This is a genomic window from Pelomonas aquatica, assembly GCF_026712205.1.
Classification (GTDB): Bacteria; Pseudomonadota; Gammaproteobacteria; order Burkholderiales; family Burkholderiaceae_C; genus Pelomonas; species Pelomonas aquatica.
The window spans coordinates 167,791-253,486 of the sequence record NZ_JAPPUW010000007.1; the positions used below are offsets into that span (position 1 = coordinate 167,791).

The 85,696-nt window shown below is 65.7% G+C and carries 85 protein-coding genes, 1 tRNA gene and 1 pseudogene (1 of these 87 cut by a window edge); 55 read left to right on the plus strand and 32 right to left on the minus strand.

What is annotated here, in order from left to right; translation table 11 throughout:
* From NYP07_RS09485 to NYP07_RS09550, 14 genes are all read left to right on the plus strand, one after another.
* Positions 1-389, plus strand: partial view of a TIGR03862 family flavoprotein gene (locus NYP07_RS09485; protein ID WP_268149711.1) — the 3' portion only. Its footprint begins 871 nt before the window's first position; only the last 389 of its 1,260 coding nucleotides appear in the window; the start codon falls outside the window, past its left edge; its stop codon occupies positions 387-389.
* A 210-nt stretch (positions 390-599) separates the two neighbouring features.
* A complete protein-coding gene (locus NYP07_RS09490; RefSeq protein ID WP_268149713.1) occupies positions 600-2,936 on the plus strand; it encodes a Tex family protein in 2,337 nt (778 codons plus the stop codon).
* Between the two features lie 69 nt (positions 2,937-3,005).
* Entirely contained in the window at positions 3,006-5,255 is a 2,250-nt protein-coding gene (locus NYP07_RS09495; protein WP_268149715.1) for a TonB-dependent receptor plug domain-containing protein, read from the plus strand.
* Between the two features lie 21 nt (positions 5,256-5,276).
* Positions 5,277-6,365 (plus strand): patatin-like phospholipase family protein, encoded by a 1,089-nt coding sequence (locus NYP07_RS09500; protein WP_268149717.1) that lies wholly within the window; start codon positions 5,277-5,279, stop codon positions 6,363-6,365.
* Positions 6,366-6,466: 101 nt separating this feature from the next.
* Entirely contained in the window at positions 6,467-7,012 is a 546-nt protein-coding gene (locus NYP07_RS09505; RefSeq protein WP_268149719.1) for a glycine zipper 2TM domain-containing protein, read from the plus strand.
* A 213-nt stretch (positions 7,013-7,225) separates the two neighbouring features.
* Complete coding sequence (gene thrS / locus NYP07_RS09510) at positions 7,226-9,133, plus strand: threonine--tRNA ligase (RefSeq protein WP_268149721.1); 1,908 nt, start codon at positions 7,226-7,228, stop codon at positions 9,131-9,133.
* 69 nt (positions 9,134-9,202) lie between these two features.
* Positions 9,203-9,748, plus strand: a complete 546-nt coding sequence (gene infC / locus NYP07_RS09515; protein ID WP_268149885.1) for a translation initiation factor IF-3 — start codon at positions 9,203-9,205, stop codon at positions 9,746-9,748.
* Between the two features lie 120 nt (positions 9,749-9,868).
* Positions 9,869-10,072 (plus strand): 50S ribosomal protein L35, encoded by a 204-nt coding sequence (gene rpmI, locus NYP07_RS09520; RefSeq protein ID WP_056197410.1) that lies wholly within the window; start codon positions 9,869-9,871, stop codon positions 10,070-10,072.
* A 26-nt stretch (positions 10,073-10,098) separates the two neighbouring features.
* Positions 10,099-10,455, plus strand: coding sequence for a 50S ribosomal protein L20 (rplT, locus tag NYP07_RS09525; RefSeq protein ID WP_025564000.1), 357 nt, complete (start codon positions 10,099-10,101; stop codon positions 10,453-10,455).
* A gap of 86 nt (positions 10,456-10,541) precedes the next feature.
* Positions 10,542-11,597, plus strand: coding sequence for a phenylalanine--tRNA ligase subunit alpha (gene pheS / locus NYP07_RS09530; RefSeq protein WP_268149731.1), 1,056 nt, complete (start codon positions 10,542-10,544; stop codon positions 11,595-11,597).
* Positions 11,598-11,607: 10 nt separating this feature from the next.
* On the plus strand, positions 11,608-14,037 hold the full coding sequence (gene pheT / locus NYP07_RS09535) for a phenylalanine--tRNA ligase subunit beta (RefSeq protein WP_268149733.1): 2,430 nt from the start codon (positions 11,608-11,610) through the stop codon (positions 14,035-14,037).
* Between the two features lie 17 nt (positions 14,038-14,054).
* On the plus strand, positions 14,055-14,423 hold the full coding sequence (locus NYP07_RS09540) for an integration host factor subunit alpha (RefSeq protein WP_268149735.1): 369 nt from the start codon (positions 14,055-14,057) through the stop codon (positions 14,421-14,423).
* Positions 14,424-14,458: 35 nt separating this feature from the next.
* Positions 14,459-14,983, plus strand: coding sequence for a MerR family transcriptional regulator (locus tag NYP07_RS09545; protein ID WP_268149736.1), 525 nt, complete (start codon positions 14,459-14,461; stop codon positions 14,981-14,983).
* A gap of 58 nt (positions 14,984-15,041) precedes the next feature.
* A tRNA-Pro gene (locus NYP07_RS09550) sits at positions 15,042-15,118 on the plus strand.
* A 510-nt stretch (positions 15,119-15,628) separates the two neighbouring features.
* Here NYP07_RS09550 and NYP07_RS09555 read toward each other — a convergent pair.
* From NYP07_RS09555 to NYP07_RS09565, 3 genes are read right to left on the minus strand one after another with little or no spacing between them, the layout of a single operon-like run.
* Positions 15,629-16,057, minus strand: coding sequence for a hypothetical protein (locus NYP07_RS09555; RefSeq protein WP_268149738.1), 429 nt, complete (start codon positions 16,055-16,057; stop codon positions 15,629-15,631).
* A 7-nt stretch (positions 16,058-16,064) separates the two neighbouring features.
* A complete protein-coding gene (locus tag NYP07_RS09560; RefSeq protein ID WP_268149740.1) occupies positions 16,065-17,375 on the minus strand; it encodes a S8 family peptidase in 1,311 nt (436 codons plus the stop codon).
* 2 nt (positions 17,376-17,377) lie between these two features.
* A complete protein-coding gene (locus NYP07_RS09565) occupies positions 17,378-18,319 on the minus strand; it encodes a DNA/RNA non-specific endonuclease (RefSeq protein WP_268149742.1) in 942 nt (313 codons plus the stop codon).
* Positions 18,320-18,689: 370 nt separating this feature from the next.
* On the opposite strand from NYP07_RS09565, the gene NYP07_RS09570 reads away from it, so the two are divergent.
* On the plus strand, positions 18,690-18,854 hold the full coding sequence (locus tag NYP07_RS09570; RefSeq protein ID WP_268149744.1) for a hypothetical protein: 165 nt from the start codon (positions 18,690-18,692) through the stop codon (positions 18,852-18,854).
* Between the two features lie 77 nt (positions 18,855-18,931).
* Here NYP07_RS09570 and NYP07_RS09575 read toward each other — a convergent pair whose 3' ends face one another.
* Positions 18,932-19,942 (minus strand): hypothetical protein, encoded by a 1,011-nt coding sequence (locus NYP07_RS09575; RefSeq protein ID WP_268149746.1) that lies wholly within the window; start codon positions 19,940-19,942, stop codon positions 18,932-18,934.
* A 304-nt stretch (positions 19,943-20,246) separates the two neighbouring features.
* On the opposite strand from NYP07_RS09575, the gene NYP07_RS24040 reads away from it, so the two are divergent.
* The 3 genes from NYP07_RS24040 (at position 20,247) to NYP07_RS09585 (ending at position 22,956) form a co-directional block, all read left to right on the plus strand.
* Positions 20,247-20,366, plus strand: a complete 120-nt coding sequence (locus tag NYP07_RS24040; protein WP_338091310.1) for a rubrivinodin family lasso peptide — start codon at positions 20,247-20,249, stop codon at positions 20,364-20,366.
* Between the two features lie 72 nt (positions 20,367-20,438).
* Complete coding sequence (locus tag NYP07_RS09580; protein WP_268149748.1) at positions 20,439-21,185, plus strand: lasso peptide biosynthesis B2 protein; 747 nt, start codon at positions 20,439-20,441, stop codon at positions 21,183-21,185.
* A gap of 16 nt (positions 21,186-21,201) precedes the next feature.
* Positions 21,202-22,956 carry an ABC transporter ATP-binding protein gene (locus NYP07_RS09585; protein WP_268149750.1) on the plus strand — a complete coding sequence of 585 codons (1,755 nt, stop codon included), beginning with the start codon at positions 21,202-21,204 and terminating at the stop codon, positions 22,954-22,956.
* Positions 22,957-22,958: 2 nt separating this feature from the next.
* On the opposite strand, the gene NYP07_RS24045 is transcribed toward NYP07_RS09585, so the two are convergent.
* From NYP07_RS24045 to NYP07_RS09610, 5 genes are all read right to left on the minus strand, one after another.
* Positions 22,959-25,193 carry a prolyl oligopeptidase family serine peptidase gene (locus NYP07_RS24045; protein ID WP_268149752.1) on the minus strand — a complete coding sequence of 745 codons (2,235 nt, stop codon included), beginning with the start codon at positions 25,191-25,193 and terminating at the stop codon, positions 22,959-22,961.
* Positions 25,194-25,395: 202 nt separating this feature from the next.
* Positions 25,396-28,431 carry a TonB-dependent receptor plug domain-containing protein gene (locus NYP07_RS09595; RefSeq protein WP_268149754.1) on the minus strand — a complete coding sequence of 1,012 codons (3,036 nt, stop codon included), beginning with the start codon at positions 28,429-28,431 and terminating at the stop codon, positions 25,396-25,398.
* Between the two features lie 78 nt (positions 28,432-28,509).
* Positions 28,510-29,568: a FecR family protein gene (locus tag NYP07_RS09600; RefSeq protein WP_268149756.1), complete on the minus strand. Its 1,059-nt coding sequence runs from the start codon at positions 29,566-29,568 to the stop codon at positions 28,510-28,512.
* Positions 29,565-30,050, minus strand: a complete 486-nt coding sequence (locus tag NYP07_RS09605) for an RNA polymerase sigma factor (protein ID WP_268149758.1) — start codon at positions 30,048-30,050, stop codon at positions 29,565-29,567. The genes NYP07_RS09600 and NYP07_RS09605 overlap by 4 nt, the downstream gene beginning before the upstream one ends.
* 11 nt (positions 30,051-30,061) lie before the next feature.
* A complete protein-coding gene (locus NYP07_RS09610; RefSeq protein ID WP_268149760.1) occupies positions 30,062-30,874 on the minus strand; it encodes a transposase in 813 nt (270 codons plus the stop codon).
* Positions 30,875-31,053: 179 nt separating this feature from the next.
* Between NYP07_RS09610 and NYP07_RS09615 the strand changes: the two genes are divergently transcribed.
* Positions 31,054-31,392, plus strand: a complete 339-nt coding sequence (locus NYP07_RS09615) for a helix-turn-helix domain-containing protein (protein WP_268149762.1) — start codon at positions 31,054-31,056, stop codon at positions 31,390-31,392.
* Between the two features lie 234 nt (positions 31,393-31,626).
* Entirely contained in the window at positions 31,627-31,857 is a 231-nt protein-coding gene (locus tag NYP07_RS09620; RefSeq protein WP_268149764.1) for a helix-turn-helix transcriptional regulator, read from the plus strand.
* Here NYP07_RS09620 and NYP07_RS09625 read toward each other — a convergent pair.
* Positions 31,851-32,192, minus strand: a complete 342-nt coding sequence (locus NYP07_RS09625; protein ID WP_268149766.1) for a hypothetical protein — start codon at positions 32,190-32,192, stop codon at positions 31,851-31,853. The genes NYP07_RS09620 and NYP07_RS09625 overlap by 7 nt on opposite strands.
* Positions 32,193-32,579: 387 nt before the next feature.
* Here NYP07_RS09625 and NYP07_RS09630 point away from each other — a divergent pair, with 387 nt between their 5' ends.
* The 12 genes from NYP07_RS09630 (at position 32,580) to NYP07_RS09685 (ending at position 42,054) form a co-directional block, all read left to right on the plus strand.
* Positions 32,580-33,014, plus strand: a complete 435-nt coding sequence (locus NYP07_RS09630; RefSeq protein WP_268149768.1) for a hypothetical protein — start codon at positions 32,580-32,582, stop codon at positions 33,012-33,014.
* On the plus strand, positions 32,989-33,768 hold the full coding sequence (locus tag NYP07_RS09635) for a helix-turn-helix transcriptional regulator (RefSeq protein WP_268149770.1): 780 nt from the start codon (positions 32,989-32,991) through the stop codon (positions 33,766-33,768). The genes NYP07_RS09630 and NYP07_RS09635 overlap by 26 nt, the downstream gene beginning before the upstream one ends.
* A 68-nt stretch (positions 33,769-33,836) precedes the next feature.
* Positions 33,837-34,469, plus strand: coding sequence for a hypothetical protein (locus tag NYP07_RS09640; RefSeq protein WP_268149772.1), 633 nt, complete (start codon positions 33,837-33,839; stop codon positions 34,467-34,469).
* A 9-nt stretch (positions 34,470-34,478) separates the two neighbouring features.
* Positions 34,479-34,994: a lytic transglycosylase domain-containing protein gene (locus tag NYP07_RS09645; RefSeq protein ID WP_268149774.1), complete on the plus strand. Its 516-nt coding sequence runs from the start codon at positions 34,479-34,481 to the stop codon at positions 34,992-34,994.
* Positions 34,991-35,281 (plus strand): TrbC/VirB2 family protein, encoded by a 291-nt coding sequence (locus NYP07_RS09650; RefSeq protein WP_268149776.1) that lies wholly within the window; start codon positions 34,991-34,993, stop codon positions 35,279-35,281. Before NYP07_RS09645 ends, NYP07_RS09650 begins: the two co-directional genes overlap by 4 nt.
* A 17-nt stretch (positions 35,282-35,298) precedes the next feature.
* Positions 35,299-35,631: a VirB3 family type IV secretion system protein gene (locus NYP07_RS09655; RefSeq protein WP_268149778.1), complete on the plus strand. Its 333-nt coding sequence runs from the start codon at positions 35,299-35,301 to the stop codon at positions 35,629-35,631.
* Positions 35,615-38,098 (plus strand): VirB4 family type IV secretion/conjugal transfer ATPase, encoded by a 2,484-nt coding sequence (locus NYP07_RS09660; RefSeq protein ID WP_378989995.1) that lies wholly within the window; start codon positions 35,615-35,617, stop codon positions 38,096-38,098. Before NYP07_RS09655 ends, NYP07_RS09660 begins: the two co-directional genes overlap by 17 nt.
* Positions 38,095-38,520 carry a hypothetical protein gene (locus NYP07_RS09665; RefSeq protein WP_268149781.1) on the plus strand — a complete coding sequence of 142 codons (426 nt, stop codon included), beginning with the start codon at positions 38,095-38,097 and terminating at the stop codon, positions 38,518-38,520. The genes NYP07_RS09660 and NYP07_RS09665 overlap by 4 nt, the downstream gene beginning before the upstream one ends.
* Positions 38,521-38,529: 9 nt before the next feature.
* The gene (locus NYP07_RS09670) at positions 38,530-39,630 is read left to right on the plus strand and encodes a TrbL/VirB6 family protein (protein WP_268149783.1); all 1,101 of its coding nucleotides are present in this window, start codon (positions 38,530-38,532) and stop codon (positions 39,628-39,630) included.
* A 24-nt stretch (positions 39,631-39,654) separates the two neighbouring features.
* Positions 39,655-40,350 (plus strand): TrbJ/VirB5 family protein, encoded by a 696-nt coding sequence (locus tag NYP07_RS09675; protein ID WP_268149785.1) that lies wholly within the window; start codon positions 39,655-39,657, stop codon positions 40,348-40,350.
* Between the two features lie 28 nt (positions 40,351-40,378).
* Positions 40,379-41,149 carry a VirB8 family type IV secretion system protein gene (locus tag NYP07_RS09680; protein WP_268149787.1) on the plus strand — a complete coding sequence of 257 codons (771 nt, stop codon included), beginning with the start codon at positions 40,379-40,381 and terminating at the stop codon, positions 41,147-41,149.
* A complete protein-coding gene (locus tag NYP07_RS09685; RefSeq protein WP_268149789.1) occupies positions 41,146-42,054 on the plus strand; it encodes a TrbG/VirB9 family P-type conjugative transfer protein in 909 nt (302 codons plus the stop codon). Before NYP07_RS09680 ends, NYP07_RS09685 begins: the two co-directional genes overlap by 4 nt.
* A 724-nt stretch (positions 42,055-42,778) precedes the next feature.
* On the opposite strand, the gene NYP07_RS09690 is transcribed toward NYP07_RS09685, so the two are convergent.
* From NYP07_RS09690 to NYP07_RS09710, 5 genes are all read right to left on the minus strand, one after another.
* Positions 42,779-43,750 carry a phosphoribosyltransferase-like protein gene (locus NYP07_RS09690; protein WP_268149791.1) on the minus strand — a complete coding sequence of 324 codons (972 nt, stop codon included), beginning with the start codon at positions 43,748-43,750 and terminating at the stop codon, positions 42,779-42,781.
* Positions 43,743-45,215, minus strand: a complete 1,473-nt coding sequence (locus NYP07_RS09695; RefSeq protein ID WP_268149793.1) for a hypothetical protein — start codon at positions 45,213-45,215, stop codon at positions 43,743-43,745. The genes NYP07_RS09690 and NYP07_RS09695 overlap by 8 nt, the downstream gene beginning before the upstream one ends.
* Positions 45,216-45,222: 7 nt before the next feature.
* Complete coding sequence (locus NYP07_RS09700) at positions 45,223-45,846, minus strand: NADAR family protein (protein ID WP_268149795.1); 624 nt, start codon at positions 45,844-45,846, stop codon at positions 45,223-45,225.
* A gap of 547 nt (positions 45,847-46,393) precedes the next feature.
* Positions 46,394-47,503 carry a helix-turn-helix domain-containing protein gene (locus tag NYP07_RS09705; RefSeq protein WP_268149797.1) on the minus strand — a complete coding sequence of 370 codons (1,110 nt, stop codon included), beginning with the start codon at positions 47,501-47,503 and terminating at the stop codon, positions 46,394-46,396.
* On the minus strand, positions 47,500-48,099 hold the full coding sequence (locus NYP07_RS09710; RefSeq protein ID WP_268149799.1) for a hypothetical protein: 600 nt from the start codon (positions 48,097-48,099) through the stop codon (positions 47,500-47,502). Before NYP07_RS09710 ends, NYP07_RS09705 begins: the two co-directional genes overlap by 4 nt.
* 136 nt (positions 48,100-48,235) lie before the next feature.
* Between NYP07_RS09710 and NYP07_RS09715 the strand changes: the two genes are divergently transcribed.
* Positions 48,236-48,832 (plus strand): DUF6088 family protein, encoded by a 597-nt coding sequence (locus NYP07_RS09715; protein WP_268149801.1) that lies wholly within the window; start codon positions 48,236-48,238, stop codon positions 48,830-48,832.
* A 3-nt stretch (positions 48,833-48,835) separates the two neighbouring features.
* Here the strand turns inward: NYP07_RS09715 and NYP07_RS09720 are convergent, their stop codons facing one another.
* Entirely contained in the window at positions 48,836-49,579 is a 744-nt protein-coding gene (locus tag NYP07_RS09720) for an aldehyde dehydrogenase family protein (protein ID WP_420852383.1), read from the minus strand.
* Here NYP07_RS09720 and NYP07_RS09725 point away from each other — a divergent pair.
* Positions 49,472-50,308 (plus strand): annotated as a pseudogene (locus NYP07_RS09725) (IS91 family transposase); the annotation flags it as partial. The gene NYP07_RS09720 and the pseudogene NYP07_RS09725 overlap by 108 nt on opposite strands.
* A gap of 445 nt (positions 50,309-50,753) precedes the next feature.
* Here the strand turns inward: NYP07_RS09725 and NYP07_RS09730 are convergent.
* The gene (locus NYP07_RS09730; RefSeq protein ID WP_268149803.1) at positions 50,754-52,181 is read right to left on the minus strand and encodes a tyrosine-type recombinase/integrase; all 1,428 of its coding nucleotides are present in this window, start codon (positions 52,179-52,181) and stop codon (positions 50,754-50,756) included.
* A 945-nt stretch (positions 52,182-53,126) separates the two neighbouring features.
* Here NYP07_RS09730 and NYP07_RS09735 point away from each other — a divergent pair.
* From NYP07_RS09735 to NYP07_RS09745, 3 genes are all read left to right on the plus strand, one after another.
* A complete protein-coding gene (locus NYP07_RS09735; RefSeq protein ID WP_268149805.1) occupies positions 53,127-53,411 on the plus strand; it encodes a helix-turn-helix transcriptional regulator in 285 nt (94 codons plus the stop codon).
* Positions 53,408-53,731 (plus strand): hypothetical protein, encoded by a 324-nt coding sequence (locus tag NYP07_RS09740; protein WP_268149807.1) that lies wholly within the window; start codon positions 53,408-53,410, stop codon positions 53,729-53,731. Before NYP07_RS09735 ends, NYP07_RS09740 begins: the two co-directional genes overlap by 4 nt.
* A gap of 104 nt (positions 53,732-53,835) precedes the next feature.
* Complete coding sequence (locus tag NYP07_RS09745) at positions 53,836-54,090, plus strand: helix-turn-helix domain-containing protein (protein ID WP_268149808.1); 255 nt, start codon at positions 53,836-53,838, stop codon at positions 54,088-54,090.
* 491 nt (positions 54,091-54,581) lie between these two features.
* Here the strand turns inward: NYP07_RS09745 and NYP07_RS09750 are convergent, their stop codons facing one another.
* Positions 54,582-55,250, minus strand: a complete 669-nt coding sequence (locus NYP07_RS09750) for a hypothetical protein (protein ID WP_268149810.1) — start codon at positions 55,248-55,250, stop codon at positions 54,582-54,584.
* On the opposite strand from NYP07_RS09750, the gene NYP07_RS09755 reads away from it, so the two are divergent.
* The 7 genes from NYP07_RS09755 to NYP07_RS09785 all read left to right on the plus strand — a co-directional run bounded on the left by NYP07_RS09755 (position 55,237) and on the right by NYP07_RS09785 (position 60,222).
* Positions 55,237-55,671, plus strand: a complete 435-nt coding sequence (locus tag NYP07_RS09755) for a type I-F CRISPR-associated protein Csy1 (RefSeq protein WP_268149812.1) — start codon at positions 55,237-55,239, stop codon at positions 55,669-55,671. The genes NYP07_RS09750 and NYP07_RS09755 overlap by 14 nt on opposite strands.
* A gap of 18 nt (positions 55,672-55,689) precedes the next feature.
* Positions 55,690-56,022, plus strand: a complete 333-nt coding sequence (locus tag NYP07_RS09760; protein WP_268149814.1) for a hypothetical protein — start codon at positions 55,690-55,692, stop codon at positions 56,020-56,022.
* A 53-nt stretch (positions 56,023-56,075) separates the two neighbouring features.
* Positions 56,076-56,783, plus strand: a complete 708-nt coding sequence (locus NYP07_RS09765; RefSeq protein ID WP_268149815.1) for a hypothetical protein — start codon at positions 56,076-56,078, stop codon at positions 56,781-56,783.
* 3 nt (positions 56,784-56,786) lie between these two features.
* Positions 56,787-57,116 (plus strand): hypothetical protein, encoded by a 330-nt coding sequence (locus NYP07_RS09770; protein ID WP_268149817.1) that lies wholly within the window; start codon positions 56,787-56,789, stop codon positions 57,114-57,116.
* Between the two features lie 8 nt (positions 57,117-57,124).
* Positions 57,125-58,060: a DotA/TraY family protein gene (locus tag NYP07_RS09775; protein WP_268149887.1), complete on the plus strand. Its 936-nt coding sequence runs from the start codon at positions 57,125-57,127 to the stop codon at positions 58,058-58,060.
* Between the two features lie 52 nt (positions 58,061-58,112).
* Positions 58,113-59,363 (plus strand): hypothetical protein, encoded by a 1,251-nt coding sequence (locus tag NYP07_RS09780; RefSeq protein ID WP_268149819.1) that lies wholly within the window; start codon positions 58,113-58,115, stop codon positions 59,361-59,363.
* A 277-nt stretch (positions 59,364-59,640) separates the two neighbouring features.
* Complete coding sequence (locus tag NYP07_RS09785; RefSeq protein WP_268149821.1) at positions 59,641-60,222, plus strand: hypothetical protein; 582 nt, start codon at positions 59,641-59,643, stop codon at positions 60,220-60,222.
* A gap of 632 nt (positions 60,223-60,854) precedes the next feature.
* Here the strand turns inward: NYP07_RS09785 and NYP07_RS09790 are convergent.
* Complete coding sequence (locus NYP07_RS09790) at positions 60,855-61,115, minus strand: helix-turn-helix domain-containing protein (RefSeq protein WP_268149823.1); 261 nt, start codon at positions 61,113-61,115, stop codon at positions 60,855-60,857.
* A gap of 351 nt (positions 61,116-61,466) precedes the next feature.
* Here NYP07_RS09790 and NYP07_RS09795 point away from each other — a divergent pair, with 351 nt between their 5' ends.
* From NYP07_RS09795 to NYP07_RS09805, 3 genes are all read left to right on the plus strand, one after another.
* Positions 61,467-62,411: a CAP domain-containing protein gene (locus NYP07_RS09795; RefSeq protein WP_268149825.1), complete on the plus strand. Its 945-nt coding sequence runs from the start codon at positions 61,467-61,469 to the stop codon at positions 62,409-62,411.
* A gap of 273 nt (positions 62,412-62,684) precedes the next feature.
* Entirely contained in the window at positions 62,685-63,317 is a 633-nt protein-coding gene (locus NYP07_RS09800; protein WP_268149827.1) for a hypothetical protein, read from the plus strand.
* Positions 63,318-63,427: 110 nt separating this feature from the next.
* A complete protein-coding gene (locus NYP07_RS09805; RefSeq protein ID WP_268149829.1) occupies positions 63,428-63,868 on the plus strand; it encodes a hypothetical protein in 441 nt (146 codons plus the stop codon).
* Positions 63,869-64,151: 283 nt separating this feature from the next.
* Here the strand turns inward: NYP07_RS09805 and NYP07_RS09810 are convergent, their stop codons facing one another.
* Positions 64,152-67,172: a GTP pyrophosphokinase gene (locus NYP07_RS09810; RefSeq protein ID WP_268149831.1), complete on the minus strand. Its 3,021-nt coding sequence runs from the start codon at positions 67,170-67,172 to the stop codon at positions 64,152-64,154.
* Between the two features lie 87 nt (positions 67,173-67,259).
* Between NYP07_RS09810 and NYP07_RS09815 the strand changes: the two genes are divergently transcribed.
* Positions 67,260-67,406 (plus strand): hypothetical protein, encoded by a 147-nt coding sequence (locus tag NYP07_RS09815; protein WP_268149832.1) that lies wholly within the window; start codon positions 67,260-67,262, stop codon positions 67,404-67,406.
* Between the two features lie 114 nt (positions 67,407-67,520).
* A complete protein-coding gene (locus NYP07_RS09820; protein ID WP_268149834.1) occupies positions 67,521-67,862 on the plus strand; it encodes a hypothetical protein in 342 nt (113 codons plus the stop codon).
* Positions 67,863-68,093: 231 nt separating this feature from the next.
* Here NYP07_RS09820 and NYP07_RS09825 read toward each other — a convergent pair whose 3' ends face one another.
* The 12 genes from NYP07_RS09825 to NYP07_RS09880 all read right to left on the minus strand — a co-directional run bounded on the left by NYP07_RS09825 (position 68,094) and on the right by NYP07_RS09880 (position 81,133).
* Complete coding sequence (locus NYP07_RS09825) at positions 68,094-68,240, minus strand: DNA cytosine methyltransferase (protein WP_268149836.1); 147 nt, start codon at positions 68,238-68,240, stop codon at positions 68,094-68,096.
* A gap of 20 nt (positions 68,241-68,260) precedes the next feature.
* A complete protein-coding gene (locus NYP07_RS09830) occupies positions 68,261-68,845 on the minus strand; it encodes a DNA cytosine methyltransferase (RefSeq protein WP_268149838.1) in 585 nt (194 codons plus the stop codon).
* The gene (locus NYP07_RS09835; RefSeq protein WP_268149840.1) at positions 68,799-69,665 is read right to left on the minus strand and encodes a DUF5677 domain-containing protein; all 867 of its coding nucleotides are present in this window, start codon (positions 69,663-69,665) and stop codon (positions 68,799-68,801) included. Before NYP07_RS09835 ends, NYP07_RS09830 begins: the two co-directional genes overlap by 47 nt.
* Before the next feature lie 11 nt (positions 69,666-69,676).
* Positions 69,677-70,897: a tyrosine-type recombinase/integrase gene (locus tag NYP07_RS09840; RefSeq protein ID WP_268149842.1), complete on the minus strand. Its 1,221-nt coding sequence runs from the start codon at positions 70,895-70,897 to the stop codon at positions 69,677-69,679.
* A gap of 511 nt (positions 70,898-71,408) precedes the next feature.
* Positions 71,409-73,700 carry a DEAD/DEAH box helicase gene (locus NYP07_RS09845; RefSeq protein WP_268149844.1) on the minus strand — a complete coding sequence of 764 codons (2,292 nt, stop codon included), beginning with the start codon at positions 73,698-73,700 and terminating at the stop codon, positions 71,409-71,411.
* 40 nt (positions 73,701-73,740) lie between these two features.
* Positions 73,741-74,178 (minus strand): PaaI family thioesterase, encoded by a 438-nt coding sequence (locus NYP07_RS09850; protein WP_268149846.1) that lies wholly within the window; start codon positions 74,176-74,178, stop codon positions 73,741-73,743.
* A gap of 7 nt (positions 74,179-74,185) precedes the next feature.
* Positions 74,186-74,977, minus strand: coding sequence for an SDR family oxidoreductase (locus tag NYP07_RS09855; protein WP_268149848.1), 792 nt, complete (start codon positions 74,975-74,977; stop codon positions 74,186-74,188).
* An 11-nt stretch (positions 74,978-74,988) separates the two neighbouring features.
* The gene (locus NYP07_RS09860) at positions 74,989-76,785 is read right to left on the minus strand and encodes an acyl-CoA dehydrogenase (RefSeq protein WP_268149850.1); all 1,797 of its coding nucleotides are present in this window, start codon (positions 76,783-76,785) and stop codon (positions 74,989-74,991) included.
* Positions 76,786-76,841: 56 nt separating this feature from the next.
* Positions 76,842-77,261: a PaaI family thioesterase gene (locus NYP07_RS09865; RefSeq protein ID WP_268149852.1), complete on the minus strand. Its 420-nt coding sequence runs from the start codon at positions 77,259-77,261 to the stop codon at positions 76,842-76,844.
* Positions 77,258-78,433, minus strand: coding sequence for an acetyl-CoA C-acyltransferase (locus NYP07_RS09870; RefSeq protein WP_268149854.1), 1,176 nt, complete (start codon positions 78,431-78,433; stop codon positions 77,258-77,260). Before NYP07_RS09870 ends, NYP07_RS09865 begins: the two co-directional genes overlap by 4 nt.
* A 93-nt stretch (positions 78,434-78,526) precedes the next feature.
* Positions 78,527-80,620, minus strand: coding sequence for a 3-hydroxyacyl-CoA dehydrogenase NAD-binding domain-containing protein (locus NYP07_RS09875; protein WP_268149856.1), 2,094 nt, complete (start codon positions 80,618-80,620; stop codon positions 78,527-78,529).
* 132 nt (positions 80,621-80,752) lie between these two features.
* Positions 80,753-81,133 (minus strand): hypothetical protein, encoded by a 381-nt coding sequence (locus NYP07_RS09880; protein WP_268149858.1) that lies wholly within the window; start codon positions 81,131-81,133, stop codon positions 80,753-80,755.
* Between the two features lie 252 nt (positions 81,134-81,385).
* Here NYP07_RS09880 and NYP07_RS09885 point away from each other — a divergent pair, with 252 nt between their 5' ends.
* From NYP07_RS09885 to NYP07_RS09910, 6 genes are all read left to right on the plus strand, one after another.
* The gene (locus tag NYP07_RS09885; protein ID WP_268149860.1) at positions 81,386-81,793 is read left to right on the plus strand and encodes a VanZ family protein; all 408 of its coding nucleotides are present in this window, start codon (positions 81,386-81,388) and stop codon (positions 81,791-81,793) included.
* Between the two features lie 67 nt (positions 81,794-81,860).
* A complete protein-coding gene (gene egtB, locus NYP07_RS09890) occupies positions 81,861-83,003 on the plus strand; it encodes an ergothioneine biosynthesis protein EgtB (RefSeq protein WP_268149862.1) in 1,143 nt (380 codons plus the stop codon).
* Positions 83,000-83,974 carry an L-histidine N(alpha)-methyltransferase gene (egtD, locus tag NYP07_RS09895; protein WP_268149864.1) on the plus strand — a complete coding sequence of 325 codons (975 nt, stop codon included), beginning with the start codon at positions 83,000-83,002 and terminating at the stop codon, positions 83,972-83,974. The genes egtB and egtD overlap by 4 nt, the downstream gene beginning before the upstream one ends.
* A 418-nt stretch (positions 83,975-84,392) precedes the next feature.
* A complete protein-coding gene (locus tag NYP07_RS09900) occupies positions 84,393-84,812 on the plus strand; it encodes a type IV pilin protein (protein ID WP_268149866.1) in 420 nt (139 codons plus the stop codon).
* On the plus strand, positions 84,812-85,297 hold the full coding sequence (locus tag NYP07_RS09905; protein WP_268149869.1) for a GspH/FimT family pseudopilin: 486 nt from the start codon (positions 84,812-84,814) through the stop codon (positions 85,295-85,297). The genes NYP07_RS09900 and NYP07_RS09905 overlap by 1 nt, the downstream gene beginning before the upstream one ends.
* Positions 85,291-85,620: a PilW family protein gene (locus tag NYP07_RS09910; RefSeq protein WP_268149871.1), complete on the plus strand. Its 330-nt coding sequence runs from the start codon at positions 85,291-85,293 to the stop codon at positions 85,618-85,620. Before NYP07_RS09905 ends, NYP07_RS09910 begins: the two co-directional genes overlap by 7 nt.
* Positions 85,621-85,696 lie beyond the last annotated feature (76 nt).

The window sequence follows — 85,696 nt, forward strand, 5'->3', positions numbered from 1 at the left end:
TGGCCGAGGTCAGGCACCCGCGCGGCAGCCGCTCGCTGTCCTCGCACCTGAAGAGCCGCCTGCACCTGGGCCCGCTCAAGCTCGGCCTGCTGCACGAGCTGCTGACGCGCGAGCAGATGCTGGACCCGGCCCGGCTCGCCGCGGCCCTCAAGCACCTGCCGCTGGTGCTGCACGCGCCGCGCCCGGTGGCCGAGGCGATCAGCAGCGCGGGCGGCGTGCGCTTCGAGGCGCTGACCGACGGCCTGATGCTGCGCGCGCTGCCCGGCGTCTTCGTGGCCGGCGAGATGCTGGACTGGGAAGCCCCGACCGGCGGCTATCTGCTGACCGCCTGCTTCGCCAGCGGCCGGGCCGCGGGCCTGGGCCTGGCGGGCTGGCTGGCCACCCCCTGACCAAAGGAGGACTTCCCCCTGGTCCACCGAGTCACGCCGACGCCACCTCGGCTCCAGCCATTTGCGGCGCCCGTGAATCTCATCACCGGGCCCGCAAACGGAGCCCATCCCATGATCTCGTCACGCTTCCGGCCGGCCGCTGAGGCCCGCAAATCGCCGCCGGCTCCCTGGCAAAATCGCCGGCTTTTTGCTGCGTTGTCAGGCCCCGTTTTGGACAAGTTGATCGTTTCCCAGATCGCCGCCGAGCTGAAGGTGAGGCCGGCCCAGGTGCAGGCTGCCGTCGAGCTGCTGGACGGCGGGGCCACCGTGCCCTTCATCGCCCGCTACCGCAAGGAGGCCACCGACGGCCTCGACGACATCCAGCTGCGCGAGCTGGACGCCCGCCTGGCCTATCTGCGCGAGCTGGCCGAGCGCCGCGAGGCCGTGCTGAAGAGCATTGCCGAGCAGGGCAAGCTGACGCCCGAACTCGAAGCCGCCGTGCGCGCCGCGCCCACCAAGCAGGAGCTGGAAGACCTCTACCTGCCCTACAAGCCCAGGCGTCGCACCAAGGGCATGATCGCCCGCGAGGCCGGCCTGGAGCCGCTGGCCGACCGGCTGTTTGCCGACCCGAGCCTCGTGCCGATGGACGAGGCCGCGAAGTTCGTCAACGCCGAGGGCGGCTTTGCCGACGCCTTCGCCGTGCTCGACGGCGTGCGCGACCTGCTCAGCGAGCGCTGGGCCGAGGACGCCGTGCTGGTCGGCAAGCTGCGCGAGTGGCTGTGGGCCGAAGGCCTGTTCCAGTCCAAGCTGATGGACGGCAAGAGCCCCGACACGCCCGACAACGCCAAGTTCCGCGACTACTTCGACTACGCCGAGCCCATCCGCACCGTGCCCTCGCACCGCGCGCTGGCCGTGTTCCGCGGCCGCACGCAGGAGCTGCTGGACGCCAAGCTGGTGCTTGACGAAGAGCCTACGTCAAGTTCCCCCGGCAAGCCCGGCCTGGCCGAGGGCCGCATCGCGGCCCACCTCGGCTGGCGCCACGCCAGCCGCGCGGCCGACGAGCTGCTCCGCAAGACCGTGGCCTGGACCTGGAAGGTCAAGCTGTCCCTGAGCCTGGAACGCGACCTGTTCGCGCGGCTGCGCGAGGCGGCCGAGGCCACGGCCATCAAGGTCTTCGCCGAGAACCTGCGCGACCTGCTGCTGGCCGCACCGGCCGGCAAGCGCGTCGTCATGGGGCTGGACCCCGGCATCCGCACCGGCGTGAAGGTGGCCGTGGTCAGCGACACCGGCCGCGTGCTGGACACGTCGACCGTCTACCCGCACGAGCCGCGCCGCGACTGGGACGGCAGCCTGCACACGCTGGCCAAGCTGTGCGCGACGCATGGCGTCAACCTGATCGCCATCGGCAACGGCACGGCCAGCCGCGAGACCGACAAGCTTGCGGGCGAGCTGATCAAGAAGCTGCAGCAGCTCGATGCGAACGTGCAGATCGAGCGCGTCGTCGTCAGCGAGGCCGGCGCCTCGGTCTACTCGGCCTCGGAGTTCGCGTCCAGGGAGCTGCCCGACCTTGACGTGAGCCTGCGCGGCGCCGTGTCCATCGCCCGCCGCCTGCAGGACCCGCTGGCCGAGCTGGTCAAGATCGACCCCAAGAGCATCGGCGTCGGCCAGTACCAGCACGACGTGAATCAGAGCGAGATGGCGCGCGCGCTGGACGCCGTCGTCGAGGACTGCGTGAACAAGGTCGGCGTGGACCTGAACACGGCCTCGTCGGCCCTGCTGGCGCGCGTGTCCGGCCTGTCGGCCTCGGTCGCCAGCAGCATCGTGCGCTGGCGCGATGCCAATGGCGCGTTCAGGAACCGCCAGCAGCTGCTGGACGTGACCGGCCTGGGCCCCAAGACCTTCGAGCAGTCCGCCGGCTTCCTGCGCATCCGCGGCGGTGACAACCCGCTGGACTTCTCGGGCGTCCACCCCGAGACCTACCCCATCGTCGAGCGGGCACTGGCCCAGCTCAAGCGCCCGGCCGAGGAGATCATCGGCCGCAGCGAGGTGCTGCGCACCCTCAAGCCAGAGCTGCTGGCCGACGACAGGTTCGGCGCCATCACCGTGAAAGACGTGCTGGCCGAACTGGAGAAGCCCGGCCGCGACCCGCGCCCGGACTTCAAGGTCGCCCGCTTCAACGACGGCGTCGAGGACGTCAAGGACCTGCAGCCCGGCATGCTGCTCGAAGGCACGGTCAGCAACGTCGCGCAGTTCGGCGCCTTCGTCGACCTGGGCGTGCACCAGGACGGCCTGATCCACGTCAGCCAGCTGTCCAGCAAGTTCGTCAACGACGCGCGCGAGGTGGTCAAGACGGGCGACATCGTCAAGGTCAAGGTGCTGGAGGTGGACCTGGCCCGCCAGCGCATCTCGCTGACGATGAAGCTCGATGCACAGCCCACCCGTGGCCCCAAGCAGGACAACAGCTTCCGGCCCGCGGCCCGCAACGAGCGCCAGGGCGGCGGCTCGCGCGACGCCCAGCCCGCGGGCGGCAACGCGATGGCCGCGGCCTTCGCCAAGCTCAAGCGCTGACCTTCGTCATTGCGGCACGGCGCTGACATGATCGCGCGCCGCACTGTCCAGATACCCCGGAGTCCCCGTTTGAAAGCCCCTGCCCTCGCGTCGCTGCTGCTGTGCCCTGCCCTCGTGCTGGCCCAGCAGGAAGTGGACCGCGCCCAGAACAACTCGCCCAGCCCCGGCAACCCGCAGCTCGAACGCGTATCGGTGACGCGCCAGCAGACCGACGCCGACCTGCGCCGCCGCGAGCCCGTGGCCAAGCAGCTCTACGGCCGCGAGGAGCTGGACAAGTACGGCGACACGCAGCTCTCCGACGTGCTCAAGCGGCTGCCCGGCATCAACGTCTCCGGCGGCCAGCTGCGCATGCGCGGCCTGGGCGGCGCCTACACGCAGATCCTCGTCAACGGCGAGCCCGCGCCTCCGGGCTTCAGCCTCGACAACCTCAACCCGCAGCAGGTCGAGCGCGTGGAAGTGACCAAGGCCCCGACCGCCGACCAGAGCGCCCAGGCCATTGCCGGCACGCTGAACATCATCCTGAAGGACGCCCCGCGCGTCGTGCAGAAGGATCTGCGCCCGGGCCTGGCCTATGCGAACGAGAAGCCCGTCATCAACGGCGGCTTCACCTATGGCGATCGCGCCGTGGGCGGCCTGGGCTTCGTCATCCCGGTCTCGCTCTACCAGTGGCACTTCAGGAACGAGCTGGACGGCGAGCGCCTCACCAACGCCAACCCGACGATGCCCGGGCAGCTGCGCCAGCACGTCGGCAACGAGGGCCATGACCTCGCCTTCGGCCGCGGCTTCAACGTGTCGCCGCGCCTGAACTGGAAGATGGGCGACGACGAGACGCTGACGCTGCAGGGCTTCTTCGTCGACAACCGCTTCCACAACGAGGGCGCCAATACCGTCGCCAGGCTGCCGGACAGCGACCCGCTCTACACGCCGCGCACCATCGACGAGACCACGCGCAACCGCGGCACCTTCTCGGCTGAACGCCTGAACCTGCAATACAACAACCGCTTCAGCGAGGACCGCCGCATCGAGCTGCGTGCCGGCGTGGGCTCGGGCGGCGCCGACTTCAACTTCGACTTCGAAGGCCGCAACGGCGCCACGCCCGTCTCGCGCACGACGACGGGCAAGAACCGCAACCACAACGCGACGCTGTCCGGCAAATACAGCCAGTACGCCGGCGAGGCCCACACCCTCACCACCGGCGCGGAGCTGGAGCGCAAGGTGCGCGACGAGAACCGCACGACCATCGAGAACGGGCAGCCGCTGCTGCCCGGCATCGAAGGCCAGCCCTTCGACGCGACGATCACGCGCAGCGCCGTCTTCGCGCAGGACGAGTGGGAGATCAACAAGCAGTGGTCGGCCTACTTCGGCCTGCGCCACGAGCAGATCAAGACCGACAGCCGCGGCAGCGCGGACGCCGTCGGCAGCAGTGACTTCTCCAGCATGAGCCGGGTCACGACGCCGGTGCTGCACCTGAACTTCAAGCCCGACCCCAATGGAAAAGGAAGTGGCCGCGACCTCGTGCGCGCCAGCCTCACGCGCAGCTACAAGGCGCCGGACGTGCAGCAGCTCATCAACCGGCCGTCCATCAACACGACCGACCCGCTGACCCAGGGCAACACGCCGACCACGCCGGACCGCATCGGCAACCCCGCCCTGCAGCCCGAGCTGGCCACCGGCCTGGACATCGCCTACGAGAGCTATCTGCCGGCCGGCGGCCTGGTATCGGTGAGCCTCTTCCACCGCCGCATCACCAACCTGATCCGCACCGATCAGCCCCGGCTGATGACCGTGCCCTGGGCACCGACGCAGCGCTGGGTCATCACGCAGATCAACCTCAGCAAGGCGACGACCGAGGGCCTGGAGCTGGAGGTCAAGGGCCGCGCCGGCGAGCTCTTCCCGGGCCTGTTCGAGCCGACGACGGCGCTGAGCCTGCGTGCCTCGCTGAACCTCTACCGCTCCAGGGTCGGCGACATCCCCGGCCCCGACAACCGCCTGGAAGGCCAGCAGCCCTGGCAGTTCAACTTCGGCGCCGACTATCGGCTCAAGAGCCTGCCGGTCAACATGGGCTTCAGCGCCCAGATCGCGCCCAGGTTCGACGTGCGGCAAAGCGATCTGCAGAGCCAGCAGACGCTGGCCTCGCGCTCGCTGGACGCCTTCGCGGCGATGCAGCTCGGCAAGCAGGACAGCGTGCGCGTCAGCGTCAACGGCCTGTTCCAGCCCAGGCAGGGCACTCGCCTGAGCTTCACCAAGCTCGACGACTTCAGCCTCAACGAGCGCCAGCCCGTGGCCTGGTGGGCCGTGAATTGGGAACACAAGTTCTGAACCCGGCTATCTTCTGAGGCCATGACCTCAGCTGCCCTCCAAGTCTTTGCCGGCCCGGCCGCCAGGGCCCGCCTGGCCGAGCGCGGCCTGCGCGCCGAGGACGTCGGCCTGATCCCCGCTGCGGCGGGCGGCCCCAAGGGGCTGATCCTCAACGGCCTGGACCGCCATGTCTTCGGCGACTGGCTGCCGCAGAGCCGCCAGACCGTCCACCTCGTCGGCGCCAGCATCGGCGCCTGGCGCATGGCCACGGCGGCGCTGGCCCACCGCGACGTCGCCGACGCGTTCAACGTGATGGCCGAGGCCTATGTGACGCAGCAGTACGACGTGCTGCCGGGCGAGAAGCGCCCGCGGCCCGAGGGCGTCAGCCGGCGCTTCGGCGAGATCCTCGGCGAGATCTTCCAGGGCCGCGAGGCCGAGGTGCTGGCGCATCCGCGACTGCGCCTGCACATCGTCGCGTCGCGTGGTCGCGCCGGGCTGCTCGCGCGCGAGGGCCGGCTGCGCACGCCGCTGGGCTACCTCGGTGCGTTCGCGGCCAATGCCATGTCGCGGCCGCTGCTGGGGCGCTTCCTGGAGCGCGTCGTGTTCTCGGACCCGCGCGACCGCCTGCCGCTCAAGCTCAACGACTTCACGAGCCGCGAGGTGCATCTGTCGCGCGCCAACCTGCGCGGCGCGCTGCTGGCGAGCTGCTCCATCCCGTTCTGGCTGCAGGCCCAGCACGACCTGCCCGGCGCGCCGCGCGGCGCCTACTGGGACGGCGGCATCACCGACTACCACCTGCACCTGGACTACCGCGCGCTGCAGGCCTCGGGCGCGCCGCTGGTGCTCTACCCACATTTCCAGCGCCAGGTCGTGCCCGGCTGGCTGGACAAGGCGCTCAAGCACCGCCATCGCTCGACGGCCTTCCTCGACAACGTCGTGCTGCTGTGCCCGTCGCCCGAGTGGATCGCAGGGCTGCCGGGCGCCAAGCTGCCCGACCGCAACGACTTCATGGCGCTGGAGGCCGACGAGCGCCGCCGCCGCTGGCGCGTGGCCGTGGCCGAGAGCCAGCGGCTGGCCGACGAGTTCGACGCCCTCGTGCGGCAGGGCCGGATCGAAGCGTTGCCGCTCTAGGCTCTATTCACGCTCTGTTGCAGCCAGCCATGTCAACCGGCGGCATGCGACGCAACGTTACAGCGGCAACCGTCCCCTTGCCGGACGGAGGACTGCCGCCCATGAAGCTCCGCCAACGCCCCATGCTCCGCTCCGCCGCCCTGGTCGCGCTCGGCTGCGCCCTGCTGACGGGCTGCGTCGTCGCGCCGGTTCATCGCCCACCCCCACCCGCCTACAGCCCACCGCCGGTGGCCTACACCGAGCCGGCACCGGCCTATCCGGCCTACCCCGCACAGGGCGGCTACTACGCCAACGTCCGCTACGGCACGGTCGCCGCGATCGAGCCACTGGGCGGCCAGGCGCGCAGTTCCGGCGCCGGCGCCATTGCGGGCGGCCTGATCGGCGGCGTCATCGGCCACGAGATCGGCCGCGACATGGGCGGCCCCCGCGGCGGCGGCGGCAAGGTGGGTGCGGTGATCGGTGCGCTGGGTGGCGCCGTCATCGGCGACCAGGTCGAGCGCGACGGCAACCGCGGCCCGTCCGGCTACCGGGTCTGGGTCCGCCTGGACGGCGGGGGCGACCAGAACCTGCAGCTCGCCAACCCGGGCGACCTGCGCGTCGGCGAACGGGTGCGTTTCGTCGACGGGCAACTGCAGCGGCTGCGCTGACGGCGGCCGGCCGGTAGAATGCGGGCTCCCTCATCTCACAAGAGCGAGAAAGGCACCCTGGTTATGACACCGCGAACTACGACCACCACCTTCACCGGTACCTAGTCGGCCGCGGCTCGTCACGCTCACCAGCACCTTCACGCCTTCGGGCAACGAACAAAGCGCGGCAAGTGGCCGCGCTTTTTTGTTTCCGCCCCAGATGGAGCACCTTTCATGATTGCCATCCAACTCCCCGACGGCTCGCGCCGTGAGTTCCCCGCGCCGCTGTCCGTCGGCGACGTCGCCGCCAGCATCGGCGCCGGCCTGGCCAAGGCCGCCCTCGGCGGCAAGGTCGACGGCAAGGTCGTCGACCTCAGCCATGTCATAGCCCACGATGTCCAGCTCGCCATCGTCACCGACAAGGACGCAGACGGCCTGGAACTGATCCGCCACTCGACGGCCCACCTGCTGGCCTATGCGGTCAAGGAGCTGTATCCCGACGCCCAGGTCACCATCGGCCCGGTCATCGAGAACGGCTTCTATTACGACTTCTCGTACAAGCGCCCCTTCACGCCCGAGGACCTGGCCGCCATCGAGGCCAAGATGACGGAACTGGCCAGGAAGGACGAGAAGGTCGTGCGCCGCGTGCTGCCGCGCGACGAGGCCGTCGCCCATTTCAAGGCCCTGGGCGAGAACTACAAGGCCGAGATCATCGGCAGCATCCCGGCCGACCAGGACGTGTCGCTCTACGCCGAAGGCAGGTTCGAGGACCTCTGCCGCGGCCCCCATGTGCCGTCCACGGGCAAGCTCAAGCACTTCAAGCTGATGAAGGTGGCCGGCGCCTACTGGCGCGGCGACCACCGCAACGAGATGCTGCAGCGCGTCTACGGCACGGCCTGGGCCACGAAGGACGACCTGCAGAAATACCTGACGATGCTGGAGGAGGCCGAGAAGCGCGACCACCGCAGGCTCGGCAAGGAACTGGACCTCTTCCACATGGAAGAAGCGTCGCCGGGCACGGTGTTCTGGCACCCCAAGGGCTGGGCACTGTGGCAGCAGGTGGAGCAGTACATGCGCCGCATCTACCAGGACAACGGCTACCAGGAGGTCAAGGGTCCGCAAATCGTTGACCGCTCGCTGTGGGAGAAGTCCGGCCACTGGGAAAAGTACCGCGAGGCCATGTTCACGACGGAGAGCGAGAAGCGCGAATACGCGCTCAAGCCGATGAACTGCCCGGGCCACATCCTGATCTTCAAGCAGGGCGTGAAGAGCTATCGCGACCTGCCGCTTCGCTATGGCGAATTCGGCCAGTGCCACCGCAATGAGCCTTCGGGCGGCCTGCACGGCATCATGCGCGTGCGCGCCTTCACGCAGGACGACGGCCACATCTTCTGCACGGAAGACCAGATCCTGCCCGAGTGCGTGGCCTACACCGAACTGCTGCAGAAGGTCTACAAGGACTTCGGCTTCAGCGACATCCTCTACAAGGTCGCCACGCGACCGGACGCCCGCATCGGCTCCGATGAACTGTGGGACAAGGCCGAGCATGCACTGATGGAAAGTCTGCGCCGTGCGGGCGTCGAGTACGTCATCGCACCGGGCGACGGCGCCTTCTACGGCCCCAAGATCGAGTACACGTTGAAGGATGCCCTCGGCCGCGAATGGCAGTGCGGCACCATGCAGGTCGACTTCAACATGACGGTGCGCCTGGACGCCGAGTTCGTCGACGAGGACGGCCAGCACAAGAACCCCGTCATGCTGCACCGCGCCATCGTCGGCAGCCTGGAGCGTTTCATCGGCATCCTGATCGAACAGCACGCCGGCGCGCTGCCCGTCTGGCTGGCGCCGACGCAGGTCGTCGTGGCCAATATCACCGACGCGCAGGCCGATTACGTGGCGGAAATTGTGAAATCGCTGCAAAAACAAGGGCTTAGGGCCTCAGCCGATTTGCGCAACGAGAAGATCACCTATAAAATCCGCCAGCATTCCATGCAAAAGCTGCCGTACATCCTCGTCGTAGGCGACAAGGAAAAGGCGAATGGCAGCGTTGCGGTACGCGCCCGTGGCAACCAGGATCTCGGCGTGATGCCCCTGCAGGACTTCCTAAACAGGATCTCCGCAGACATCACCAACAAGGTCTGAAAGAGCCGTCCGGGCGCTATTTGTTTTGTTTGGGCCCCTCGCCTTGGGGCCCGTTGAAAGGTCCACACCATCGCTACGTTTGCCGACCGTCGCGCGATTCCGGAGCGCAAGCACCGCCTGAACCGCGAAATCATGGCTCCCGAAGTCCGTCTGAACGGCCCCGAGAATGAACCCATCGGTGTCGTCAGCATCCAGGAAGCCCTGCGTATGGCGGGCGAACTGGATGTGGATCTGGTCGAGATCTCTGCCACCGCCAACCCGCCGGTCTGCCGGCTGATGGACTATGGCAAGTTCAAGTACCAGGAGCAAAAGCGCGCCGCCGAAGCCAAGGCCAAGCAGAAGATCATCGAAATCAAGGAAGTCAAGTTCCGCCCGGGCACGGACGAAGGCGACTACCAGATCAAGATGCGCAATCTGCGCCGCTTCATCGCCGAAGACGGTGACAAGGGCAAGGTGACGCTGCGCTACCGGGGCCGTGAGATCACCCACCAGGACATCGGCATGCGCCTGCTGGAGCGGATCCGGGATGAGTTGGCCGACGTGGCGATCGTCGAGAACATGCCGAAGCTCGAAGGTCGGCAGATGATCATGGTCCTGGCGCCGAAAAAGCGCTGAGACCAAAACAGGTTTGACAGGTCGGTTTGGTCGCCGGCCGGTCCACAAGTCTCCTGAGGCCAACAAGCGTGACGGGCTCTCCGCCACCGCCCCAGGGACATACTTAAAAGGAGCATTCACATGCCCAAGATGAAGACCAAGAGCAGCGCGAAAAAGCGTTTTCGCGTTCGTCCGGGTGGCACCGTCAAGCGCGGTCAGGCGTTCAAGCGCCACATCCTGACCAAGAAGACCACGAAGAACAAGCGTCAGCTTCGCGGCGCCGTGACCGTGCACGAAACCAACATGGGTCACATCGCTCAGATGCTGCCCTTTGCTGGCCTGTAATCCACTAACGACTCAAGGAGAAACACATGCCTCGCGTCAAACGTGGTGTTACCGCTCGCGCCCGTCACAAGAAGGTCCTGGCCCTGGCCAAGGGCTTCCGCGGTCGTCGTAAGAACGTCTTCCGCATCGCCAAGCAGGCGGTGATGAAGGCGGGCCAATACGCCTACCGTGACCGCCGCACCAAGAAGCGCGTCTTCCGTCAGCTGTGGATCGCCCGTATCAATGCCGCCTCGCGTGGCCTGGGCCTGTCCTACAGCAAGTTCGTGGCGGGCCTGAAGAAGGCCCAGATCGAGATCGACCGCAAGGTCCTCGCCGATCTGGCCGTCAACGACCCGGCTGGTTTTGCCAGCATCTTCGCCAAGGTGAAGGCCGCGCTCGCCTGATTGCGACCCGCCTCGACTTGCGTCGAGGCACGCAACCTTTTGAGGGCCGGCCCATCGGGTCGGCCCTCTTTTATTTTTGAATTCGAATGTCTGATCTCGACGCCCTTCTGGCCGCCGCGCAAGCTGACTTTGCCGCCGCCCCAACGCCCGCCGAACTGGAAAACGCCAAGGCCCGCTTCCTCGGCAAGTCCGGCCGCGTGACCGAGCTGATGAAGGGCCTGGGCGCCCTCAGCATCGAGGAGAAGAAGACCCGCGGCGCCGAGATCAACCAGCTCAAGGTCGGCATCGAAGCCGCCCTCACCGCCCGCCGCGACGCGCTGGCCGCCGCCGAGCTCGAGAAGCAGCTCAAGGCCGAGGCCCTGGACGTGACCCTGCCCGGCCGCCAGCGCGGCACCGGCGGCCTGCACCCGATCACGCGAGCAATGGAGCGCATCGAGGCCATCTTCGGTTCCATGGGTTTCGACGTCGCCGACGGCCCCGAGATCGAGACCGACTGGTATAGCTTCTCGGCGCTGAACAACCCCGAGAACCATCCCGCCCGCTCGATGCAGGACACCTTCTACGTCGACATGAAGGACGAGAACGGGTCGTGGCTCAATCTGCGCCCGCACACCAGCCCGATGCAGATCCGCTACGCGCAGGCCCATGCCAAGCGCTACGCCGGCCAGGCCACGACGCCCGAAGGGATGCCAGAAATACGCGTCATCGCGCCGGGCCGCACCTACCGCGTCGACAGCGACGCAACCCATTCGCCGATGTTCCACCAGGTCGAAGGCCTGTGGGTCGGCGAGAACATCTCGTTCAAGGATCTGAAGGCGGTCTACCTGAACTTCATCACCGCCTTCTTCGAGACCGACCAGCTGCAGCTGCGCTTTCGCCCCAGCTACTTCCCGTTCACCGAGCCCAGCGCCGAGATCGACATCATGTTCGAGAGCGGCCCGCTGAAAGGCCGCTGGCTGGAGGTGTCCGGCTCCGGCCAGGTCCACCCGCAGGTCATCCGCAACATGGGCCTGGACCCCGAGCGCTACATCGGCTTCGCCTTCGGCTCCGGCATCGACCGCCTGGCCATGCTGCGCTATGGCGTCAACGACCTGCGCGCCTTCTTCGACGGCGACCTCCGCTTCCTGGCTCAGTTCAAGTAAACAGCACGTTATGCAATTCCCCGAGTCCTGGCTGCGCGAGTTCTGCAATCCGCCGCTGTCCACTGAAAAACTGGCCGAACTGCTGACCATGTCCGGCATGGAGGTCGAAGAGCTGCGCCCCGTCGCGCCGCCCTTCCACGGCATCGTCGTCGCCGAGATCCTCGAAGCCGAACAACACCCCAACGCCGACAAGCTGCGCGTCTGCAAGGTCAACGCTGGCGGCGCAGGGCCCCTGCAAATTGTCTGCGGCGCGCCCAATGCCCGTGCGGGCATCAAGGTGCCGCTGGCCACCGTGGGCGCCGAACTGCCCACCGACGACCCGGCCAAGCCCTTCAAGATCGGCGTCGGCAAGCTGCGCGGCGTCGAGAGCTTCGGCATGCTGTGCTCCGCCCGAGAGCTCAAGCTCAGCGAAGACCACGGCGGCCTGCTGGAGCTGGCTGCGGACGCCGTCGTCGGCGAAGACATCCGCAAGCACCTCGCCCTCGACGACACGCTGTTCACGCTGAAGCTGACGCCCAATCTGGGCCATGGCCTGAGCGTGTTCGGCGTTGCCCGCGAAGTGGCCGCCCTGACCGGCGCACCGCTGCTCAAGGCCGAGTTCCCAGCCATCAAGCCGACGACCGACGACAAGCTGCCCATCCGCATCGAGGCCACCGACCTCTGTGGCCGTTTCTCGGGCCGCGTTGTCAAGGGCATTGACACCCAGGCCAAGACGCCCGCCTGGATGATCCAGCGCCTGGAGCGCTGCGGCCAGCGCTCGGTGACGGCCCTGGTCGACATCTCGAACTACGTGATGTTCGAGTACGGCCGCCCGACCCACATCTTCGACCTCGACAAGATCAGCGGCGGGCTGGTCGTGCGCTGGGGCATGGCCGGCGAACAGCTCAAGCTGCTGAACGGCAACACCATCACCGTCGACGACAAGGTCGGCGTCATCGCCGATGCGCGCGAGGTCGAGTCCCTCGCCGGCATCATGGGCGGCGACCACACCGCCGTGTCCGACGACACGAAGAACGTCTACGTCGAGGCCGCCTTCTGGTGGCCCGAAGCCGTCATGGGCCGCGGCCGCCGCTACAACTTCTCGACCGACGCCGGCCACCGCTTCGAACGCGGCGTCGACCCGGCCCAGACCGTCGAGCACATCGAGCGCATCACCCGGCTCATCATCGACATCTGCGGCACGGCGGACACGAAGGTCGGCCCGATGGACGACCAGTCGCCCAACGTGCCCATGCGCAAGCCCGTGGCGCTGCGCGTGGCCCGCGCCGCCAAGGTCATCGGCATGCCGATCACACAGGCCGACTGCGAGAGCGTCTTCACGCGCCTGGGCCTGCCATTCACCGCTGCTGACGGCGTCATCACGGTGACCCCGCCGAGCTGGCGCTTCGACTTCCTGATCGAGGAAGACCTCATCGAGGAAGTCATCCGCGTGCTGGGCTACCCGACGCTGCCGTCCACCGCGCCGCTGGCGCCCATCGTCGGCCGCACGGGCTCGGAATCGCGCCAGGCCAAGCACGCGCTGCGTCGCGCCGTCGCCGCACGCGACTACTTCGAAACGATCAACTTCAGCTTCGTCGAGGAGCGCTGGGAGCGCGAGCTCGCCGGCGTCACCGACCCGATCAAGCTGCTGAACCCCATCGCCGCGCCGCTGTCGGTGATGCGCACCAGCCTGATCGGCAGCCTCGTGCAGGTGCTGCGCCACAACCAGACCCGCCGCGCGACGCGCGTGCGCGTGTTCGAGCTGGGCCGCGTGTTCAGGCGCGATGCGGCCGTCGCCAACGGCCCGCTCAGCGTGGCCGGCATCGAGCAGCCGCTGCGCCTGGGCGGCCTGGCCTGGGGCCCGGCCGAGCAGCAGCAGTGGAGCCAGCGCGACCGCGCCGTCGACTTCTTCGATGTCAAGGGCGACCTCGAAGCACTGTTCGTGCCGCAGACGCTGACCTTCGAAGCCGCCGAGCATCCCGCCCTGCACCCGGGCCGCAGCGCGCGCTTGAGCCTGAACGGCATCGTCATCGGCGTCGTCGGCGAACTGCACCCGCGCTGGCGCCAGGCCTACGAGATCAGCGGCGACGCGCCCGTCGTGTTCGAGCTGGACCTCGATGCCGCGCTGGCCCGCAGGCTGCCGCAGGGCCAGCCGCTGCCGCGCCAGCAGGCCGTGCAGCGCGACCTGGCGCTGGTCGTGAAGGACAGCGTCAGCCACGACGCGCTGATGGCCGCCATCACGGCCGCCGGCGGCGCGCTGCTGCGCTCGGCCCGGCTGTTCGACGTCTTCAAGCCCGCGGCCGGCAGCAGCACCGACCTGCAGGCCGATGAGCGCAGCCTGGCCGTGCGCCTGGAACTGCTCGACGACGAGGCCACGTTGACCGAGGAGCGCATCGATGCGGCCATTGCCGCCATCGTCGCCGCCGTCGGCCAGCAGCTTGGAGGCCGCCTGCGCGGCTGACCGGAGAACGAGAACCCATGGACGCCCACGACACCAAGAAGGACGCGGCCGCCGTCGTCATCGGCAGCCTCGAAACACCCACGCTGACCAAGGCCGAGCTGGCCGAACTGCTGTTCGACAAGCTGGGCCTGAACAAGCGCGAGTCCAAGGACATGGTCGAAGCCTTCTTCGACATCCTGCATGACAGCCTCGTGAAGGGCCAGGACGTGAAGCTCTCCGGCTTCGGCAACTTCAATATCCGCCGCAAGGCGCCGCGCCCGGGCCGCAACCCGCGCACCGGCGAGTCCATCCCCATCAAGGCCAGAAACGTCGTGACTTTTCACGCCAGCCACAAACTCAAGGGGTTGGTGCAAGGCGACGCGCCGGCCGGGGAAGACTTCGAGTAGAGTCTGCCTTCCCCTCGCGAACCTGTTGATTTGCAATGGAAAAGGCGCTTCCCGCCATCCCCGCCAAACGCTACTTCACCATCGGTGAGGTCAGTGATCTTTGCGGCGTGAAGCCTTATGTGCTGCGCTACTGGGAGCAGGAGTTCACCCAGCTCAAGCCCATGAAGCGGCGCGGCAACCGGCGCTATTACCAGCACCACGAGGTGCTGCTGATCCGCCGCATCCGCGACCTGCTCTACGACCAGGGCTTCACGATCAGCGGCGCGCGCAACCAGCTCAGTGAAGGTCTGCCGCCCGCCGCGGCGCAGAACTTCCGCGACGAGGCCGAAGCCGCCCAGGCCCTCGAAGCCATGGACGACGACGCGCTGGACACCGATGACGATCTCGACGCGCCCCCCGAACTGGCCCATGCACCGGCGGCACGCCTCGTGGCATCGCACGCCCAGCCGCTGAAGGCCGCAGAGGCGTCGATCACGCTGCCGGTGCTGGCCGTCGAGCCGATCACGTCGCTGCAGCAGATCCGCGCCGAGTTGCTGGCGATCCGGGCCGGCCTGCTCTGAAAGATTGCCGATTTCGTAAATTGACTCGGGAATCTTGGGTTATACTTTTGGGCTCAGTCGGGGCGTAGCGCAGCCTGGTAGCGCACTTGCATGGGGTGCAAGGGGTCGCGAGTTCGAATCCCGCCGTCCCGACCAAAAACAAGAAGAGAATCAACGGCTTAGCAGCTTCGGCAGCTAAGCCGTTTTCCGTTGTGGCTCGCTTTTTCTCTCCAGGGGGATACCCAGGGGGATACCGGTGAGGAGCTGTCTCGGGATGTCGTGGGTCGTCGATGGACGCCACCGGCAACCGTTCCAGGCGGGACTTCAGTTCGATAGCGCAGTTGCGCTCACCCTCTGGACCTTCACCGCGTCGTTTCCAGCCCACTCGTAGACGGTTGGATCCGCGCCGGCAGTTGCGAAGATCGGACACCGGCGTCGTCATGAATCGCGGTAGGCGGCGGCGATCTTTCCCGCGACGTGGCGCCCCACGGAAGACGGTCGCGAGGCGAAGGTACGCATGTCACGCCCTCCTTTGACGAACGCTCAACCCCCAGCATGGTGGCCTTTGCAGCGCACCTGCGCAGCAGGCTCTCACAATCCCGGCGCTCTAAACGGGGTCCTCGTGTCGAGGAATCAGTTGCTCAACCGCCCAAAGCGCGGCGCCAACTAGACCTTGAGCTTCATCCCGGCGACCTTGCTGGAACTCAGCAGGTCGCGAACGATGCCTGCAGAGGCTTCCAAGGTGGCCACGCCGATATTGGCCGCGGTCGACACGATCCGGTATTGGCCGTTCGAAGCGCTGCGCTGGACTTCTGCCGCCACTTCTTCGTTGAAGGCGCGCTCACGCGCGCTGCCCGGCCGGTTGGTCACAGGCAATTGGCTGAAAGTGGACCGCTTGGTGTCAAGCTTGACCATGACCATCAACGGGGCGGTGCCACCCTTCTTGATGGCACTCCGCACCTTAGGATCGATCTGCTTGGCGCTGACCGTCTTGGTTGGCGCTGACGTAGCGGCTGCCTTGGTACGCTTGCGCGCGACTGCCGTCCCGGTACCTGAGGTACCGGACAGGGCTGCCGCGGCGACGGTTTTAGGCATATGCCGACTATACGGCAGCAAGCAGCGCACGACCATCCACGATGCCTGCGCCTCCCCGTGACACATCCCAGTCACTGGGGACCCGCGCGTGCTTCTTCAGCAGGTCCTTCAGCTGTGCTGGCGTGAGATCGGGGGCCCTCTCGCGCAACAGGGCAAGGACGCCAGCGACATGAGGCGCGGCCATCGATGTGCCGGTTGATACGGCAAAGTCCTCGCCCCGGCCTGCGGAGAGGATATTCATGCCCGGGGCGCAGACGTCCGGTCGCGCGTTTTTCTTAACTTTGCCGCTGCCGCTGAATGGGCAAACCCGGCCCTTTGCATCGACCGCACCAACCGCAATCACGCTTCCATAATTGCCTGGGCTCGAAGACTTGTCGACACCGCCATTGCCTACGGCCGCGACCACGGCAATGTTCTGGTCGATCAACTCACCGATGATGCCAAGGTAAGAGTCGTTGTACTTCGAGTCGCCAAAGCTCAGGTTGAGCACGTGTGGTCGTTCACCGACGATCCAGTTCAGTGCATTGACGACGATCTGGTCTTGGTCGCCTTGTGAACGCACCCCGCCAGGAAAAATCTGAACGCTGACCAGCTTGGCCTTGGGCGCTATGCCCGCCTGAAAGCCGTCGACACCAGCGCCGACCAATGTGCCGGCCGTGTGGGTGCCGTGGTGCTCAGGATGGTCGTCACGAGGTCGAGCTCGCGAGATCCTGTTGCCGTCGGCGCCGAAGGCGGCGTATCGCAGACGCTTGCCGCTGCGCAGTTCAGCAAAGATCGGATGACTGGCATTGATGCCGGTGTCGAAGTGCCCGATCGTCGTGCCCGCACCCCAGAGATCAGCGTCCCAGAACTTTGGAATCCCGATCCGCAGCAGCGATTTGGCAGGCCCGTCAATCAAGTCCGCGGGGGCCGCCACCCGGTACTGCATCGGAACGATCAATGGAAGAAAGTGCGGCATCGGGATCACCTTGCGCACACCGCCCACTTCGCTGATCTTCGACAGATCCGCTGGATCGATCGCCGCCATCACGGCACCAAGGTTTTCCAGCAGCACACCGCCGCGCTCAATGTCGTTGCCATCCATGGAGAGCGGTTGAAGGCCGGCCGCACTTCTGCTTGACCGTGCTGACGGGTCGTGCAGCAGATCCTTGGCCTTGTGTCGCACTTCCTGGACTCGTTCGCTCAGCGTTCGGAGATTGGCGTCCAACGACAGCGGAACCGGTCCCTGCCTGGACGGTTTGTCCACCAGCACGAGCACACCTACGCGCTCGCCGCGCTCCGCAGCACGGGCAACGATGGGATCAATGGGTGCTGGCATGGTCATCCCGTGATGAGGTCGCTGGGGCGGCGCAGTCGCCGGTACGTGTCGACGGCGTTGAAAGTCAGTGGCGAAAGCCGGGTCGCCCGCTTGGCGGCGTAGACGTCGACGTCTTCACCTGCCAGCTTCCCGAACGTCAGACCCGTCTTGGCTTCCAGTTCAGCGACCGTGGTTTGGTATCCCTGTATCGGCTCCGGCACGGTGCCCAAGTCGACTGACAGCGGCTGCACGCCCTTCGCTTTGATCAGCTCGGCCACGGCTTCGTCTTGCTTGATGAAGAAGGCCAGTGATCGCAGCTTCGGCTTGGACTTGCCCACGGTCCAAGCCACCACCTTCCAATAGGCCAGCGGGATCTTCACGCCCTTGTACTTCGGATCGCCTTTCGTGAAGAGGCAGCCGGAGAACACGCTGATCTGCTGGTTGTTGGCGTTTGCCGTGTCCAAGACATGGTTCTCGACCTTCGCCCACCACTGCTTGTTCAGCTTCGGCACCTGGGGCGTGCAGTTCGAAAAATGAAACGAGTCAGCCTCGCCCCTCGCCGCCTCTTCGTCGTCGACACCCCATGCAGGGTCCAGCCGCCGTACCAAGTGACCTCGCTCGAATCCTGAATTCTTGTAGAACGCGTTGGTGACCTGGAAGGGCTTGAACGCCTTGTCGTCCCTGTCATCGGTCCACCACTTGTCAGCAGCGCGAGTCCCGAGCCGACGATCAGAAGCGCCGTCGATGTTTACAGCGGTCCAGAACGCGAACTTCCGGACGGGATGAAGCAACACCGAGAAGTGTTCGTAGGGCAACACACCGAGGGTCGCCGTCGTCTTGAGCTCCTCGCTCAGCTTCGGAAGGGGCACTCGGATCGGCAGAAAGTCTGCGTCGTAGCCGACGCGATTTTCATAGTTCGGATCCAGCTCCTCCCAAGACAGGGGAACGATCTTTTTCGTCGCCATCGATGGCCTCCGCTGATGTTCAGCTCGTTGTGCCCAAATTATGAGCACCGTAGGTCGATGCTGCTCATTTGGATCGCTAGGCGTTTTCACGAGATGAAGTCCGCCGGCTCTACCGCGCCGCACGCGTCGACAACCTTTTGAGATCGTCCAGGATCAACTGAATCGGTGTCCCGAGCAGCTGCCGATCCTCCTCCCTCTGCCGAGACGCCGCCATCTGCTCGCATAGAGTCGCTCTGGCACGGCTGAAATGGCGTGCCACAGATGCCGCGGGACAGAGCCCCGACCGAACAGCGAGCCCCGCCACCAGTGCCCTTGCTCGCGCGCCGAGATTCTGTTCAAGGCCTTCGACTTCGCCAAGGGCAACCCTGCCATGCAGCCGGACGATTTCAACCTGTCCGATGCAACGCTCGCCGCGCCGGCCAACAGCGCGTTGGATCTGGTGCCCGAGGACAGGCTGCGTGCGACCGAGGTCAGGGATGTCAGGCCCGCACACTGGCGCCTTGATGGATTGCGCTTCGAGCATTCGCAGCCTTGAGCTGGCAGGAAACGCTGCCGCAAGTTCTTTAGAACGCCTGGTCCACTGCAGCGCGGCTCCCTAGCTGCAGAAATTTCCTAACCTGCACTCCCGTCCTTCGCATGCATCGCGATCGCGATCGCGATCGCTTCCCGGGCGATCTGTTCCATGGGAATCGAAAGAATCGACTGATCAGCTGCGCGCGCGCCGCTCGCGGTCATCTGCTCGCTGAGCGTCGCCTTCGCCCGACCAAAATGGCGAGCAACCGACGATGCGGAACACAGGCCCGACCGCAAAGCAAGGCCGGCAACTAAGGCCCTCCCCCGCGCGCCTTGGGGCCCGCCGTTGGACGACAAGCAGTGCCCGCCCTGCAGCCCCAGCTTGACCTCAACCCAGCGCACCAAGATTCTGAGCGCGCCGTCGATGCTCTTGTCCTTGCTGGCAGCAACAAGAGCCGCCGCTGCGCCCTGCACATGCCTCGTCATCATGCCGTCGGGCCCAAGCGAGCCCCTCGCAGACACCAAGTCTTTGGTCAACTCCCACTGCAACACGTCAAGCTCCGTCGGTGGCTCTGCGATCACACGCCGGATCAGTGCACGGTCTTGCGGCACTGTGCCGCCCAGCAAATCAAACAGCGGGGCTGTACGAAATCCACCTGGCAGGCTCAGGCCAACCAGCGTTCTCAAGGCACCGTAGGCATAGTTCGTCGGAGCATCGCGTAGACCGGTCGACACGGGCCTCCAGGCCAACATGCGAATGTCACCGCACAAAGACTCGATTCCGCCGATTGCCTCTGCCCTGAACGGCGCGACGAACACCGGCCCCACCTGGCCGTCCGCCTGACGAACCCACTTGCCGATCACGTTGGCCACGCCGACGGCGAGCGATGACGGCGGATCACCTGCGGGCAACCTGGAGATCACATGGATCTCTCTGGGCAGCACCAAGTAGAACAGCAGCTCGCGTCCCACCGCGTCATGCGCGGAGATCAGTCGATTCACGATTCGTTCGGCCAGCGAAGGCCAACGCAGCAGGTCGCGGCCCAGTGTCAGCTGCCAGCTGACGTGCCAAACCCGAGCCCGCTCGCCGTTGAAGATGGACTGATCCATGACTCAATGACGAGTAGGTGCCGAAAATTTCCCCCCCTAATTTTCAACATCTGCGATTTCGTTCGGCCAGCCAAAAACATAACTGGCATTCCGAACAGACAGCCCATGCTTCTGAACGCGAAACATGACCGCTGATTCGTCGGATCGCTAGCAGCGGCGAGGCGCCTGACCAGTCTCAGTCAGCCGAACGCAAAACAGGCGCCTCAAAAAGTTCTTTGGGCAGAAGTTCGACGTCTCTATCTTTGGCTGGCCCGAGGTGACACCGACGGCAAATGTGTTCTCAACTCAACTGAAGGAGATCGTCATGAACGAAGCACCGCAACTGGAAATCGTCGAACTGGGCGACGCCAAGGAGGAGACCAAGGGCCTCACCGAAGGCATCCGCGGCGAGGTCAATGAGGCCGCGCCCTACGTGAAGCCGTAATCCCGGCTCGTGGCGTGCAGTAGGCCGCTGCACGCCACCACCGCCAGCACGCTACGACCTCACGGAACCGCCATGCCGCACTGCGCCAACCAACGATTGCGTTATCGCCTGGCGGACCATGTTCGCGCCTGCCGCATCGATGACCAGGTCGTCCTTCTGGACTTGCAACGCACAAAGTACCTGGGCGTCAGCGGTACACAGCTCTCGGCCCTTGCCGAGCACATCGTCGACTGGCCTGCCAGCAGCCCTGGCAACGTCGGCGCCGAGGTCGGGATCTCATCGCAGAGCTCGTCCACCGAAGTCTGGATCAGTAGGCTGCGCCAGCAACGGATGCTTGCGGACGCAGCGGCTACGACCCAACAGGATCCCCGTTTAGAGGATCCGCTCATGACGCTGCAAACCGACGCGATACAGCCACCGCAGGCTCCCACGTGGAGAGACCTGCTTCATCTCGCCACTGCGGCGTCTGTCGCCACGTACTGGCTCAAGTGCCGTGACCTCGCCGAGATTGCGGAGAGCGTCAGGCGTCTGCGTCAACGAGGATCAATCTCTGGCGCCGCGGTCGGCCTGGACGAACTCTCAGCCCACGTGTCGTCATACCTCAGGATGCGGCCCTTCCTCATCACTGCCCATGACCAGTGCCTCCGCGACTCGCTGACGCTCGTCAGCTTCCTCGCAAAAAGGAGCATCTATCCGGCATGGGTCATCGGCGTCAAGACCCACCCCTTCGGCGCGCACTCATGGGTGCAAAGTGGACCTGTCGTTCTCAACGACAGCCACGACCACGTCCGCGCCTATCGGCCCATCCTCGTCGTGTGAGGCGGAGAAGCACCCCATGTTTCGCTACATCGCGTTCAGCTGGAATGTTGCTGACGAAGCACAAGCGAACGCGGCGAAGCGGCTGCAGCTGGCGCTCGACATCGACGAGCGCTGGAATTCAGTGCTTCAAGCTCCCGGCCATTGCGTCTACATGAGCGGCAGCAGGCCCGGTGTCAACGACGCCTACAGGCTGCTGCCGGCTGCAATCTACGTGATCGCACTGATCAGTGGTCGTCTGGCAGCCGACGTCCGAACGCTGCTTGCCAGCAAGGTCGAACAGCGCTTGTCGGCCAACCTGCATCAACGCTTCTTTGCCCATCTGCAACGCCTGCCCATGGCCTATCTGGTGAATCAGCGCGGTGGCGAGCTCCTTCACAGCGTGGAACTCGCGGCCGCCAGCGCCCGGTCCATCAGCTCCCATCTCACGACAAGCATCGCACCGGTGCTGATCGAGCTTGCGTTGATGACCGTGATCCTGGCCCAGCTCGACGAGCCTCGACTCGTGGCTTTGTTCGTCGCGACAGCTGTGTTGTACCTGGCCGTGTTCGTGCGGGGGATCCAACGGCAGCTACCCGCGATCGCGGCACTTTCCACCGCAAGCCTTGAGGTCCAGGCCCAGCTCAACGACGGCATTGCGCACGCCGAAACGCTGCGCTGCTTCGGCGCCGCCGATCAGGCGCAGACGAGCCTGCAGAGCGCCCTGTCGCTGCTGGTCCAGCGGTGGACCGGATTTCACCGATTGGCCGCCCAGAACGCGCTTGCAGCCTCCATGGTTCTCGCACTGACGCTGATGGCAAGCTTCGCGATCACGATAGATGCAGTGGCCAAAGGCAGCATGACAGTGGGCGGCTTCGTGCTCGCGAGCGTGTACATGCTGCAGACCGTGCGGCCGCTGGAATCCATGGGCATTTCCGCCAGAGAGCTGTCACGCGCCCTCGGGTTCATGCAGCCGGTGCTGAAGATCCTCGCTGAGCCCCCGGAGACGCAAGCATCTGCGCAGACGCCCGCCCCCGTCGCGTGCTCATCGCCATGCAACCCGCCGCCGATTCGTTTCGAGAATCTGCATTTCTGTTACGTGCCTGGAAGGCCGGTCATTCAGAGCCTTGATCTGGACATCCCCGCCGGCCGCACGACGGCCATCGTGGGACGAAGCGGCTCCGGAAAATCGTCGCTGGCCCGCCTTCTGATGCGGCTGTACAGGCCGCAGGCAGGCCGCATCCTCGTTGACGGGCGCCCCATCGAGGCGTTTGCGATGGCCGAGCTGCGCGCCATGGTGGCGCTCGTGCCGCAGGACGCGGGCCTGCTGCACGCCACGGTCGCCGGCAACATCGCGCTGGGCGTGCCGGCAGCAACCCGCCAGGACGTGGAGACTGCCGCAACGCGCGCACAGATCCATCAGGCGATCGCCGCGCTGCCCATGGGCTACGACTCGATGCTCGGAGAGCGCGGCCAAACCCTGTCCGGCGGTGAGCGGCAGCGTCTGGCCATCGCCCGTGCGCTGTTGAGGCGCCCCTCGATCTACGTGCTGGACGAGCCCACGTCCATGCTCGACAGCAAGACCGAAGACGCCGTCCTACGCTCGCTTCGAGCCCTGACCGCCGGCTGCACGACGCTGTTCATTGCGCATCGGCTGTCGACGGTGATGCACGCCGACCAGATCGTCGTGCTCGAGGACGGCCGGGTCCGGGAGCGCGGCCGTCACGACGAATTGCTTGCCCGGCAAGGCCTTTACGCCCAGCTGTGGCGACAGCAGACCGGTAGGAGTGAGTGAGGCTATCCCCGACTGGGTTCCCGTTCACAACGGGGCTTGGCATCGTGGTCAGCCTTCATCGCTCGCATCTGACGCCAGCTGGCGTACTGGGCCTTCAGGGACATCGACGTCTCCCCCGCCAGCATGGGCGTGGTGCGTTCGCCACCGGCGAGCCAGAAGCTGTACCAGTCCAAGTTACCTTGCAGCGAAATCATCCGTTCACTGGGCATCGACAACGAATGGGCGCCGCCGGGGATCAGCACCATCTCGACCGGCTTGAACTGGCGCCGCAACAGCGCGTACGTGTCGTAGTTGCCGTAGACAGGGACGCCATAGGACTCGATCCGGACCGCCGCGCGGATGCAGTCAGTGTTCATGGACGGGTCGTTGCGAAGCCACTCGGCCCGGCTGGGCCCGTACGGCAGGCCGCGATTCATCCGCTCCATCTGGTTCCAGGCCTCGACCCCATAGGCAACCGAATAGTTGAACAGGGTGTTGGTGTCCCCGTCTGCCAGCGTTGCCGCCCGAATCTTGAGATCCGAGAAGGTCAGCAGGTTCAGCGTCATCTCACCCGTGGTGCTGAATCCGATGATGCCAACCTTGTCCGGGTCGACCAGCCCATCCTTGACGAGGGTGTTCACGGCCGCGCGCACGCCGTCGTAGAACTGCGATAGCTTCGATTGACCATCTGCCTTGAGCGCTTCGGCGCCCTCAGGCCGGAAATTCATGGCCAGCACCATGATGCCTTCGCGCAGCAAGGCGCGACCTGGATAGGCACTGGTGAAGCCGCTGGTGAAGTTCGGACCGTCAAGGTAGAACGTCTCGGGTTCGTAGGTGTAGGTCTGGATGACCAGCGGCAGCTTGCCCCGTGGAGCGCCTTGGTCCGGTCTCATGTATCCGCCATGCCACTCGCGACCTTGGGCGTCGCGCCAGGCGTACGGCTTCATCACACCCCAGGTCGCCGTGCGGAATTGCGGATTGAGGTGCGTCATGCGGATGGACTGCCCCTTCGGCCCCTGGGCAAAAACGTCCGGCGGCTCGTTCAGCGACTGGGCAATCCGCAACGACCAGCCAGAGCCTGCATCCTCCGCCAGTGGCATCGCGTCCGGCACTTCGCGCCATCCGGCGGTCTCGACACGCTGAAACCGGCGACGCTTGTCGCCATCGACCACGACAAAGCCGTTGGTCGTGGCTTGCGCAGACATCACACGCCCGGACATCCTGGCCACCACTTGCCAGCGACCGGTGTCGGGCCAGTATTCGATGACATGGGATGCGCGCGACGTCGCACCATCCGGATCGAGGGGCAGATGGGTGCCCGTCAGGATCACGGAGGCACCGCCGCCCTGCCAGAGACGGTCTGTGCGGTATTGGATGAACCCTGGCAGGGCGTCATCCGGCGCGTCAAGGATCGACTGCTCCTTGCCGTCGTCCAGTCTCCACGCCGTCATGCGACGTGAGGTCCGAACGAGAGCCGCCGAGTAATAGTGCAGCGGGTCCTCGGAGATGGTTTGTGCGAAGCGGGTGACGAACTCCTGCACAAGTGGGTAGACGCGGCTCCAGCCCTCTGTCCGGTCGGGTTCAAAACGCGGCAGCACGGCCCAGCGACCGTCCGGGGAGATGTTGGCCGTCGGCTTGGCGATGTTGGCCTCGAAAAAAGGCTCCCCCAGCGGCCTTGGCTTGGCGGACGTGTCCAGGTCCGCGACGAAGAATCGGTACTTGCGCAGTTGTGACTGCAGCCGCTGCTGGCCCCAGCGAACCGTCCAGAAAGACTGGTTGCCAATGACGATGCTGCGTGCCCCGTTCTGCATTGGCGGATTGGGCACCTGCACCGCATAGACCATGCGCCGCCCGTCCTTCGAGATCTCGAAGGACACGACAGGCGCAGCTTCCTGCGTGAGCCGCGTGAGCACCCCGGTCTGCAGGTCCAGCCGGTAGGCCTGGTTGAAGCCATCCTGGACTCGCCCCAGGAACGACAGCGAACGATCGTCGAGCCATCGAACCTGCTGGACCGCCTGGTCTTCCTCGTAGTTGTCCTGGTCCGAGTCGAAGGCGAACACGGTCTCGGGCGTCGGCGGCCGCGCTGCCGTCAGCGCCTCAGGCTTCAGCGTCAGCAACTGGATCTCGTAGTGGTTCCTGTCCGTGGACACGTTGCCCCTGCGGACGACGATGAACGCACGGGTTCCGTCCGGCGACACCTGCCGTCGCAGGGCTTCGGCGGTCCGGTGTCTCGGCTGGACGATCTTCGTGAATTCCACGAGATCGCGGACCGAAGGCCCCGCCGATGTCTGTGCGAAGGCGGCGGAGCCGCCCCCTGCAAGGAGTGCGCTCGCAAACGCGAGCCAAAAAAGTCGCATGATCATTTCCGGAAATACGCGGCCCTCCGCCCGGCGGGCAGACAGCACGAGGAAGAAAAGGAGCCCGGGCTGGCGCGGACGCCTGACCCGGGCCAACGGGGGGCTACCAGTCCAGCGAGAGCCGCACGGAGCCGTAGCGGCCACGCCAGTCGGCTTGCGTGATGTCGTAGTTCGGCACGCCGGAGACGTACTGCGGTTGCCGATTGGTCAGGTTGGCGACGCTGACACCCAGCGTGCCCGCAGAGAAGGCCGTCAGCCATTGAGGCCACAGCTTCTTGAGATTGACGGTCGCAGCGACATCATGGATCCACCAGTCGCCAAGCTTCCTGTCGCTGGTGCCTGCGTCCCGATAGCCGCCCAGATAGCGGCTCGTCAGACCGACGCTCCACGCCCCCTCGTCCAGGCCCACCGACACCCGCCCCTTCCACTGAGGAGCCCAGAAATCCGTGAACCGGCGTCCGAGACGATCAACCGTAGGCGCGCCCGGCGCCAGCTGGACGCGGTAATCGTTGAATCGTGTAGCGCCCATCGCAGCGGTCAGCCGGCCGAGCGACGTCTTCCATCCGTAGGCCACGTCGACGTCCATGCCCGCCGTGTCCAGCCGACCGAAGTTGACTTCGGTGGACTTGATGCTGGTCACGACGCCCGGCTGACCGTTCACCGACGGCCCTCGCGTCACAAAGCCGGGGAACAAGGCCTCGTAGTTCAGTGCCGTCTGTGTGGGCAGGACGGCGATCATCGACCGGATCTTGAGCCGCCAGTAGGTGGCGCTGACTCGCGTGCCCAACCCGCCCTCCGGCTCCCACACGGCACCGATGCTCTGGGCCAGGCCTTTCTCGGGCTGCAAAGCCTTATTGGTCGTTCGCACGACGGTTCCGGAACTGAGAGCCTCGCCATTGCGTGCGGGATCGACCAGGCCGTAGTCGACGGCGTTGCTCAAGAGGTCCGGGACGTTGGTCTGCAACAGTGTCGGCGGCTTGAAAGAGCCGGCCGCGCACGCCCGGATGAGGACGTCGCGTACCGGCCGGACTTCCAGCCCTCCCTGGAAGGTGCTCGCAGAGCCGAAATCGCTGTAACGGTCCCGGCGCCCAGCCACCGTGACGGCCGCCAAGTTCCAGCCACGCGAGCCTTCTTCCGCAGCGGCCAGGAGCGGGGCGCGCAGTTCCCCGTACACCGCGGAGCTACGGCGGCTGCCGTGCAGATCGGTACCGGTGACGACCATGTCGTACCAGTCGCGGGCAGCCTCAGCGCCGACGACCGCATCCACCGGGCCTGCCCAAAGCTGGCCCACGCTGCCACGCGCGACGGCACTGAGCTGATCCTTGCGTCCCCGGTCGCGTCGTGAATCGTCGCTCAGGATGGCATCCAGGACGGCGTCGTTCGCGGCGCGTCCGGCCGTGAAGGGGTTGAACGAGGTTGCTGGGTTGGTCGACGCCAGCGCCGCAGCCAAAGCCGGGCGGTCGACGAACTGGTTCATCGCGACGACCGTCCCATGGTCACTGCTGGTCGAGGCGGTCACCTCCGCATCCCAGTCTCCACCGAGGTCGCCCTTCACACCGGCCACGACGCGGGTGAAGGAGCCGCGGCGAAGGCTCGACACATCACCGTTTTCTGCGCCCAGCGCGGACGTCACCTTGACGTCCGCGCCAAAGGGATTGAAGAGGTTGGCCGCAGGTACAGTGACGCTGCTGAGAAGGATGCCCCGGCCCGGCCCTTCCAGGCGGTGATTCGTGAACATGACTTCACCGAATGCCGTCCAGTTGTCCCAGAGGCGTTGCTCGGCGAGCGAGTGCAGGCTGAAGGTCTGCGTGCCGTGGAACAGCACGGAGCCGCCGCCGGTCGCGTAGAGATTGCAGAGATTGCTCGTACCGGCTGTCGCCTGGAAGTCGGCGACCGTCAGCGCCTTCCCCGGTGCGACCTGCGGGATCGCCGCCGTGCTGGAGGTCAGGCCCGGCAGATTGCCGCTCAAGCTGCTGACGGTGCCTGGCGTGCAGTAAGGCAGCCGCCCATCGCTGCCGCCAATGCCGCGGTAGTCCACGTTCTTGAAGAAATCCCGGTCCTGCATCGTCAGCGGCGTGGCACGGCTGAACGCACCGACCAGCAGATAGTTGCCATCGGCGTTGTGACCACCGACGGCCAGGGAGATGCTGCCGTCCCCGAACCCGCGGCCCGAACCGAGCCGGGCAGACAACGACTGGCCGTTCATGGACTTCTTCATGATGACATTGACCACGCCTGCCAGCGCGTCTCCGCCGTAAACGGCGGATGACCCGGACGGCACGACTTCAACACGCTCGATGGCTGCCAGCGGGATCAGGTTCAGGTTGAAAACGCTGCCCGTGCTTGAACCGACCGCCTGGACCTTCCGGCCGTTGACCAGCACCAGCGTGGATCCCAGTGGGAGGCCGCGCAGTTGCACCGTGGCCTGTCCCGCCGTTCTGCTGAAAGCCCCCTCCCCGGCTGATGCCGACGACTCCGTCAGGCTAGCCAGGAACATCTGCAGATTGGGCTGGCCACTCTTCTCGATGTCCTTGCCGGTGTAGACATTCACGGGCGCCGGCCCTTCGGCCTCCAAGCGTCGAAGACGCGAGCCGGTGACTTCGACGCGGGTGAAGGACTCGACCCTGGGTTGCTCGCCCGTCCCGGGCTGTCCCGTCGGCGCCGACGTTGGCTTGCCCGCCACGTCTTCGTCGGCCGACGCCTGCACCCCGGCGGACTGCGATGCTGCAATACCGGTGCGAAGCAAGGCGGGCGCGCTGTCCGCCGCAGGCGCCGACGCGGCAGCGGGCTTGGCCGCCCGCTTCACCACCACGACGCCCTCGGGCGACACCACGGACTCGAGCCCGGAGTCTTTCACGGCTGCGGCGATGGCCTCTGCACCGGAGAGGCGACCCGAGACGGCCTTGGCAGTGTGACCCGAGACGATCCTTGAATCGAACACCAATGGCACGCCGGTGACACGCGCAATTGCGCGCAGGGCGTCGCCCATGTCCTGGGAAGGCTGCTCGATCTGGTAGCGAGTCCAAACTGAGGGCTCGGCAGCCTCGACAAACCCGTAGCCCATGAACAGGGAGATGGCGACCGGAACAGGGAGCCAGCGCGCTGGTCGGCGACTCTTGGCTTTTGGCTTTGTGAGCATCTCGTACCCTTTCTATGTTGTCGTCGGAGTGACAACTAGATGACGGGTTTGTCGAGAGAAAAATGGGCAGTGCTTCCCCTAGCCGCCTTTTTCCAGCTCCAGTCGTCCATCGACTTCACGGACCTTCAAGCCGTGCAACATCGCGACAGCATTGGCAAAAGCGACGCTGTCTCCCGTCTTGAAGACACCGCTGACGTCGAGCTGTTCCAGCCCCATGCCCTTTGACAACGTGATTTGTGTTCGGCTGTAGCGGTTGATCTCGTCGATGGCGGCCGCCAGCGGCGTGGCCTGGAACGCGATCTCGTTGTGCTTCCAGGCCATCGCGCGTTCGATATCCGGTCGATCTAACTTCGATTCCACGGCAGGCGCGTTCGCGCTCGGCCGGTGGTCAAGCGTCAGGCGATCTCCAGGCTTGAGCGTGACGGCTTGCTTCGGGGCCAGCGCATCCCCCCCCCCAACCGTCGGCCGGACGTTCACCTGCCCCTCGATAAGCGTCACCACGACGGCGTCTTCCCGCTTGGGCCCATCGACGAAGCGCACGGAGAAGGCCGTGCCGACGGCGATCACCTCGCTGCCCGCGACGCGCACGACGAACGGACGCCCAGGGTCCTTGGCGACCTCGAACAACGCCTCGCCGCCCCGGACCTCCACCGTGCGCCGCTTGGCGTCGAAGTCGACCCGCAGGTGCGTGTCCGTGTTGAGCAGCATCCGAGAGCCATCGTCGAGCAGGATGGACCGCTGCTCCCCAACGGCCGTGGCGTAGACGCCCTGCTCCCGCCACTGCTGGACAAGCATCACCCCCCCAACGGCCAAGACAGCCAGGCAAGCAGGCGCCATCCACCGCCAGCTGGTACTGCGGCGAGGCGGGGCCGCCTCACGAAGTTCCTTGGCCCGCATGAACTCACGCGCGCCTTTCGACCGCGGAATCGCCTCCCAGACGTCGGTCGTCTTCTCGAAAGCCTCGCGGTGCGCTGGAGACCGCTTCTGCCATTCGCGGAATGCGTCCTCCATCTTCCGATCTCGATCGGGCCCATGCAGCGCCGTGATCCACACCGCCGCTTCGGCGGCGATCTCTGGCGTCACCCTCGGCTTGTCGTCAGGGCTTTGACGCGCCTGCCCGGAGTCGCGAAGGCTCATGGGTACCAACCCTGCATCCAGCTCGCCACCCGAAACATGCCCTTGGAGACGATGTGCTGCACCGTACTGATGTGCAGCTTGTGCCGGGCGGCAATCTGCTCGTAGCTCAGGCCTTCCATGCGGTGCTCATAGACCATCGTCCGGCAGCGGTCGTCGAGGCGGGCCATGCAGACTTCCAGACGCCTGGACTGCTCACGGCTGAGGACCGCGTCTTCAACGCTCGGCATGGGGTCCACCAGCACCACGTTCTCCAGTTGCTCCACCTCGCCGCGGCTTTCGCGTTCACGATGATGGTCGATGGAGATGTTCATCGCCGTTGTCATGAAGAGCCCCTGCAGATTGTCGACGTGGTTCGCCTTGGCGTAGTCGGTCACACGGAGGTAGGCGTCCTGCAGATAGTCCTCTGCGTCCGCCTCGGTACGGCCGCGCCTGACCAGCGCGGCCTTGGCATCGGAGAATAGCTTCAGCCAGTCGATCTTCATGGCAATACCCGTTAGGCCAGCACAGGTGTGCCTAGGGCACCACCCGATGCCGGCGCAACTCGGCCGGACAGCGATACGCACGCGTCGCGCGCAAGCCGCCTCGCCTCAAGCTCACGATAGAGCCGCTGGTCGACGCGTTGAAGCGCCGCAGCGACAAACTCGAACGCTTCGCACGAGTCGACGAATGGGCCATGTCGAAATACCGCTCGCATCAAACGCTCATGCACCTCAATAGCGGTTCGGTCGACCGAACGGACCAGCTGCCGATACGGTTCGGGCAGCGCAAAGAGCGGCTGAAATCCTGCTACTGCTTCATCCCACTGCTCCAGGATCCGTGGGTATCTTTCACGCCAGTCAGCGCTTGAAATACCGGGCAGTGCGGCCACAACCGGTTCAGCGGGACGGGCCGCCGCGGCTCGAAGCAGCCCGGACATAACTGTACGATGGGCTGACCGCACCGAGGCCAGCGCAACGGCGAGCGACTGCTCGATGGACGGCAACAGAACTGCGCGGGGATAAGCAGCATTGAACGCGGACTGCGAAGCCGCCAAGTCGCCAGAGGCGTAGGTGATGTACTCGACGCCACGGTCGTAGAGACCACCGAACACTTCCGCCGGGATTGCGCCATCGTCGTTCGAATTCCAAGCGCCCAGGATCTCGCAATCTCCGTTGATCAACGTTCCGAGCGCCCACCAAATCGTTCGGCTTGGCGCGACAGAGCCCACAACCTGCAGTCGCGAAGCGGCACTGAAGGTAGCCACCGAGTAGCGCTTGCACAGCGGCCGGCTCAGCCAATATTTCGCCCTATCTCCGACATTGTTCATCGTGTCACTCCTAGACTCGAACACCGTCAGTGCGGTCTAGTTTTGACAACCAAGCCACGCAGACTCAACTAATTTAGTTGATTTTTTGAATGCGCGCCTTCAGTGTCAACCTTTTGATGTGTTACGCCAATTGACGCCGCCGTCCAGCATCCCCGCTGCTTCAAACTGGAGAGCCAGCGGTGCAGTCGGAAGACGTAATCAACAAGAGGTTTGGGAGGACGATTGCAAAGAAGCGGAAGGCTGCCGGCTACACCCAGGAACAGGTTTCTGCTCACCTTGAAATCGGTAAGGAAGCGTTCTCACGCATCGAACGCGGCATAAACGGCGTGAGCGTCGGCAAGCTGTTTGCGTTGGCCGACTTGTTCGGATGCGGGGTCGAGACGTTCTTCGTAGAAGCGGCACCGGTAGCCAAGGCTGATTCCACGGATAGCTTGCTCGCCGGTTTGTCCGAGGCGGACCGACAGCTTGTTGTTCTGATTGTTGAGAAGCTAGCAGCCAGGCTCAAAGCGCCTCGATGATTCACGCGGGCGTCTACACGGCCACGAGGAAGTACGAGAGATGGGCGGGCGCCCATCCCGTTTGAAGCCGGGGCTGCAAGGGTGCCGCCAGCCGGTCCACATGCTGGACTGCCGTCGCACCGGTATTGACAGAACTGCCGCGCCGCCGTGAGACGGGGATTCACCCTTGAATACCGCCGTCGCACGCCGTGCAGCGAGACCTACGCTCGGTGAACCCACCAGAAGGAGTTCGTCATGAGCGATCCAAGGCTGCGCGTCACTGCACCGGAACCCACCCCCGACCCATCAGACACGCTGAGGCTGCCGAAGGTCCGTCAACGAACCGGACTCGGCCGCTCGACCATCTACCGCCTCATCGCCCAGGGCCAGTTCCCGTGTGCGGTGCAACTGACGCCGCGGGCTGTCGGCTGGCACAAGGCCGACATCGACGCCTGGCTCGCGGCACGGCCAAGAGCAGCTCAGTGACCGGCGGCCACCCAAAAGGCCAGCTTCATCACCAAGCCGACCAGAAATAGAAGTGCCGCCGCACGTGCCACCCACCAGGTAGTGAACCAATACCGATGGTTCGCAAAAAGCGCGCCACAGAGCCTGAACAAGGCAAACAGTGCGGCCACGAAGATGACCATGCCAGCGCCTCTGCCCGCCCCGGGTATTTGAAGCACAAGCATCGCCCCAGCAAGCGGCCAAGCCACCGCGTCGAGCGCTGCAAGCCATCGGCGGCCCGACCAGTACGGAGCATCTGGCCGCGGCTCACGTTGCACGAAGACGATCATTTCCATCCCCATCAGCGCGACAAACAATAACGCGCAGACTCAATGGAATCAACAACGCGCCCGCGATAGGGATCGCATGGAAACAGTTCGTAAATCTGGGGCGATTCGTGCACCCCACGTTTTCCACCGGACGACTGAGCGCGGGAAATTTCTGAAGGAACCTATTCAGTGAATACCCTATCCGCTCGACCAACCGAACGCGACCACGGGATAAACGTTCGGCCGAACTGGCTCTGTGGGACGCTGAGAGACATAGACAAAAGCTCGCGCAGCAACCTCGCAACCGTTCGGTCGACGATGCGCGTGGCTAGACACGGCAGCGACAACGTTCTGCAATTCGTCCGGGGGCGTTTCATCCGCTGCTGCAACGCGACAAAGAGCGCAGTGCATTCCGGCGTGCCACAGGAGAAGGGGATGGACTCAGACGACATTGCTGCCAGCAACGGCGCACGGCGCAGCGCTGCATTTCGCGCCCTCCACCGCAAGCTTGACCCCATCGACGGGCCTCGAAATCTGGGAGCAAAGCGGCTCGCACTGCGCGACCAGCGGCATCGACAGGATGTGGCCGACTGGCATGTCGGTCTACTGAAGACCGGTGGCCAGGGAACCTGCGTCCTCATCTCATGCAGCGGCACTGTCGCGTTCGCCATCGCTCAAACGCCAACCGGACTGTTCATCGAGAAGCGCTGCTGCCCGCCGACCGGTCCGCGGACCTCGCATGCCATGCGCTTCGAAGACAGGTCGACGTTCGACCAATGGTGCGACATCGAGCCCACCCGCTTCGACGATCCACTGCTGTGCGATCTCCTGCGCCGCCGCGGCCATGAAATCTTCGCCGGACACGGCTGATCCGCTCGGCCAGGAGGCGCTGCCAACCGTGCCAGCTGACTCCCTGGGGGTACTCAGCCTACTGCCCGGCATCGCCACGGCAGCCAGCGAGCAGGCAGCCGTTGAGTTGTTCTGGCATGCAGTGCGTCAAATCGGGGCCGACTCCGGCGTGTTCCTTAGCGCGATCAAGGACGATGCCACTCGAACGTCCATCAGGTCACTGCTCGCCTGCGATCCGCGATGGGCGCTCGAGTACTCCCGCGTCGACTGGCACGACCATGACCCGTGGCTCAGACACGCTCTCGATAGCCAGACGCCGATCCGCAATGAAGAGCTACGCGTGCGTTCAGGCGAGCAAGAGTTCATCGGACGGTCGGTGGCCCTCGGCTTCGCTTCGACCGTCGTTGTCCCCGCCCCCACCTGCTTCGGCGGCGCTCGGTTTGGCGTGTTGGTCCTCGGCTCGAGGAATCCGGACCGCTTCAGCGGCACCGACTACGAAATGATCAGGATCGTCGCGCGGGCGCTCGCGATGGAACTCCACGAATGGTTGCTGCGTGCCCTGCGCGACGACCTGCTCGAGAGGTCAAACATCACGCACGACGAGATCGAGTTGCTGCGTCACGAAGCGGCAGGTCACACCAGCAAGATGGTCGCAGCCGCTTTGGGCATCAAGCCAAAGATCGTGGACTACCGGTTTCAGCGCGTGAGCGCAAAGCTCAACGCCCCGGACCGCCGAACCGCGATGCGTATCGCGCGCCTGTACGGACTGATCTGACACCAGTTCGGGAATTCGATCCCGAATGCCGTACCCATCAGGGCTCACGCAAGAACTAATTTGACTTCATGGCTCGCAACGAGCCGTACGACGCGCCGGAGAGGGCGCGATTCAGCGAGGTCAATGCCATGAAGTCCAATGTCTTTCCGCAGGCACTCCAGCCGGGCGGTTCGAATGTTCTCCGCACCCGCCAACACCGGCTGACGCTCTGCTGGTTCAGCAGCTTCGCGGCAGTATTTGCGGCAATGCTGCCTTTGCCGGCCCGTGCAGTGGACGGCTGCACCGTGCTGCTCTGCCTGGCAGCGCCCAGCTGGCGGTCGATCGAACAATGCGTGCCTCCGGTCCGGCAAGTGTTGCGCGACCTCGCGCGCGGCAAGCCGTTCCCGACATGCGCGATGGCCGGCGCAGGCAACACCGCCAGCCACACCTGGTCGGCAGCCCCGAATTTCTGCCCGCAGCAATACACCCGTGTTTATGACGGGCCCAACGGCGCTCTCTACACCTGCGACTACGACGGCGCCATCTCGGTGACGGTCGACGGCGTCCCGTTCGCACGGACCTGGTGGTCCATGAGCGGCGACTCCGTGACCGACTTCAGCCCCGCGGCCAAAGCCCAGCTCGGCACCTGGGACAAGCGCTTCGACGACGAGTTCGCCGCATGGCTGGCCAACCAGCCTGCCAGCGCCGCGCCGCAGTACTGAGCCGCCGCCATGGACACCGCAGCGTTCATGACGCTGGCGCTAGCCTGCGCGCCTGCCGTTCACATCGATACCGCGCGAGCGCTTGTCGACGTCGAAAGCTCTCTCAATCCGTGGGCCATCGGCGTGGTCGGCGGCGCTCTTGTACGCCAGCCCAGCCACCGTGCTGAAGCCCTCGCCACCGCTCGCGCCCTGCTGGCCAACGGCTGGGAGTTCAGCGTCGGCCTGGCTCAGATCAACGCCCGCAACTTCGACCGACTCGGTCTGACGCTAGAGACCGCGTTCGAGCCCTGCTCGAACCTGGCCGCGATGCAGGCCGTGCTCACCGAATGCCATGAGCGCGCCGGTGCATCCGCAGGCGACGAACAACGCGCGCTTCAGCGCGCCCTGTCCTGCTACTACAGCGGTGACTTTTCCACCGGTTTTCTGCACGGCTACGTGCAGCGAGTGATCAACGCGTCGACCACGGCCAGACGCCCGGCTTCCCCGCCCCAGGTCCTCAACCGAAACCCCAAGGAGAAGCCATGAAGCGCAATGCTCGTCCCTCGCGCGCCGTCCCGGCGCTGGCCCTTCAACTCGCACTGCTGTCCACGTCGCCCGCCTTCGCGGCCGGCTTCGACAAGATCAACGACACGGTGCTCAACGTCAACACCATCCTGGTGACGGTCTCCATCGCGGTCGTCACGATAGCGATCATCTGGGCCGGCTTCAAGATGATCTTCCAGGGCGCCCGCCTGGTCGACGTGTCGAACATCCTCATCGGCGGGACGCTGATCGGCGGCGCCGGCGCGATGGCCACCTACATCGTCAGCTGAACGCACGGGACCAGGCCATGCAAAGCGAAGCGATCTACAAGGGCGCCACGCGTCCGGCCATGAAGATGGGCATCCCGCTCGTCCCGCTTGTGGTCCTGTTCGGCGGCAGCATGCTCCTCGTCATGTGGGGCGGCGCGCTGGTCAGCTGGTGGATCGCGCTCGTCGTCGTGCTGGCCATCGGTCCCACCCTCTTCTGGATGCGTCACGTCACCGCCAAGGATGACCAGCGCTTCCACCAACTGTTCGTGGCGCTGAAGCTGCGCCTGCACGACCGCAACCACGGCCTGTGGCATGCGCGCAGCTACTCGCCCACACTCTACCGAGGAACCAGCGATGCTTGGCATGTCTGATCGCCGCTCGGGCCCACGCTGGTTCGACAAGCACATCGCGCGGCCCCGCCACTGGGCGCTGGCTCGGACCGAGAACCCGCTGGCCGCCTTCGTGCCGTTCTCGTCCCTGCTCAGCCCCCACGACGTCATCACGCGTGGCGGCGACTACCTGCGCGTCTGGCGCCTGGACGGCGTACCGTTCGAGACCGCCGACGAGCCCCACGTCGCGGAACGTCACGAGGCGCTGTGCAGCCTGCTGCGCAACCTGGCCGGCGGCCAGTGGGCCGTCTGGATGCATCGCCTGCATCGCAACGTCTCCGACGGCCTCGACGACCCGCAAGAACCCGGCTTCGCGCAGGACCTCTCGCGAGCCTACCAGGCCAAGCTGGGGAAGCAGCAGATGATGAGCAATGAGCTCTACCTGACGCTGGTCTACCGGCCCAACGTGTCCCGCGTGAGCCGCGCGCTGCAACCACGAAAGCGCACCAGGGAGGCCATCGCCGACATCCAGGCAGACGCGCTTCGCGTCATGGAGGAACGCTCTGCCCTCGTCGACCGCGTGCTGCGCGGCTTCGGGCCGCGACTGCTCGGCGAACGCGTGCACAACGGTCGCAACTACTCCGAGGTGGCCGAGTTCCTTGGCTACTTGGTCAACGGCATCTGGCGGCCCGTGCCGGCGGCCGCCGGTCCGCTGTACCGCACCCTGCCCACGACCCGCCTGTCCTTCGGCGGCGACAAGCTGGAGCTGCGCCACGGCGACGGCCGGCGCTGCGCCGCACTGGTCGACATCAAGGAATACGCCGACGCGGTGGAGCCCGGCGTGCTGGATGCCCTGCTCTACGAAGCCAGCGAGTTCATCGAGACACAGAGCTTCTCGATCCTGCCCCGCCGCGAGGCCATGCGCGCGCTCGAGCTGCAGCGCGACCAGCTGATTGCCAGCGACGATGTCGTCGCCACCCAGATCGCTGACATGGACACCGCGCTGAATGACCTGGGTGACGGCCAGTTCTGCATGGGCGAGTACCACTACTCGCTGGTCGTGTTCGGGCAGGACGCCGCCGACGCCGGTAGGCGTGCCGGCCGCGCCATCGGCGCCGTGGGAGAAGCCTCCAGCCTGCAAATGGCGCCGGTGGACCTCGTCGCCGATGCCGCCTGGTTCGCACAGATGCCAGGCAACTGGCAATGGCGCCCGCGCGACGCCAAACTGTCGTCCAGGGCTTTCGCGGCGCTGGCCAGCGCTCACAACTTCGCCACCGGCAAGCGCGACGGCAATCCGTGGGGCCAGGCCCTTGCGCTGCTGCGCACGCCGTCTGGCCAACCGTACTACCTGAACCTGCACGCCAGCCCCGAAGGAGAGGACTCCGCCGACCTGAAACTGCCGGGCAACACGCTGCTGATCGGCTCGACCGGTGTTGGCAAGACTACGCTGGAGATGTTCCTGCTGACGCTGACGCGCAAGTGGGATCCCATGCCGCGCCTCGTCCTCTTCGATCTGGACCGTGGCTGCGAAATTGCAGTCCGCGCACTCGGGGGCACCTACTTCGCGCTGGAAGCCGGCAGGCCGACAGGCTGCAACCCGCTGCAATGGGAGCCGACGCCGGCCCGCATCCAGTTCTGGGAGCAGTGGGTCAGGACCCTGCTCGCCTCAGCGCCCATGCCGCTGATGCCGGCGGACCAGCACGCCATCGTGCATGCCGTCCGGGCGGTCGCGTTGATGCCAGCGCCGTTGCGCCGGCTTTCGACGGTCCGCCAGAACCTGCCTAAGGCCGGCGAAAACAGCCTCTACGAACGCCTCGGCCGCTGGTGCGAAGCCGGCGCGCTGGGCTGGGTCTTCGACCAGGCCGATGATCATCTCCAGAACCTGTGTGACGCGCGCATCATCGGCTTCGACACGACGGAGTTCCTCGACCTCCCCGAGGTCCGCACGCCGGTCATGATGTATCTGCTCCAGGTTATGGGAGAGCTGGTCAACGGCGAACGGCTGATCTATGTGATCTCCGAGTTCTGGAAGGCACTCGACCACGAGGTCTTCAGCGAGTTCGCCAAGCAGAAGCAGAAGACCATCCGCAAGCAGAATGGCCTCGGGATCTTCGACACGCAGAGCCCCTCCGACGTCCTGCGCCATCCAATCGGCCGCACGATGGTCGAGCAGAGCGTGACCAAGATCTTCCTGGCCAACCCGGAGGCGGTACGCGACGAGTATGTGGACGGCTTCGGCCTCAGTGAATCCGAGTTCGAGATCGTCCGCAGCCTAGCCTCGCAAGGCGGCAGGCGCTTCCTGGTCAAGCAGGGCCACGCCAGCGCAATCTGCGAGTTGGATCTGTCCGGCCTGGAGGAGTTCATCACCGTGCTCTCGGCGACCACCGACAACGTGGCGCTGCTCGACGACATCCGTGCCCAGCACGGCGACGCCCCTAACGAGTGGCTTCCCGTTCTGCTCCGCGAGGTTCAGCATCGCAGGCTCCACACCCTCAGGAGAGTCGCATGAGCCATGTCGCCAACATCCTTGCCGTCGCCACGCTCGTCTATGCGTCAGCGGCACAGGCGCAGTTCGTCAAAGGCAATGAAGCCGTTCAGCTGCTGCCCGATGGCAAGAAGGTCGTCGAGACGCCGCCGCTGCCAAAGACCGGCCCAGCCAAAGACCTGAAGCCCTGCCGCGCAGACGGCGGCTGCCATCCTGGCCCATGGCGCATGGTCGAAACGCCGGATGGCCTGCTGGAGTGCACCGAGGTCTATGCAAGGCAGGGCAGCTGCCGCGCATCGACATATGGCACTGAGAAGCGCAGCCGGGTGTGGGTGGTGAAAGTGGGAGATACCTGGCTGCAGTGCCAGTTCCCTGACTTGAAGAGCAAGTGCGTGCCTGTCTTCGCTCGGCCGCCCGCGAACCTTCCTTACGACGCCGTGCAGTAGGAGTACCTCATGTTTGCCTGGGTCGGCTCGAAGCTGGACTTCATCCTCAACGGCTACGTCCTCGGGGTGGTCTCAGGCCTCACGGCCGCGCTCACGCCTGTCGCGCTGACGGTCATGACGCTTTGGATCTGCTTGTACGGCTGGGCGGTTGTCCGCAACGAGGTGTCGGAAACCATCCCGGCGTTTACCTGGAAGATATTCAAGATCGGCCTGGTGCTCGCGTTCGCGCTGCAGGGCGGCTTCTACATCGCCAACGTGTCCGACAGCGCCAACGCCCTGTCCATGGGTGTCGCATCGACCTTCCTGCCCGCCGGCGTTGATCCCAGCACCGTCACGACACCGTATCAGCTGCTGGACAAGTTCAACGACGAAGCAAGCTCCCAGACCGCTGAAATCATGAAGGAAGCCAGCATGTTCAGGCTCGACCTTCTGCTCGCTGCAGCCATCTTCTCTATCGGATCGGTGCTGTTCCTCTGCATGGCGCTTTTCGTTGTGACGCTTGCCAAGCTGCTGCTGACGTTTGTGATCGCTGTGGGACCGCTGTTCATCCTGTGCCTCGCCTGGCGTCCCACCGCACGCTTCTTCGACAGCTGGTTGTCGATGGTGCTGAACTCCGTAGTCCTCGCCTGGTTCGCGTTCTTCGCTCTGGGCCTCAGTGCGTATGTGGGCATGGGCATCTTCCAGGCGATCCGCGATGGTGGCGGCTTCCTGGGCGGCACATTCAACGTGCTCGGCGAGGCCACGCGCTACTGCGTGCTGATGATCCTGATGGCCATCATCTGCTTCCAGGCACCGAGCCTGGCCTCAGCCCTGACCGGCGGCGCCGCGGTGCAGCAGGGCGTACAGATGATCCAGAACGTCTTGATGGCGTCGTCCAACCTGCGGTCCGCAAGAAATGGCAGTGGCGGCGCGGCCGGGGCCGGTGGCGGAGTCGTCCGCGCCGGGGTCGGCATCCCCTACGCCACAGGTCGCGCGGCAGGTGCTGTGGCTACTGTGGCCGGCGGCATCGCAAGCACGGCCGCAACCGGTGCTGGCGCCCTCGCCCGGCATGGATATGGGGCGGTCAGAACCGCTGCCTACAAGCTTGCCGCCATGCGCGGCCGAAGCTAAACACAGCGTTGAAGGAGAAGCATCATGAACATCCGGACCAAGCTCGCCGCAGCACTACTCGCGGCTGCAGGGACAACCAGTTCCCACGCCAGCGGCATCCCGGTCATCGACATCGCCAACCTGGTCCAGACGATCCAGCAGGTGCTGAACGACATTACCGAGATCACCAACCAGGTTCAGCAGATCCAGCAGATGCAGGCGCAGCTGAGCAGCATCAACGGCGCCCGCAACCTGGGCAACGTCTTCAACAGCACAGGCCTGATGAACTACGTGCCGGCGAAGGCCTTCGAGCAGCTGGATGCCATTGACGCCTCCGGCTACGCCGGCCTAGGCACGACGGCGAAGAAGCTGCGCGACGCCACCATGGTCTACAACTGCCTGGACCTATCTGGCAGCGCCCGCACCCGCTGCCAGGCAGCGCTTGCCCAGCCCTACCAGCACAAAGGGTTGCTGCAGGACGCCATGACCCGGGCGTCCGGCCGGCTGAGCCAGATCCAGGCCCTGATGACCCAGATCAACGCCACGCCCGACCAGAAGTCGGTCCAGGAGATCCAGGCCCGCATTGGCGCCGAGAACGCCCTGCTGGCCCATGAGCTGTCGCAGGTGCAGATGCTGCAGGGCATGGCCGAAAGTGAAGAACGCATCGCGCGGTCACGCGACCGAGAGCGCCAGTACGAAACGCTGAACCGCACCGGCAAGGTCTCCGACTACCTGCACTGACGCCGGCCCCAGCCCAGAGAGGTCCCCCATGGATGCTGTCTCAACGACAGGCAGAGCCGCCGCATGGCCGTCTCACGCCACACCCTCGCGCGCCCATGACGACGGCGACAGACATTTCGCCAACAACGCCTGGGAAATCGACCGAGCCGAAATGCTCGATCGCTCGGAGCGTCGCGCGTGGCGAGTCGCCATAGCCGCCATCACGCTCGCGGCACTGGGCGTCGGAGCCGTATTCGTCCAAGGCCCGCTGCGCAGCACCGTCGAGATCCCCATCGTCGTCGACAAGACAACGGGAGAGACGACGGTGCAGCAGCGGCTTAGCGTCGACACCATCCCCACCAACGAGGCGCTGGACAAGCACTACGTCGCCGTCTTCGTGCGAGCCCGGGAAGGCTACAACTGGTCGTTCCTGCAGCGTGACTTCGACCAAGTCTCGCGAATGTCGGTCCCCGCCGTCTTCGACGCCTACAACCGCCAGTTCGAAGGCCAGGACGCGCTGCACAAGAAGTTGGCCGAATCCACGGCCTGGCGCATCAACGTCGTCACCGTTCGGCTCGATGTCGCCAGGCGCACTGGCAACCACGGCCAGGCGACCGTCACCTACGAGAAGGTCGTCCACCAAGCCGAACGCAACGTGCCGGACGTCAAGACCCGCCACGTCGCGAGCATCGTCTACGAGTACCAGCCCAAGGCGCTCGCCAAGGAGCGGGACCGTCTAGAGAACCCGCTCGGGTTCGTTGTCACCGCCTACCGCTCGGACCCCGAGATCAACACAACACCTGCGGAGGTCAAGCCATGAAGCGCCTGCTCCCCGCGATGGTCGCCCAACTCCTCGCCCTGGCATCGACAACGGCAGGCGCATCCCCCAGCGGCGACCCGCGTCTCCGCGAGGTCGACTACGACCCTCACGGCGTCGTGACAGTACCTGTGAAACGCGGCGTGGTGACCCTGGTCGTGCTGGGCGCCGACGAGGCCATCTCGGAAGTCGGTGCGGGCCTCGGCTCGGACTGCGCGAAGCCCGAGGCAGCCTGGTGCGTGGCCGCACAGCCCGACGGCAGGACGCTGTTCGTCAAGCCCAAGAGCAGGGCGAGCGCCGCCAACAACCTGGCAGTGGTGACCGACCGGCGCGTGCACAACCTGCGCTTCGTGGTCCTTGCAGACGGCGACTCGACGCAGCCTGTCTACCGACTGGTCATCTCCCCGCCACCGGCGCCCACGGCGGCCAGAGTCCTACGTCAGCCATCGGCGGCTCTCCCTTTGCTGCCGTTGGCTCCGCTGCCGCCGCCGCCAGAGCAGATTGTCGCGGAACGCCTACAGGCGAGGCCCTCGGTGATGAACACCCAGTACTCGATGGCCGAGGGCCGCGGGTCCGACGACATCGTCCCGGATCTCGTGTTCGATGACGGCCGCTTCACCTACATGCGCTTCCCGGGCAACCGGGAGGTGCCGGCTGTCTTTCACGTCCTGGGGGACGGCACCGAGGCGCTGGTCAATGCCCGTATGGAGAGCGACCTGCTGGTCGTCGATCGCGTCAGCCGCCGACTCATGCTGCGCGCCGGAAGCGCCGTGGTCGGGCTCTGGAACGAGGCGTTCGATGTCGACGGTATTCCACCCGCCATGGGTACGACCGTTCCGGGGGTGCAGCGCGTCCTCAAGGCCGATCAAGCCGTACCACCCCAGGGTTCAAAGGGAGCAACACCATGAACGCGGATCGCCACACGAATGCCCCAGGCCCCGAACCAGAAAGACTGCCGCAGCACGGCGCCGGCATCTCCCCGTTGCCTGGAGAGCTCGGTCTTCCCGATGTCGCCGCGCCGCGCATTACCGCAATCTCAAAGAAGGGTTTGCTGGCCGTGGTCCTGCTGGTCGGCAGCCTCGTCGCCGTGTCAGCAGTGGGCATCCAACGGTTCTCGGCCAGCGCCAGGCACGCCAAGGGGGAAGACAACAAGAAGGTCGGCGACCGGCCGGCCGCGGCGACCGCAGAGCCACGCAAGCTGGAGCTGGCTTCGCTCTCTGCCTCGGCAGCGCCACCATCGACCCAGATCAAGGTTCCAGCGCTTGCCGCCATGGACGACGCCGTAGCGGAGCCCATCGGTGTGCGGCGGACAGGGAGCAACTCAGAGTCCGGCGCCAGCACCAAGGTGCCCTCGCCAGAAGACGCGCCGGTGCTGCTGGTGAGCTCGCGCCCCGGGTCTTCCAAGTCAGGCACCCAGTCAACCCGAAGCACACCGGACTCCGGCGTGGAGCCAAATGACATCGACAGTGATCCACACGATCCGCTCGCAGCGACATCGAAGAACCTTCAGGCCTACCAGCGCCAGTTGCAGGTCCTGCTGAACAACTTGACCAAGACGACGGAAGCGGCGACGGGCGGCGTCTCATCGACCACGCCACCAGCTCTCCTGTCAAGCCTGTCGATGCCCCCTACTCAGGCAGGTGCAGCCGGCGGACTCCTGGGAGGTGCGCTGCCGGGTTCGTCGACACCCAACGTCGCCGCACGGATGCTCGCCAACCGCAGTCTGACGCTGCCCAAGGGCGCCGCCTTCACCTCCGGTTCCAAGGGGCAGAGCACGCGCAGCTGCAGCGGTTTGAAGCCGCGATCGGTAGTGAAGCGCTCCGACCAGTACTCGATGTGGTCGATGGCCTGGCGCGTGGCGGTGTACAGCATCAGGAACACCTCGTAGTGGGACGGATCCACCACGCCCCCGTCGTGCAGGCGCTGGTAGATCTTGGGCAGCTTGCCTTTGAAGCTGCGCGAGGCCGCGTCATACCTTATGTAGGTGTTGCCGCTGCCGGAGAAATCGTCGAGCAGCCAGATGAGGTTGAAACGCGGATCCGTGCAGGAGAACTTGGCCTTGGCGAGCGCGCCCTTCAAGTCCTTGAGCATGTCCGCAGCCTTCTCTTCCCCCAGCTCGTAGGCCTGCCAGATCTGCTCATTGCCAATCTCGCCGTCGCTTGCACGGCGAAGTTCGTTGGTCCGTGCGCCGTCGCTCAGGCCGAGGTACAACGAGGTCAGCCGCAACTGCTCGAAGCGCTCATGTCGGGCAATCTGCTGCACCCGAAACGACGGGATGTCGAATTCCTCCGACACCAGCCGCATGCGCTCCTGGACGATCCAGTCCTGGTATGCCGTGCGTACCAGGTGCGACAGCTCTGCGTCCGAAATAAACACCAGGTGGTCCAGCACCAAGCGCAGCGCCGTGCGCCGGTCCGTCGGCTCAAACTGACGCAGCCACAGCGCCAGGCTCTCGATGAAGCGTCGACCCGGACCAAAGCGCTGGTAGTGGTCGTACTTGAAGTCCGCCAGCAGCTGCAGGTTGGGCAAGACTTCAGGCACCGCGTCCAGGTCCTCCCATCCCATGACCTTTGCCAGCAGCTTGGCGGCATTCTGGTCATGCATCGTGGGCTCTCCCGTGGCCGTCGTTCAGGGGCAGTTCGACACGCACCAGTCCATTTTTCGCGGTCATGTGTTCAAGGTACCAGAGCGTCGCATCCACATCCCGCTTCTCGGTCGGGGCGAGCTTCCAGCCGCGATCCAGGCGTCGAGATGGCAAGTCCACACTGAGCGAATACCTGTGCTCCAGCAGCGCCGCATCGTTCCCGGGCCAGGCCCCTTGGTCGCCCATTGTGAGGATCTGGTACGGATCGACGCTGTCCTGCTGGATGATGGCGGCCACCAGTGCCGATTTGCTGACGCCGCGCGCGAGGATGAACGTCTGCGCAGCCCGCCGCATCTCGCCGTGATCCCGTCGGGAAGGCCAGTGCGCACCGAGCACCTCATACTTGGCGCTTTCCTCCGCAGGCGCGTCCGAACTGGGCAGGGGAATCAACTCCCCCACCTGGGTGTAGTGGATCGCGCGGCCATAGGTCGGCACGTTCGGGCGACCCGGATCCTTGCCCATCAGTCGGCCAACGGCGGCCACCATGTGCATCTGCGCCACGAGGCCAGCGATCAAGTGAACCGGTTCGGAGCCGCCCAGCGCCATGTCAAACGTGGGGATTCCTTCTGGGAATTGGGACCGCATGCCCACCCACAGCTTCGCGAGCGTCGGTTCGATGAGCGCGAGAATCGCGCAGTCATCGGGTCGCTGCGCGAGCCAGAGGTGCCGGCCATGTGCATACGAGCGCAAGTCGGCAAGTTGGACATGGAGCAACGCGCCTTCCGACAGCTTCGACTCGAGGTCCGTCGCGATCGGCTTGAGCAGCGGCGAATACACGACCGTGAGTGCGCCCCGTCGCACCGCCTCTGCGAGGAAAGGCTGCGCGTCTTTAAGCCACTGCGCTATGCCGCGTTCGCCGATCTGCAGAGCAGAGATGGACGCGGGCATGGGGTTTGGCCGCCCATTGAGCTCCGCATACGCCCGCGCCACGAGCACGGCGTCCAGCAGCAGGCTGTTCGTTGCCAGGTACCCATCCTTCTTCGTCAGCTCGAACACGTACGGTTTGACCCCCGGCAACTTCCCGACGTGGGTCATCAGCTTGCTGTCCTGCCGGTTCGTCAGCACGTGCACCGGACGCGAGCTGAAACGCCTTGATCGCTCAAGCGCCTCAACGATGTCCGGGTTGTTGCCCTCTGCGGACACGAGGAACACAGGGCTGGACGACGCCAGAGCGGGGCTGCAGATGATCTCCAGCGGCGTCGAGGGACGAGACACACGTCCGGTGTAGGTTTCGTGCAGGCCGCACAAAAGAGAAGCCACCGTGAACGATCCCCCTGAGCCCACACCGATCAGGCTGCATTCGGCTGCGCTGGCGATGGCCAGCTTGAGCGACTCGATGTCAGCCGCGCAGGCCGCCGCATAGCTCTCCCCCAATTGGGTCAGTTCATCTTCGTAGTGGTTGGGAGCTGGCGCAGGTGCATTCATAGCGCGATCAGGCAGCAACAACCGTGCGCGCCGACTTTGTTTTGGCCTTAGTGCGCGCCTTCGAGCCAGCGCGCGCCGGCTTGGCCGTGGCGACAGCGGCCTCCTTCACATAGGCAGCTCGCAATTCCATAAGCATGACGCCCAGCATGTTTTCCCCTTTGCCGTCGACCTCGCCCCACAAGCGGTTCACTGCATTGTTGACAGTTCCCACTTCCACCAGCCTCGCCTCCCCGGTGGAAAGCAGGAGCTGGCGCAGATCTTCGTGCTGGTCGAACTTGGCGCGCAGCACGCGCCGCATGCGGTCGAACTTAGTTTGAGCCCAGTCAGGGGCGACGTCCCAGACATAGAGCCCATGCGCCGCCATGGCAGCCAGCGCCGGTGTCGGTGCACTCAGGATCCAATCCCTCACCGCCGGCTTGCGCGCCTTACCCGCCTGGTAGGCATGCTCGGAGGTCGGATAGACCAGGCCTTCGAAGCTCACAGGCCGCCGAAATAGGTTGCTGAAAGGGCCGTAGGGTTTCTCGTTCGCACGGTAGAACTGGATGTCCTGAACGCTACCAGCCGCGTTGCGATGGGGGTGGGGTGACTTCTTCGAAGGTCGGGCACACGCCGTCGTCGGCGTCTTGGTCATGGGTTGGGTTCCTCGGCGAGATGTTCTGGGTGCGGCCCAAGCGTGCGGCAGTGCTCCAGAATGAACACTTCCAGCGAACTGATTAGGCAACGAGCTTCCCGTTCACTGGCGCCATCTGGCTCGGCCTCGATCTCCGGGTCACCGGATCACCGCACACAGCCAGCGGAGCCAACTACTGATCTACAGCGGCGACCACCGAGACCGGGGTCAGAACGGGAACTCCAGCCGCCAATGTACTTCACCACACCGCAAGCAAGCCGCGGTCCCTCTCCGAACACACTTCGGCCATGCGTCTTGCACCTGGACCCGCGCGGCACAATGTTCTCCTGAAATCGCGCCAGAGACGTCTCTTCGCTAGGATACTTCACGACCCAGCCCCGGCTACCGCCCGCCGCCACGCCTGCGGCACGGAGCCGTCAGCACGGACGCAGGACGAGCGCGCCGCACAGTAAAGGTGGTTGAAGAGGCGTTCCGTGTTTACGGTCACATCTCTTTTGCGTTTATCAACCGTCGCCCCACCGCGTCTTTCATGTCCGGTCTCAGCGATTCATTGCGATCCGGCTCCGGACGGCGCGAGCCGCACAACATTGGCCGACGACTCCGCGCAGGAGTTGTTCAGCAAGGTCTGCAAGAGATGTGGCTGTACCCGCATCTCGCGAGCCACCGCAGCTTCGGGCACGCCGAAGTGCTCCCGCATCACCTTCAAGCTCTCGACAACGACTTCAGGTTCCTCATTCGGGACCAAGTGATCCTCTGACTCACGCAGCGCTTCGCCGTGCCGGTTCAGGCCGACGTAGCCCGCTCGAGCCTGATCCTCGGTGAACAGCCCAAGCTGACGCGCCCGAAAGATGATCGCAGCCTTGGAGGCACCCCAGCGAAGCTTCAACTCCGACAGGCCGGCCCAGTTCAGGCGCGAGCTTCGAAGGGCCAGACGGCACTCGGTGGCGAACGTGCTGCGCGGCAGAAGCAGCGCACTCGCGAAACGATTGGCCTGCGTCTCGGTGAGCCGATCGCCCGTCAGAACGCCGATGTGCAGCGAAAAATGACCCAGCTCGTGAGCGATGCCGAAACGCTCACGGCAGGCTGAGCGGCCATCGCCATTCAAGGCGATCAGAGGGCGCTTGGTAGCGAACGAGATCGCATCGATCTCGGGGGCCAGACCGCGCACACGCATCACGACTGCGCCCGCGTTCTCGGCGATCCGCGTCACGCTGCTCAACGGACCCATGCCCAGGCCGAACAGTGACCGGAAGATCTCTGCTGCACGCTCGATGGCCTCGCTCGTCTCCGCGTCCGCCTCCTTCACCTGGTACGACGGCAACTCGACGTGCTCATCGAGCACGCCGATCAAGCGCTTGAGCATCTCCCCGCGGGCGCGGGCGACCTGGCGCAACGCAACCTTGGTCGTGAGCTGCCGGCGGAAATGGCACTGCTCATCGGCGATCGGATTGGTATCGACGCAATGGAAGAAGTCGGGCAACACCTGCAGCTCCTGAGCCAGGCTGGCTTGGAGTTGCGCCGAGGCCGCTTCCGCCCCGGTTTCGATGCGGCTCAGAAACTGCTTGGAGACGCCGACCTTTTCGCCCAGGTCCGTGAGCGACAGGTCGTGGAACAAACGGGCCAGTCGCAGATTGCTCCCAATGAACCCGGTACTCATCGAACGGCTTCTGCGGCCGCGTCGCCTTCGTCGCGGCGCTTGGGCGCGATCTGCGGCTTGCCGACGGGTACCGTCGGCGCCAGGGGCTGCTCGCCTTCAACCCGCAGAACACGTACGGCATCGGAGACCCAGCGGCACGCGACCTCGCCCGTGGGCGTGAATCCCAGGAACTCGACGCGCGGCTCAGCGGCGCCGTCGTGGCCGCGATCGATGATGAAGCAGAACCGGCCGGGCTCGCCCGGGCTGACGAACTCGAGGAAATCCGCTTGGTAGCGATTCGCCGTCAGCACCGCATCCTTGGACGGATTGGAAGGATCGTCGTTGCTGAACCGGCACGGCACACCACCGATCGAGAGGACGACGTCGTTGTTGCCGTTGGGCAGGCCAAGCCAGGAATGCTTGCCGGATGCCGCTTCGGCCACGATGCGGCTGCGCTGCCGGCCAAACGTGGTGCAACCTCGCGTGTAGCCGTTGTCGGTCGTGCGCGACAGGTCGTCCTCCGTCGCGTAGAGCTCATCCAGCAACCACGACGCCACCTCCTGGAGGCGGTCCGAGGAAAGGGCGGGATTGAAGACGGCAGGCAGCGGCAGGGTCATTTGTGCAAATTCGAAGAATCGTCAACGGCAGTTTGGTGCGAATTTTCTCGTTCGTCAACCTCACCTAACCCGACCGACCCGGCACCAAAGCAAAATGTCAGAAACGACGATAAAATTCTGACCAAGAGGTCCCACCATGAACACGCTCCCCCGCTCCATCCTGTCGCATGCCGAATCCCTCCCCGAGGGCGGGTTGGTGTCGCCTAAGGAGTTTCTGCACCTTGGGAGCCGAGCTGCGGTTGATCAGGCCTTCTCGCGGCTGGCCAAGGAAGGCAAGTTGCTTCGGGTGGCGCGCGGCACCTACGTCACGCCGGTCTCCAGCCGATTCGGGACGCGCGCACCGGCTCCCGACAAGGTCGTGCAGTCCTTGGCTGCGCAAAGCGGTGAGGTGGTCACGCCACACGGCGCCAACGCAGCCAACGCGCTGGGCCTGACCCAGCAGGTGCCGATTCGCGAGGTCTATCTGACCTCGGGGCGCAGCCGCAAGCTGAAACTGGGTCGCTACGAGGTGACGGTCAAACATGCCCCCCGCTGGATGCTAGCGTTGGGGACTGGCCAGGCCGGCGCGGCCGTGCGGGCGCTGGCCTGGATGGGCCCGTCGCATGTGAACGAGTCCCTGGCCGCCTTGCGGCGGACATTGCCGTCCACAGAATGGCAGGCACTGGCGTCGGGGCGTGCCGGCCTGCCCTCATGGATGGCCAGGGCGATTGGCGAAGAAGCGATTCGTGGCTGAGTCCTACTTCTCCCTCAGCGACGCAGATCGAGCCGAAGTCCTCGAAGTGGGCCGGGAGCGGACCGGCCGCCCGGCCCATCTGCTGGAGAAAGACGTCTGGGTCGTCTGGACACTCGGCGCGCTATTCGGATCACCGACCACGAGCGACTCACATGCACGCTTCGCGAGCTCCTCGACTTCCGCCAAGCGCTCACGAGGCACCAGCATGCGCGACGGTGCGACGCAGGTTTGCCCGGTGTTGCCCATCATTGACGTGACACCGTGGGTGACGGCCTTCGCGAGATCCGCGGTTGGAAGAATGATGTTGGCCGATTTGCCACCCAGTTCCAGAGACACACGCTTGCAGGATGCAGCGGCCGCCCTTGAAATGCTTGCACCAGCCGCGTTCGATCCGGTGAGTGAAACCATGTCCACCAACGGATGCGAGGCGAACACCTCTCCGAGCTGCGCGCCCTCCCCCTGCACGAGATTGAACACCCCGGCCGGGACGCCTGCATCGTGCAGGATCTCTGCCATCACCGCAGCAGAGTACGGAGCGTTCTGACTTGGCTTCAGCACCATCGTGCAACCCACGGCCAGCGCCGGGGCCAACTTGCAAGCGATCTGGTTGATTGGCCAATTCCACGGCGTGATCAGCACGCACACGCCCACCGGCTGCTGTTCGACATGGCCGCCGAGGTGCTGCAGGTCATCGCGGCTGACACCAAGCACCTGGGTGCGCGCATCGGCGCCACGCTGGTGTTGCACACCTGGGGCTCGGCGCTGACGCACCACCCCCATGTGCACGGCATCGTGCCGGGCGGCAGGCTCAAGCCCGACGGCACCACCTGGGTGGCCTGCCGGCCCGGCTTCTTCCTGCCCGTGCGCGTGCTCTCGCGGCTGTTCCGGCGGCGGTTCCTCGAAGGGCTTGAGCAGTTGCATCGCGCGGGGCTGCTGCAGTTCTTCGGCGAGCACGCGGCGCTGCAGGACGCCAAGGCCTTCGCCGACTGGCTGGCGCCGATGCGTCAGCAGGAGTGGGTGGTCTACGCCAAGCGGCCGTTTGCGGGGCCGCAGGCAGTGCTGGCCTACCTGTCGCGCTACACGCACCGCGTGGCCATCTCCAACAGTCGCCTCGTCGCCGCGGACGCAAGCGGCGTGACCTTCCGCTGGAAGGACTACCGTGCCAAGGGCGATGCCAAGGGGAAGGTGCGCCACAAGACCATGACGCTGGCGCCCCAGGAGTTCATGCGCCGCTTCCTGCTGCATGTGCTGCCCGGGGGCTTCCATCGCATCCGGCACTACGGCCTGCTGGCCAATGGCAACCGGCGCGACTGCCTGGCCTTGGCGCGTACCGCGCTGCAGGCCAAGGTTGAAGTGCCCACTGGCGAGCCGGCGGCGCGAGCGCCGGCCTTCGTCTGCCGGCACTGCGGGCAGCCACTGCTCATCGTCGAGTTCGTCCCGCGCGAGCGAGCCTCGATCCGCGCGCCCCCATCATGAGCAAAGGCACGACGATCCGGCACCAGCAAGCACCGGCCTTTCTTCTTCGCAAGCCCGTGCGGGGCGAGCTTGTGTCGTCTGGTAGTGTGCCGCGTACAACGACGTGGGCGAGCCATGCACCACGACATGCGGGAGTCCATCGCACCCGCTCAGACAGCGGCCTCGCGTCCTTCGCGGCCGTCGACATGCGCGCAACTGCGCTGCGTCGGCGCGGACTCAACGCCGAATCGCCATAGCAACGATGCCTCGACAACCGTTGCCACATGCGCCGCGGTTTCCTCCCTAGAGGTTTATCCAACACCTGCCCTCAAGTCGGTTTGACGCGCAGACCTGCCCAGCGCGACGGGCAGGTGTCGGACAAACCTCAACTATTGCTGACTTTCGCAAACGCGCTGTAGGGAACGAGAACTGTGTGGCTCCGGCCCGCGGCAGCGCCTGTACTAGCTCAGTCAGCAAGCAAGACCTCGATCCGCTCGCCCAATTTGGCCCAAGCTTCCCGCTTCTCCGCCGCGTAGTCGTGATGCAGGTAGGCCCGGCGGACGCGACTGCCAGCCATCACGTGGTTCTGGCATCGATCGATCAGATCGAGTGACACACCCAACTGCTGCATCATGGTGGCGCCGGTGCGGCGCAGGTCATGCGGAGTCCACGCACCCGCCCTTCCGCCGGACAGCGTGAGCGAGTTGTCATGCTTACGGTTCTTCAACGGCCCGGCTCGATTCTTGAACTGCATCTGCCGGTCGCCGATCTGCTTAGACACGCTCTTGACGCAGACATGATCAGTCGGCGCATTGCCTCTCGCCGCGCGCGCCGGAAAGCAGAACGCCGTGTCGCCGGTCAACTCGTGCAGAGCCGTGAACTGCCTCCGTGCGAATGGCGACAGATAGACCTTCCAGTTGACGCCCGTCTTGGTGTTCTCCGCTGGGACAAACCACTCACCGGCGGTTAGATTGACATGCTCCCACCGTGCCTTCAGCAGCTCCCCGATGCGACAAAGCGTGCCAAGACAGATCCACAGCGCGAGCTGCGTTTCCTTCTTCACCGGACGGTCAACGTCGTATTTCGCTCCCGCCGGCGCGGCGGCGTAGGCCGCTTCCATGGCTGCCAGCTTGGCTCGCAACTCGCGCAACTCGTCGGCAGACAACACGCGATCGCGCTCGGCGTCCGGATCGCATCCGTGCGGCAGCAGCTTCGTCAGCTCGACCAACTTCGTGGGGTTGCCCTCGACCATGAGCGCACGCCACGGCTTTCGCGCCTCCGCCCAGGCGAACAGCTGCACCATGTCGGCGTAGACCCGTGAGGCCATCCGGTAGGTGCCGCGGCCGATCACGGCGCGCAGCACCGCGCGAATGTCGCCCTCATCCACCCTCCGCACTGGCTTGTCACCGATCAGCGGCAGCACGTCTTTCTCGAAGCTGCGCTGCAACTCGGCGTTGTTATCCGCCCGCTTTACACCGTCCCGCAACCATGCCTCGAACATCGAGCGAAGTGGGAGATCCTCGGCCTGCTGGCGAGCGGCCTCCGCAATCGTAGCCTCGACTGTGGCTTGGGCCTCGATCTTGGCGGCGCGCTTGGCATCGCCCGGACTCACGCCGGTCTTCACGAGCGCTCTAGCCCGGTCACGTTCAGCGCGAACGCCTGCGAGAGTGACGTCGGGCCAGGTTCCACAGTAGTGCTTCACCCCGGCCCCACGCCATTTGTACCCGTACTTGAAGCTGATGCTGACCCTGCCATCTGAGGCTACGCGCACCTCACCCGTCAGTCCTTCGCCGTCGGCAACGTAGTCGCCCTTCCAGCTTGGCGGGATCGCCTTCAAGCCTAGTTCGGTCCAGCGGCTTCCCTTGCCTTGCTTCGGATATCGAGTCATCGCCATCAACATCTCCAGGGGGATACCCAGGGGGATACCGGAAGCGGGCTTTACCGGCATCTTGCGGCACATTGCGGGACAAATATCGCCCGGAAAAATTAGCCACAACACATTGATTTTAAACGATAAATTCACAACACACAGACTCAGCGCCCATGGCTTGAAAAATTGCCAAAATACCCCTATATTTCCATGGGGTGCAAGGGGTAGCGAGTTCGAATCCCGCCGTCCCGACCATTTAAAATCAACGGGTTAGCTCACAAAATGGGCTAACCCGTTTTGATTTCCGGCGACAGAATCACGAAGCTGGCGACAGAATCGGCGACAGAATTCCTGAGTCTTGGGAGCGCCGCAGCTCGTGACCCACTCAAACGCGTCGCGTCGATGGGCTTAATCCCACAAAATCAACTCGGGTATTCGCCGCAATTCGTGCTGCGCGCCCCTGGCTACTTCCCAGTGCGACGGGCCGCGAATTAGTTGTGCAAATTTCTATGATGCACAAACTAATCGTGAGGCCTTGATTTCGAGGTTGTCGCTTCAGTAGGATGGTTGACATGGGCCACCCAGGACACGTCACTGCCAGCCGTCTCATCTACCGTGCCGCCGGCGCGGCTGTGATGGCGGCCGCCTTCATCGGCGTGCTGGGGATGCTCGGCCTGGCTCTTGGGCTGCTACCTGTGGCCGCTCTAGGCAACCTACTCCTTGCGGTCATCATCCTGGCTTGGCTGCCTGCCGTCGCAGGCGTCCATGCGGCGGAATCGGTCCGGCGTGGCGGGTGTGTCATGCCCGCGCCGAGGTTTGCCTTCGCCCCCTTGCTGCCTCAAGCTTTTGTCAGCCGTGTGCTGGCGCCATCAGCGCCGCCACCGCGAGCCCGTCTCTGACCTTCTTTAGCGCCCTGTCATCAGCAGGGCTCATAGGCGCAACGCGCCTCAGAAAGATCAGAGATGACCCATGGATATCACTTCCCCGGCTGGCAGCTACCAGCCCAGGCTAACTGACCCGTCGCTGCCAATCACGGCGCAGCTCGAGGAGTTGCGTCGCCTAAAAATTGACGTGGTCTGCAGCCTCGTCCAGCTCAGCCGCCAACAAATCTACAAACTCATCGCCCGAGGCGCCTTCCCCTCACCCGTGCGCGGCCAAGGCCCCGGGGCGAATTCGTCCCGCTGGGTGGCGCGAGACGTGCGGGACTGGCTCCTCGGCGAGTGGCAGCCTGACAGTGTCAGGGGCGCACGATGAGTGCCAGGAAGCTCCTCGTCCCGCTGGACCAAGCCCTCGCTGCCGGCGCCCTTGATGTGACCAAGCAGGCGCTGCACAACTCTCGCTGGCGCTGGAAACGGGCGTGCCTGCTGGCAGTAGAGGAGGGACGCGAGCCACCCTCAAATCCTTGGCCCATCATCCATGACATCAGCGCCAAGGGGCGCGGCCATCAGCTCATGGTCGACGTCGTCGACGGCGAGCTCTTCATGCTGCGGCAGCGCCGTCGACCCAGTTGCGCTGCGCGGATGGCCATGCTGCAGATGCAGGATGAGCATGAGCGCGAGAGGAACTGCACGTGACGCCCCGCGGGAGCCCCGCCAAGAGGGCCCGGCCAGGTAGTCCGTCTGTCAAAAATCGTGGCGCCATCATCAAGGTCAGACGCCCTGAGCAGCGCTTCTCAGTCGTGCCTGATGCGCTGATCACCGACCGCTCGCTGACCACAGATGCAAGGGTAGTGCTGATCTACTTGGCCGGTCGGCCAGATGACTGGATGCCGATGGTCGGGGACATCTGTGGCAGCCTAGGAATCAGTGACTACAAGTGGCGCGGGGTGAGGGCCAGCCTGAAAGAGGCCGGCATCCTGACGCACCAGATGCGCAGCCTTGGGCGCGCCTGCCTGGAGTGGGATTTCGAGGTAGATCTAACGCGCTATTACTGACGATCCGACTGTTTACACCCGTTGGTTTTCAACGGGTGTATTTCACCTGGTGTATGGCAACGCATAACCAGTACTAACCAACATAACTAGTCACCATTGGGGCTGCGCCCCTTGCCCCCGCTGGGGGCTGCGCCCCTGAGAAGAGGGTCTTTAAACGCGGGGGAGGGTGTGGGCAAGTCCACACCGCGCAGCGGCCGTCCACAGCCGCCAGGCTGTGCCCCGAAGGGGCGCCGCAGGCGGGCGGGGACTTGTCCAGCACCCGCGGGGTGCGCGGCCCCCGGGCGGCCCAACGGGCCGCTTTGGTCGGTGGTTAATCAACCAGCGCGCGAGCGCGACGGCTGGGCGGCGGCGGTGCCGCCGAGGTCTTGAGGATGGGGCCAGCTGCCAACAGCCCCAACCCTTGGATCCACTGCCATGGCGGCTACAGGGCCACCAGGCGGCGCCGAGGCCCCGCGCTGCACCGACCCCATTGGGCTGCAACTGATCGCCCATCAGCGTCGCGATTTGACCCCTTGGCGAGGCTTTTCACATCGCCATCGACCGATGCAGCAGCCCCGCCGCTGCCTTTTGAGGCCAGCGATGCACCAACCGATTCCCAGATCGACGAGTACATCAACGACCTGGAGCGCGTCGCCTTCCCAGGCCTCGAGCGCGATCAATACAACTGGTTGGTCGTCGAGCACCGCGACGAGGACGGCGGCGTCCACCTCCATTACCTGGTACCAATGATCGAGCTCAGGAGCGGCCGCCAATACAACCCAGCGCCGCCAGGCTGGGCAGCCATGGGCTACGACGACCTTCGCGACACCTGGAACGCACGCGAAGGATGGGCGCGGCCGGACGACGGCTCGCATGCCCGCCTTGTGCAGCCAGGCCGCTACGCCTATGTGACCGCCGAGCAGCTGCGTGCCGGCCTCGAAGTTGAGCCCGACGCCAACCCGCGCGAGGCGATCGGCGCCTGGGTGCTCGACCAGATTGGCCAGGGCAAGTTCACCTGCAACCGCGCCGGCGTCACGGCTGCGCTCAGCCAGCTCGGCGACGTGACACGCGCCAACGCCGACTTCATGACCTTGAAATTGCCCGGTGCACCTAAGGGGCTGCGCTTGAGGGGAGAACTGTTCTGTGAAAACTTCGATCACAGCTGCCTTGAGCGGCATCAAGGAGCGGGAGCGGGCGACCAAGGAGGCGGAGGCGACCTCGCAACGCCAGCTCGCCGACCAGACCCACGAGCTGCTGCGCGCTCACAGAAGCAGCTTGATGAAGCTCTCACGCGACGAGCTCAAGCAAACCGCGAGAAGTTTGGCCGACCTGCAGGCCGTCGTCAGCGAGCAGTGCCAGGCGACCTCCAAAGAGATCCGCCGATGCCTGTTCTGGCCGATCGCCGCGACGGCGATCACGTGCATGGCACTGCTGCTGGCCAGCGGGCTGACCTCCTGGGTGATCGTGAAGAACGCCCGGATGGAAGCGACGAAAGCCGAAGCCCAGGCCCAGGAGACGCGCCGCCAGACGGCGGCACTGGAGGCGCAGTTCTGCGCGAGCCCGGCTGGTCGCAGGTACTGCCACCCCAACCCCACCAAGTAGTCAGAAGGAAGGCGTCAGATGAGCTATCCCACAGAAATCGAAGGCCTGCTGGCGCAGGCCGAGGCCGAAGCAACCGGGGCGAGCGGTACCCGCTCAGCCCACCCCAGCGCGCCGCCCGTGCTCGAGCTGCGGCCCAGCTTGGCCGTCCTGCCGGAAGGCCAGTCAGTGCCATCCAGCACCTGCGTCACCTGTCCGTCGTGCTTAGCCATGCGGGACGCGGAAGGGCCGTCCCTGTACTGCCGAATCACGCATTCATTTACGTGGAGGGCAGGCAAGGACAACCAGGGCAACCAGGGCGAGCAGTGGCCGCTCCTGGACTGCGACATGAAACACCTCCCGCCGGAGGCCTGACCCCGGCTTCGCTCCCAAGACTTTCAACCTCCCTGCCCACAAAGGCTCCACTCATGGAACAGCTTGACCAAGCCCACCGCCCGTCACCTCAGGTCCTCGCCGAGCTCATCGGCCAGCATCGATCGCCGCCGCCGAACGCATGGCGCGATCGGTTGGATCAAGCCCAATCGTTGCGGGACAAGGCCCAGATGCTGCTTGCGCAGTCCAGCGCGGCCCAGCAAGCCGGCCATCAAGACAAGGCGGCCGAGCTGGTCCAGCAGGCCGCGGCACACGAGATCGCCGGCACGCTGCGTGCAATGACGCCGCGGCAGCTCGACGCGCTGTCCCGCGAGGCCTGGGCCGAGATCGCCGCCAGCACCGACGAGGAGCGTGAAGCCGAGCTGCGTCTGGGCGTCTCGCTGCTGGACGTCGTCAGGGCGCTGCTCCGCAAGCTGGTGCTCTGGCTCACGTTCAACCAGGTTGACATCGGCGGTCCGGTCGCCGCTGCATCGACTCAGCAGAAGCGTGCGGCCGAAGAGGGCGCGCTGGACATGCTCCGTGCCGGCATCAATGCCGAGCTGGCAAATCGCGCCGACGCGCGAGGTCAGGCGTTTCTCGATGCGCGGAAGTCGACCGCAGTCGACACGGTTGCCGCGCCGGTCGCGCAGCCGGCGCCGCCCTACGAGATCAAGAAGACCTTCGACGCCCGCCAGCCTGCGCCCGCGCCGGTCGAGGACGCCGACGAAGAGCTGGAGCTGCGCCACTCGGCGCCAAAGGAGTGAGCCGTGCAGCGACGCAATCCTCACCAAAAAATCTATCGCGGCATGAGCCTTGAAGAGTTCGTGGCCTTCAAGCCCGCGCCTGTGGACATCGAGTGGCCTTCTGATGCGGTAAATCTCAGTGACGCGGCGCTGGTGGCCCTTGCAGTCGACCGGTTCGAGGCTGTCTATTGGGCTTGGTCGGACCGCCGGGCTCACTTTCACGAGTTCGGCGGCGGTGAACCGCTAGCTTTCGACCATGCTGACGGCTTCTGGGCATCGATTCGCACCCCGCCTGACGAGCGGACAGCGACAAGGCCTGGCGGGCCGTCAAGACCGGCCTCTGCAAGTACCTGAACGTGGAGATGACGCCCACAGGCAATTGCTCAATCGGCCAGAGCGTGGTGGCGTGGACTGTTGGCCAGGCTGGCGACTCGACCGGCACCATCGACCCCATCACGACCTTCAAAAATATCGGCGACTGGATGGTGACCGCTGGCGAGGGCCTTGGTCTCGCTGTCGCGTATGTCAAGGGCGCGGAACAGACCGCGTGGGCCAAGGCCGCCGACGCCGCCACCGGTCTGATGCCGCCCGTCGGCGTCGTCGGTACCGCAGTCGCAACGGCAAAGGGCGCGCTCACGATGGCGGTCGAAACCCTGCCGACGGTTGCCTTCGGGATGGTCGGCGTCGGCACGATCCTGGCCGTCTATTTGCCCATGCTGCCAGCCCTGAACTGGCTCGGCGCACTTGTTCAATATTTCGTGGTCGTGGTTGAAGGTTTGGTAGCGGCGGGCATCGGCGCCCTCGCGCACATGGAGGCGGATGGGGAGGGCATGGGCCCTCGCACCGAGCGCTTCTACATTTTCCTTCTCAATGCGCTGTTGCGGCCGGCATTGATGCTGTTCGGCTTCTTCACAGCGGCCGCGCTGAGCACGGCCCTTGCGACGCTCTTTGCGAAGACCCTGTTTCTCCCAGCCATGGCCTCGGCCCAGGGGAACAGCCTTACAGGGATGCTGGCCTGCGTTGGCTACATCCTGGTCTTCATGCTGGGCCTGTGGTCGGTGGTCCAAGGCTTGTTTGCCATGACCCACCTCATGGCGGACCAGGTCCTCGGCTACCTTGGCGCTGGTCACACCAGCGACCTCGGCAAATCGACCGAGGAGCGCACGCGCAGCGTGTTCATCCCCAGTGTCCGCGGCGCTGCGCAGCGGATCGGTATGGGAGGCCTGGGCGGCCGCGATCGTGGCGACCGCGGCGGTCGCGGTGCTGGCAAAGAGCCTGGGAAGGCCTCCGAGAAGTGACCTGGGCCGGCTCGGCTGGGGCCCCAACCGAAGAACTCACCGAGGTGGATTCATGAAGAAACCCAACAGTCTCAAGACGGCAGTGCTGGCCGCTGGCCTGGCGGCGGCGCCGATCAGCGCCCATGCGTTGTGCGACACCTGCAGCGCCGTCGTTGAAGCGACATCGGCGCTGTTGTCGGCGATCAACAGCGCCGCGACAGCGGCCTCGCAATCGATCAACCTGGTCATCACGATGGCCATCAAGGGTGCGGCCGCAACGGTCACGACCTCGGTCAGCCGCGGTGCCGAGCTGCAGGCCGATGCCGTCAACCGCGTGGTCCACAGCAACGAACGCGCCAAGCAGGAGGGCCGCTACCAGTACACCGACCCGTGCTCGGTGCCGGCCGCCGCGCAGGGCATGGCCGAGGTGATGGGGACCACCATCCTGTCCACGGCATCCCTCGGCTATGGCGGCAGCCGCGGCGGCGGCTCCCTTGGCGGCTCGATGAAGCGCGTCGTCGACGAGGCGACGGGCAAGGCGCCGGCGCGCGACCCGGGCAACACCGCCCTCTCCGCCGCCAAGGGAGCGTGCGAGACCTTTGCGTCGAGCTTCGGCAATGCGATGCGTGCCAGCATCTGCCAGACGGCTGGATTTACGCCCTCGAACACCAGTGGCTACGCGGATGGCGACGTGAGCGCTGAGACCCTCGTCTACGGTCCCCAGAAGACCGGCCAGGCCATGCGCATCCGCCGCACGCTGGATCCCGACGGCAAGGACCTCGACGTCGTGAACTCCTACCTGCGCAATCTCAGCTCGCCGTTGCAGATGCGCGACCTCAACAAGGGCGAGCTGGCTTCGGACGAGGGCAAGAAGTACATGGCCCTCAAGGACATCTACGACGCCCGCATGTCGATGGCCACCCACCCGATGCGTCGCAACATCGGGATGATGACGGCGAGCACCGCGTCCATCCCGATGCTCAACCAGCTGGTCCAGAGCCAGCAGGGCAACTTCGTCAAGACCTACCTGAACCGCGAGGCTCCGGGCTGGAGCAGCAAGGGCATCAGCGAGGACGAGTTGATGAACCTGGAGGTCACGCGCCGGTACATGAACATGGACTGGCAGACCCGCATGGCAGCCGCCTCGCCGGAAGAGGTCGCCCGCGAGCAGCTGCAGCTCACGGCCGTTCAGAAGGTGCTCGTACTGGGCCTGCAGCGCGAGACGCGCGAGAACGGGCTGCTGCTCGGTACGGTGACCGCCCGAGAGGGCTTCTATGGAGGTTTTGATGAAGAGCCAGTACATCGCCGCACTGCACTGATTTGACGCTGTCAGCTCAGGTAATTGTTTACTTACATGGAGTACCGCTGAAAATGCACACGAAATTCTTTTACACGGCCCTTCTGGCCGCGGGGTTGGCGTCCAGCTCGCTGGTGGCCGCTCAGAACGTCAACCTTCCGCTGCCCCAGATCTCGGGCGGCCGGCCCGTTGCCTGTTCCGGGGGATTCCAGGACAGCGCGTGCAACACCACCCTTCTGCGGTCCGCGCAGACCCCGCCGACATGCGCAAGCACTGATGGCTGGGTAACGGTGACTCCCGCGAAATGGGTGGGCTCGAAGTGGTCGACGCCGACCTGCAACTACACCGCGCCCCCGACTTGCCCGAGCGGCTACAACATGACCAGCGCCGCGATCTGGACCGGGGCTTCGTGGACGGCACCCGGCTGCCAACAGCCGCCGGCCCCGACATGCGGCAGCGGCTATGTCCAGACCTCGCCGCCGACCTGGACGGGCAGTTCGTGGAGCGCGCCGACATGCGCACCGAGTACGCCGGCTCCGACCTGCCCGGCCGGCTCCACGCAGACGACTGCGCCGACCTACAGCGGTGGCACCTGGGTAGGCCTGGTCTGCGCTCCGAACTCCCCCCAGCCGACATGCCCGGCTGGCACGACACAGACCGCGCCCGCGACCTGGAACAACACCACGAACAGCTGGAACGCTCCGAGCTGCACGCCGGTGACGCCACCGCCGGCGCCCACGTGCCCGGCCGGCTACACAATGCAGACGGCACCGGTCTGGGACGGAACCTCCTGGTCCTCGCCGACTTGCGTGCCGCCCGCGGTTCCGCCCGCCCCGACGTGCGCCAGTGGGTTCACGCAAACGACTGCGCCGACCTGGAACGGTAGCTCGTGGGTTGGACAAGTCTGTACTCCCGTCTCCCCCCCGCCACCTCCGGCTTGCGGCGCTGGCTACACCCAGACGGTCGCTCCGACCTGGAATGGCTCGGCCTGGGTGGGGCAGGTCTGCGCGCCCAACCCAGTGACGGCGCCGCCTCCGGCGCCCACCCCGGCCCCGCAGCCTCCGGCGCCGCCGCCGCCCGCACCCACGTGCCCGGCCGGCAGCACCCAGACGGTAGCCCCGACCTGGAATGGCTCGGCTTGGGTGGGACAGGTCTGCACAAGCGTGCCGGCATCGTGTGTGGTGCCGGGTTGGAAAACCATCCCGAGCGGATCGCGATATTGGTATGGCCTCAATAGTTCGGGCACGACGAGCTATGGGTTTCTGCCTCCGACCGTCGCAAGGGATGGGCGGCCCGCCTTCTGCACGAACTGGCGCGGTAGCGGCGACGAGAGCACCTGCAGCGATGGCACGCTCGTCGACGACCAAGCGGCGTGGGTCTGCACGACTTCCACTGGCACCTGGACGTACCTGTGATTTGAGAGCCTGACCCTGCTCCACCCAGGCGGTGGGGCAGGTGGCACGGCACCTACTCCAGACAGGGGGTCTGCTCATCCTCTGTCATTGGGGAGTCCGATGGCTACCGCTTGGTCGCTCTGCTTGGTGATGTCAGGAGCTCTGCGATCGGCACCTGAAGCGCATGCGCGATCTTTTCAATGTTGTCGACCGAGATGTTCCTGGCCTGGCGTTCAACGTGTCCGATGAAGGTCCGATGGAGGCCGGACTCCAGCGCCAGGGCCTCCTGGCTGAAGCCCCGCAGCGCCCTGAGCCGGATCAGATTGAGGGCCAGAAGCTCCCTGGCCGTGAACTTCTTCTCGCTGATCGGCTTGACTGCAGGCACGCCAAGCAGTGTTTACGTCGGTCGCTTTAGAGTCACCCGCGTTTGAGTCACATTCATACCGTTCACAAACGGATTTTCAGGAAGGAAAGACCAATGAGGAAGTTTTCTAGCGTGGCCATGATTTCGATCACCACGTGTCTCGCAGCGTGCGGGGGCGGCGGCGGCGCATCCGCCGCCGGCAGTGGCAGTCCTGTGGCGGTGGCCCCGTCCCCGACGCCAGCCCCGGCTCCGGCGCCTGCTCCAACGCCGCAGCCCGCCGCACCGAAGTGCCCGGCTGGCCAGACCGAAACGACGGCACCGACGTGGAATGGCTCGGCCTGGGTGGGTCAGGTCTGCGCGCCCACGCCTGTGGTGGCTTCTGCCGGCACACTGACGACCACCGTCGCGGCGGCAACCTACGCCGACAACAGCCTGCACCAATCCGCCTTCAACGCCTTGAACTTGGTGCGCAAGAACGCCGGCGCCGGCCTCGTGTCTCAGAACGCTGCGCTGGACACCTCGGCTGGCGCCCACGCCAAATACCTGACGACCAACATCGCCACGGCCTTCACCGTCAACGCCCACACCGAGGATCCGTCGAAGCCCGGCTTCTTCGAGGCGACCGTCGGCTTGCGCATGGCCAAGGCCGGCTTCAGCGCTGGCGGCTACTGGAGCGAAGTCATCGGCGGTACCGGCGCATCCCGCCAGGGCTCGGATTGCGTCCTGGGCCTGCTGGGCACGGTCTATCACGCAGCCGCCCTGCTGAACCAGTCCACCAACATCGGTATCGGCTTCGGCACGGACACGGCCAACATTCCGATGTGCGTGGCCGACCTCGGCGCGAAGTCGACTGAGAGCTACCCGCAGGTTGCGCCTTCCGGCCAGATCGTCGCCTATCCCTACGATGGTCAGACGGGCTTGTTCTACTCCTTCGACATCGCCTTCGAGGTCCCCCGCCCGCCGGTGGCCCTGTTCCCGAACGCCACGTCCGGCACCCCGGTCATCGTCAACATCCGCAACTCCGATTTCGTCAACTACAAGGCCGCTGGCACGCTGACCCCCGTCGTGACCAAGTTCGAGATCAAGGACGCCGGCGGCAACCTCGTCCCCGTGGGCATCCTGGCCAATTCGGGCATCACCGGTTCGGGCGTCTCGATGACCGCTGACGCGAATCTCAGCGAGGGCTTCGCGGTGCTGGTGCCGCTCTCCCCGCTGGCCAAGGGCGGGACCTACACGGTCACCTTCACGGCGACCTTGAAGACCGGTGGCGACCCGCTCACGAAGACCTGGCGCTTCGTGGCCGACCGGGATCGATAGTGGTGTCGTGGTCGGCGCTTGGCTGCCGGCCGTGAATACTGCCTGGACGCATGGAACGGCCCTTCGGGGCCGTCCTTTTTGGCAATGCGGGCCCAACTTGGCGGAAAAAATCAAACGCCAGGGGGAGGTTTCGCCATTTGGCGCAGAGGGCACCTGTCACAGTGGAGTCTTCAGCCCTCGCTGGCGCCAGTGACACCGCTAACTGCACTGCGAACAACTATGGCCAAGCGAGGCGCACTGATGTGTGCGTAATTCTGTGAAAGGAAAATATTAATGGATAGCTTGGCAGCCAATATAAGCATTGCAGCGCTAGGGGCTACTCTAATACTGGTGCATTTGATATATCAATCAGCCAGTATTGAATGGAAGACGCGGCCGTGGATTCCGTTGGTTGCTGGCGTAGTGGTGCTTCTCTTGGGTTACGGGCAGCATGTCTGGATCACTCAAATGGCTTCTGAAAAGACGGCTGCGGCAGTGCATATGACCTCAAGTGGGCATCCAAAGGAAGCAGCAGTGCTCATGGCACTTGCACTAGCTGATGAGCGTATAGCAAAGCTTCTAGAATTGGTTCAAATACCAATAGCTGTTTCATTAATAGCATCTTCGCTATTTGCGCGAGCGGATCATGTATTCAATGCAAAGGTTATCGAGTATGACGAGAGATATGCCGAGCTCGAGGAACGAGAACGGGAAATAGAAGAAGAAGACGATGCCCTTGGGCGTGATCTGGCGGAGGGGGTTCGTGGTCAGGGAGTGATTGACCGGTGGAAGCAGATTCGGCTGAAGCGTCTTGACCTATTTGATGCTCGCGAGGATCTGCAGGACGATTTCAGGGGTCTAATCGACGCGCGTCTGGTCCGCGGCAGCGTTCGCAAGCCTCGGCGTCGCAATCGAGGCAAGAAGTAACATCCAACCGAGAGGAGCGCAAGTCGTCGATTTTGCTAAGTCCGCGTCCTGGCGGCAGGTTGCGCTTCATGACCTGGCGGATGTGCGGCACACAACCAGTAGGGAGGGCCATGGGCTTCGACGCGTTGCAACCAAAGGACTGGATTGCGGTTTACGCCGCAGGGCTGTCGACGATTCTTGGCTTTGTCAAAGGCTGGGAGCTCTTTCGAGACCGCTTCCGCTTTGAGGTCAGCTACAGCTTCACGGGCGACGAGGATGAAGGGAACCGGATATTCATCCGGAACTTGGCGGGTAAGCCAATTATCCTGACGTATTGGGACCTTCTGTACTGCAAGGGGTACGGGCCATTCCGGACCTACGAGGGCATCTGTTCACCAGACTACTACTCCGGGGACACGCAAATCGGTGCGCATTCAACCCTGACACTGACTTTCTGCGAGGAGGATTACTTCGACTGGAGTCACAAGGTCCTGAAGGACCGTCGGATATTCATCAGGCTGCGCTTTGCTGGACGGGGCGAGTACACGCGGCTGGTGTACGCCGGGTCCTGAGTCGCGATGGGCGCGTTGGTTTGAATCGGCGAAGCCACGGGTACGTCGCCTGCAGGCGGTGGCGTCGTTGATTCCAGTGACACCGTCGCTGAACTCAGCGCCATCGACGGCAATGATGGTGACGTATCGTCAGCCGGGCGCGAATTGCCCGGCCGTCTCGGCGTTCGGACGTCAGCACATGATTGCGAAACAGCAGGACGTCGGGTTTTCAGCAGGGATGCTCGGTTCCCGCTGATGCCACCGATTGGCCGCCAAGGGCTAAGGAAGAAGATTTGACGCAGGCCTACTCGCCCTGGCCGCGGACGTCTTCACCATACTGCATGCGCCTCATGGCCACGGAAATCTCCGCCGATCGGGTCTCGGACGCGATCGTGGCGTCCAGCTGCTTGACGCGAGCGTCGGCGAACGCACGCACCTTCTCGCTGGCATCCTCAAGCCAGGGTTGAAGCCAGCGCCTGCGCGCCTGATTCAGCTCCACGAAGCCGAACTCCCCGTGCACCACCCCCGATTCGTCCATGACACGGCCCACGCGCCTCAGGAATTTGTCGCTGGGCTCCAGCCGGTCGACGACGGTGCGCAGGATGGGGTACAGAAACTCTTTCCCGCCATAGGCCTCAAGCAGCGCCAGCAGGAACGCGAGCTCCTCGTTGCCGCCGGCGCTCGCGATCTCCATAAGGCGTTCGGCCAACTGGCCGTCCACGGCAGGGAAGATCGACACGACGACCCGGGCACCCGAAAACGGGAAACGCAGCTTGTCTGCTCGGAACCAGTCGATAGCCTGGTGCAGCAGCAGCTCGGGCTGGGCTTCAAGCTGGGCGCGCAGCGCGTCCGGCAGCATGTAGAGCGAAAACGGCACAGGCTCGTAGCCGGCCGGCGCGGCCTCGGTTCTTCCGAGCGCGATCCGCTCGCCGATGAGCCGCAGCACGCTGATCGGGAAATGCTTGGCTACCGAGGCCATGATGTATTCGCAGTTCTGCTCGAGGTCCGGGCAACGGAGCAGCGCCTTCAGCAGGCGGTCGGAACCGGGCTCGTCCATGCCTTCGACGATGCCCTTATTCATCCACGAGGTCCAAGGGTGGCGCAACCAGTCGTACTTCCCGCTCGTTGCGAGAAACTCCACGGCTGGCAAGAAGACCTCGGCGATCAAGGTGCCAGGGTGTTTGTCGAATTGATTGGCGGCCGCTGTGCACGCAACGCTCACCGCGTGCATGTCGCCGGTCTCCATGGCACGGCGCAGGATCCGCTGCAGTGTGCCCTCGTCAAACGGATCGGCGATCCGCTGCTGCCACGCGAGCAACGGCAGGTTGAGGCCGTCGACCAGCCATTGGTCGGCGAGGGCGAGCGCCTGTGGCCGCATGGCGGTCCTCAGCACCCCGTTCAGCATCTCAGGTAGGAAGTTCTTCAGCGGACCTTCGACGCGCGCCAGATAGTCGAGCACGATGGCCGGCTTGGCTTCGGCCAACTGGCTTAGGAACTTGCCAAAGGCCGGGAACGTCGCCAGATCGCTCGCGTCCACACGAGAGAACCGGTCCAGGCGCTGAAACCAGGCTTCTTCAGTCTCCTCGGTCACCGAAGCGATCAGGTCCGGGAAGCGACTGTGTCGATATTCCTCGGCTCCGGTGTACTGGAAGTGCCTGTCGTCCCAGGCCGGTGGGAACACCGAGTTGTAGCCCACCAGGAGCTTGAAGATCCCGAACTCGGGGTCGGAATCGGCCACCTTTTTAAACCGCAGGGCTGCGGCGACAAGAGACGCCTGGGCCTCGACGAGCTGAGGCTTCGACCTCATGTCCGGCGGCAGCTCGACATAGATGTGATAGAGCCGATGGACCCAGGTTTCACAGGACTGCTTAAGCTCCAGGCTCAGCTCAGGCAATTGCGTGGTGTGAAAGCCGAGGATCTCCGCCGCGTTGGTCATGACCAACTGCTGCGCGTCGTCGCCGTAGCCGCCTTGGTACGGTACCTGGGTCGCAACCCACAGCGCCTGCAGGATGGCCAGGCGTTCTGGATCGGTGTTGGTCGTGACGAACAATCCTTGCAGGATGCGAATTGCGCGCGCTCTGACCGCCACCAACTCCGGGGTAGCGGCAAGCGTGCCGCGGTGGAATCTCACCTCAGTAGCGTGATGCGACGTGCAGCTGACCCCCAGGCCAAGCATGTCGCCCAGCATGGGCACCAGCAGGCGCCGGTTTGCCGCCCTATCCTGCAGCCCCAGGGCCTCCATCTGGTCGAGCAGCGCCGCCTGCACGCCGACTCCATAGCTGGCGATGCGGTAGTGGAACTTGGCCAACGCGTGCCCAAGTCCCACCACTGCCTTGGCTTCGTCGCCTTCCTGCGCCAAGCCATTCAGCGCGAGGGCCGCAGAGAACGTCTTGACGGGGTCGACGTACCGATAGAAGGTCAGGATCTCGCTGATGGGACCGAGCACATCCTTGAAAGTCTTCCCGCCTGACCTGCCGAAGGGGGTTACTACGACGCTCGTCGTCATGGTTCGGGCGGCCTCGGCGGCGACAATGAGCCGGTCGACGACCACCGGGTAAGAGGCCGACATATCGTCGTAGAGCGGCAACAGCACGTCCTTGAACCGCACCAGTGCGTCGAACCGCTCGTCGTTGCTGGTCGCCGCCACGATGGCATCCAGCGGCTTTTCATCCGCCAGCGTCTTGCCTTCCAGCAGGCGGTCGAAGTCGGCCGCGATCTTCTGGAACTCGTACCCGGCAGGCACCAGGTACTCCTGGGCGATCCGGCGCATGCGCGCCTTGATCTCGTCCAGGGTTCGCTTACCCATGGCATCGAGTTCGGGCGTCTTGTAGATGGTGTCGTGCGCCATCTCCGCCCAAGCATGGTTGAGGATGGTCTGAACCTGGATCTCGCACCGCATGCCTGCAAACTCGCGGAAGCCGGGTTGCGCTAAGCGCTCGGCGCTAAGCCTGACCACGAAGTGGTTCGAGGTGTAGAGCTCGGCATCTTCGTTGTCGTGTTCCGGGTGGTGGACCTTGACGTCGACGACCTCGAAATGCTCGTGGATCAGGCCCGAGTGCAGCAGCCGGCTGACATCCGTGTTGGTATAGAAAATGACCCGGCAGCCCGCCAAGTCCTTGATCTCGTCATCGATCGCCTTGGAGGCTTCAAGGTTGCGGTCGCGCAGCTTTTTCAGCAGCGACTCTGTGGTCTTTGCCCGGGACATGACCTGCTGCAGCCGGTACTGGCCATTGGCGCGGATCAGCTCGGTCAGGATGCCAGCAACAACCTCGGCCAGGGCTGCATAGGCGCTCTTGCCGTCGCGCTCGTATTCGGCGAAGTCCATCGTGAGTCCCGTTCTCTGCCGCGGAAGCGGCGCACGCCAGATTGTCAACTGGCAATACAGAGGCAGTGCGTGGCTTCGGGAGAAGGCTTGGCGAAGAAGCTCCTCGCGCACCTGGCGCGCGTCAAGGAGCTGATCGAAGCACGTCAGGTGGCGGCAATCGAAGCGGACGACGAGCTGCCTACGCGCCCTGCGGGTCGCAAGCAGGGGGCCGGGCAGGCCCGTCGCCCTGGCTGACAGCTGACAGGCATCTCCGAACCAAGGATGGTCCTAAGCTGGCGAACCAGCGGCTGCGTAATCGACACGGCCTGTGCCCTGCCTACAATGAAAGGCACATGAACGGGGGGGTGCATGGGGATTCTTAACGCATTTCGCACTGGCATCTTTGCTGCCCGGATTGCCGGGTGCCTTCTTGACCTTGGAATTGACGTAAAAAAGCTCGACGCACAGTGCGCCAAAATTCTTTACGAAATCGAATGCGAAAAGTCGAAAGAACTTTCACCGCATGAGGCTGCACTCTATTTTTTTGGCGCTGCACTCCCCTACCTCGACCCGGTCTGCTTCACTCTTCCCATTAGCAGTCAGGATCTCGCGCAACGCGCTGAGGTCATTTCGAACCAATGGATCAAAGCAGGGAAGATGCGACGCCCCATTCTCGAAGCGATTCTGAAAACGCTTCGTCGCGAGATGTAAGACGGAGCCAACCATCGGAGACGCTCCGTCTGTAAAACTTGCCCTTTCGGCCTGCGTCGAGCTCCTACGCCATGACGTGGCGCGCCTGGCGAAGAAGCGCCTCGCGCACCTGGCGCGCGTCAAGGAGCCGATCGAGGCGCGCCAGGTGGCGGCAGCCGAAGCGGACGATGAGCCGCCTGCGGCCCCTGCGGGTCGCAAGCATGGCGCCGGGCAGGCCCGTCGCCCTGGCTGCTAAATCGCCGGCTTTCGCGAGCCCAGGATGGCTCCGAGCTGGCGAATCAGTTCGCGCGCCATCGGCACCGCCACCGCGTTGCCTGCGTGTTTCATGGCCGCGCGATGCAGCGAGTGATGCTCGGCCCACTCGGGCAGGCCTTGCATGCGGGCGCCCCCGCTGGCGGTCAGGGTGACGCCCGGCCGGCGGAGTTCGGGCAATAGACGCGATAGCCCTGGCAGTTGAGGCCGTCGATGTGCCCGACCTTCACGCGCTGACCCTTGCGGGGCGCGCGCTTCGTGGTGTGGGGCGTGATGTCGGCCTCGGGGATGGTGGCCGGCAGATCCGCGTCCATGATGTCGGCCACGCAGGCCGTGGACTCCTGCTCCTCGGGGAACAGGTAGCCGACGATGGGGTCAAGGTCCAGGCCGACGCGGGTGCAGACGAGGATGGAGCGCTCGCGGCTCTGAGCCACGCCGAAGCCTGCCGCATTGAGCGCGCGATGCTGCACGCCGTAGCCAGCCTGCATCATCTGGTCGATCAGCTCATCGGGATACTTGCCGCCGTCCATGGTTAGGAATTGGCGCGCGCACTCGATGATGATGACCTTGGCGTCCACCTCGCCCAGCACGCGCATGGCGTGCTGGTAGGCCTTGGCCAGCTTGGGGTCGGCGAAGCCCAGCCCCTTGCCGGCGACGGAGGTGTGAGATGCACGATGCCGACTGCTAGGGCTTCTCCGGGCCGTACCACGAGTCCCAAAATGACTTGTCACGGAACCAGCTGTTGAAGGCCTTCGTCCGCCGATACGGCTCCAACACCTTCTCGGCCTGTGGAAACAGCCTCGCGTAGATGACGGCGAACTGACACATGAAGACGTTCAGCGCCATCAGTATGGACACCGCCATCTCTCTTTCTTTCTCTGGGGGGGCCTGCCCGATCTGAAGGACGGCCAGGTAGCTGGCGTGCGAGTAGCTGCACAGGAAGCCGTACAGCTGCTGGAAATAGCCGCTGTGGATGCCGCTCTCGCTGGCAAGCTGGGCCCAGCTCTTCGCACCGCGCCATTCGATGCGCTTGCCCGTGATGCGCCCGCGGGCCTCCTTGTCGAGCCCCTGAAAACGCGGATGCGCCTGGATCTCGGCGAGGAGCCGCTGAATCTCCAGGGCCTCGGCCGCGATGACCTCCTGAGCTTCCCGGGTGGTTGCGTTGAACGATTGCCGGTCGTTCAGGCCGGCGGCCGTCCAGATCAGGAACCTGAAATACCGCTCGTCTGGATCCTCTGCGCCATAGACGTGGCCGAAGGTCACGAACGTCTCAATCGCTGCTCGCACGATCGCGAAGATCGAGCCGAAGGGAAGGACGTCCAGGCCGACGCCTGGGATCGTCACACCCGGCAGCAGTGCGTAGGCTGCGTGGACATGGAAGAAAAACTTCTTGGAGATGGTGTGCCCGTGATAGAGCCAGCTGTCGCCCTCCGCGATAGCGACCTGGTCAAGCGCCTGGATCAGGTCTTCAAGCATGGCTAGGAACTCGGCGCCGTGCTTCAGCGCGTCATTGCGCTGGTCACCCTGCGGGAAAAACTGCGGGACATTCATGCGGGTTGCCGCTACGCGACTCGGAACTCGAGCACCTGCCCGGTTTGCCGGACCTCGATCAGCTCTTCCAGCTTACGCCCCAACGCATCGAAGGCTCCCCTCCTCTCAGCCAACCGGCCATCGCGGATATAGATCCGCGCGAGCTGATCCTGCAGCGTGTGGTTCTGGCAGAGGTGGATGATCTCCGTCGAAATGCCGAGCCTGCTCATGAGCGTCGCACCCGTGCGGCGCAGATCGTGCGGCGTCCACGTCCCACCGGGTAGTGCTAACGCCCCCACCTGCTTGGAGCGCCCCTTCATCGGCGCCCTTCCAGACGGCTGCATTTGCCGATCGCGCAGTTGCTTATTGACCGTCTTCTGGTCAAGGCAGGCCTCGCCGCCACGGCCTGGAAACACGAAGTCTTTGTGCTCTTTGAGCTCGAGCAGTTCGCTGAATTGGGCGACGGCGAACGGCGACAGGTGCACCAGGTGATCGCGACCGTTCTTCGTCGTTCGACCTGGGATGTTCCAGACGCCGTCCTCCAGGTCGAGATCTCCCCATTGGGCCTGCATCAGCTCACCGACACGGCAGATGGTGGACAGCATGATCCACACGGCCAGCTGCGTGTGCTTCGGCAGCCTGGCGGCCGGCATAGCGGCTGCCAGTGCCTTGATCTCCTCGTCGGACAGCGTCCGTTCTCGCTCCGCATCGCGGCCGCCGGCGTCGCGACGCTTGCTGATGCCAGCCGTCGGGTCGCGCTCGACGAGCTCGCGCACGATCGCGAACGTGAACATCTGGCGCAGGTGCGAAAGGATGGTGTTGGCCGTGCGGTTCAGTCCGGCCTGCTTGATCTTGTCCAGCACCTCCATGAGGTCGGCGCGGCGGATTCCAACGGCCTGGCGCTCGCCGATGCTCGGGAGCACATGCTTCTCGAACTGCAGTTCGACCAGCGCTCCACCGTCCTTGCGGCCGCGACGCTTCTCGCCATCGATCACAACATGGGCAAGGTCGGCCTCCTTCCAGCGCTTGAAGAGCTGGCGCACCGTCAGCTGCTGCCTGGCCAGCTCAGCCGCTTCTTCGGCCTCGCGACGCACGCGCTCGCGCTCGGCCTCAAGGGCCCGCTCGTGCTCCAGGCGGGGGTCTTTGCCAGCGCTCTTCAGTGCCCAGAGCCGTTCGGCTTCGCGCCGTGCGTCCTCGAGGCTCTTCTGTGGGTAGCCGCCAGCCGGATCGTCGGCGAAGAGCTTGAACCACATCGGCTTGCCGGTGCCGGCGACACCAGCCTCAGGTACCAGTACGCGCCGGCATCGCGCCGCCGCAGGTACAGCCCGCCGCCGTCATGCAGTTCTTTTGTGCTGCTGCCCTCGGCGTAGCGTTTGACGGCAAGCGCCGTGAGGACGCGCGTGCGCGCAGTGCGTGCCATGTGTGCCGATGCCTCCAGGTGAGTCTGGCGACATTATCGGCGACAGAATTCCTGGCGCTTCAGGTGGACAAGGTGCCGTGTCGAAGCGACAAACAATGTACCTATCTTGTTGTTTTACAAAGAGAACTTCATTTCAAAGGCGACAGCAGTGGACGGCCAAAGACAGCCTGCGAACGAAATGGGGTGCAAGGGGTCGCGAGTTCGAATCCCGCCGTCCCGACCATTGAGAACAGCCCGAAGCCTGGCATCGCAAGATGCCAGGCTTTTTGCTTTCTGGTCTGCATCTGGCTCGACAGCCCACCCCTTGCACCCCATGCAAGGGACATCAGCATGCACCTGCGCGCTCACCCCCCCGACACCGCATCCTCCAGCGGCGCGAGCAGCAGATTCAGTTCGGCCGCATTGAACTTGCTCAGGGCGCCGCCATCGTCATGACCCAGCAGGCCATCGGCCAGCGCGCGCTTGCGCGCCTGCAGCTCCAGCATCCTCTCCTCGATGCTGCCATCGGCGACGAGTTGGTAGACGAAGACGGGCTGGTCCTGGCCGATGCGGTGGGCGCGCGCGCTGGCCTGGGCCTGCACGGCCGGGTTCCACCAGGGGTCGATGTGGATGACGGTGTCGGCGGCCGTCAGGTTGAGCCCGACGCCGCCGGCCTTCAGGCTGGCCAGCAGGATGGGTTGCTCGCGGGCCTGGAAGCGCCGCACCACGTCGCCGCGCGCCGCGGCCGCCGTCTGGCCCGTCAGCCGCAGATGCGGCAGGCCCAGCTCGCCCAGCAGCGCGGCGATCAGGTCCAGCATCTCCGTGAACTGCGAGAACACCAGCAGCCGCCGGCCCTGGGCGACGAAGTCGGGCAGGTGCTCGCGCAGCCATTCGAGCTTGGCGCGCTCCACGCCGGGCGGCGTCTGCACGCCCTTGAGCAGCAGCGGGTCGCAGCAGACCTGGCGCAGCTTGAGCATCGCGTCCAGCACGCTGATGAGGCTGGTCGGCGTGAAGCCGTCGCGCACGAGGATGCGCCTCACCATGTGGTCGGCCGCGACGCGCACGCTCTCGTAGAGCTGCTTCTGCTGGCCGAGCAGCGGCACGCGCCTGACCATCTCGGTCAGCGGCGGCAGCTCGGCGGCCACTTCGGTCTTCAGGCGGCGCAGGATGAAGGGCCGCACGCGCGCGGCCAGCAGCCGGGCGCGCGGGCCGTCGCGGTTGACCTCGATGGGCTTGCGCCAATGGCGCGCGAAGCTGCGCGAGTCGCCCAGCAGGCCGGGCATCAGCAGGTCGAACAGCGACCACAGCTCGCCGAGGTGGTTCTCCAGCGGCGTGCCGGTCAGGGCCAGGCGGTGGCGCGCCTGCAGCCGGCGCAGCGCGCGGGCGGCGCGGGCATGGGCGTTCTTGACGGCCTGGGCCTCGTCCAGGATCAGCAGATGCCAGGGCTGGGCCGACAGCGCGCGCAGGTCGCGCCAGACCAGGGAGTAGGTGGTCAGCACGACGTCGGCGTCGGCCAGGGGCGCACCGGCTGCGCGGCCGGCGCCGTGCCAGGCCTGCACCCTGAGCCCGGGCGCGATGCGGGCCGCCTCCTGCTGCCAGTTGAACAACAGCGAGGTCGGCAGGATGACCAGGGCCGGCCGATCCAGCCGGCCGGCCTGCTTCTCGACCCACAGGTGGGCCAGCGCCTGGGCCGTCTTGCCCAGGCCCATGTCGTCGGCCAGGATGCCGGCCAGGCCCTGCTCGCGCAGGTATTGCAGCCAGGCCAGGCCGTGCAGCTGGTAGGGGCGCAGTTCCAGGCCCAGCCCGCCCGGCTGCGGCAGGGCCGCGGGCGCACCGGCCGCGAGCAGGCGCCGGCCCAGCGCCTTCAGGCCGGCATCGCCGTGGATCTGCCAGCGGCCGGGCGCTTCTTCCTCGATGCAGCGGATGCGCTCGGCGTCCCATTCGTTGAGGCGCAGCGGCAGGCCCTTGTCCAGCTCGGCGGGCTTGAGCAGGTCCAGCAGGGCCAGCATCATGGCCTTCAGCGGCGCGGCCTGGGCATGGAAGCGCCGGCCGCCGGGTGCGCGCAGCGACACGATGGCGTCGTCCTCGATGGCGACTATGGCCACCGCGTCCAGCCAGCGCTTGTCCTTGCGCAGCAGGTTGGCGATCAGCGGCGCGAGGTCGATGCGCTGGCCTTCGACCTCCATGCCGAGGCTGACCAGCCAGGCCCCCTTGCGGCGCTCCAGGCCCAGGCCCTCGACGCGGCGACCGGGTTTGGGCGCCTCGGGTGCTTCTTCTTCCACGAGGCCGAGCTGCCAGCCGCTGACGAACCGGCTGTGGTGGGCGAAGCCGGGCTCGGTCGTGACCTGCCAGCCCTGGGCCAGCAGCTCGGGCACCTTGTCCGCATGGAAGTCGCCGAAGAATTCCTCCTGGGTCGTGGTCCACAGCGAGTCGCCCAGCGGCTGCGGCGCGCCGCGCCATTGCAGCAGGGCGGGGTCCAGGCGCACGAGGCCGCAGCCGAGCAGCAAGGGCTCGGATTGCAGATCCGGTGAGGCCAGCAGCGCCACCGTCACCTGCTCGCCGCGCGGGCCCAGGGGGCCGCGCGGCCGCAGGCCGAGCAGGCCGTCGCCGCGCGTCAGCGTGCGCAGCGTGAGATGGGGGCGATGCGGGGCGGCCATCGCGACAGTCTCGCAGCCCGCGAAGCCGTCGCCGGAAAGCTCAATCGCCCTCGCCGCCCAGCGGCTTCAGCTGGCGCCCGGCCGGCAGGGCGCGCAAGTATTTGAAGGTGCCGGTGGCGTGGGCGCAGAGCTTGTCGCCGGCGCCGAAGACCGAGCCCTCGCAGAAGGCCATCGTCGTCGAGCGGTGCAGCAGACGGCCCACGGCGCGCAGCTCGCCTTCGCCGGGGCGCATGAAGCTGGTCTTCATCTCCACCGTGACGACGCCGGGCCCCAGGTCCGGCAGATGCCGGTTCACGCTGCGCGCGGCATGCGCCATGGCCACGTCCAGCAGCGTCATCACGACGCCGCCGTGGGCCACCCGCCAGGAGTTCAGGTGCCGTTCGGCAATCGTCAGCCGCAGCTCGGCCTCGCCGTCGCCCACGCCATGCAGCGTGAAGCCGAGTTGCTCGACGAAGGGGATGTGGACCGGGAACTCCATCGCCGACTCAGCCGCCGTGCACGGCGCTGACGCCGCCATCCACCGCCAGGATCTGGCCGGTGATGTGCTTGCCGGCCCTGGACGCGAACAGCAGGGCCGCGCCCTTCAGGTCATCGTCGTCTCCCAGGCGGTTCAGCGGCGCATGCGCGGCCATCTTGTCGGCCCCCACGGCGGCGATCAGGCCCTTGGTCATCTTGCTCGGGAAGAAGCCCGGCGCCAGCGCGTTGACGGTGATGCCGTAGGCGCCCCACTCGCCGGCCAGCGCACGCGTGAAGTTCACGGCCGCACCCTTGCTGGTGTTGTAGGCGATGGTCTTCATCGCGCCCGAGTTGCCCGACAGGCCGGCGATGGAGGCCACGTTGATGATGCGGCCCGACTTGCGCGGGATCATGCTGGCCTTGGCCACGGCCTGGGCGAACACGAACAGGCTGCGGATGTTCAGGTCCATGACCTTGTCCCAGGCCTCGATGGGGTGCTCCTCGGCGGGCGCGCCCCAGGTGGCGCCGGCGTTGTTGACGAGGATGTCGATGCGCCCCAGGCGCTCCATGGTCTCGGCGACGACGCGCTGGGCCTCGGCCTCCTTGGCCGCGTCGGCCGCGATCCAGCGCGCGTCGATGCCGCGCGCCTGCAGATGGGCCGTGGCCTCCTCCAGGTCGGCCGCCTTGCGCGAGGTCAGCATGATCTTGGCGCCGGCATCGCCGAGAGCCTCGGCGATCTGCAGGCCCAGGCCGCGCGAGCCGCCGGTGACGAGGGCCACCTGGCCGCTCAGGTCGAAGAGGTCTTGAACCTTGGTGCTCATCGAAAGTCTCCTTAGAAATATTCAGGCTTCATGTCGCGGCACAGCGGCTCGCGGCGCGCGACGACGTCCAGCCAGGCGCCGATCTTGGGCAGCTCGTAGGCGAAGAAGTAGCGGGCCGCGGCGCGCTTGCCGTGGGCGAAGTCGCTGTCGCCGTGCACCGCGAGCATCAGGTCCAGCCAGATCCAGGCCAGCACGGTATGGCCGAAGGCCTGCATATAGGGCGTCGCGTTCGCCAGCGCCTCCTCGGGCTCGCCGGTGCTCCAGGCCTTCCTGGTGGCACCGCCGACCTGCGCCAGCGCGGCGGCCAACTGATTCGCCAGCGGCGCCCATTCGGTCTGCATCGCGCGGGCGATGGTGGCCTGCACGCGCGCGGCCAGCGCCGCCAGCGATGCGCCGCCCTGCTGCACGACCTTGCGGCCCAGCAGGTCCAGCGCCTGAATGCCGTGCGTGCCCTCGTGGATCATGTTCAGGCGGTTGTCGCGCCAGTGCTGCTCCACCGGGAAGTCGCGCGTGTAGCCGTAGCCGCCGAGCACCTGGATGGCCAGCGAGTTGGCCTCCAGGCACCACTCGCTGGGCCAGCTCTTGGCGATGGGGATGAGCACGTCCAGCAGCGCCTGCGCCTCGGCCTTGCCGTCGCCGGTGTTCAGCTCGTCGACGAGGCGCGCGCAGTAGAGCTCGAAGGCCAGCCCGCCTTCGACATAGCTCTTCTGCGCCAGCAGCATGCGGCGCACGTCGGCGTGCTCGATGATGGGCCGCTGCGGGCTGGCCGCGTCCTTGCCGGCGGCCGTCATCGGCCGGCCCTGTGGCCGCTGCTTGGCGTACTCCAGGCTGGCCTCGTAGCCCGCATAGCCCAGCATCGTCGCGCCCAGGCCGACGCCGATGCGCATCTCGTTCATCATGAAGAACATGCAGCGCAGGCCCTCGCCGGGCTGGCCGACCAGATAGCCGACGGCGCCCGCCTTGCCATCCGGCGTGAAGCGGCCCTCGCCGAAGTTCAGCAGGCAGTTGGTCGTGCCGCGGTGGCCGAGCTTGTGGTTCAGGCCGGCCAGCGCGACGTCGTTGCGCTCGCCGGTCAGCTGCCCGTCGGCGCCCACCATCTGCTTCGACACGATGAAGAGCGAGATGCCCTTGGTGCCGGGAATCAGCTTGCCGTCCGGGCCGGGGATCTTGGCCAGCACCAGATGCACGATGTTCTCGCGCAGTTCATGCTCGCCGCCCGAGATCCACATCTTGTTGCCGCGCAGGCGGTAGCGCGGGCCGAGAGGGTCTTGCTGGTCCTCCAGCTCGGCGCGGGTGACGACGTCGGACAGCGACGAGCCCGCCTGCGGCTCGGACAGGCACATGGTGCCGAACCACCGGCCCGCCAGCAGCGTCGTGGCGAAGACCTCGCGCTGGCGCTCGCTGCCGTGCGCCATCAGCAGATTGGCATTGCAGGTCGTCAGCACGGCATAGGAGCCGACATGGGCATTGGCCTTGCTGATGAAGGCATTGGCCGCCGTCTCGATGAGACAGGGGAGCTGCATGCCGCCCAGCTCATAGTCCTTGGTCGCGGCCAGCATGCCGGAGTCGACGAGCGCATTGACCGCGTCCAGCGTCGCCGCGGGCAGGTGCACGCGCTCGCCGTCGAAGCGGGGCTCCTCGGTGTCGAGCAGCCGATAGCAAGGCGCGAGCTTCTCGCGGGCGATGCGCTCGCAGGTGTCCAGCACCGCGCCGAAGGTCTCGCGGGAATGGTCGGCAAAGCGCGCACGCGCCGTCAGGTCGGCGGCGTGCAGCCAGTCGTAGAGGAGGAATTCCAGGGTTTCGCGCATCGCTGTGGCTCCGGTTTCAAGACGGCCATCGGGCTCCCCGCCCGGCCGATGTCGGCTCAATCCTGCGCCAGCTTGACGATGGTGCCCTGGGCCACCGCGCAGAGCTTCTCGACGCCGTCCTTGACCGCGAACACGTCGCAGCGGCAGACGGCCTGCGTGCGGCCCGCGCTCACGGCCTCGGCGCGGGCGACCAGCAGTTCGCCGACGGCGGGGCGCAGATAGTTGATCTTGTATTCGCTGGTCAGCGCATCGGACGCGAAGGCCGTGCCGCCGGCAAAGGTCAGCGCGTTGTCGGCGAGGTAGCTGAGCACGCCGCCATGCGCGAAACCATGCTGCTGCAGCAGCTCCGGCCTCAGCGCCAGCCTCAGCTCGACGCGGCCCGGCGCCACGGCACCGATCTCCACGCCGAGCAGGCGGCTGAAGGGCTGGCCGGCGAGGATTTCCGCGCCCTGCCTGACGAACTCCTGTGGCGTCACAGGACCTCGAACACGCCCGCCGCGCCCATGCCGCCGCCGATGCACATCGTCACGCAGACGCGCTTGGCGCCGCGGCGCTTGCCTTCGATCAGCGCATGGCCGGTCAGGCGCTGGCCCGACACGCCATAGGGGTGGCCGACGGCGATGGCGCCGCCGTTGACGTTGAGCCTGTCCATCGGGATTCCCAGCGTGTCGGCGCAGTACAGCACCTGCACCGCGAAGGCTTCGTTCAGCTCCCAGAGGTCGATGTCGGCGACGGTCAGGCCCAGCTTCTTCAGCACCTTGGGCACCGCGAAGACGGGGCCGATGCCCATCTCGTCGGGCTCGCAGCCGGCCACGGCAAAGCCGAGGAAGCGGCCCAGCGGCTTCAGGTTGTGGGTGGACGCGTACTGCTCGCTGACCAATGCACAGGCGCCCGCGCCGTCACTGAACTGGCTGGCATTGCCGGCCGTCACCAGGCCGCCGGGCACGGCCGAGCGCAGGTCCTTGATGCCTTCGTAGGTCGTGCCCTCGCGCAGGCCCTCGTCCGCGCTGATGGTGACCTCCTTGCTCATCAGGCCCATGACCTTGTCGGCCACGCCCATGGTCGTCGTCACCGAGATCATCTCGTCGGCGAACTTGCCGGCGGCCTGGGCCGCGCAGGCCTTCTGCTGGCTGCCGGCGCCGTAGTGGTCCATGCGCTCGCGCGAGATGTTGTAGCGCTTGGCCACGTTCTCGGCGGTCTGCAGCATGTTCCAGTAGATCTCGGGCTTCTGCTTCATCAGCGCGGGGTCGACCAGCATGTGCTTGTTGGCCTCCTGCTGCACGCAGGAAATGCTCTCGACGCCGCCGGCGATGTAGACATCGCCCTCGCCCGCGATGATGCGCTGCGCGGCCATCGCGATGGTCTGCAGGCCGCTGGAGCAGAAGCGGTTGATGGTGACGCCGCTCACCGTTACGGCCAAGCCGGCCTTCAGCGCGATCTGGCGGGCGATGTTGCTGCCCGTGGCGCCTTCCGGCGTGGCGCAGCCCATCAGCACGTCCTCGATGGCGCCGGCCTCGATGCCGGCGCGCTCGACGGCGGCCTGGACCGCGTGGCCGCCCAGCGTCGCGCCGTGGGTCATGTTGAACGCGCCCTTCCAGCTCTTGGCGAGCGGGGTGCGGGCGGTGGAGACGATCAGTGCGTTGCTCATGTCTTTTAGTCCTAGTCAGTTGGTGCCAGAGCTACTCGCTTCGCTCGATCGGTCTGGCACACAAGACACTTAGATTTCGGTGGGCGCGGGCGATCAGGTGAAGGACTTGCCTTCAGCGACCAGTCGGGCCAGCAGGGGCGCCGGCGTCCAGAACGCGCCGTCGTCCATGGTGTTCTTCGCAAAGCGCTTCATCGTCTGCACGACGTTGAAGAGGCCCAGCGTGTCGGCGTAGCACATCGGGCCGCCGCGCCAGATCGGGAAGCCGTAGCCGGTGAGATACACCATGTCCACGTCGGACGCGCGCTGGGCGATGCCCTCCTCCAGCAAGTGGGCGGCCTCGTTGACGAGGGCGAACACGAGGCGGTGCACGATCTCCTCGTCGCTGATCTCGCGGGTCTTCGCGCCGATGGCCTCGCGGTGCTTGGCCAGCATCTCGTCCACGACCGGCGACGGGATCGCGTCGCGCTTGCCGGGCTGGTAGTCGTACCAGCCGGCGCCGGTCTTCTGGCCGAAGCGGCCCAGCTCGCAGAGCCGGTCGGCGCTGGCCGAATACTTCATGCCCGGCTTCTCGACATGGCGGCGCTTGCGGATGGCCCAGCCGATGTCGTTGCCGGCCAGGTCGCCCATGCGGAAGGGGCCCATCGCGAAGCCGAACTTCTCGACCGCCTTGTCGACCTGCTGCGGGCTGCAGCCCTCGTCGAGCAGGAAGCCGGCCTGGCGGCTGTACTGCTCGATCATGCGGTTGCCGATGAAGCCGTCGCAGACGCCGGACACGACCGCCGTCTTCTTGATCTTCTTGGCCGTCGCCATCACGGTGGCCAGCACGTCCTTGGCCGTGGCCTTGCCGCGCACGACCTCCAGCAGCTTCATCACATTGGCCGGGCTGAAGAAGTGCATGCCCACGACGTCCTGCGGGCGCTGCGTGAAGGCCGCGATCTTGTCGACGTCCAGCGTCGAAGTGTTGGAGGCCAGGATGGCGCCGGGCTTGGCGACCTCGTCCAGCTGCTTGAACACGGCTTCCTTGACGCCGATCTCCTCGAACACCGCTTCGATGATGAGGTCGCAGTCGCGCAAAGCGTCGTAGCTCAGCGTCGTGCTCAGCAGCGCCATGCGCTGGGCGTATTTGTCTTCCTTCAGCTTGCCCTTCTTGACCTGGGCCTCGTAGTTCTTCCTGATGGTCGCGACGCCGCGGTCCAGGGCCTCCTGCTTGGTCTCCAGGATGGTGACCGGGATGCCCGCGTTCAGGAAGTTCATCGAGATGCCGCCGCCCATCGTGCCGGCGCCGATGACGCCCACCTTGGCGATGTTGCGCAGCGGCGTGTCCTCGGGCACGTCGGCGATCTTGCTGGCCACGCGCTCAGCGAAGAACAGGTGGCGCAGCGCCTTGGACTCGGGCGTCATCATCAGCGCCGCGAAGCCCTCGCGCTCGGCGCGCATGCCGTCGTCGAACTTCAGCTTGACCGCGCCGGCCACGGCTTCCAGGCAGCGCAGCGGCGCCGGGAAGTTCTTGCTCATGCCGCCCACCATGTTGCGGGCGAACTGGAAGTAAGCCTCGGCGTTCGGGTGGCGCGCCTTCAGCTCGCGCACCTTGGGCAGCGGACGCTTTTCCGACACCTCTTCGGCGAACTTGACGGCGGCGTCCAGCACGTCGGCATCGACGATCTTGTCGAACAGCTTCTGGCCCGGGACCATGGCCAGCATCTGTGCCTCCACCGGCTCGCCGCTGACGATCATGTTCAGCGCGGGCTCCACGCCGAGGGCGCGCGGCAGGCGCTGCGTGCCGCCGGCACCCGGCAGCAGGCCCAGCTTCACTTCGGGCAGGGCGACCTTGGTGCCGGTCTGCGCGACGCGGTAATGGCAGCCCAGCGACAGCTCCAGGCCGCCGCCCATGCAGACGCTGTGGATGGCCGCGACGACGGGCTTGCCGCAGTTCTCGACGACGGCGATCAGGCTCAGCAGATTGGGCTCGGCCAGCGCCTTGGGGCTGCCGAACTCCTTGATGTCCGCACCGCCCGAGAAGGCCTTCCCGGCACCGGTGATGACCAGCGACGTGATGGCCGGATCGGCCTCGGCGCGCTCGACGCCGGCTGCAACGGCCGTGCGGGTGGCGAAACCCAGGCCGTTGACCGGCGGGTTGTCGAGCGTGATCACGGCGACGCTGCCGCGAACTTCGTAATGGGCTGTCATGGGCACGACCTCGGTTGATGGGCCATGCCGCGTCTCCAGCAGGACGGCCCAGAAATAGAACGACCGTTCGATTCTAGGCAGCGGTCCCGGTGCGGTCTTGTCCCGGCAGTGACAAGGCCGCGCAGCCCCGGATCACTCCGAACTGCGGGGCAGCACCACCGTCTCCCGGAAGCCGTCCGGCCTCTCCTTGGGAGGGGCGGGCTGCAGCCGCGCCTCGGCATAGCGGCGTGCGGCCTCGGCGGCATCCGGCACCAGCGGCGCAGCGGCCGGCGCGGCGCGCGGTGCCGGCCGCACCGCCAGGCGCAATTCATGGCATTCACGCTGCAGTTGCTCGACCTGCTTGCGCGCCTGCGTGACCTGCTGCGACATCTGCAGCCTGGCCTGCTCGACGTGCAGCAGGCGCTGGTGCTCCAGCTTCATGCGGCGCGACAACCAGGCGAACACGGCGCCTGCCCCGAGCGCCAGTCCCAGCAGCAGGCCGCCCAGCAGCGGCATCGTTTGGCTGTTGTCCATCTCTTCTTCTCCCCTTGACATCGTTGTCCCTGACAAATGTATAGGCCAGGGGCCGCCGTGCGTCGACTTCGCCGGTCGGGCTCAGGGTTTCCCACGGGTCGCCCGCGGGCCGCCGCTAGGGTGCCGACCCTGCTGATCCCGGTCGTCTACCCACCTCCCGAATCCGGCCCGCCGCCCAGCTGCGCCAGGCCAGGGGCTGGATGCTGCAGATGAAGTGAGGCCGACACATCGGCCGGCCACAATGCGCCGGCCATGCCTCGATTCATCCTGCATCTGTGCACCGCCCCCGAACGCCGCGCCCTGTGGCGCGCGCTGCTCGCGGCCCTTGTCGTCGTCATCACCTGGCTGGCACTGATCCCGGCGCCGCCCAAGGCGATCACGACCGGCTGGGACAAATCCAACCACGCCCTCGCCTTCGCGTCGCTGGCCTTCGCCAGCGCATGGGCCGTCTGGCCGCGGGTGCGGCGGTGGCCCCTGCTGTTCGTCGTCGTGCTCGCCTACGGCGGCGCCATCGAGATCGCGCAGAGCTATCTGCCGCCACGCGAGGGCGACTGGCTCGACCTGCTGGCCGATGCCGTCGGCATCTCGCTGGGTCTGCTGCTGGCCTGGCCCGTTGCGGTCGGCGCGGCGCGGCGCGCCGACGCTGAGAAAGTCCCTTGAATCCCCTGAGGTCATCGCCGGGGAGCTGACACACCGTTGGCAGCAGATTGCGCTACGGTTGCCCCCCATGTCGACCGAACTGCTCCGCGCCACGCGTGCCCGTACGCTGGCCCTGGCCGAACCGCTGTCCGACGAAGACGCACAGCTGCAGTCCATGCCCGATGCCAGCCCCGCGAAATGGCATCTCGCGCACACGAGCTGGTTCTTCGAGACCCTGGTGCTGCAGCCCCATCTGCCAGGCTACCGCGTCTTCGACGAGCGCTGGCCGCGCCTGTTCAACTCCTACTACGAGAGCCTGGGCCCGCGCCATGCGCGCCCGCAGCGCGGCCTGCTGAGCCGGCCTTCGCTCGCCGAGGTCAAGGCCTACCGCCGGCATGTCGACGCGGCCCTGGCCGACCTGCTGCCCTTCGCGCCCGCTGCGGCCCGCGCGCTGGTCGAGCTGGGCTGCCATCACGAACAGCAGCACCAGGAGCTGCTGCTGACCGACATCCTGCATGCCTTCTCTTGCAACCCTTTGCTACCGGCGTATCAGGCCGGCAGGCCTGCCGCGGCCAATGCACCCGCGCAGCGCTGGCTTCAACACGCGGGCGGCATCGTCGACATCGGCCACGCGGGCGCGGGCTTCGGCTTCGACAACGAGGGGCCGAGCCACCGCGTGCTGCTCGAAGCCTTCGAGATCGGCAACCGCCTCGTCAGCTGCGGCGAATACGCCGACTTCATCGCCGCCGGCGGCTACCGCGAACCGCTGCTGTGGCTGTCCGACGGCTGGGCCACCGTGCAGGCCCAGGGCTGGCAGCGGCCGCTCTACTGGCAGCCGGACGGCAGCGTCTTCGGCCTGCACGGCGCGCAGGCGCTGGACCCGGACGCGCCGGTCATGCAGCTGAGCTTCTACGAGGCCTGCGCCTTTGCCGAATGGGCCGGCGCGCGGCTGCCGACCGAGTTCGAATGGGAGGCCGCCACCGCGCTGCAAGGTTTCGAGCAGGCTGCCGACCAGGCCTGGCAGTGGACACGATCGGCATATTCGCCCTACCCTGGCTTCCGGACGGCGGCGGGCGCCGTGGGGGAATACAACGGCAAGTTCATGGTCGGCCAGCAGGTGCTGCGCGGCGGCAGCCTCGCGACGCCGCCCGGCCATGCGCGGCCGAGCTACCGCAATTTCTTCCCGCCGGCGGCGCGCTGGCAGTTCAGTGGATTGAGGCTCGCACGATGAAACCCGCAGTCGAATGGCGCCAGCCCCTCTGCTCGGCCGACAACGAGGCCTTCGCGGCCGACCTGCATGCCGCGCTGGCCCGCGTGCCCAAGGCCATCTCGCCCAAATACTTCTACGACGAGGCGGGCTCGCGCCTGTTCGAGCAGATCTGCGAGCTGCCCGAGTATTACCCGACCCGCACCGAGCGGGCCCTGATCGAGGCCCATGCCGCCGACATGGCCGAGCAGTTCGGGCCCGGCGTGCAGCTCGTAGAGTACGGCGCCGGCGCACTGCGCAAGGTGCGCCTGCTGCTGGACGCGATACCGCGCGACGGCGTGCAGTTCGTGCCGGTGGACATTTCCGGTCCGCACCTGCTGGCGGCCTGCGACGCACTCGCGGCCGACTACCCCGGCCTGTCCATCCAGCCGCTGGTGGCGGACTTCACGCGCCCGCACACGCTGCCGCCCTGCCCCGAGGGCAGCCGCCGCGTCGGCTTCTTCCCGGGCTCCAGCATCGGCAACTTCACGCCCACCGAGGCCGATGCCTTCCTGCGCCTGGCCGCCAGCGAGCTCGCCGGCGGCGGGCTGCTGATCGGCATCGACCTCGTGAAGGACGAGGCGACGCTGCACGCGGCCTACAACGACGCAGCCGGCGTGACGGCCGCCTTCAACCTGAACCTGCTACACCGCGCCCGCAGGGAACTGGGCGCCGACTTCCCGCCGGACGGCTTCGAGCACCTGGCCTTCTACAACCCGGCCTACCGCCGCATCGAGATGCATCTGCGCGCGACCCGGGCACTGGAACTGCGGGTCGGGGGCGAGGCCTATGCCTTCCACGAGGGCGAGACGCTGCACACGGAGCATTCGCACAAATACACGGTCGCCGGCTTCCAGGCACTGGCGGCGCGGGCGGGATTCAGCCCGGGCAAGGTGTGGACGGATGCGAACGGGTGGTTTGCGGTGCTGTGGCTCGAAGCACGGCCGGGCGAATGAATCCAGGCCGCAGACGCACGGCACAGGCCCTCGAGCAGGGCAGGACTTTGCGCCAGTGGAGGAATGGCCCCGTCGTTGCAGAGCCGCGCCTCGGCCTGATGCGCGCGGCGCCGCACCCGAGGATGGCCTCGGCATCTGCAGGCGTCGCTGGCTCAATGATGTGCATGGGCCGTCAGCTCAGCCGGCCGGCGTGATCGTGCCGGACGCCGTGGCCCATCAGTCTCTTTGGCGGCGCCGCCTCGCCGACGCCGTCGCGGCCGGGCACGACGGCGACCGTGACAAATTGCCGGGGCCGATCGGGACTGCCTGCCGACGGTAGTCCCAGCCAGACCGTTGATCGGGCGGGCTCTTCGCAGGCCTGGCCCGGCCTGTTAGAACCAGGGCCGTCAGCACTGAGCGCCCTTGCGGCGCGTCATCCATGAACGCAGGCCGAATCCACGCCCCGCCCGCCTCCTCGTCCGGGTTCACGCTGATCGAATTGGCCATCGTGTTGGTCGTCATCGGCATCGCGGCAGCCATCGCCTACCCCATCTACCAGACGCAGTTGCTGGCCGGGCGCCGCAGCGATGCGGTCCAGGCGGCCGGCACCATTGCACAGGCCCAGGAAACCTGGCGCTCGAACAACACCACCTACGGCGCCCTGACCGACCTGGGCATCGCCTCGACCAGTATTGGCGGCTACTACACCCTGGCGATCACCACGCCGACCGCCACCGGCTACACGCTGACGCTGACACCCGCCGGCACCCAGGCCAACGACACCACCTGCAAGCCCATGACGATGACGGTCACTTTGGGCAACCCGGCCTATTCGCCCCCAGCCTGCTGGAAGCGCTGATGAAACTCCGCCGAGACAAGGGCCTGACGCTCGTCGAACTGATGGTGACGGTCGCCGTGCTGGCCATTTTCCTGGCCGTGGCGGCGCCCAATCTGACGGCGGTGCTGCTGAAGATGCGCCTGGAAGGCGTGGCCAACGAATTGCGCACCGATCTGCAATATGCGAGGTCGGAATCGATCCGCCTGAAGAAAGCCGTCAGCCTCGCCAGCGCCGCGGACGGCTCCGGATATTCGGTCACCGACTCCGGGGGAAATTCATTGAAATCCGTTGCATTTGCGGCCGGCACCCGCATCGGCATCACGACGGGCAGCCCGGCACCCTCGGTCAGCTTTGACCCGTTGCGCGGTTTCGCGACCGTGACGGGCGGCTTCACGCTGAGCACAACCAATCTGACCCCGACGTTGACGGTCTCGACAGACTCGCTCGGGCGTGTCACCGAATGTGCCAGCCAGGGCAAGTTCTACGGCGTCACCAACCCATGCTGACTTTCCACTCCTCCCGCCGCCGTTGCCAGGACGGCCTCTCGCTGATCGAATTGATGGTCGGCATGGCCATAGGCGCCTTCATCATCGTCGGCGTCATGTATCTGTTCACCGCGGATATTCAGGGAAATCGGAAACTGATTGCCACGACCCGGGTCGAGCAGGATCTGCGCAATATCACCGACCTGATCACCCGCGACGTCAGGCGCGCCGGTTACTGGGGGAATTCGGTGCTCGGCACCGTCGCCATCGGCGCAACGGCGGCCACCACCTCAAATCCTTACCTGATTAGTAATGTGCCTCAGCCCCGCCCCGAATCTCGCTGATGCGATGCGGCGAACAGCGTGCCGTGTCGACGATCAGCCGTGCGACGAGGCTGCGCAGATCGAAGCGGCGGTTGAA

What these genes read in the sequence shown, in the direction of transcription:
- NYP07_RS09500 (WP_268149717.1), top strand. Translation starts at nt 5,277, where the DNA reads ATGACCTCAGCTGCCCTCCAAGTCTTTGCCGGCCCGGCCGCCAGGGCC.
- NYP07_RS09505 (WP_268149719.1), top strand. Translation starts at nt 6,467, where the DNA reads ATGAAGCTCCGCCAACGCCCCATGCTCCGCTCCGCCGCCCTGGTCGCG.
- thrS (WP_268149721.1), top strand. Translation starts at nt 7,226, where the DNA reads ATGATTGCCATCCAACTCCCCGACGGCTCGCGCCGTGAGTTCCCCGCG.
- rpmI (WP_056197410.1), top strand. Translation starts at nt 9,869, where the DNA reads ATGCCCAAGATGAAGACCAAGAGCAGCGCGAAAAAGCGTTTTCGCGTT.
- rplT (WP_025564000.1), top strand. Translation starts at nt 10,099, where the DNA reads ATGCCTCGCGTCAAACGTGGTGTTACCGCTCGCGCCCGTCACAAGAAG.
- pheS (WP_268149731.1), top strand. Translation starts at nt 10,542, where the DNA reads ATGTCTGATCTCGACGCCCTTCTGGCCGCCGCGCAAGCTGACTTTGCC.
- pheT (WP_268149733.1), top strand. Translation starts at nt 11,608, where the DNA reads ATGCAATTCCCCGAGTCCTGGCTGCGCGAGTTCTGCAATCCGCCGCTG.
- NYP07_RS09540 (WP_268149735.1), top strand. Translation starts at nt 14,055, where the DNA reads ATGGACGCCCACGACACCAAGAAGGACGCGGCCGCCGTCGTCATCGGC.
- NYP07_RS09545 (WP_268149736.1), top strand. Translation starts at nt 14,459, where the DNA reads ATGGAAAAGGCGCTTCCCGCCATCCCCGCCAAACGCTACTTCACCATC.
- NYP07_RS09555 (WP_268149738.1), bottom strand. Translation starts at nt 16,057, where the DNA reads ATGCCTAAAACCGTCGCCGCGGCAGCCCTGTCCGGTACCTCAGGTACC.
- NYP07_RS09560 (WP_268149740.1), bottom strand. Translation starts at nt 17,375, where the DNA reads ATGCCAGCACCCATTGATCCCATCGTTGCCCGTGCTGCGGAGCGCGGC.
- NYP07_RS09565 (WP_268149742.1), bottom strand. Translation starts at nt 18,319, where the DNA reads ATGGCGACGAAAAAGATCGTTCCCCTGTCTTGGGAGGAGCTGGATCCG.
- NYP07_RS09570 (WP_268149744.1), top strand. Translation starts at nt 18,690, where the DNA reads ATGCAGCCGGACGATTTCAACCTGTCCGATGCAACGCTCGCCGCGCCG.
- NYP07_RS09575 (WP_268149746.1), bottom strand. Translation starts at nt 19,942, where the DNA reads ATGGATCAGTCCATCTTCAACGGCGAGCGGGCTCGGGTTTGGCACGTC.
- NYP07_RS24040 (WP_338091310.1), top strand. Translation starts at nt 20,247, where the DNA reads ATGAACGAAGCACCGCAACTGGAAATCGTCGAACTGGGCGACGCCAAG.
- NYP07_RS09580 (WP_268149748.1), top strand. Translation starts at nt 20,439, where the DNA reads ATGCCGCACTGCGCCAACCAACGATTGCGTTATCGCCTGGCGGACCAT.
- NYP07_RS09585 (WP_268149750.1), top strand. Translation starts at nt 21,202, where the DNA reads ATGTTTCGCTACATCGCGTTCAGCTGGAATGTTGCTGACGAAGCACAA.
- NYP07_RS09595 (WP_268149754.1), bottom strand. Translation starts at nt 28,431, where the DNA reads ATGCTCACAAAGCCAAAAGCCAAGAGTCGCCGACCAGCGCGCTGGCTC.
- NYP07_RS09600 (WP_268149756.1), bottom strand. Translation starts at nt 29,568, where the DNA reads ATGAGCCTTCGCGACTCCGGGCAGGCGCGTCAAAGCCCTGACGACAAG.
- NYP07_RS09605 (WP_268149758.1), bottom strand. Translation starts at nt 30,050, where the DNA reads ATGAAGATCGACTGGCTGAAGCTATTCTCCGATGCCAAGGCCGCGCTG.
- NYP07_RS09610 (WP_268149760.1), bottom strand. Translation starts at nt 30,874, where the DNA reads ATGAACAATGTCGGAGATAGGGCGAAATATTGGCTGAGCCGGCCGCTG.
- NYP07_RS09620 (WP_268149764.1), top strand. Translation starts at nt 31,627, where the DNA reads ATGAGCGATCCAAGGCTGCGCGTCACTGCACCGGAACCCACCCCCGAC.
- NYP07_RS09630 (WP_268149768.1), top strand. Translation starts at nt 32,580, where the DNA reads ATGGACTCAGACGACATTGCTGCCAGCAACGGCGCACGGCGCAGCGCT.
- NYP07_RS09635 (WP_268149770.1), top strand. Translation starts at nt 32,989, where the DNA reads ATGAAATCTTCGCCGGACACGGCTGATCCGCTCGGCCAGGAGGCGCTG.
- NYP07_RS09640 (WP_268149772.1), top strand. Translation starts at nt 33,837, where the DNA reads ATGGCTCGCAACGAGCCGTACGACGCGCCGGAGAGGGCGCGATTCAGC.
- NYP07_RS09645 (WP_268149774.1), top strand. Translation starts at nt 34,479, where the DNA reads ATGGACACCGCAGCGTTCATGACGCTGGCGCTAGCCTGCGCGCCTGCC.
- NYP07_RS09650 (WP_268149776.1), top strand. Translation starts at nt 34,991, where the DNA reads ATGAAGCGCAATGCTCGTCCCTCGCGCGCCGTCCCGGCGCTGGCCCTT.
- NYP07_RS09655 (WP_268149778.1), top strand. Translation starts at nt 35,299, where the DNA reads ATGCAAAGCGAAGCGATCTACAAGGGCGCCACGCGTCCGGCCATGAAG.
- NYP07_RS09660 (WP_378989995.1), top strand. Translation starts at nt 35,615, where the DNA reads ATGCTTGGCATGTCTGATCGCCGCTCGGGCCCACGCTGGTTCGACAAG.
- NYP07_RS09665 (WP_268149781.1), top strand. Translation starts at nt 38,095, where the DNA reads ATGAGCCATGTCGCCAACATCCTTGCCGTCGCCACGCTCGTCTATGCG.
- NYP07_RS09670 (WP_268149783.1), top strand. Translation starts at nt 38,530, where the DNA reads ATGTTTGCCTGGGTCGGCTCGAAGCTGGACTTCATCCTCAACGGCTAC.
- NYP07_RS09675 (WP_268149785.1), top strand. Translation starts at nt 39,655, where the DNA reads ATGAACATCCGGACCAAGCTCGCCGCAGCACTACTCGCGGCTGCAGGG.
- NYP07_RS09680 (WP_268149787.1), top strand. Translation starts at nt 40,379, where the DNA reads ATGGATGCTGTCTCAACGACAGGCAGAGCCGCCGCATGGCCGTCTCAC.
- NYP07_RS09685 (WP_268149789.1), top strand. Translation starts at nt 41,146, where the DNA reads ATGAAGCGCCTGCTCCCCGCGATGGTCGCCCAACTCCTCGCCCTGGCA.
- NYP07_RS09690 (WP_268149791.1), bottom strand. Translation starts at nt 43,750, where the DNA reads ATGCATGACCAGAATGCCGCCAAGCTGCTGGCAAAGGTCATGGGATGG.
- NYP07_RS09695 (WP_268149793.1), bottom strand. Translation starts at nt 45,215, where the DNA reads ATGAATGCACCTGCGCCAGCTCCCAACCACTACGAAGATGAACTGACC.
- NYP07_RS09700 (WP_268149795.1), bottom strand. Translation starts at nt 45,846, where the DNA reads ATGACCAAGACGCCGACGACGGCGTGTGCCCGACCTTCGAAGAAGTCA.
- NYP07_RS09705 (WP_268149797.1), bottom strand. Translation starts at nt 47,503, where the DNA reads ATGAGTACCGGGTTCATTGGGAGCAATCTGCGACTGGCCCGTTTGTTC.
- NYP07_RS09710 (WP_268149799.1), bottom strand. Translation starts at nt 48,099, where the DNA reads ATGACCCTGCCGCTGCCTGCCGTCTTCAATCCCGCCCTTTCCTCGGAC.
- NYP07_RS09715 (WP_268149801.1), top strand. Translation starts at nt 48,236, where the DNA reads ATGAACACGCTCCCCCGCTCCATCCTGTCGCATGCCGAATCCCTCCCC.
- NYP07_RS09730 (WP_268149803.1), bottom strand. Translation starts at nt 52,181, where the DNA reads ATGGCGATGACTCGATATCCGAAGCAAGGCAAGGGAAGCCGCTGGACC.
- NYP07_RS09735 (WP_268149805.1), top strand. Translation starts at nt 53,127, where the DNA reads ATGGATATCACTTCCCCGGCTGGCAGCTACCAGCCCAGGCTAACTGAC.
- NYP07_RS09740 (WP_268149807.1), top strand. Translation starts at nt 53,408, where the DNA reads ATGAGTGCCAGGAAGCTCCTCGTCCCGCTGGACCAAGCCCTCGCTGCC.
- NYP07_RS09760 (WP_268149814.1), top strand. Translation starts at nt 55,690, where the DNA reads ATGAGCTATCCCACAGAAATCGAAGGCCTGCTGGCGCAGGCCGAGGCC.
- NYP07_RS09765 (WP_268149815.1), top strand. Translation starts at nt 56,076, where the DNA reads ATGGAACAGCTTGACCAAGCCCACCGCCCGTCACCTCAGGTCCTCGCC.
- NYP07_RS09775 (WP_268149887.1), top strand. Translation starts at nt 57,125, where the DNA reads ATGACGCCCACAGGCAATTGCTCAATCGGCCAGAGCGTGGTGGCGTGG.
- NYP07_RS09780 (WP_268149819.1), top strand. Translation starts at nt 58,113, where the DNA reads ATGAAGAAACCCAACAGTCTCAAGACGGCAGTGCTGGCCGCTGGCCTG.
- NYP07_RS09785 (WP_268149821.1), top strand. Translation starts at nt 59,641, where the DNA reads ATGGGTGGGCTCGAAGTGGTCGACGCCGACCTGCAACTACACCGCGCC.
- NYP07_RS09800 (WP_268149827.1), top strand. Translation starts at nt 62,685, where the DNA reads ATGGATAGCTTGGCAGCCAATATAAGCATTGCAGCGCTAGGGGCTACT.
- NYP07_RS09805 (WP_268149829.1), top strand. Translation starts at nt 63,428, where the DNA reads ATGGGCTTCGACGCGTTGCAACCAAAGGACTGGATTGCGGTTTACGCC.
- NYP07_RS09810 (WP_268149831.1), bottom strand. Translation starts at nt 67,172, where the DNA reads ATGGACTTCGCCGAATACGAGCGCGACGGCAAGAGCGCCTATGCAGCC.
- NYP07_RS09820 (WP_268149834.1), top strand. Translation starts at nt 67,521, where the DNA reads ATGGGGATTCTTAACGCATTTCGCACTGGCATCTTTGCTGCCCGGATT.
- NYP07_RS09825 (WP_268149836.1), bottom strand. Translation starts at nt 68,240, where the DNA reads ATGCAAGGCCTGCCCGAGTGGGCCGAGCATCACTCGCTGCATCGCGCG.
- NYP07_RS09835 (WP_268149840.1), bottom strand. Translation starts at nt 69,665, where the DNA reads ATGAATGTCCCGCAGTTTTTCCCGCAGGGTGACCAGCGCAATGACGCG.
- NYP07_RS09840 (WP_268149842.1), bottom strand. Translation starts at nt 70,897, where the DNA reads ATGTGGTTCAAGCTCTTCGCCGACGATCCGGCTGGCGGCTACCCACAG.
- NYP07_RS09845 (WP_268149844.1), bottom strand. Translation starts at nt 73,700, where the DNA reads ATGGCCGCCCCGCATCGCCCCCATCTCACGCTGCGCACGCTGACGCGC.
- NYP07_RS09850 (WP_268149846.1), bottom strand. Translation starts at nt 74,178, where the DNA reads ATGGAGTTCCCGGTCCACATCCCCTTCGTCGAGCAACTCGGCTTCACG.
- NYP07_RS09855 (WP_268149848.1), bottom strand. Translation starts at nt 74,977, where the DNA reads ATGAGCACCAAGGTTCAAGACCTCTTCGACCTGAGCGGCCAGGTGGCC.
- NYP07_RS09860 (WP_268149850.1), bottom strand. Translation starts at nt 76,785, where the DNA reads ATGCGCGAAACCCTGGAATTCCTCCTCTACGACTGGCTGCACGCCGCC.
- NYP07_RS09870 (WP_268149854.1), bottom strand. Translation starts at nt 78,433, where the DNA reads ATGAGCAACGCACTGATCGTCTCCACCGCCCGCACCCCGCTCGCCAAG.
- NYP07_RS09875 (WP_268149856.1), bottom strand. Translation starts at nt 80,620, where the DNA reads ATGACAGCCCATTACGAAGTTCGCGGCAGCGTCGCCGTGATCACGCTC.
- NYP07_RS09880 (WP_268149858.1), bottom strand. Translation starts at nt 81,133, where the DNA reads ATGGACAACAGCCAAACGATGCCGCTGCTGGGCGGCCTGCTGCTGGGA.
- NYP07_RS09885 (WP_268149860.1), top strand. Translation starts at nt 81,386, where the DNA reads ATGCCTCGATTCATCCTGCATCTGTGCACCGCCCCCGAACGCCGCGCC.
- egtB (WP_268149862.1), top strand. Translation starts at nt 81,861, where the DNA reads ATGTCGACCGAACTGCTCCGCGCCACGCGTGCCCGTACGCTGGCCCTG.
- egtD (WP_268149864.1), top strand. Translation starts at nt 83,000, where the DNA reads ATGAAACCCGCAGTCGAATGGCGCCAGCCCCTCTGCTCGGCCGACAAC.
- NYP07_RS09900 (WP_268149866.1), top strand. Translation starts at nt 84,393, where the DNA reads ATGAACGCAGGCCGAATCCACGCCCCGCCCGCCTCCTCGTCCGGGTTC.
- NYP07_RS09905 (WP_268149869.1), top strand. Translation starts at nt 84,812, where the DNA reads ATGAAACTCCGCCGAGACAAGGGCCTGACGCTCGTCGAACTGATGGTG.
- NYP07_RS09910 (WP_268149871.1), top strand. Translation starts at nt 85,291, where the DNA reads ATGCTGACTTTCCACTCCTCCCGCCGCCGTTGCCAGGACGGCCTCTCG.